This is a genomic window from Vibrio sp. Y29_XK_CS5, assembly GCF_024181835.1.
Classification (GTDB): domain Bacteria; phylum Pseudomonadota; class Gammaproteobacteria; order Enterobacterales; family Vibrionaceae; genus Vibrio; species Vibrio harveyi.
Genome location: NZ_JAMZAM010000007.1, coordinates 57,672 through 173,014, shown reverse-complemented (window position 1 = coordinate 173,014; position 115,343 = coordinate 57,672). Strand labels below are relative to the sequence as shown.

Below are 115,343 nucleotides of genomic sequence, written 5' to 3'. Positions count from 1 at the left end.
CTGGCAGCTCATGCACACGATTGTCACGAATCGTACTGATCAACGCATCCATCGCATCATGAATCAGGCGTTCTACTTGCAATGAACCTTGGTAATGGGTGCCCGCTCTCACTAGAGGGATCAGCAAGCAGAGGTAGTGACTCAACAAGCGATAATGGCTCAACATATCTTCATAATAATGCGGATCGGCGCGAGTGTGCCTTGGCTCTTGCTGCATCTCGTTGTAAATCAGTTCAAGGTCGCTTTCAGCGGTGAGCATGGCGGCACGTTGCTTAGTGAGCGCCATGTGATCACGTTGCTCTGTGTCGACTTGTAACTGCTCATAGCAATACACAAATAAGCTTTTTGAACTATCGAGCGCTTTTAATGCTTGGGTATGAATCTCCTTACCTCGCCACTGCGGCCACAATAAGCCATAACCGAGTAGGACAATTGCGCCACCGACGATATTGTCGATCAAGCGCGGAGCGGCAAAGTCGAGCCCCTGGTGTGCCATGGTTTGATAAACCAAAATCAACAGCGCGGTAATACAGCCAATCGCCAGCGAGTAATGGCGCATAATATTGAGCATTGCGATGGGTAATAGGACCGCGATTAATACCAACAGGATGGTCGTTGGTACGCCAAGATGAATCAAGGAGGTGGCGAAGAGTACCCCAAGTGCTGTGCCTAAACAGCGTTGCCAAGTTTTACTTCGGGTTGCCAAGAAACTCGGTTGAATGACCATCAACATGGAAATCAACACCCAATCCGGGCGAATCAATTCAAAGTATTCAGCAATCCCAGCTCCAAGAGCAAACATCAAACCAACGCGAGTCACATGGCGCCAAATTGGGTTGCCTCGACTTGGCAAACGAAAAGACAGCTCGAATGGTTGCACCTCAAAGGAGCGTTCATAAGCGGGCTCATTGAGCTCAATACGACGAGAAATATGCTTTACCGCGTATGCCCAGTAGCGAAAGCGAGGTTGGTCTTCTAGCTTCACCGCCTCAATCAAATCATGGGCTTCCTGCTCTAGTGAGCTCAAGTGTTCCATCTCTTCATGCGTGTTATGCAAAAGCTGCTTGGCTTTGTGTCTTAATCTTTGCTGGCAGTGTTGGCTCCAAACCAAGAGCAGATCTCGTTTCGGTTTACTGGATTGAAATTGCTTAAGCAGATCAGGGTTGCTGGTATGGCTGCTCAAGACGACTTCAAATGTATCGAGCGCCAAAAACAAAGCCTGACGTAGAGAGTTGGCGTCTTCATGTTTCGAGCGAAAAGATTCTGATTGCAGCGCTTGTTGGAACAGTTCAATCAACTGATATTTGATGCGTCGTTTCGGAACATCGTTTTCGCTTCCAAGTAAGAAAGCTTGGCGATATTGAATGTAGTCCGCTAGCGTCTCGTAAATCGCAGAAAGACAAACACGCAGCGCGTAATGTTTCCATAAGGCAAACCAAAGCCAACTGAACAGCGCAAAAGTGAGTGGTCCCAACACCAACATAGGATAGAGACCAAGTACCGCGCTGGAATTATGTAGTGACAAGCTCACGACCGCGATCAGCAAGCTCGACATGCCAAGACGTCCCCAAAACGGACCATTCACTGCTGTACTCGCCAATATTGCTCCCATCGCGCCGTAAGTCAGCCACAGCGGTAAGCCCATATTCAGCAGAGCATAACTGATGACGAGCGTAATGCTCCACGTAAAAGCGGTAATCGCAAAGCGTGTCCAGCGTCTAGGACCGGCAGTGTCTAAACCGCTGATCAATGCTGCAGGCATGGTCATTAAAGCTGTCATGGCGAGATTGATTTGGTTGAATAGCACACCCAATCCCATGAATAGGACAATCGCGCTGGTGGCACGCAAACCAAGGTTGACAGAAGGGGAGTACCAGATTTTACGCAGAAAGGCAGGAGATAACGTCATAAACCCTCATTACAGTTGGCAACCCCTTCAGTGTAACGCGAATATCTTTACATGTGCTGGCTTCAACCACAGTTTGAAAAATTGAAGCAGAGTCGTTATCTAACCGATGCCTTCTCCAAGTTGACTAAATAGCCAATCATTGAACAGTGAGACTTTTCGCGCCGCTAGACGGTAGTTCGGCACAAATACGTAATAGCCATAATGGCTATGCATACGCAATTGTTGGATGTGGTAGACCTCATCTATCGACATCGCCTGTTGCACCATAAAATCAGGCAGGAGGGCAAGACCTTTACCAAGCTTTACCGCTTCATAAGAGAGATAGAAATGCTCATGACCGACAGGGTGATAATGAATCGCGCTTCGCAGAGATTGCTCTAGTTTGAACTGCTCCCACAACTGCGGGCGCGTTGTTTGAGGAATAAAAGCGAAATCCGTAATGGATTGTTTGTCGTTACACGTTGAAGAACTTGATGAGCCCGTTAGCAGCAGCGTTTCTTGACGCAACAATCGACCATGTTCGTAGTGACTAGAGAGAGGAAGGCAACGGATGGTGATGTCGCTGTCTACGTCTAACTGATTTATTGGACCATCACTGGTGCGAACTTTAAGGCGGATATCAGGATGGGTTTGATGGAATGCATCAATGTTTGGCACCAACCACAAACTGGCGAAAGAAGGCGTAACATCGACCACCAGTAACTCTTGCTCTGTATCGGTTTGAATTAAGCTCGCCGTCGCATGTTGGATGATCTCCAACGCTTCGGTCACCTTGGGCAAGTAACGTTTTCCTTCTTCGCTGAGCTCAATACCATTGATACCACGCTGAATCAAAGGCAACCCAACCAGTTGCTCTAACGTCGCAATTTGTTTGCTCACGGCACCTTGAGTTACGCACAAACTCTCTGCCGCTTTAGAAAAACTCAGATGGTTAGCAACTGCAACAAAGGTTCGCAGCGCACGAATAGAAGGGTACTCACTACCTTTTAGCATAAACTCATGTCCATTGATGAATGCTTAACCACAGACTAAGAGATTTTGGCTAGGAATCAAAGCGATGAGTTGAGGGGAAATACGAATCGCAGATACAAAAAGGGCCAACCCTTTCGAGTTGGCCCTTTCCAAACGTTTGGTGGAGCTGGCGGCATCTGAATTGGTTTTTTAATATCTTGATATTATGATCTTTTTTATAGTTCAGGTATTGATATTAGTACTAATCTTGGTACAAAAATATCTAGAGACGCTATTCAAGGTTCTCATATGTATTCCCCAATGTGAGTAAAATATAGACACATTTGGTTTACAGGTTTATTATTATTATGTAGTATAAACAAGTAAACCAAATTCTGATAAGTTTGTACTTGGAGTGATCATGAGCATAGCAATTAAAAAACAAATTGATTTACTAGAACATGCCACATCAGGTAATGATATGGCTAAGGTTGTCTTGAGTAGGGTTCTAGGTCTTTATGGCAAGTGTTTTGAGAAAATTAATAGCAGTGATCTTGTCGATTTAGCCGCGCTTTCTGATACAGAGCTTGCTGCAGAAGTAGGAATAAAGATTGCCGAAATGTCTGTTTTCTCTGATGTTGAAGAAACCAACTCTTTGAAAGAAAGAACGGAAGGAGAGCTATACTTTCTAAACTTACTGTCAAATCATGAAAGTGGGGTTGATACGAAACAAGTTGCATCGCTTTTAGGTGGAATCTCTACTGCTGCAGTAGGTAAACAACGGAAAAACGGTCAGATTTTTTATTTGAAGGTTGCAGGTAAGTATTACCACCCTTGCTTTCAGTTTAACGAAGAAAATGTGATTACAGATAGTTTTAAACGAGTGATAAAAATCCTATCTTCAAAAGACCAGATGGCGAGCCTTGAGTTTTTGATTAGTGAGATGGAAACTTTTGATGGTTCTGTCAAATCAATATATGAAATATTGAGAGGTGAGAATCAACCTAGGTTTACTTATGAGCAAATAGAAAAGCTCGCAAATCGTATCGATGACCTTACAAAATAAAAAGCTCCAAGTTCAAATGCTTGGAGCTTCAATTACTAATCGTTGTTGACTATCTTACCGTTAAGGACATTTGTGAAGATGCCTTTCATCGATACTAGTGTCAGGCTTAATGTATACTGATTTTGTACCACAAGTTGAGCATCAACTTCACACTCACTAAGCTTGGTTAAGCTTTTATGAGCTAGCTGAGGCGTGTCTTTATTAAAAAGAGCATAACATTTTCCATGACCTAAATGAGCGCTTTCATAAGCAATACCATCTATGTCGAGATCCAATGCTGAAATTGCAGCTACGATACCATGTGTCCATAAGTAATCATCAGTAGTTAATTTTCCTGACAACTGTAACTGCGCTTTTAGCACGGTAGAGTCAAGCAGCTTTAATCTACGAGCCGCAAGCGAAACTCCCAAGTCAAAATTCTCAAACCATTCATTCTTTCGAGAAAATTGCACTGATGCTGGACCTTTCCCCTTGTATGGATCATCACGCATAATGATTTCAGCCATACATGTGTCAGGGAACTCTCCACAATACATAACCTCTATTTTATCGTTTGGACAGTTGTAACGACCTGTTCCAAATGAGTAGTAAATACTAGATTCGTGTCCAGTATCTTGAATACGGTAAATGCTAGAAGCTTCAGCTACAAACTGAAATGCAAGCGAACTACTTAGAGCCTCCATTCTTGCGATACACAGTTTAGTAATAGCATTAATGACAATAGGCCTTACTTCATTCTGACTAACGTCAAAAATCAGTTCCTTTTTGTCTTGCTTAAGTGCTTGAATGACTGCAGTAGGCCAAGAATTAACTGGCTCATGCATAATCATTTCCGGTTCGACCTGTTCAGACAGGATTTGAGATAGTAGTTTAGATAGGCGGATAGCTTCCTGTTTTGTTATAGATGTCATAGATTAATACCTTTTTCAATTTAAATTTCTTTTCCATTGGCTTATTCCTTTGGAGAAGTTAATGATTTCTCCCGTCGTCGGGAGCACGTGTTTGGTACACAGTTGTACCTATCTTGTCCCTGCTTCTACGGCAACAAGGCAAAACGTTGTTATTGTTGCATATAATGGGTTTAGATTCATTTAATCTTTATAGTTCAGGCTATTAGTGGTTGTTTTTTATCCTTGGATTGAAGTTCAGTAGATCTTTGTAACTATACAATGCATTGTTCGAACCGCTCTTAAGGCGTAAAATCAGAACCAATTTTCTGGCACGGGTATTACTGTGCCACCAGCCTTATTTATAAGAATCGAAATGATTAAAAAACTCACCCTCCAGCAGCTCGAATCTTTCCTTTGGGAAACCGCTGATATCCTCCGTGGCAACATGGATGCCTCTGAATTTAAAGACTATATCTTTGGCATGATGTTCTTAAAGCGCATGTCGGATGCGTTTGAGGAAGAGCAAGAGAAAGTCGTTCAGTACTACCTAGACAAAGGTAAAACACAAGCTCAAGCAGAAGAGCTAGCAGATGATGAAGATGAGTACGATAGTACCTTCTACATCCCTGAAAATGCGCGTTGGTCTGCACTAAAAGACTTAAAGCACAACATCGGTGAAAGCCTCAACAAAGCGACAGAAGCGATTGAAGAACATAACCCATCCCTAGAAGGTGTGTTGGTGACCATCGACTTCAATATTAAGAACAAGCTGACTGATGCTAAGTTGCGTGATCTGCTCTCTCACTTTAGCCAGCACCGTCTTCGTAATGAAGATTTTGAGCGCCCTGATATGTTGGGAACCGCTTACGAATACCTAATCAAAATGTTTGCTGATAGTGCAGGCAAGAAGGGCGGTGAATTCTATACCCCAAGTGAAGTAGTACAACTGCTGGTGGCATTGCTGAAGCCTCATGCTGGTATGCGTATCTATGATCCTACAACGGGCTCAGGCGGTATGTTGGTTCAGACTCGTAACTACCTAAAAGAGCACGGTGAAAACCCTGCCAATCTGTCGCTATTCGGGCAAGAGATGAACCTGAATACGTGGGCAATTTGTAAGATGAACATGTTCTTACACGGCGTGCAAAGTGCTGACATCCGCAAGGGCGACACTCTGCGCGAGCCTAAGCACACCGAAAACGGCGAGCTAATGAGCTTTGATCGCGTTATCGCTAACCCACCGTTCTCGCTTAAAAAGTGGGGTAAAGACGAGTGTGATAACGATGGTTTTGGTCGTTTCCCTTATGGCACGCCACCAAAAGATGCGGGTGATTTAGCCTTTGTTCAGCACATGATTGCTAGTACCAATAATGAAGGTATGGTCGGTGTGGTCATGCCTCATGGTGTGTTATTCCGTGGCTCAAGTGAGAAAGCGATTCGCCAAGGCATTTTGGAAGACGATTTATTAGAAGCCGTGATTGGTCTGCCATCAGGCTTGTTCTATGGTACGGGCATTCCTGCTTGCCTACTAATCATCAACAAGAACAAAGTTGCAGCTCGTAAGGGCAAAGTCCTGTTTATCAACTCAGAGCTTGAATTTGAAGAGGGAAAAAACCAGAACAAACTACGCCCACAAGACATTGCTAAGATTGTTGAAACCTTCGATAACTATGCTGATGTTAAGCGCTACGCGAAAGTGGTGAACTTCTCAGAAATTGCTGAGAACGATTTTAACCTCAATATCCGTCGCTATGCCGATACTTCACCACCAGCAGAAATCTTTGATGTACGCGCGATTCTGCATGGAGGTGTCCCTGCTCGTGAAGTGCATAACGAATACATTGAAGAGGAAATCCTTGAAGGATTTGATATCTCCTTAGTGTTCGATAAAACCAACGATGATTACTACGCCTTTAAACCAAGCATTGAAAGCAAAGAGCAGATCCGAGAAGTGATAGAGAAAGCGGATGCTAAGGTTCTTCCCCTAACAATAAGCCAGCTTGAACGCTGGTGGGATAAGTACCAAGTGTCGCTGCATGAGCTAGATCAGCAAGTGGCAGATGCCGAGCAGGTGATGCAAGGTTACTTAAAGGATCTAGGTTATGAGTAATTTACTACCTGTCGATTGGAATCTAAAAAACTTAGAAGATGTTTGCACTTGGGTCGGTGTAGGAATCGCAACTTCAACAACTCATGCATATACCGACTCAGGCACCCCTTTGCTAAGAAATCAAAACATATTACCGAACTCGATTCGTGATTCAGACATGCTATATATCACAAAAGATTTTGCCCGTGAGAATGAATCGAAAAAGCTTCGCAAAGGGGATGTTGTAACTATTCGAACTGGTTATCCGGGTGTTTCAGCTGTCATACCCTCTAGGTATGATGGTTGCCAAACTTTCACAACTTTAATATCAAGACCTAATCCCCTTAAGGTTGATCCTAACTACTTGGCTGTGTTGATAAACTCTGATTACGGAAGAGCCTTTGTATTAGGTGGGCAAGCTGGAGGAGCGCAACAAAATTTGAATGTTTCAGTACTGAAGCAGTTTCCTGTGATTCTTCCCCCACTCCCAGAACAAAAGAAAATCGCCACTATCCTCACTTCTGTCGATGAAGTGATTGAAAAAACACAGGCGCAAATCGACAAGCTCAAAGACCTGAAAACAGGCATGATGCAAGAGCTTCTATCCCGTGGTGTTGGTGTTGATGGAAAACCACATACCGAGCTTAAAGACTCGCCAGTGGGGAAGATTCCGAAGGGGTGGGAGGTTGTGAAATTCAAAGATATTTTTCATACCTATAAGTATGGTCCTCGCTTTAGTTCCAAAGACTACGATGAACTTGGGAATGTAAAAACTATAAGAGGAACAGATCTATCTAGTGACGGGGTTATTAAATATTCACAGGTTCCTGTTGCAAGGCTAGATAATAAGCTTGTCACACAAAACGCATTAAATCACGGCGATTTGGTCATGATCACAACCGCTGATTGTGGAGCTACTGCTGTTTTTGAGTCCCAGTCTATTCCTTATATAGCCAGTGCATATGCGATTAAATTGACCCCAAAGACAGGACTGAACTCCAAGTACATCAACTATTTTATGCAAACAGATGATGCGCTATCACAAGTCGATTCTTTTGTTCGAAAAGGAACGGTGGCAAACCTTCCTGGTTCAGATGTAATGTCGATGATTTTAGCTTTACCGCCTTTCGATGAGCAAAATCAAGTAGTAAGAATACTAGAGAAGCTAGACGAGAATATTACGTTGAAATTAAAAGTCTTAGATAGCAAGCAGTCTTTGAAGAAAGCTCTAATGCAAGATCTCCTAACAGGCAAGGTTCGCGTTAAGGTAGACAGCTAATGCTAAAAGCAATTCTTCACGGCAAAGCAGGGCGTATCGAACATGATGGGCAAACCTCGGTTCGGTGGGCAAGCTTGTTCAAAGCTCGTGAAGACTTGCTTACCTCAACGATGTTTGAGCGTTTCGCTTACTTATCTGAGTCACTTCAGTTCGAGTTACTTGAGTTCTGTTTTAAAGATAGAGTTACCCCTTTAGCTGAGGTCTTTGGAGCATTCATTACCATTGATTACTGGTCTAGGTACACCTTTGAAGAAAAAGGGCATACTAGGCAAGTTGAACCCGACTTAATCATCCGTTTTGAAAAAGCCAATCTAATCGTGGAAGTAAAACCTCCTGCTGGTGGTGATCAGTATTTCACTCAATGGCGGCGAGAAGTCGGTTCTTTCCTTCAGTCAGAAGAGGGTGAAAGTCGTCCGCTTTATTTTCTTGCCATTGGTCGCGTTGATCATGTGTCTGCACTTAAGTGGGAAAGCAAGTTAGTCAATGAATTTGATAACTTGATTTGTGTCGGCGCTATTAAATGGCAACCTATAGCGGATTGCTTAGTTGAAAAGTCGTCGGATAGCCGTTTATCCAAAACAGATAAACGGGTTTTAAATGACATGCTTAAAGCTCTCGCTCTGTATGGCTTGAATGTCAGTAACTTCAAATGGGACAAGCTACGTAAACACTCCTTCCCTGCTCTGTCTCTTAGCCACTCATTGCTTAGTGCTGTTGATATTAATCAGGGTGCTATTTTGGGTGTTTCGCATCAATCAGTTCAAAGTCTTATTAACCATGACTTCAAACCCGTCACCTTAGACGCTCTGTTGGCTTGGCCTAGGTATAACAATGAATAACGAAAACAAAGAAGATCTATTCCTACAAATTCGAACCGCTCACCGCTTATTGGCGGCGTATTATCAACGTCTCCTTCCTACTATAGAGCAGATAAGCAAAGAGTTAGAGCTAGATTTCTATGTGTGGACTCCTAAAGAGTTCGCTCGTCCTTCCAAGTTGACGACCAATCCCTTTGAGAATTGGCAATGGGACATGTTACCTGCACTTTCAACTTACTATGTGTTTAAGAACGTAGAAGACGTGCACAAACTGCGAATAGGTGAGTTCCTAGTAGAGTTTATGGTTGATTCAGATACTGGCGTGGACTCGGATGCTGCAAATGGAGGGCAGCCAGATGGTTTATCACTACCCATCGGTGTAGAAGAGGCGCAGAGCTTGTTAAAAGTCAGCATTTACACTCCTTTTAAGAACGAAAATGCAAATTGGTACTACAAAGTTTGGAATTGTTGTCAGCATCCTAAATTTAATGATTCGCCATTACCTCAAATAGACCCTGATCGTTACCCGATTATTAGTTGTGGGTTCGAACTACCGATGTCTGATTTACTTGAAGAAGATGCAGTTAGCAAGATCGCAAGTAAAACGAGAGGGTTTATTGACTCGGCTTTAACTGCTGCTTCGGAACAAAATAAGAAGGTGGTTGGCGATGAGCAGCAATAATAACGAATTCGAAAAAGTAGAAGCGCCAGCCATTGCTCAGTTAGTTAAGCTTGGCTGGACTTACGTACAAGGCAAATCCCTCTCTCCTGAACACGTAAACCAAGAGCGTATTTATCTACGTGACGTTATCCTAGTGAAGCGCTTAGAGGCGGCAATTAAACGCATTAATCCTTGGATCAGTGAAGAGAACCTGCGCAAGGTATCTAGGGAAGTGACACACCCCAATTTTGCTGCTTTGATGGAGTACAACCATGCTTTCTACCAAATCATGGTTAACTACCTTTCGGTAGAACAAGACCTCGGTAAAGGGCGCAAAGGGCAAACCGTCAAACTTATTGACTTCGATACGCCGTCCAACAACGAGTTCTTAGTGACGAACCAGTTTAAAGTCGAAGGGGCGCAAAACATTATCCCTGACATAATCTGTTTTGTTAACGGTATTCCTCTTGCTGTCATTGAATGCAAATCGCCGTACATCTCTGATCCTATGAGTCATGGAATTGACCAGCTTCGTCGTTACGCCAACCTACGTGAACAAGAAAATGAAGAAGGTGCGGCAAAACTATTTTGGTATAACCAATTGATGGTTTCTACCTGTCGCGACCAAGCGAAAGTCGGCACCATTAGCTCTAGCAGTCAGCACTATGGGGATTGGAAAGATGCCTACCCATACAGTGACGAAGAGTTAGCTCAGCAATCATTGCACGACAATGTAGTGACGTTTCGTTCTACCGTGGACGTTCAGCTACCTGACGATGTAGTGGATGACAACTCCGAGGCTGAAAGCCAAGTTGAGTTCTTACAAGCTGCCGAAGAAAAAGCCACTTACGAAGTCCTGACTCGTGTATCAGCGCAGCAGCGATTAATAGCAGGCATGTTTAGCCTGGATAACTTCCTCGATATTCTGCAAAACTTCATCATTTATGAAACTGACGATGGCAAGATAATTAAGAAGGTTGCACGTTATCAGCAGTATCGTGCCGTTAATAAGGTCATTCAGCGCTTAAAAACAGGTAAAGACCGCAGAGAAAAATCTGGCGTGGTGTGGCATACGCAAGGTAGTGGTAAATCACTGACTATGGTCATGCTAGCAGTCAAGATGCGCCGTGATCCTGAACTGCAGCAATACAAGTTGGTATTCATTACTGATAGAACTCAGCTTGATGAGCAGTTATCCAATACTTTCCGTGATGCGCAAGGTGAAACCGTTTATAACGCTGGCACTGTGAATGAACTCAAAGAGCTACTTAAAAAAGACAGCTCGGATCTGGTTACTGCGATGGTTCAGAAGTTCTCTGATTTAGAAAAAGAACAAGAGAAACAGCCGAAAGCTGCAGAAGGGTTTAAAGACCTAAATCCGAGCGAAAATATCATCGTATTGGCTGATGAGGCACACCGTACTCAGTTTGGTGGTCTTGCGATGACTATCAATGCTGCACTGCCTAATGCGCCTAAAGTAGGCTTTACGGGGACACCCCTGCTTAAAACCCAGAAGATGGGGCAAGCATTTGGTGGCTATATTGACGAGTACAAAATCAACCAAGCAGTAGAAGATGGGGCGACTGTGCGCCTGTTGTATGAGGGGCGAGAGGTTAAGTCTGAAGTCGCTGGAGAGTCCCTTGATAAGCTGTTTGAAGAATACTTTGGTGAATACACAGAAGAAGAACAGCGCGAAATTAAGAAAAAGTACGGTGTAGAGCGTGCGGTGCGTGAAGCGCCTGCTCGCATCCGTTGGGTCTGTCTTGATTTGCTCAAGCACTATAAAGAGCACATTCGTCCTGATGGCTTTAAAGCAATGATTGTTGTTGGTAGCCGCCATGCCGCTGCCGTTTTCAAAAAGACACTTGATGAGCTTGGTGCTCCGCCTTCTGAGGTGATCATTTCTGGTGACCACAACGATAAACAATACATCGCAAAGTACACCGACAAAGCACATCAAAAAAAGGTGATAGCGAACTTCAAAAAGCCTTTTGGTATAGATAAGGCTGGAACTGAAGAAAAGGACAAGAAGTTTGATAATACGGCGTTTCTCATCGTCAAGGATATGCTGTTAACTGGCTTTGATGCACCGATTGCGCAGGTCATGTATATCGACAGAAAACTGCAAGATCACACATTGATGCAAGCCATCGCTCGTGTGAATCGTACATACAAAGGTAAAACTTGTGGCTACATCGTTGACTACTATGGTCTCGCAACTCACTTAACTGAAGCGCTTGATTTGTTTAGCAGTGAAGATGTTGAGGGGACGTACCAAAGCCTTAAAGACGAGGTACCGAAGCTTAAGGCGAAACATACCCGTGCAATGTCATTCTTTAAACACATTGATAGCGATGATATTGACGACTATGTGCTCGCGCTTAAAGATGAAACTACTCGAGCTCAATTTGATGTAGCGTTTAAGCTCTTTGCCAAACAGCTCAACGTGATATTACCAGATGCGAGTGCAGCTCCTTTTGTCCCAGATATGAAGTTGTTGGGGAAAGTACATAATGCTTCGCGAACCATGTATCGAGATGCTGGTTTAGATATGCGTGAGATTGGTGAAAAAGTAAGGCTGTTGGTCGATGAGCATATTTTGAGTACAGGGGTAGATCCTAAAATTCCTCCAATGGACTTATTGGCAGCCAACTTCAAAGATACGATTAAGCCAAATAAATCAGATGAATCTAAAGCCTCTGAGATAGAGAGTGCTATCAAGCATCATATAACGATTAATCTTGATGATGACCCTGAGTACTACCGTTCTTTGAGCCTGAGACTGAGGGATATTATTGAGAAAACGTCTGGCCAATGGGCTTTGCAGCTCGAGCTACTACTTGCTATGACTGATGACATTGGCTCAGCCCACCAGCAAGCCGCACAAGATGTTGGGGTGAATGAAACTGAGTTCGCTTTTTACAATATATTGATTGCCGAGGTGACTAACGCGAATGATGGTGATGTGATTGATGAAAGCGTCCATGAAGCTATTAAAGACACCACGCAAACTTTGGTCGCCATGTTAGATGAAGCAACGGAAATAATTGATTTCTTCGCTAAGCAAGATGAAGTTAAGCGGATGAAGAAAGAGATAAAACGCGCTGTGCTTGATCAGCCGTTTGGTGACAAAGCATTGGTTAGTGCTCTTCAAGAGCGTTTTATGGATCTTGCTAAGCACAAGTTCGGCAATAAATGATTGAGCAAAACATGACGGAAAAGCATCAGCCAGAGCTTATTCATACTGCCAGTTACAGTGTGCTGGTGGAGCGTACTTCAAGAAAGAAAACTGCATCACTTAAAGTTGATGAGGGGGAGGTGACTATCATTGTCCCCAAGGTATTAGAGCAAGAAAAAATAGATGAAATTCTTGCAGATAAGCACAATTGGATAGTTGATAAGTTGGCTCAATATCAAGCTCATAGTCCCTCGTTAGCACGAGAATATGTGTCGGGTGAGGCATTGCCATACCTAGGGCGTAACTATCGTTTAAAAGTGCTTACAGGCGATTTGGCACCCACTAAGCTGATTAATGGGCGCATTACTGTAACCGTGCCTGACCCTTCATCTCAAACGCACTATATTCGTCGGGCATTGGTGAATTGGTACAAGCGCCATGCTGACAAAAAAATTCGCGAGAAAGTGAGGCGTTATGAATCTCTGGTGGGTGTTGAAACTGGTGTCGTTCGGACTAAAGAGTTTAAGAGCCGCTGGGGTAGTTGTACCCCTTACGGTGATTTAGAGTTTAACTGGGTAATTGTCATGGCCCCTAACCGCGTAGTTGACTATGTGGTTGTCCACGAGCTTTGTCATTTGCTTCATCATGATCACTCACCTCAGTTTTGGAAAGAAGTTGAACGAGTCATGCCCGACTACAAAGAGCATAAAGAGTGGCTCAGAGAGTTCGGGCATAGGTTATACATCTAAAGCATTTTGACTACTTGATTACTTCATGTGAAAAGTCATCCCAGAGTTTATCTGAACTTAAGCTTGCGCAGAGCTTTAAGGGAGTACTCGAAGACTGCGCTTGCATCTTGTCTGAAATAGCTTGGTTGTATGTTCCGACGTTCAAAGCAAACTCTATTGCAGCAATAATGTACCCGAACCCATTCATGTTATTTTCATAACCGAAGTCGCTGATATTAAGGGTGTCGTTGACTTCTTCTATTAACAATCTGGTGCGTGATATGTCCGATACTGATATGTCGCTTTCATTGATGTAAGTTAGATCTTCACGTTAGAACTAAACTCGCCTCGGTACCGAGTGTTATGGATCTAATAAAACAATCTCGAACATTATAGATACAAAAAGGGCCAACCCTTTCGAGTTGGCCCTTTCCAAACGTTTGGTGGAGCTGGCGGGAGTTGAACCCGCGTCCGAAAACCTTTCATCATTGGTACTACATGCTTAGTCGATCTTTAAATTCACCACCCACCTGCGAACCGACACGCTAGTAAATGACTATCCTGAATTATAATTCACCGTTCATCTCTCAGGCGGGAGAATCCGGGCTAGCGCGTTTGGGTTTGATCCCTCGTTGGTCCCCGTCTTACGTGCGGAAGCTAGGGCGAGAGAGCTCTGAGCAGGTTATTAAGCTGCTAGTGCGTAGTTTTCGTCGTTTGCGACTATTTTTTTGCGGTTTGTTAACGAGGCCTACCGCACCTCGGCATGCACCTCAGACTTCTGAATTCCCGTCGAATCCTAAATCAGCCCCAGAGGTAATATCGGCATAGTAACAGAAAAGCCTAGGCTGTCCAGTACTATGCGTCTAAGTGGTCAAGTTTAACGCAGTGAACTCTTCATTACGCGCGCTTTTTCACGAGCCCAGTCTTTTTCTTTCAGATCGGTACGTTTGTCGTGAAGCTTTTTACCTTTCGCAACACCGATTTTGATCTTCACCCAAGAGCGAGACCAGTACAGTGACAACGCGGCTAGTGTCATACCTTCACGGTTGATGCGACCAAGAAGGTTGTCGAGTTCACGACGACTCATCAATAGTTTGCGCACGCGTGTAGGGTTTGCGACAACGTGAGTAGAAGCTTGGTTAAGAGGCGTGATGGTCATTCCGCTGACAAAAGCTTCTCCGTCACGCATGAAAACGTAGCTTTCAGCGATATTGGCTTTACCTTGGCGAAGTGCTTTCACTTCCCAGCCTTGTAGCTCCAAGCCTGCTTCAATTTCATCGTCAATGAAGTATTCGTGGCGAGCTTTTTTATTCAGCGCGATAGTGTTGCTACCCGCTTTTTGCTTTGATTTTTTCTTTACCATAATGGACTCATTATACGGGTTGGATATGGGTTAGGAAATCCTTTTATTTGCGCTATCGTGGAATAAAAGTAGAATTGGCACAAGCCTTAAACATGTACGCGTATCGATAGGAGTGTGTATGAAGCAAATCAGCCGTTCTGCCTTGGTGTCTTTTAGTGCAGAGCAGATGTTCGATCTGGTCAATGATGTTTCTAAGTATCCTGAGTTTCTACCTGGTTGTTCAGGTTCACGAATCATTGAGTCTTCGGACGATGGTATGGTGGCTTCTGTCGATGTAGCAAAAGCAGGTATCAGTAAGACATTTACAACCTCTAACGAGATTATTCCGGGTCAAGCGATCATGATGAATTTGGTCGATGGTCCATTTAAGACACTGCGTGGTGGTTGGATCTTCACTGCTTTGGATGAGCAGGCGTGTAAAGTGGAACTGAAGCTTGAGTTTGAATTCTCAAGCAAGATGATCGAAATGGCTTTCGGCAAGATTTTTAATGAGCTAACCAATAACATGGTGAATGCTTTTACCAAACGCGCGAAACAGGTGTACGAGTGCTATGAGTATTGAGTCGGACATGATTCACGTGGAAGTGGTTTATGCGCTTCCTCAAGAGCAGCGTGTATTCAATTTGGTGGTAAACAATCAAGCAACGGTTGAAGATATTATCCGACAGTCGGGTGTGCTTGAGCTATACCCGGAGATTGATTTGAAGAAGAATAAAGTCGGTGTTTACAGCCGTAACGTGCGATTAGATGCAACGGTACGCGACAAAGACCGTATCGAAATTTACCGCCCACTATTGGCAGATCCAAAAGAGATTCGTCGTAAACGAGCGGAGCAAGCAAAGGCCGCTGGTAGTGCAGACCCTGTGACAGGCGGTAAGCCCAATGCTTTGAGAAAAGCTGAGGAATAATGCTTTTGATTACGAACAACGCCTCCCAATTGGGAGGTGTTGTTTTTTTGTGGGGCGAACTTTCCTTGCTCTGTTGAGCAGAAATAAAAAAGCCTCCGTCAGGAGGCTTTAAGAATACAGTGAAAATAAAGGTTGCTTACTGAATCTTCTCGTAAAATGCATCGCTTTTCGGGTAGTCACCAGTGATGTCTGCCAGCGTGCCTTGGTCGTTAAACTGAACGATAAGATCTTTTTGCACTGAGTCACCGTGACCAGGAGTGTGGTGGTAAATGTAGTACCACGTATTCGGGTAGCCATTTTCAACCAACATAGGTGAACCAAGAACGTAGCGAACCTGTGCTTTAGTCATCCCAAACTTTAATTTATCAACCGCACTTTGTTCTACGTAGTTGCCTTGGTTGATATCAATGCGATAAACCAGTTTTTCCAATACCGAACATCCTGTCAGCAATGTCATTGCTAATGGTACGGCAACTAACCACTTCTTTAATTGCATAATAATTTCTTAGTAACCTTTAAAATACTGCGCTGATAATAAACAAGCTCGACGCAGATGTAAAAAGCTATGCGTCGTATGGTAGGGAATCTGACAACGAATTTTGAGTTGAGTTGCATTTATTCGCTGAGATTGAACAATAATTGGCGGAACATTGCGCATTCGTTTAGCGAAAAGCAAAAGTACTGGGGCAGTTGAAATGGGAGAGAGCCACTGAACTGATTGATATGCGGTGGCTCCGTAATAATCTTAAGCGGCGATAAGCAGTTCTTTAGCATTTGCCAATGTGGAATCTGTAATTTGACTACCACCAAGTAGACGAGCTAATTCTGCCACACGTTGCTCTTCATCTAGTGAGCGCATTTGTGTTTCAGTTTGACCACCTTTGGTGTGTTTTGCGACAAACATTTGCTGATGACCACAACCTGCGACTTGAGGTAAGTGGGTGACACACATTACTTGGGTCGACTCTCCTAGTTTGCGCAGCATCTTACCGACAACAGCGGCGGTTGGACCACTGATACCTACGTCTACTTCATCGAAGATCAAGCTTGGAGTATCTACTTTCTGCGCGGTGATCACTTGGATGGCTAATGAGATACGTGATAGCTCACCACCCGATGCCACTTTAGCGATGGGTTGCAATGGCTGACCTGGGTTGGTTGAAACCAAGAAGCAGACGCTGTCCATTCCCAGCGGTGATGGGTGGGTATTTTCGTTGTTCACTTCAATGCTGAATACCGCTTTCTCCATGCTCAATTCGTGCATGCTTTGTGTGATCAGTTTGTTCAACTCTTTTGCGTAGCGACTGCGTGATTTGTGCAGTTTTTCCGCTTGGGTCAAGAAGCTCTGATACTTTTGTTCAACTTCTTGAGCGAGTTCATCCAAACGTTCATCAGAGCAATCGAGCGCTTCGATTTGAGCCAATAGATCTTGATGGTGTTGATATAGCTCATCAGGCATAACGTGGTGTTTACGAGCCATTGACATCACTTTAGAAAAGCGTTCTTCGACATAAGCCATGCGACCCGGATCGACATCAATGCCATCAAGGTAGCTGCGAAGTTCGTTTTTAGTTTCTTCTAGCTGGATCATTGCTTCTGCCAGCATATTTGGTAGCTCTGCTAATTTCTCATCCAATTCAGCTAATTGAATTAGGGAGTGATTGGCCGATTGCAAAATACCAAGCGCATTGACTTCTTCACCTTCGTAAATAAGTTCGATGGCTTGCTGACAGGTAGCGGCAAGTTCACCGCTATTGGACAGTCGTTTGTGCTCTTGTTCGAGCTCTGCGAATTCTTCTTCACCTAGCGATAACTCATTCAGTTCTTTGATTTGGTATTCGAGCAACTGCTTTTGTGCCTGATTTTGCTGGCTGTTCTCTTTTAGTTGCTTGAGGTTATTGTCTGCCTGACGCCAATGCTGGTAAGCACTGCGTGTGCCTTTTAATAGGTTTAAATGTCCTGCATATTGGTCAAGCATTGCCATTTGGTGCTCGCTCTTCATCAATTGATGATGCGCGTGTTGTCCATGGATGTTGATCAACAACTGCCCAAGAGATTTGAGTTGTGAAAGTGGGACTGGGCTGCCGTTGATGAAGGCTCTAGAGCGACCTTCTTTGGTGATGATGCGACGCAAGATACACTCGCTGCCATCAAGTAGGTCGTTATCTTCTAGCCAACGCGTTGCGTGTAGATTGTTATCCAGTAAAAAGGCAGCGCTGACTTCTGTTTTCTCTTCGCCTTGGCGCACCATACCTGCATCGGCACGTCCGCCTAAACAAAGACCTAACGCATCAATTGCAATAGACTTACCTGCACCTGTTTCACCAGTAATGGTGGTCATGCCCTTTGAAAGCTCGAGCTGTAAAGACTTAACAATCGCAAAATTATTAACACTTAGATGAGCCAGCATTTTTATTTACCTGTATAACTGAACAATACTGTATAAGAAAACAGTATATACTGTTTCTTTATACAGTAAAGTCAGGTGTGGTATTTTTTCTTAAAGAAGCGGCTTTTTGTGATGGAGAGAAGAAAAATAGGTCGTGCAAAATGCAACGACCTATTTAAATTGAACAAGTTACGGACGAGTTGGGTTAATGGTGAGCGGTTCTAATGTGACGACTGCATTGACTCCCGCGCCAGGATGGTCGACGTAAGATGTGTCTTGCATCAGGGTGTAGTAAACATCAACGAAATCGTCATCATTGGTCAGAACCCCATCAGGAATTGCATCAATGATCTTGTTGGTGATCTGAGGAATAATGGCATACGCCTGCACCTCTGGATCTGGAATCGCCTTTAATACTTCTTCAGCAACTTGAACGAGCAGTTTTGCCAACTGTTTGTAATCCGTACCGTCATCTTGTTCCATCAATACAATGTCAGCCGCGCCCCAACGGTAACGAGACCAATGAATGATGATTTGATTCGGGTAATAGTCTTTGTTGTCATAATCCAAATATGGAAGCTCGACTAAATCTAACGTCGGCTCGTCGCGACTTGGGTTCACCCCAGTGACGATGGCGTAGATTTCTGCTTTACCCGAGATCCATGGTTCTTGGTCATCAGAAAGACGGATCTTTTTCAGTTGCGTAGTCTGAATTGGTTGAACCGAACTTTCAGCACTAGCGAGAAGTGGGGAATTAACTTGCTTCTTGTCCGCTAGGTATGGCTGAACCATCGTGGCTTGACCTAAGCTCTTCATCTCAGCTTGCATCGCTTGCAGACCTGCTTTTAGTTCTGCAGAGCTGTTATTGTCGACAACCAATACTGGTACGTCAGGAAGCTGATAGACATCGAGCTGGTGGATTTGACCATATACATCGTACGCTTCGATATACTGCCATTGCGAGTCATCACCGCTTGGCTCGAAAGCGAATAGGGGATCGACTTTCCCTTCTTGCCATACATTTAGCATCTCTTCATTCGCTAGACGGACTTCTAGCAACTGATCTGAGTATTGTTCGATGCCTTTCCATGTGCGGATCTGGTTATCGGCTTGTACAAGCTGTTTACTGAAAGCAGCTTGGGGCGTTTGTTCAACAAAGGAAGATACTGGGACGCTAGTGTGCTCCGCGGTAATGTCCCTACGTAGCATTGGCTCCATGCTGGTATAGCTCTCACTAAGTTGCTGAGCGAGTGCGCGTTTCGTGTTGGTTATATCCTCGGCTTTTGCGTTTGATATATTGTTAACCTTTGCCTCCTCAGACTGGCAGCCCATAAGCGCTAAAGTACTGAGAGCGGACAATATAATTGTTTTTTTCATAGTGTGTCCTTTGAGATAGTTTGTATGAAATAGAGTTAATATTCTATTCATGGCAAGAATATCACCAGACACCTATCATTCAATTTGCTCTCCAAGATTTGTATAAAATCTGCCCACAAGATCAAATTTTATAAATCTAGATTTAGTAGGTTTTTATTTTGTGTCGCCTTAATCGGGATAGAGTAGAAAGCTGAAATATGAGCAAAGAAAAAAGGTTGATGCTTTCACACCAACCTTTATTGCTAAAACAGTTTGCTCGACCATCCAAGCTTATTTCTTAGTACGTGATAGTAGCTATAGTCTTTCGGGTGGATAAGTTTGAGAACGTTCGGGCTCTGGTAGATGTGTATTTCATCACCTGGAGAGACGGGGAGCGAAACTTGTCCGTCACAACTTACTTCCTGAGTACCGCGGTTTTCTGGTGACACGACCAGTTTGATACGACGTTTGCCATCGACAACTAATGGGCGGCTAGACAATGTGTGCGGGAACATTGGCACTAAAGAAATCGCATTTAAGCTTGGTGACAAAATAGGTCCACCACCTGACAGGGAGTAAGCCGTAGAGCCTGTTGGAGTAGAGACAATCAAACCATCGGCACGCAGCGAAAACGCAAAGCTGTCATCAATATAAACTTCAAACTCAATCATGTGCGCCACTTGTCCTGGGTGGAGCACGGCTTCGTTTAATGCCGCGTTATGGCTCTTGATTTGACCGTGACGATGGATCTCTGCTTCCAATAAGAAACGCTCTTCTTCTATATATTCGCCTTTTAATACGGCTTTTAATGCTTCTTTGAAATCGTCGGGGTTTAGATCCGTCAGGAACCCCAAGTTACCTCGGTTGACACCAATCACAGCAACATCGAAACGAGATAGAATACGAGCAGCACCCAGCATGTTGCCATCACCGCCAACTACGATAGCGAGATCGGCGTTTTTACCTAGCTCTACGAGGCTAGCAAACTGGCTTTGCGGGATTTCGTCTAAAATTGCAGCAAGGCGATCATCGATAAATACTTGGTAACCTTCGGATGTCAGCCATTCGTATAACTCTCTATGAGTTTGAATTGCCTGCTGATCTCGTGGTTTTCCGATAATCGCGATCACGTTACATGGGTTTTTCATAGCATTTCCGCATTAAAGAGGCTTGAATCAGGAATCTTCATCCCCATAATAATGGCAAGTTACCTAAATATGCGAATTTTTATGTGGTTAAAGCCCACAAAACGTGAGTGGCTTTAAGGACATTAAGTTGAATTCTGGAGATATCATGAGCAACGAAGAAAACAAAGTTACAGAAGAAGAGCTTGATCAAATCATCGAAGAAGCTGAGAAAGTAGAAGCCGCAGCGCAAGAAGCTGAAGCAGAACTTGAAGAAATTGGTGATGAGAAAGACGCTAAGATTGCTCAACTAGAAGCAGCACTACTGTCTAGCGAAACAAAAGTGAAAGACCAGCAAGATGCGGTTCTTCGCTCTAAAGCTGAAGTAGAAAACATGCGTCGTCGTACTGAGCAAGAAATCGATAAAGCTCGTAAGTACGCTCTGAACAAATTCGCTGAAGAACTACTTCCAGTTATCGATAACCTTGAGCGTGCAATCCAAGCTGCAGATGCAGAGCACGAAGTGGTTAAGCCAATTCTTGAAGGTGTTGAGCTAACACACAAGACGTTTGTAGATGCAGTATCGAAATTTGGTTTGAAAGAGATCAACCCAGAAGGTGAAGCATTCAACCCTGAATTCCACCAAGCTATGTCTATTCAAGAAAGCCCAGATCACGAATCAAACACAGTTATGTTTGTGATGCAAAAAGGCTATGAGCTAAACGGTCGAGTTGTTCGTCCTGCAATGGTTATGGTTGCTAAGTAATCAAATAACTCATTGATATAAATATATTAAAACGCCTGCTATTCAATAGCGGGCGTTTTTGTTTCAAACATCTCTATCAACATATTCATCTCTCTGAATATGTGCGCAAAATGAAATTTGATCCCCTTCAAATTTTTTCTTATTGGTAAAAAATTTTCCAATAAGGGATATCCTTTCTTTATCTTGCTTACTTATGGAATGGGTGTGTCTATAAGTACCTGTTATCACTCGCAATCAAAATTTAATTCTGAATATGAATGTAGAACTAGTGGTTTACTTTTAATGTCATTTATTAACAATCCTGTAAAGAAAGTCTTTATTTTGTAACTGTGGTGTGTATTATTCGCGAGGTCTGCCGTAAAAACCAGCAGATGTAACTATAAAAGCATAAATAGCAAACACAACATTTTGGAGATTTATGATGGATAAATCGCTTTCTAGCAAGATTTTTATCGGCTTGTTTGCGGGTCTTCTGATCGGTACTGCAATTCAGTATCTTTTTAGTGGCGTTGCTCTCTTTGATACATATTTACTTGGCGCAGCGGAAGGCGCTGGTGGTATGTTCGTATCATTGATTAAGCTGTTAGTAGTACCTCTTGTTTACGTATCTATCGTATGCGGTATCGTGGACCTAAAAGACATCACGGCTTTTGGTCGTCTTGGTGGTAAAACCTTTGCTCTATACATTATCAACACCATCATCGCGATTACTGCGGCACTGACTGTTGGTCTTATTTTCCAACCGGGTGCTGATGCAAATCTGGCAGGCACGATTTCAGAAACTGTTAACTTAACAACAACTGAAACACCTGACATTTTCTCGTTGGTTGTAAACATCGTTCCAAGCAACCCTGTACAAGCGTTTGCAAATGGCGACATGTTACAAATCATCTTTATGGCAATTTTGACAGGTCTTGCTATTCAAGCTTTGGATTCTCGAGGCGGTCCGGCAATTCGTACGTTTAAAATGGCGAACGAAATCATGATGAAGCTGGTTGGTCTAGTAATGAGCCTTGCACCTTACGGTGTATTTGCTCTGATGATTCAACTAGGTGCAACACTGGATGCAAACACGCTGATGTCTGTTGCTGGCTACGTAGCACTTGTTGTTGCAATGCTAGTGTTCTGGATTTTCTTCTTCTACCCAATGGCGGTAGGTATTGCGACGGGCACTTCACCAAAAGCGTTCCTACGTGCAACTCGAGAGCAGATCCTATTCTCACTATCAACTGCAAGTTCAAACGCAACTATCCCGGTAACAATGCGCACGCTAACTGAGAAGCTTAAGGTTTCTAAGTCGGTTGCTGGTTTCGGTGTACCGCTGGGCGCAACAATGAACATGTCTGGTGTTTCTATCTACATCGCACTAGCAACTATGTTTGTCGCAAACGCGTTTGGTCAGCCAATCAATACTGCTGATATCTTTACTCTTGGTCTAACTATCTTGCTACTTTCTATCGGTGCTGGTGGTGTTCCGGGCGGCGGCGTAGTGATGGTAGGTGTTCTATTACACCAACTAGGTCTTCCACCAGAAGGTTTAGCAATCATTGCAGCTGTAGACCGTATCAATGATATGTTCTGTACTTCATCTAACGTAGTTGGTGATACAGCAGTAAACACTATTGTTGCGAAGTCTGAAGGCGAGATTGGTAAAGAAGAAGTCGTAGACGCAGAGCCTGCACAAGCAAGCGCATAATTTGCAATACACTCTTAGTTGAAAAGCGAGGCTATATGCCTCGCTTTTTCTTTTATAGAAACGAGAATCGAGATTGAAGAGTCGAAGGGGGCTGAGTTGCGCTCGGCTCTCGCCTTTTGCGCAACTTTTTTTTTGTTTTTTTTCACTCTCTCCCTTGAAAAGCCATTTGCAGCCCTTATCTATTGGGCATAAGAGAAGCAAACAACATTACTTTAGTTTGTGAGCAAGGGTTGAAACCCGATTCTAAGTCCCCACATAGGGGATATAGCAAAACAAAATAGAATTTATTCGGAGATAGCCTGATGGGTAAAATCATTGGTATTGACTTAGGTACTACTAACTCATGTGTTGCTGTACTAGACGGCGACAAACCACGTGTAATTGAAAACGCAGAGGGTGAACGTACTACTGCATCGGTTATTGCTTACACTGACGGTGAGACGCTAGTAGGTCAACCAGCGAAACGTCAAGCAGTAACTAACCCAACTAATACGCTATTTGCAATCAAGCGTCTAATTGGTCGTCGTTTTGAAGACGAAGAAGTTCAGCGTGACATCGAAATCATGCCTTACAAAATCGTTAAGGCTGACAACGGTGATGCATGGGTAGAAGCAAAAGGCCAGAAAATGGCGGCTCCTCAAGTATCTGCTGAAGTACTTAAGAAAATGAAGAAAACTGCTGAAGACTTCCTAGGTGAGGAAGTAACTGGCGCAGTTATCACAGTTCCTGCTTACTTTAACGATGCTCAACGTCAAGCTACTAAAGACGCTGGTCGTATTGCAGGTCTAGAAGTTAAACGTATCATCAACGAACCAACAGCGGCTGCTCTAGCATACGGTCTAGACAAGTCAGGTGGCGACCGCACTATCGCGGTATACGACCTTGGTGGTGGTACATTCGATATCTCTATCATCGAAATCGATGAAGTTGAAGGCGAGAAAACATTCGAAGTTCTAGCAACTAACGGTGACACTCACCTTGGTGGTGAAGACTTTGATAACCGTCTAATCAACTACCTAGTAGACGAGTTCAACAAAGAGCAAGGCATCAACCTTAAGAACGATCCACTAGCAATGCAGCGTGTTAAAGAAGCAGCAGAAAAAGCGAAAATCGAGCTTTCTTCTACTTCTCAAACTGACGTAAACCTACCTTACGTTACTGCTGATGCAACTGGTCCTAAGCACATGAACATCAAAGTGACTCGTGCGAAACTAGAATCTCTAGTTGAAGACCTAGTACAACGTTCTCTTGAGCCACTAAAAGTTGCTCTAGCTGATGCTGACCTATCAGTAAACGACATCACTGACGTAATCCTAGTTGGTGGTCAGACTCGTATGCCTATGGTTCAAGCGAAGGTTGCTGAGTTCTTCGGTAAAGAAGCTCGCCGCGATGTAAACCCTGATGAAGCAGTAGCAATGGGTGCTGCAGTTCAAGGTGGTGTACTTGCGGGTGAAGTTAAAGACGTACTTCTACTAGACGTTACTCCACTGTCTCTAGGTATCGAGACAATGGGCGGCGTAATGACTAAGCTAGTTGAGAAAAACACGACTATCCCAACTAAAGCGAACCAAGTTTTCTCTACAGCAGAAGACAACCAAAGCGCGGTAACTATCCACGTTCTTCAAGGTGAGCGTAAGCAAGCGTCTTTCAACAAATCTCTAGGTCAATTCAACCTAGAAGGTATCCAAGCTGCACCACGTGGTATGCCACAAATCGAAGTTACTTTCGACCTAGATGCGGATGGTATCCTACACGTTTCAGCGAAAGACAAGCAGACTGGTAAAGAGCAGAAGATCACTATCCAAGCTTCTGGTGGTCTAAGCGATGACGACATCGAGAAAATGGTTCAAGAAGCAGAAGCTAACAAAGAAGCGGACAAAAAGTTCGAAGAGCTAGCAACTGCACGTAACCAAGCTGACCAAATGATTCACGGTACTCGTAAGCAAGTAGAAGAAGCTGGTGAAGCTCTACCTGCAGAAGAGAAAGAGAAGATTGAAGCAGCTATCTCTGAGCTAGAAACTGCACGTAAAGGCGATGACAAAGAAGCGATCGACGCTAAAGTTCAAGCGCTAATGACTGCAGCTCAAAAGCTAATGGAAATCGCTCAACAACAAGCTCAAGCGCAACAAGCACAAGGTGCTGACGCTGGTGCACAACAGTCTCAAGAAGACGATGTTGTTGATGCTGAGTTCGAAGAAGTTAAAGACGACAAGAAATAATATTTCTTAACTAGGCGGCTTATGGTCGCCTAGAGTCGATAAGACTTTTGTGTGCGGGCGTTTGGGGTAACTCTTACGCCCGTCTGTTTGTCCAAGCTGTCTTTCTAGTTAAGTATTTTGCAATAAGTGCACTTACCTAGAACGATACAAACACCAAGCGGTAAATCATGCCGTTTGCAGTAATTAATTGGTGACGAAGAACATGTCAAAACGTGATTTTTACGAAGTATTAGGCGTAAGCCGTGATGCCTCTGAGCGCGATATCAAAAAGGCGTACAAGCGTCTAGCAATGAAATACCACCCAGACCGTAACCAGGGTGATGAATCTGCTGCGGATAAGTTTAAAGAAGTAAAAGAAGCGTACGAAATTCTCACTGACCCTCAAAAGAAAGCGGCGTACGATCAGTATGGTCATGCTGCTTTTGAACAAGGCGGTGGCGGCTTCGGCGGCGGCGGTTTTGGTGGCGGTGGTGCTGATTTCGGCGACATCTTTGGTGACGTTTTTGGCGATATCTTTGGCGGTGGTCGTCGTGGCGGTGGTCAGCAACGTGCACAACGTGGCGCAGACCTACGTTACAACATGGAACTGTCGCTAGAAGAAGCTGTTCGTGGCGTATCGAAAGAAATCGAAGTACCAACGCTTGTTCATTGTGATACCTGTGACGGTAGCGGTGCGAAGAAAGGTTCTTCAGCTGAGACTTGTGGAACCTGTCATGGTCACGGTCAAGTTCAAATGCGCCAAGGTTTCTTTGCTGTGCAGCAAACCTGTCCTACCTGTCATGGTAAAGGTAAGATCATCAAAGACCCTTGTAACGAATGTCATGGTCAAGGTCGCAAACAGAAAACTAAGACACTTAACGTTAAGATCCCAGCTGGTGTTGATACTGGCGATCGCATTCGTCTATCTGGCGAAGGCGAAGCTGGAGAAATGGGTGCACCAGCAGGTGACCTATACGTACAAGTTCACGTGAAAGAGCACCATATCTTCGAACGTGAAGGCAACAACTTGTATTGTGAAGTGCCAGTTAGCTTTGCTATGGCTGCTCTAGGTGGTGAAGTTGAAGTTCCGACACTAGATGGTCGTGTGAACCTTAAAGTACCAACAGAAACGCAAACAGGACGTATGTTCCGTATGCGCGGTAAAGGGGTGAAAGGCGTTCGTGGTGGCGGTGTTGGTGACCTAATCGTTAAGCTTGTAGTAGAGACTCCAGTTAACTTGAGCGCTCGTCAGAAAGAATTGCTTAAAGAGTTTGATGAATCTTGTGGTGGCGATGCCGCAACTAAGCACAAACCAAAATCTGAAGGCTTCTTCAACGGCGTGAAGAAGTTCTTTGATGACCTAACAAGCTAATTGCTGGTTAGTTGAATCCAATAAAAAGCCTGCTGTGATGCAGGCTTTTTTGTATCTGCTTTCTTTTTATTTAAAGTGACTTTATGGCATCGAACTTGTCGTCTAAGTTGTCTTTATCTATTCTCGAAAGGGCTAATCCCAACATGCACTCGGTGACTCTATGTTGGTGGACGTTAGGGTTATTTTATTTACCCCACTAGGGAAACAGTTATCACCGTTTTGCCCTAAATCGGCTTTTGCCGTCGCTTCGATAACATAAGCTGCGCTGGATGTGCTTGCGATATTAAATGAAAAGCGATTTGAATCGGAGTCGCAGATCGTACAAGTCCCGCCAGAGATGATACTACTCCAATCGTACCCACCGTTGTAAGAGGTTTCTAGCTCCAGCTGTATGCGACTGATATCGCTTAGAGCAACGGTGCGGTGTGCCGTAATGGTGTGGTTGGTATATGACGGATAAGCGATAGCCGCGATGATTCCAATAATCACAACTGCTATCAGTATTTCGATCAATGTCATCCCTCTAAATCGTTTGTTGTATCCGTTACAACCAGAAATTCGAATCATGACGAGTAGTTTCCTTTTCACTTTTCCGCCTATTTTTCTCAGGTGATAGCATCTGCGCAAGATGAATTACGGTCCTCTTGCCGTTTGCATAGGAATTTGGGAAATGCCTCGCGGGTTTACATTATTGGAGCTTCTGATCACTATCGCCGTGCTGAGTGTTTTGCTCACGGCTGCTGCTCCTTCTTTCCAAAATGTTTTTGAAACCAACAAAATGCAGCGCTTAGCGAATGAACTGCATGGTTTTGTTATTCAAGGTAAGTCAGAAGCGGTATTGCGCCGAGAGAGGCTTTGGGCACACCTGATCATGTCTGGAGGTTCATCCAGTGATGGTAATTGGCGCATTGAGCTCACAGATAATAGCTCCGAGGGAGTCGGTACGGTTTTATTCTCGTTTTCAGGCGAGCCTTACAAGGGCATTGTGGTTACTCCGAGCTACGCTTCAGACCAAATCAGTTTTGATGACGTCCATGGTCGCCCTTCTTCAGGCAACATTCGCTTTTACCCGGTCGGAGAGTCTTCTAAAGCCTTAAAACTTATCTCTCACACTTTGTCTGCGCGTGTCCGGGTATGCAGCGACAACAACAATACCGAGTTCTTCGGCTATTCAACCTGTTCTTGAGGAATGAATATGTATAAGCAGAAAGGCGCGAGCCTCGTCGAGTTTATGATTGCATCCTCTTTAGGGCTGATTGCTCTAGCTATTGTTGGATCGCTTTACATCAGTGGACAAAAAGTGGCGATGGAGCGTTCCAAAGAGCTGATGTTACTGCAAAACACGGGCAGCGTATTAGCGATGTTAAGAAACGATATCCAACGAGCTGGCTTTAATGAAAGTGGCAGTGATTCAGTCAAAATTTCAGGTGCGACCGATACGATTTACACTCTTGATACTCCGGGGATGGGGTTGATTGCATACGCCTATCAAGTTGGGACTTCAGGTGCAGCGCCACTTTATAAAAATGTTGTATATGAGCAGCGGATTAATACGCCCGAGTCTTTGTTTGTCTGTGAGAAAAAACAAACGACGATATGGAACGTCAGTCAAGTTATTGCGCTTTCTGGTACCGGTACATGCAATACGCTTTTTGATAAGAGAGCGATTCATATTAACCGCTTTGATCTTGCCGCTCGTACGCTGAAAAACACAGATGCTGAAAGCGCGGTAGTCACCATTACCTTAGGGACGGAATTAGTTGGCGCAACAAGTGTTCAAACAGAGCAGTCGTTTACCGTGAAGCAGAGGAACTGGCAGTAATGAGAAATCAACAGGGAGCCGCAGCATTATTAGTTGTGAGCGTGTTGCTGGTTGCGGCATTAATGATGTCACTGGGAAGCTACAAGTCCCTTTTCTATCAAATCAAACGTGCCAACAATCAAATTGAATCCAGACAAGAGCATTGGCGTGCAGAAGGCGGGTTAGAGTGTGTTTACAGCAAAACCAAACTAAATAAAGAATTGCCAACTAACGTCAATGACTGCATCACAGCGATGGGTCTTGATGCACTTACATTTTCCTCAGGTCCTTCAAGTCTCGTAACTTCAACGATTGGTCATCGGGAAACGAAAAAGACCATCAAGTTGCCTTCAAGTAGCGGGGCGGGGGCGATCAAATCTAAATCTGATCTGGTTATTAATGGTTCATATACGAGCTCTCCAGATCCGAGTAAAAGTCTCGGTAGTAATTTGTGGGAGTGCACCTCCGTTCTTTATTACAACTTTTTCTATGCTACCAGTGTAAGTACTTTTCACCCTTATCAGCTATCCGACAAACCTTATTCAAGTTTCCCTGATAGTCCTGCTGGACAGGAACAAAAATGTGCATCTACACACTACAGTTGGGGCACAAGTGTTGCGGCATCTAAGAGCGATTATCGCCAGTCTTCGGACATGGACCCATTTAAAGATGTCTTTGATGTCCCGCGTAGTGAATGGTTCGATGTGATGTCTGATAGCTCTTTGTTTGGATATGTACCTTTGTCGTTGAATGGTATGACATTGGACTCTGAAGCGGATCTTCCTTCTCCGGTATTCAATGATACTTGCGCGGAGGGGATAGTTAGCAATATCGAAAATGGAAAAGATCTCATTTGGGTTTACGGTGGTTGTGAAATAAACACGGCAGATTTCACGAGTATAAAGAACGCAATAGATAACAGCCTAGGGGGCAACGGAATAATCCTAGTTGTTCAAGACGGTATTTTTTCTACGATAGGGACACAGAATTTTAAAGGTATGCTTTACCATTTTATTTCTCCACTGTATGTCGACCCGACAACCGGGGCTACATTAGATTTTACCGACTGGGCAGCTTCCGCGAATGACCCAGCATTGGATGGCGTTATCGCGGCTTTAGATGCAACAGTGCCTATGGAAAAGACAAAGATTGGCTATTTTCAGCACGGAGCGTTTAACCCATTAGGAGGTTTTGTCATGGACGCGCCTGGAACATTTGCACTCTTCAATGCGGCTTTATCCTTCCAATACAATCGTGATGTAATTGACGAACCTTGGAAGAAGCTAAAGAAAGTATATTGGCAAAAGGGGTCTTGGAATGATCTCTAGACAACAAGGCTTTAGTTTAATTGAGGTGCTGATTTCTTTTCTTTTATTGGGCATTGGGGCGCTCGGACTCACTAAACTACAAATTTACATGGAACGTGAATCGGATTATGCGATTCATAGTATCGAGGCGTTGAGACTGGCTGAAAATCAACTTGAGTGGTTCCGCTCTCGTGGTGCTTCTGAGGCGATGTCTACCATTACGCCTGCCAATTTTGCTTCGATTGCAACCGGATCTTCTGCTAGTGGATCTTATGTTGTTGAGTGGGAAGTTCCAGCAGCTACGGTTTCAGGATCGCTTAAGACCATTACTATCAAATCGAGTTGGGTTGACCGAATGGGGGAAACGCAATCAGTTGAATTGAAAACTATGATTTCGCGTCATAGTGAATTCGAAAAGTGATGGATTAGGTATTCCTCTTATAATTACTTTTATCGTTAATATTGACGCTTTTTATTGCTAAATTGCGTGGTTAATGGGTGGTTTTACAACTGTTAATGCGAATGGTGCGCTACTGTTTTTTTTATGTTTAATTGATATGGCGTTTTTGCAAAATATGTCTCCAAATATGGAAAAAAACATAGAACCTTGTGCTTTCTGAGGCGCTATTTACTAGAATGCTCTGTTGAAAATAGGCCGTTATAATTATTCAAATAGGCCATGGCACCAACATCATTCATATGGAGTTACGATGAGTAACCAAGCAGTAAATAAGGCACCGTCACCGAAGCCGAGCGGGATGGATCGCTTCCTGAACTTTATCGAACGAGCAGGTAACAAAATTCCTGATCCAGCGATTCTGTTCTTCTGGGCACTAATCATTACTTGGGCTGCGTCTGCACTTTTGTCGAATGTTTCTTTCGACCTTCTAAATCCTCGAACTGGCGAAGCTCTCACAATCACTAACCTTCTAACAGGCGAAGCACTAGCAAGTTTCCTTGCTAACATGGTGACAACGTTCACTGGCTTTGCACCACTTGGTATCGTTCTTGTAGCGATGTTGGGTGTAGGTGTTGCCGATTCTTCTGGCTTCATCACCACTGGTCTTAAGAAGATGCTGAACTTCACGCCAGCTAAACTTCTTACTCCAATGCTCATTCTTGTAGCAATCGTATCGCACACTGCGGCGGATGCGGGCTACGTTCTAGTTATTCCTCTTGGTGGTATCATCTTCCACGCGGCAGGTCGTCACCCTCTTGCGGGCATCGCGGCAGCGTTTGCAGGTGTATCGGGTGGTTTCTCTGCAAACTTCATCCCTTCAGGTATCGATCCTCTATTGGCTGGTTTCACGCAAACAGCTGCGCAGGTTCTAGATCCTGAGTACGTGGTTAACCCTCTAGCGAACATCTTCTTTACTGGTCTATCTTCAGTAATTATTGTGGCTATAGGTTGGTACGTAACAGAGAAAATCATCGAACCACGCCTAAAGAACACACCAATCGACGAAGACGCAGAGAAAGCACCAGATCTAGGTTCTTTCACTGAGCTTGAGTCTAAAGCGTTCCGTTACGCTGGTTGGGCAATGATGGCGGGTATCGCACTTCTTGTTGTAGCACTTATTCCAGAAAACTCTGCACTGCGTTCACCTGAAGGTGAAATCACAGCGTTCTCTGCGCCAATCATGAAGTCTATTGTTCCGTTGATCTTCATCCTGTTTATCATTCCGGGTTACGTTTACGGTCGCGTTTCTGGCACGTTTAAGACAAGTAACGACATCATCAAAGCGATGGCGGATACCATGTCCACTATGGGCGCATACATTGTAATGTCGTTCTTCTGTGCGCAGTTCCTATCTGCATTCGCGCAATCAAACATCGGTACGATGCTAGCGCTATACGGTGCGGAAGGTCTTAAAGCGATGAACCTACCGGGTGAAGCAACTATCATCGGTATGATTCTTCTAACGGCTTCTGTAAACCTTCTAATCGGTTCTGCATCAGCGAAATGGGCTCTTATCGGTCCAATCCTAGTGCCTATGCTAATGGCTGTTGGTATCTCTCCTGAGCTATCTCAAGCGGCTTACCGTGTAGGTGACTCTGTATCGAACATCATTTCTCCTCTGATGGTATTCTTCCCTCTAGTTGTGGTTTACTGTCAACGTTACGTGAAGTCGACAGGTATCGGTACGCTAGCATCGCTAATGATGCCATTCTCGATTGCAATGCTAATCGGCTGGTCAGTATTCCTAGTGGTTTACTGGATGCTAGGCATTCCTCTAGGTATCCAAGCGCCATACACTTACACAATGTAAATACCGTCATATTTGGCGCTGTAGCGTTGTTAACTGCGCAAGTTCACCCTAATCACATAGAGCCTCTATGCTCATAGGGCTGAACTTGCTTGTTGCCTAGCTACAACACCAACTATTTAGGTATTGGTAATTCGAAAGCGCTGGTCGAGAGACTGGCGCTTTTTTGTTTTGGGAGTCGGAACGGACTTTGTCCTTCAGGATACAAAATAAAGAGATCCCCAACTCGCTCGTACCTCGCTCTTGAGGATGACGATCAAACTGCTTTGAATCACGGTATTTGTACCCTAACAGGCAAAATCATCCCGCTTCCACTTCCCCTCTTTGAAGGTTAAAATCCACTTTCAATCACGATCTATCCCAAATTCCGGAGCTTCCTTTTGTCAGATTCTCAGTTTTCTCCTCAAGACGAACTATTTATGCGCCGTGCGATGGAGCTTGCCGAGCAAGCCGAAGCTGAAGGGGAAGTGCCAGTTGGCGCTGTGTTGGTAAAAGATGGAGAGGTTATTGCGGAAGGTTGGAACCGTTCTATTTGTGCTCACGATGCAACCGCACACGCCGAGATCCAGACATTACGAAAAGCAGGAGAAGCACTAGGTAACTATCGACTGCTTGATACGACTTTGTATGTCACGTTAGAGCCTTGTCCTATGTGTGCTGGTGCGTTGCTACATAGCCGAGTAAAGCGAGTGGTTTACGGTGCGCCTGATTTAAAAGCAGGGGCAGCAGGGACGGTATTGAATTTGTTCGAAAGCCAAGCGGCATACCATTACGCAACAGTAGAAAATGGATTGCTAGAAGAGGAGTGCCGTGCTCAGTTGCAAGCGTTCTTTAAGCGTCGTCGTAAAGAAATTAAAGCCAAAAAACAAGCGCAGAAAGCGTTAGATAATGAGCAGGATACAAAGGGCGAATAAATTCAGGCGAGTAAATTAAGGTTCGCGGCAATAATTCATCTCTTTAGCAAACACCTACTCGGAAGTAGATGTTTGCTTCAAGTTCTCAGTGATTCACTAGGTGAACGAAAACACGGTTACGTGCACTGACTTTCTTTTTCATACACGTAAGCTTGCGCTTACGGCGGTTAGCAGCCACTGTCTTATTCAAACGTTTTGACTGCACTCTGCGTTTTCTCATAATCAGAACCTCTTGCAGACAACGAACACACTCTCCGACACTCGCATAGCAAAGCGTCCGATTCATTATCAATTGATGACATTCTGGTGATGCACACTTCCGATGAAGGTGACATCGAGTGAGGAGAGGTGACCAAAAGAACTTACTTTTCTGCGCGCTTCGTATTGGTATGGCACCAAATAGCAACGCAAACTAGATAAGCTCGAAAGACCGGATTCTAGATAACTTTTTTTGTTGACTCAACAAAAAAATAGCGAGCTGTGAGCTCGCTATTTTCGAAAGGTTTATTCCGCCCCTGAAACAGGAATAGGTTCGGTTTTCGTCTCTGGTTTTTGCACTTCATTTGGTGTTGTGCTTTTAGCCCCTGAAACTTGCTCAGCCAAGGTTTCAACCGCCCCAGAAACCAATAGGTTTGGATCGAGTGGCGGAATGACCTGAAGATCTTCCGTATCTTCGTCAATGGCTGGTTTCTGACTGACATGACCAATGATCGATTGATAGTAACGGCGGATGTTTTCTACGTAGTTACGTGCTTCATCACCACGGGCATAACCGTAACGAGTCTGGCTGTAATAACGTTTCTGACGCAACAATGGTAGACGCTCTTTTACATCTGCCCATGCGTTTGGATCGCCGCCTTGCGCTTTAGTCAGGCGTCGTGCGTCCATCATATGACCATAGCCAACGTTGTAAGATGCCAACGCAAACCAAATCTTTTCGTGTTCATTAATGGAATCTGGTACACGAGCGACAATACGACGCAGGTATTCCACACCACCTCGAACAGACTGTTCTGGGTCAAGTCGGTCCGTTACTCCAACGCTCTTCGCAGTAGGCAATGTAAGCATCATCATTCCACGTACACCCGTCGGTGATTTTGCTTTTGGTTTCCAGTGGGACTCTTGGTAAGCCAATGCGGCGATCAAGCGCCAATCAAACTCTTCGCTGTATTTTTGGAATAGTGGTGCCCACTTAGGCAGGCTGTTGTCTAGCGCTCGGATAAAGGCGCGAGTATCGACATAATCAAATGCTTCAATATGACCGATGTACTTTTCTTCTAGTGTCGCCAACTCGCCTGACTGCTGGATATTGCCAAAGAATTCAATCAGCATCGCGTATAAGCTTTCATCTTCAGAGCGGCGAGTAAACCAAGAGACGGGTTGGTCTTCTGTTAGCTCAAAAGCAAGTGCAAGATCTGGGTATAAACGTTGAGCTAAAGACAATTCGACCGAGTCAGTTACAGTAAAACGCAGTTCACCCGTCGATACGTGTTTTAGCAAATCGCGAGTGTCTGCATCGCCAACAATCTCGAATTGAAGCTCTGGATATTCTTTTTGTAGTGACGTTAGTGTCGGAACAAACTGTGATTGTTCAACGATCTGTAGCGTTTCTGCACCTGCATTGGCATTTTCATCGACAGCCTTTTCATCTTTTAATTCTTGATACTTGATGAGCTGATCAATGTCGCGAGGACGAAGTTGTCCTTTCTTATATACCACCTGTTGGCTTACGTAGTAGTAGGCGGGTCCCGGACGGAAACGTTGCACCGCTTGCGAAGTTTGATTCAAACCTGTCGCAATGATGTCGATATCGCCTTTTTTGAGGGCAGGGAATAACTCGGCTTGACGGAAAGCAGGTTTGATTTCCAACTTCACGCCTAGTTGTTCTGCAAATTTACGTGCCAGTTCGTAATCCAAGCCAGCAGGACCGTCTGGACCAATGTAGTAGGAGAGTTGGTTATTTAGCGTGCCAACACGTAGGACACCACGCTCTTGGATTTGCTCGAATTCACTTTTAGGTTCCGACTCAATCTGACAGGCAGAAAGTAAAAGCACAGAAGCGAAAAGTAGGGCGCTGCGCTTGAGTCGGTTGAACTGACTTATTTGCATTAATTCGGTACGTCTCGATAAATTTCTAGTTGCCTTTATATCAAAGCGCGCTGGTGGGGCAAAGTGAATCAGACAGATAGAGTGCGACATTGTGTGATTTATCGACATTTTAGTCGTAATTCAAATTTGGCAAAAAAAATGACGCAAACGGTTGCTTTTGGTGTTACATCACAAAAACAATTGCTATATAATGCGCTCGCAACGAAGAGGTGGCATCGGCATAGGTTTGAAAAACCTTCGGGAATAGCTTCGAAGAAAACAGTATAACCCACTGAATTTATTCCAATATCACCTTAATCACTTGCAATAAGAGACCTAAGCACATGAGAATTTTGCGTGGCTCCCCAGCTCTTTCTGAGTTTCGTGTTAATAAACTACTGGAACTATGTCGTGAACAAGATCTGCCTGTCACTGGCATTTACGCAGAGTTTATGCACTTTGCGGATCTAAAGTCTGACCTTGATGACCAAGAGTTGGAAAAACTGGAAAAATTGCTGACTTACGGTCCAACGATCGAAGAGCATGAGCCAGAAGGTCTTTTACTTCTTGTGACTCCTCGCCCGGGCACTATTTCGCCTTGGTCTTCTAAATCTACAGACATCGCCATCAACTGTGGTCTAGACAAAGTAAAACGTCTTGAGCGCGGCACAGCATACTACGTAGAAACAGCGACGCCTCTTAACGATGCTCAAATTGCAGATGTAAAAGCGCTCATCCATGATCGCATGATGGAAGTTACTTTTACTGACTTCGACGACGCAAGCGCATTATTCCAAGCTGCAGAACCTGCACCAGTGGCAGACGTTGACCTATTAAACGGCGGTCGTGCTGCGCTTGAAAACGCAAACGTTACCCTAGGTCTTGCACTTGCAGATGATGAAATAGAATACCTTTACGATGCGTTCGTAAATAAGCTTGAACGTAACCCGACTGATATTGAGCTAATGATGTTTGCACAAGCGAACTCAGAGCACTGTCGTCACAAGATCTTCAATGCAGATTGGACTATCGACGGTGTTAAGCAAGAGAAGTCTCTGTTCAAGATGATCAAAAACACGTTTGAAACCACACCAGAAAACGTACTGTCTGCGTACAAAGATAACGCAGCAGTTATGGTGGGTTCAGATGTAGGTCGTTTCTTCCCGAACCCAGAAACTCGCCAGTACGGTTACAGCCAAGAGAAAGCGCACATCCTAATGAAGGTGGAAACGCACAACCACCCGACAGCGATCTCTCCATGGCCGGGCGCTTCTACTGGTTCAGGCGGTGAGATCCGTGATGAAGGCGCGACTGGTATCGGTGGTAAGCCAAAAGCAGGTCTTGTTGGCTTCACTACTTCTAACCTACGTATTCCTGGTTTTGAGCAGCCATGGGAAACAGATTTCGGTAAGCCGGGTCGTATCGTTAACGCTTTAGATATCATGCTAGAAGGTCCACTTGGTGGCGCGGCGTTCAACAACGAATTTGGTCGTCCAAACCTACTTGGCTACTTCCGTACTTACGAAGAGAAAGTTAACTCTCACGCAGGTGAAGAGGTTCGTGGTTACCACAAGCCAATCATGATTGCTGGTGGTATGGGTAACATCCGTGACGAGCACGTTCAGAAGAAAGAGATCCCCGTAGGTGCAAGCCTAATCGTACTTGGTGGTCCTGCAATGAACATCGGTCTTGGCGGTGGTGCTGCTTCTTCAATGGCATCTGGTCAATCAGCAGAAGACTTAGATTTCGCTTCAGTACAGCGTGAAAACCCAGAGATGGAGCGTCGCTGTCAGGAAGTGATCGACCGTTGTTGGCAACTTGGTGATGCTAACCCAATCGCATTCATCCACGATGTGGGTGCGGGCGGTATCTCTAACGCACTTCCAGAGCTTGTCGACGATGGCGAACGTGGTGGTATTTTCCAACTGCGTGACGTACCAAATGACGAACCAGGCATGAGCCCACTTGAGATCTGGTGTAACGAATCTCAAGAACGCTACGTAATGGCGGTTGCGCCAGAGAACATGGAAGTATTCGATGCAATCTGTAAGCGTGAGCGCGCACCATACGCAGTAGTAGGCATCGCAACTGAAGAGCGTGAGCTTAAACTTGAAGATTCACACTTCGAGAACACGCCAATTGACATGCCAATGGATGTGCTTCTTGGTAAGACGCCTAAGATGCACCGTGATGCGAAAACGCTAAAAGCAAACAACCCGGCGGTTAACCGTGACGGCATCGAGCTGAACGAAGCCGTGGATCGCGTTCTACGCCTTCCAACGGTTGCAGAAAAAACATTCCTAATCACTATCGGTGACCGCACGGTAACAGGTCTTGTCGCGCGTGACCAAATGGTTGGTCCGTGGCAGGTTCCAGTAGCAAACTGCGCGGTAACTGCAGCAAGTTACGACACTTACCACGGTGAAGCAATGTCGATGGGTGAGCGTACACCAGTTGCTCTATTAGACTTTGGTGCATCGGCTCGTCTAGCGGTTGGTGAAGCAATCACAAACATTGCAGCGACAAACATCGGTGATATCAAACATATTAAACTGTCTGCAAACTGGATGTCTCCAGCCGGTCACCCGGGTGAAGATGCAGGTCTTTACGAAGCGGTGAAAGCTGTGGGTGAAGAGCTATGTCCAGCACTTGGTCTGACTATCCCTGTGGGTAAAGACTCAATGTCGATGAAGACCAAGTGGGAAGAGAACGGCGAACAGAAAGAAGTAACCTCTCCGCTATCTCTCATCATCACTGCGTTTGCTCGTGTTGAAGATGTTCGTAAGACCATCACTCCGCAATTGCGCACAGATAAAGGTGACACGTCACTGGTTCTTATCGACCTAGGTAACGGGCAAAACCGTCTAGGCGCAACAGCACTTGCGCAGGTTTACAAGCAGCTTGGTGATAAGCCAGCAGATGTAGACAACGCAGCACAACTGAAAGGTTTCTACGAAGGAGTTCAAACTCTAGTAGCAAACGATCAAGTAGTGGCTTACCACGATAAAGGCGATGGCGGTCTATTTGTAACGCTTGCAGAGATGGCATTCGCTGGTCACTGTGGTGTTAAAGCAGACATCGCCGACCTAGGTGAAGATGTACTAGCAGCACTATTCAACGAAGAGTTGGGTGCAGTGCTTCAGGTTAAAAACGATGACCTAGACGCTGTACTTTCAACGCTAGCAGCGAACGGTCTTGAAGCATGTTCTCACGTAATCGGCTCAGTCGAAGCATCTGATGAGCTAGTGATTACTTCTGGTGACACAGTGGTTCTTGAGCGTAACCGTACTGAACTACGTACTATCTGGGCTGAGACGACGCATAAGATGCAAGGTCTACGCGATAACCCAGCATGTGCTGACCAAGAGCATGAAGGGAAGAAAGACAACTCTGACCCAGGTCTAAACGTTAAGCTAAGCTTCGACGTAAACGAAGACATTGCAGCGCCTTACATCGCGGGTTCTATGGTAAATACCGGTGCGAAGCCTAAGATGGCTATTCTGCGTGAGCAGGGCGTTAACTCTCATGTAGAAATGGCAGCAGCGTTTGATCGTGCAGGCTTCGAAGCGACTGATATTCACATGAGCGACATCCTAACAGGTCAAGCGGCTCTGGATGAGTACCACGGTCTAGTGGCTTGTGGTGGCTTCTCTTACGGTGACGTACTTGGTGCGGGTGAAGGTTGGGCTAAGTCTATTTTGTTCAATGCACAAGCTCGTGAACAGTTCCAAAGCTTCTTTAATCGTGACAACACATTTTCTCTAGGTGTGTGTAACGGCTGTCAGATGTTATCGAACCTGAAAGAGCTAATCCCAGGTGCAGACCTATGGCCACGCTTTGTTCGTAATGAATCTGAGCGTTTTGAAGCGCGCTTTAGCTTAGTTGAAGTTCAGAAGTCTGATTCTGTATTCTTTGACGGCATGGCGGGTTCTCGTATGCCTATCGCAGTTTCTCACGGTGAAGGTCGTGTAGAAGTACGTGATGCTGACCATCTAGCAGCGATTGAAGCATCAGGTACCGTTGCGGTTCGTTACGTGGACAACCACGGTAACCCAACGCAGCAATACCCGAATAACCCAAACGGTTCGCCAAACGCTATTACGGGTCTAACGACTCAAGATGGTCGTGTCACAATCATGATGCCGCACCCTGAGCGTGTGTTCCGCACAGTAGCGAACTCATGGGCTCCAGAAGGTTGGGGCGAGAATGGTGCTTGGATGCGTATGTTCCAAAACGCACGTAAGAACATCGGCTAATTACGGCGTAGTCCAAGGTTAACGAAAAGAATAAAGCGCTGGTTGAAAGACTGGCGCTTTTTTATTTAAGGGAATCGAGAACGTCTCCCGTCTCCCTTAAAAAACTTGCAGCGTTTCGGTAACTTTTATGCTCTAATACCGCGCTTACCAAGGGATGGTGTTAAACAGCTCAGCTTAGATGGAGTTATCAAGTTGACCGAATCCCTGATTAATCCCTTAGGAAATGAAAGAAATGTCTAAAAATCCAAAATTTGCTATCCGCGTAACTGAAAAACGTAACGGCTGGAGCGCAGAGATCACTCGTCAAGTGACATCTCGTAAGACAGTAGTATCAAAACGTGAAACTGGTTTTGACAGCGAAGAGAAAGCACAAGCTTGGGCTGAGCAAGAACTAGCGGGTTTTGTTCAAAACCAAGTTGTTCGTAACGAGCGTAAAGCAGTACAGCGTCAAGAGCGTGAAGCTGAGCAACTAGCGGCGAAAGTTCGCAAAGAGGAAGCTCGCAAAGCGCGTGAAGTAGAAGCTGACGAAGAGTAATCTCAGCCTACTAGATGGCTTATCTGTGCCGTCGATTATGAATTAAAAAGTGCCCTGAGATCATCTCGGGGCATTTTTGTTTGTGTCGTTTAAAAGCAGTCCGAAGATACCGAAAAGCTCACCGAACCTTCTGCAGGGGCTGCAAATTGCTTATTACCAGCAAGCAATTGAGGATTATTCGAATAGGTTCGATGCTTGTGGCTGTTTTTGGGAGTATGTACGGGCGGCAAATCGATGTTATGCAAGCCGTCAGAAAGATCTTTGGCTTCCCCATAATCATAATCTCTCGCTTCCGTTATCTCTCCTTTTGTGTATTGGCAATGATCGGGTTTGCCATCTTCTTTCCACGTTAAACCATCTGTTTGAGCATCAAGATCTAAGTTGTCTGTCACAGTGGCAGCGTAATGATCTTCTAATTGCTGGCGCTTACTGTGTTCTTCCAAATATTGAGAGATATTGTCTTGTGAAATACTCGCTGCATGCGGAGAGGCTAGGGCAGCGACAAATAACATTTGTTTCCATGTCAGCGTTTTTCTTCGAAGGTTCATAAGTCTCGTATGTAAAATGAGGGTGATAGACCCAAGTCACTCTGGCTGAATCAAGCATTTTGAGGTTACTTGGATATAAACGAAAACTCGGAGCCATTCATAGCCCCGAGCTGGTTGAAGACCAATACAGATAATGTGATTAATTAGTACTGGTAAGTCAGTTTAAGTTTAACTTCACGACCCGGTGAAGGCACGCCGTTAGATAGGTAGGCTTCATAGTAACGGTCAGTTAGGTTTTTCACGACCGCTCCAACGCTCAAGCCTTTGACTTGTTGCACATCCCAAACGACATACGCATTTTGCAGCGTATATTGCTCACTAGGCGATTTTACTTTCAGGTTGTTACCCTCTGCCTTCGTTTTGGTTTGTGCATCGTACCAACGCACTTCCCAACCTGAGCGTAGACCTGGGAGCCATTCGTAACCGAAGCCTAGGTTGATGTTCAATGGTGGTACATCTGGGTGATCGTCATCAGAACCAGTGGAGTCAGATAGACTACCTTTGTTTTTACCACGTACGTAACTCGCTGAAAAATCAGTATAGAAATCTGAAATACGGTACTGTGAAATCAACTCAAAACCGTAGTTTTTGAACCCATCTAAGTTCGTATTCCAGCTTTGGTTTTCTGTACTGTTTTTATCTAGATTTGCACCTGTTCGGATATCGACCGTGTCATTTACGTCGTTGTAAAACACGGTAAACTCCGTTGCAAGGTTGTCACGGTCACTGACGAGACCTTCGGTTAAATTGATCACGCTCGCTTGGTAGGCATGAATACGCGAAACATCCAGATCTCTTGCTGTTGCTGTCGCCGTAGCGCGGGCATATTGTACAGAGTAGATGTTATCAACCGTTGGCGCTTTTAATGCGTATGCGTAAGAGAAATTCAAACGCGTATTATTAGTGGCATCAAAATCGATATCGAGACGCGGACTAAAGCCTTTATGGCTCGTCTCACTGTAGTCATGTCCAGCCGCCGGGTCGTTGTAGTCTGGCGCTGCATTGCCTTTACCTTCGCTGGTGATGTATTCATAACGCAAAGATGGCGTGATGGTTAGACGATCGGTCGCTTGGTAATGGTCTGCTACATAAGCGGCGTAAATCGTCTGTATACCCGATGGTTCGTAATAAGGCGTGTACCAGCCGTAGTTCTTTGCTTCTTTTTTGGCATACGATTTATTGAAGACCAGTGAATCGCGATCAGTTTTTTGGTACTGAAGACCAGTGACTAGTGCGTGATCTCCAATTTGTGCTTGGTTGAAGACATCAACGTAATCGCGTTCGTAACTTAGCCAAGACTCGTGACCGTAGCTGCCGACAGAGACGAACATTTTTTCGAATGCAACATCAGGGCGTACCCAGTGGCGATCGTTTTCAGAGCGTGCCATTTTGATGTTGAAATCAATGTAAGGATTGGAAGGCATGTAATGGTAAGAGAGCGTCGTCGTATTATCGGTGTATTTGTTGTCGACCGTGTACGCGTATTTCGCCTTCTCTAATGAGCCATATTTTTTGATGTTGTAGTCGGAAATATTCGGCATTTTTCCGCGACGGTTCGCCCAAGGTTTGCGACCTTCGTCTTTGTAGCGCGTATGACTGATTTCGAACTCGTGGTCGTCATTTTCATAGCCGACTTTCACTAGCATGTTTTCTTGCTCGTAACCCGAGTAATCCAACGTTTCACCGCCGCCAACTTGGATGTCATCTGAATCTTTTACCGAGCCATTGGCTAAGAAGTAGAAGCCGGCGTCGTTCTTGCCGTATAAGGACAAGGTGTATGAGTTTTCATCACCATTATTGTTATAGCCAGTGGAAACACGAGCACCAAAGTTACGATCGCCATCGAGGAGATCATCGACACTTTTCGTTTTGATACGGATGGAGCCACCAAATTTACCATTCAATGCGCGATAGTCGTGCGCGCCTTTGATGATCTCTGCCTCACCAATTAAGAACGGGTCAAAGAAGAAGGTACCGTAACGGTATTGTTGGAAGCCGATAGGTGCGCCATCAACAAATACAGCGATGTCACTTGGGTCATCAAAACCGCGGATATTGATACGTTCCCCCCCAGAGCGAGCGCCACCATCTAATGTTGCTCCTGGCACGGAGTCGATCATATCTGCAAAATTGGAATACTGCTGTTCCTCGATAAGAGACCAATCAATGGTCGTTTGAGCAGGTTCTGCAACAGTGATTGGTTTCGCGTAATGCACACCAATGACTTCAAGCTCTTCATCTGAGCCTTCTGCTGCATAGGAAGCAAGGGAGTTGAGCACTGCGAGCGAAACAAGGCTTACCTTGAAGCCATGAGTGGATAAACGTTTCATATTCGTCATTTATAGTAATTTGATTAGGCGAGGATTATATGAATGCTGAACAAATTAATAAATGATAATGAGATTAATTATCAATGGTGTTTTTTTGAATGCCTGTAAAGTTTTATATCCACCAAATGACGGTAAAACAGATTTTGATAGGGATTAAGATATGTAGGGGAGTGAATGTGTCTATCTTTTTGCCACAAAAAAGCCCAGATGAATTTCTGGGCTTTCTGTTTATGCAAAAACTTATTGCTGAGTTTCTAGCGGAATTTGCCCTGTCGTGACTTGATCAACATCGAACTCCGTTAGCTCTTCAATATAGCTTTCTACGGTTTGTTCAACGACATCATCGTCTTGTTTGAAGTAAGCAATGTGGAAGATTGCATCACCTTCGTTAACTAGAGGCAGTGTTTGCTGACCGATCACGATACCGCCTTTTGGTGCAACCAGTTCAAGTTCGTCGTGACCAAGCGGCGAGCTGATGTATGCGAGTGTTTCACCTTCTTCAACTTTGTCACCTAGGTTCACGACAGTACGCAGAATACCGTTACCTGATGCACGTACCCAACTGGTGGATTTTGCGATAATTGGTTCTGGTAGCTTTTTGCGGCTTGCGCGAAGCATGCCGATGGCTTGCATGACGCGCTGCACGCCAAGTACACCTGCGCTGATAGATAGAGGGTCAAAGCGCAGAGCTTCACCAGCTTCATAAGTTAGCACTGGGATATCGCATTTTTCAGCTTCACTACGCAAAGAGCCATCACGCAGTGCCGAGTCTACGATCACTGGTGTGGCAAACGCTTTTGCGATTCGCAGTGTTTCAGGATTACTCAGGTTCGCACGGATCTGCGGTAGGTTAGTACGGTGAATCGCACCCGTATGAAGATCCAAGATGTAATCACAGCGTTTGGCGATATTGTTAAAGAACCCATGCGCCATGCGAGATGCCAATGCACCTTTTTCGCTTCCTGGGAAGCAACGGTTTAGGTCGCGGCGGTCCGGTAGGTAGCGTGACTTATGAATAAAACCAAATACGTTCACAATAGGAACCGCAATCACGGTGCCTTTCAGCTTTTGCGGATCCAGTTGGTTGATCATCTGACGAACGATTTCTACGCCATTAAGCTCATCACCATGGATCGCCGCATTCACCATTAGCACGGGACCTTCTTGTCTACCGTGGATGATTTCCACAGGAATAGAAAGTGGTGAGTGCGTGTAAAGCTGTGCTGCTTCAAATTCGGTTTCTAGTCGTTGTCCTGGTTGTACTTGATGCCCGAGTAGCTCAAATACTTTGCTTTTTTTACTTCTGGCCATAAACCATCTCTGTCAAATACGTTAGCAACAATGTAACAACTGGTTCAAAATCACACTAATCATTCTTCTTTAGGTGACGAAAAATAATTTTTATTGAAAAGATTAAAGTTTCACCAGATGTATGAGTTGTGTAAGCACATTGGGTTAATTTCTGTGTTTATTGAGTGGCTGTACGCTGTGTTTTAAAGTAGCACATTCATCGAGTAAATAAGGCTGTGTTAAATTTAATACTCATATTTTTTTGAAGAAAAACTGACTTTTACCTATGGTTTTAATCCGCTAATATCCCCGCCGAATTTTTGACCTAATACTATTTAACTAGAGGTTTTGATGAAAAAGGCGTTCGCTAAAATTGGCGCATTGACTGCAGTCGCAGTTTCTCTTTCTGGCTGTGTGGGCAGTAATGCAGTGACAGGTTACGTAATGGGCTTTAACCTAAAAGCAGTAGATAACCGTTACGCTCGTGGTGGTCTAAACATGCTTTTGGCGCCTGTTTATGGTGTTGCTGTTGCAGCGGATTACATCGTATTCAACTCTCTAGAATTCTGGACTGGTAAAAACCCACTAAACGGTAAGCCACACATCTTTGATACCAAGATGGATACTTACATCGACGTGAACCACCAGTTAGACAAATCGCTAACGACTGCACCGATCGGTCCTCTAACGCACAACCGTGTTATCGAGCAAGGTCAAATGCAACAGATCGACGAGAACACCGTTCAGATGGACATTACATACAACAACGGTGACAAAGCGACACTAATGGGCGTTCGTGAAGGTGACTTCGTTACTTACTACATCGATGGTGAAGTGGTTGCTAAAACTTCTATGGATGAGCTAGCTGCATACGCGCAAACTCGCGCATAGTTTGCGATACTCTTGTTATAAAGAGTCTGTAATAAAAAGCTCACAATAAAAAAGGGTGCCGAGGCACCCTTTTGTGTTTTTCGCGTATTGTTTTGAATTACGCTTTTTCAGGAATGGCTTCAAGAAGCGCAACCATTTGGTCCCAGAACAGTTGAACGGTATCGATCTTCACTTTCTCATCTGGAGAATGAGGGAACTTGATGGTTGGACCGAAAGAAACCATATCCATGTTCGGGTAAGGTTCTTTGAACAGACCACATTCAAGACCTGCGTGGATAACCATGATGTTTGGCTTGTGACCGTAGATGCCTTCGTACATATCACGGAAAATTGCCATGATCTCTGAATCAGCATCTGGTTTCCAACCTGGGTAAGCGCCAGAGAATTCAATTTGAGCACCAGCCAGTTCAGCGACAGATTGAAGCATACCTTCAACTTGGCTACGACCTGAGTCGATCAGGGAACGAATTAGGCATAGAACGGTTACTTTGTTCTCTTCTGTTGTGATAACACCAACGTTAAGTGATGTTTCAACCACGCCTTCAACTTCATCACTCATACGCATTACACCGTTTGGACAAGCGTTCAATGCTGCGATGAAACGTTGTTGGTCTGCAATCGCAAACACTTGTGCATCTGTTGCAACTTCTTCGTTGAAAGTCACGATGTCTGTTTCAATTTTACCAAGTTCTGTTTTTAGTAACTCAGTGTAGTAGTTGAACAGTTCCGCTAGTTTATCTTGATTTTCTGCCGGTAGTGCTACAGTTACAAAAGCTTCACGAGGAATCGCGTTACGTAAACTACCGCCACGGAATTCAACCAGGCGAAGATCCAACTCTTGCGCGTGACCAGCGAGGAAGCGACCAATCAGTTTGTTTGCGTTACCGCGACCTGTATGGATGTCACAGCCAGAGTGACCGCCTTTTAGACCTTTCAGTGTTAGTTGACGAGTAATAAAGCCCGCTGGAATTGCGTCACGAGTAATATCGAAGGTCATTGCGCCATCGATACCGCCTGCACAACCCATGTACACTTCGCCTTCTTGTTCTGAGTCTGTATTTAGAAGGATATCGCCTTCCAACCAGCCAGCTTCAAGACCAAATGCACCTGTCATGCCTGCTTCTTCATCAATAGTCAGTAAAACTTCAATAGGACCGTGCTTGATCTCTTTAGAAGCAAGTACAGCAAGACAAGAAGCCATGCCGATGCCGTTATCTGCACCTAGCGTTGTGCCCTTTGCTGTTACCCATTCACCATCGATGTATGGCTGAATTGGATCTTGAGTGAAGTCGTGATCAGTGTCTTCGTTCTTTTGTGGCACCATGTCGATGTGTGCTTGAAGCACTACACCTTTTTTGTTTTCCATACCTGGTGTCGCAGGTTTTTTAATGAACACGTTGCCAGTTGGATCGCGGCGTACGTCAAAACCTTGCTCTGTTGCCCAAGTAACAATGTACTGTGCTAGAGCTTCTTCATGTTTTGAAGGGTGAGGGATTGAACAAATCTTATCGAAAAACTGCCAAAGTGGAGCAGGTGATAAGGTACTGATTTCAGAATGGAATTCAGACACGGAAGACTCCTTTTGATGTGCTTTGCCAAATTTAAACCGTAAATTTAATGAGTGTTTAGCAGTAAATGCTAATCGGTATTGGCTTGGAATTGCCCTCAGCATACCACCAGAAAAGCGGTTCTAGTAGTTGTGGTGAAAAGGATTTGCCCTAGAACTGTCACAGATTATGAACACAACGTAATACACCAATGCAACGAGCTTAGTATGTTCTGAAAGTTTGTTTAATTTTTAATTTACTAAACTGTAATTTAATTACAGTTAATTCTTGATGGAGGTCAATTTATTAAGTTTTTGTGATTCTGGTCACTAAAATGCTTGTAATTAAATTTCTGGGTGGTATATTTGTAACCAGCTTCTGAGAGAAGAATGAAATGCTCAAAGGATGAGTCCGTTTATCGCCTCCAAGGAACTGAGAAATCAACCAAATTAACAGTATTAATTGATTTAGAAGGTGATATTTATGAAAGGTTTACCAAGTGCAATGTTCTGGAACAGCAAATCTGTTTACACCGGTAACTTTGTATACCCAACAAGCTTTGGTTACTAATTGAAGCCAACGCATGTGACTCGAACAAGTTTGTTCACCCCTATAAATTGGAATTTTTTTTCAGTGCATAGTGCTGACATGATTCACCGCCACTCAAATTGAGTGGCGTTTTTTTATCTTCTGATCCCAATCTCGCCTATTTTATCGCCACCAAGCTTCAATTCTCCGATTGCTTATCTCACTTGTTTCATTTTCTGACCAATTCTTTGGGTATTTAGCGTCCAAAACGATGACTTTGTGTTTGAAAGTTTAATACATTGCTCAGTTTGTACACATACGTTTGTTTTCAGTACAAGTTCGTTAGTTATTGTTTATTAAGACCTAAATTTATTTGCTGTTTAAAACGCTAGCGAATGGGTTTCATATCCCAAGAAAAAAATCCCTTTAGAGTGAAAATTCTATCTGGAATTTGTTATTTGATAACTTTATAATTCGAGCCAATCGATTACGCAACCGTTTACTTTTTACCTTTTACAGGATTCGATCATGCTCGAAAGGCTCTTTAAACTTAGTGAAAATGGCACCAATGTGCGCACTGAGATCATCGCAGGTGTTACTACCTTCCTAACTATGGCTTACATCATCTTTGTAAACCCAGCTATCCTTGCAGATACAGGTATGGATCGTGGTGCTGTGTTCGTTGCGACGTGTCTTGCTGCCGCTATTGGCTGTTTCATCATGGGCTTAGTAGCAAACTACCCAATCGCTCAGGCTCCAGGTATGGGTCTAAACGCGTTCTTCACCTATTCCGTTGTGTTGGGCATGGGTTACACATGGCAAGTCGCGCTAGCAGCAGTATTTGTTTCCGGTCTGCTATTTATCGTCTTGAGTGTGTTTAAGATTCGCGAATGGATCATCAATTCGATTCCACTTTCTCTTCGTACTGGTATCTCAGCAGGTATCGGTCTGTTCCTTGCTTTCATCGCACTGAAAAACGCAGGTATTGTTGTAGATAACCCAGCAACGCTAGTTTCAATGGGTAATATCACTTCTCTACCATCTGTACTTGCAGCGATTGGCTTCTTCATGACGATTGCATTGGTTCACCGTGGTGTGAAAGGTGCGGTTATGATCGCAATCCTAGGCGTAACAATTCTTGGTCTGATCTTTGGTGACGTTCAGTGGGGCGGCATCATGTCAACACCACCAAGCATCGCGCCAACCTTCATGCAGCTAGACTTCTCTGGTTTGTTCGAAGTAGGCATGATCTCTGTAGTATTTGCTTTCCTATTCGTTGACTTATTCGACACTGCAGGCACGCTAGTTGGTGTTTCGCAAAAAGCGGGTTTGACTGACGAAAACGGCAACATTCCACGCCTAAATAAAGCGCTACTTGCAGACTCAACAGCAACATCTGTCGGTGCTCTACTAGGTACATCAAACACGACGTCATACATTGAGAGCGTTTCTGGTGTAGCCGCTGGTGGTCGTACAGGTCTAACTGCTGTAGTTGTTGGCGTATTGTTCCTTCTTGCTCTATTGTTCTCGCCACTAGCGGGAATGATTCCAGCTTACGCAACGTCTGGTGCACTATTTTACGTGGCTATCTTGATGCTTTCTGGTCTTGTTGGCATCGACTGGCGTGACCTAACAGAAGCGGCTCCTGTTGTCGTAACGTGTTTGGTTATGCCTTTGACTTTCTCTATTGCAGAAGGTATCACGCTTGGTTTCATTGCTTACGCTGCGATCAAACTGTTCAGTGGTAAAGGACGTGAAGTCTCAATGAGTGTATGGGTTATGTCCGCTATCTTCATTGCGAAGTACATCCTAGGCTAACTCTGACGATTAAAAGAAAAGCCAGTGTGGGCACACGTTCACACTGGCTTTTTGTTTGTGGGCTTTTACTGGAGGGGAATTTCTCCTTGTTTATGGAGCATTTCTTCTCAAATTCATTCCCTTCTTTATTTTGCCGTGTTCACTGAATTCGATTTTTCTGCGTAATAGACGGAGAATTTTGATATCAGCGTTGGTATTAATCATGGGTTTCGGTAGAATAATCGTTTGCGTAGCTTGAAACCCCCATTTCCTCTGGTGTGGGAAATCTAGATTGATGAGTCCATTTCAGCGCCATCAGCTAGGTCACGGGGATGCATATTTTGAAATTATTAGGTTATTACAATGAGTAAAAAATTCATTATCACTTGGGATGCGATGCAGTCTTACTGCCGTGAACTGGCTGAGAAACAAATGCCAGCTGAGCAATGGAAAGGTATTTGGGCGGTAAGCCGTGGCGGCTTGGTTCCTGGTGCTATCTTGGCTCGTGAGCTAGGTATTCGCTACGTAGATACAATTTGTATCTCAAGCTACGACCACGATCATCAACGTGACATGACAGTGCTTAAAGCACCAGAAGGTGACGGTGAAGGTTACCTAATCATTGAAGACCTAGTAGATAGCGGTGATACAGCGCGTAAACTTCGTGAAATGTACCCGAAAGCAAAACTGATTGCTGTATGTGCTAAGCCTTCTGGTAAAGAGCTACTTGATGACTACGTAGTAGACATCGCACAAGACACTTGGATCGAGCAACCTTGGGATATGTCTATCCAGTACGCTGAGCCAGTAAATCGCAAGCAAAAATAAGTTTGCACTAAGAATATTGAGAAATGCCCCTTTATAGGGGCATTTTTTTTATTATTATTACGCTATTGCAACCAGCCTAGAGTTCTTCCTATGTCAGAAGACGTCAGTAAAAACCTCTCCGAAACTTTGTTTGTCAAACACAAACAAGCGAAAGAAACCTCTGCACTTACTCAATACATGCCGACCAGCCAAAAGATTCTTGATGAGCGAGAAGAGCATGAAGATCGTGCTTGGTATCGTCATTTGAGACGTCTTCAATGGGCGTGGCAGGGCTTATCTCCTATCGAAATGGAAGGGGTACTTTCTAAAATCGCGTCATCGAATCATTCTCGTACCGAAGATAAATGGCTTGATACGGTCATGGGTTACCACGGTGGTAACTGGACGTTTGAGTGGATTAAGTTAGGCATGGAGCATCAACGCCGCGCGAATGAAATGAAGGGGGAGGAAGCGGCTGATGAGCTGTTTACGGCTTCATTGTGTTTTAGCATTGCAGGCTATCCACATTTAAAGAATGACAACTTAGCCATTCAAGCACAGGTATTGGCGAACAAAGCGTATTCAGAAGGCTCAGAAAAAACTAAATACGTGATCAAGCAGATCGAAGTGCCTTACCAAAAACGCAAGATCATCGCGAACCTGCATCTTCCTCGCACAGATAAACAATTACCAGTTGTAATGGTCAGTGCTGGTTTGGACAGCTTGCAAACGGATATGTGGCGCTTGTTCAGAAACCACTTAGCTCCAAAAGACATTGCGATGGTGACTATTGATATGCCATCAGTCGGTCATAGTTCACATTGGCCGCTGACTGAAAACTCCAGTTGCCTTCATCAAGCGGTTTTGAATGAACTGTATTCTCTACCTTGGGTTGATCACCACAAGGTTGGATTGATTGGTTTCCGCTTTGGCGGTAATGCCATGATTCGTCTTTCGTTTGTTGAGCAAGAAAAGATCAAAGCTTGTGTGGCTATGGGAGCACCAGTGCATGATCTGTTTACGTCGCCTAAAAAGTTGCAGCAAATGCCGAAGATGTACCTTGACCTATTAGCGTCTCGCCTTGGTAAGAGTGCTGTTGACATCAATAGCATGGCCGGACAGATGATGGCATGGTCACTCAAGGTACAAGGTTTCCTAAGTAGCCGCAAAACTAAGGTGCCAATTTTAGCATTGAGTCTCGAAGGGGACCCAGTTTCACCTCATAGTGATAACCAGTTGGTAGCACTGTTTAGCCAGTACGGACAAGCCAAGAAAATCAGTTCCAAGACAATTACAAAAGGTTATGAGCAATCCCTCGATTTAGCCATAAAGTGGTTGGAGGACGAATTATTAAGATGACAAATCTCCTAATTTAGTTAAGAGTGATATATGTGAGCAAAAAATAAGCTCATGATAATTAAAAATAATAATCATTCTTGGATAGCTAAATATCCTTACTATGGAAACGGAGATTCTTATGTCAGAGACGACACAAGGGCCGACTCACTTTCGCTTGATGTCAAAGTTGAAGGCGATAGGTCCGTACCTGCGCGAACCACAATCACAAGAAGGGCACTACTATTTTGACTGTCTATCTGTCTGTGTAGACGACAAAAAGTCACCTGAGAAACGTGAATTTTGGGGCTGGTGGATGGACTTGGAGTCCATCGAAGGTGGCTTTACGGCAAAATACCATATTGGTAAATACAACAAAGAAGGGGAATGGACCTCAGAACCATTACCAAATAAGGTAGTAGAAGAAGTGTACTTGACACAAAGTACCTTCCATCAAAAGCTTATTGATACAGTGGCTGAGCATTTCAAACTGGAAGTGGAATATCACACCGAATCGTTTGATTTCGCCTAATTTGGCTGTTTTCTTCCCTGATAAGACAAAAAGGTGCGTTTTCGCACCTTTTCTGCTTGTTAAATCCCCATTTGATTGCTAAAACATCCACTCTTTATTTGTTTTTCATTTCAGAAGACATCATGACAACGAATCAACAGAATGCAGTTGTTTCACAACCACAGACCGTCGTTGTGAAACTGGGTACAAGTGTGCTGACAGGCGGCACTTTGGCGTTAGACCGTGCTCATATGGTAGAGCTGGCTCGTCAATGTGCTGAGCTTAAAAAACAAGGCCATTCAGTAGTAATGGTTTCGTCTGGTGCGATTGCAGCAGGCCGTGAGCATCTTGGATACCCCGCACTGCCCAACGCGATGGCGAGCAAACAGTTGCTTGCAGCCGTGGGTCAGAGCCGTCTGATTCAAACATGGGAGTCTTTGTTTGGTATTTACGGTATCAAAATTGGTCAGATGCTACTGACTCGCGCTGATTTGGACGATCGTGAACGTTTCCTTAACGCACGTGACACCATTAATGCGTTGGTTGCGAATGACATTATCCCTATCGTTAATGAAAACGATGCTGTCGCAACAAATGAAATCAAAGTAGGTGATAACGATAACTTGTCTGCTTTGGTGGGGATTTTGTGTGGTGCAGACAAATTGCTGCTCCTGACTGATCAAAAAGGTTTGTTTACCGCAGACCCACGTAAAGATCCGAATGCTGAGCTGATCAAAGAAGTGAAAACTATCGATGATACTTTGCGTAAAATTGCAGGTGGTAGTGGCACAACGCTAGGTACGGGCGGCATGGCAACCAAACTTCAAGCGGCAGACATAGCTCGCCGTGCAGGTATTGAAGTTATTATCGCCGCTGGTAGTGCACCAAATGTTATCTTTGACTCATTGAGTTCAGAGCCACAAGGCACACGTTTCCTACCGTGTTCTGAAGCACTAGAAAACCGTAAGCGTTGGATCTTAGCCGGTCCTGCGGCGTCTGGTGACATCATTATTGATGACGGTGCCGTTAACGCGGTTGTAGGTAAGGGCAGTAGTCTGCTTGCGAAAGGCGTTATTAAAGTAAGTGGTGATTTTGCTCGTGGCGAAGTCGCCCGCGTGACAAACTCCCACGGTAAACTGGTTGCTCGTGGTATCAGTGCCTACTCAAGTGAAGACCTAGCGAAAATTGCAGGTAAGCACAGTAAAGATATCATCTCTATTTTGGGTCATGACTACGGCTCAGAAGTGATTCATCGCGATGATCTTGTCGTCATTCAAGAATAGAAATTGAGGGAAGCAAAGTGGATTTAACGAATATGGGTAAAGCTGCCAAAGATGCAGCTTTCGAATTGGCGACAGCGTCAACCGCACAAAAGAACCAAGCACTAGCCATTATCGCCGATGAGCTAGAAGCAAATGCAGCAACTATTTTGGCTGCAAACGCAAAAGATATTGAGTTAGGTCGCGAAGCGGGTCTAACGGATGCATTACTTGACCGCCTTTTACTGAATGAAGAGCGCTTAACGGGTATTGCTAACGATGTTCGTAATGTGATCAGCCTTAACGATCCTGTGGGCAGTGAAATTGACAGCAAAGTTCTAGAAAACGGCATGTCTCTGTCTCGTCGTCGCGTGCCACTTGGTGTCGTTGGTGTGATTTACGAAGCGCGTCCGAATGTAACCATCGATATTGCTGCTTTGTGTCTAAAAACAGGTAATGCAAGCATCCTACGTGGTGGTAAAGAGACATTTTTCTCTAATATGGAGCTGGTGAAGGTTATCCAATCGGCACTTGCGAAAGCAAACTTGCCAGCGGCTTCTGTTCAGTACATTGAAAAACCGGATCGTGAGTTGGTTTCTCAATTACTTAAGCTAGACGACTACGTCGATATGATCATTCCACGTGGTGGCGCTGGTCTACACAAAATGTGTAAAGAGAACAGCACCATTCCAGTGATCATTGGTGGTTTTGGTATTAGCCACATTTTTGTTGATGAATCAGCAGAGCTAGAGAAATCACTCAATGTTGTTGAAAACTCAAAAGTTCAACGTCCGTCCGCATGTAACTCGCTAGATACTTTGCTGGTTCACGAGAATATCGCTGCGCAGTTCCTGCCAATGATCGTAGAACGCATGAACGAAAACGTAACTTTTGTCGCAGAGCCAAAAGCAAAAGCACTGATGGCACAAGCGAAACAAATTCGCGATGCGGGTGAAGGTGATTTTGATACGGAATGGCTAAGTTACACGCTAGGTGTAAAAGTGGTTGCTGATGTGAAAGAAGCGATTGATCACATGCGCGTTCACAACGCGAGCCACTCAGATGCGATCATGACAAACAGCCTACAAAACTCAGAATTGTTCATTAACTCTGTCGGTTCTGCGGCGGTTTACGTAAATGCCGCAACACGTTTTACTGACGGTGCTCAGTTTGGTTTAGGTGCCGAAGTTGCGGTATCAACTCAGAAACTGCATGCTCGTGGTCCTATGGGTTTGGAAGAACTGACCAGCTACAAATGGGTTGGTAAAGCGAACTACTTAGCACGCAGTTAACAGAAACCGTTTGATATTGATTGAAAAAGGGGCAGCGATGCCCCTTTTTGTTTTCTCTAACATAGCAATTCCGCTACACTAGTCTTGCTTTTGGGACGAACCCAATTGCAAGCTATTTGGAGGTGATATGCATTGTCCTTTTTGTTCTGAGAACGACACAAAAGTAATTGATTCACGCTTGGTTGCTGATGGGCATCAAGTGCGTCGTCGTCGTCAATGCCTTGCGTGCAGTGAACGTTTTACAACGTTTGAGACCGCAGAGTTGGTGATGCCGAAAGTGATTAAATCTAACGGTAACCGTGAACCATTTGATGAAGATAAAATGGTTGGTGGTATTCAACGTGCCTTAGAAAAACGTCCAGTTAGTGCTGACTCTATTGAGCTAGCCATCAGCATGATTAAGTCCCAACTGCGTGCAACTGGTGAACGTGAAGTACCAAGTGAAATGATTGGTAATTTGGTTATGGATCAATTGAAAGAGCTGGATAAAGTCGCTTATATCCGCTTTGCATCAGTTTATCGTAGCTTTGAAGACATCCGTGAATTCGGCGAAGAAATTGCTCGCCTAGAAGACTGATTGAATCATGGCTCAACAATCTCTCTCTTCAGAATTTACCTCTCAAGATTTCGAAATGATGTCGCGTGCGCTCAAGTTAGCGAAGCGCGGCATTTATACAACGGCACCTAACCCGAATGTAGGCTGCGTTATTGTCCGTGACGGTGAGATTGTTGGCGAAGGTCATCACCATCGTGCGGGGGAGCCTCATGCTGAAGTTCACGCGATGCGTATGGCTGGCAATAAAGCTGAAGGCGCAACGGCATATGTGACACTGGAACCTTGCTCTCATTATGGTCGTACGCCACCTTGTGCAGAGGGGCTAATCAAAGCCAAAGTCGCACGTGTTGTTTGTGCAATGGAAGATCCAAACCCGAAAGTTGCAGGACGCGGTTTTCAAATGCTGCGCGATGCGGGGGTAGACGTTCAAGTTGGCTTATTAGAAAGCGATGCGAGCGAGCTGAACAAAGGGTTTATCAAGTTCATGCAAACTGGCATGCCTTATGTTCAGTTGAAAATGGCAGCCAGCCTCGATGGGCAAAGTGCACTCAATAATGGTCAGAGTCAATGGATCACCTCCCCAAAGGCTCGCCAAGATGTACAGCGTTATCGAGCGTTGAGTGGCGCTATTCTCTCTACCAGTAAGACAGTCATTGATGACAATGCATCGCTGAATGTGCGTTGGGATGACCTGCCATGCAGTGTGCAAGCTCAATATCCTCAAGATGAAGTTCGTCAGCCTCCTCGTGTGATTTTCGATCGCCAGTCTCAACTTAGCGATGATCTAAAACTATTTAATACTGACGGTGAGCGTATTATTGTTAGTCACGACGGCGATATTGCGCCTGAGCTGACGGAAAATGGTCAAATTGACTTAACGGCGACATTAAAAGCTGTAGCGAGCGAATATCATATTAATCACTTGTGGGTTGAAGCTGGCGCTACACTCGCGAGTTCATTAATCAAAGCTAACCTTGTAGATGAACTGATTGTTTATCTTGCTCCTAAATTAATGGGCAGCGATGGGCGAGGTTTGATTGGTGCTCTTGGGCTAACCGATATGGCACAAGTTATCGATTTAACTATTACCGACGTTCGAATGGTAGGGGTGGATATTCGCATTACCGCAACCGTCAAACGCAACCAAAGCTAGAAAGAAGCATTATGTTTACAGGAATTGTAGAAGCAGTTGGCAAACTAACTGCAATCACGCCAAAAGGCGAAGACATCACCGTTACGGTCGAAGTTGGCAAGTTGGATATGTCTGACGTTAAGTTGGGGGACAGTATCGCAACGAATGGTGTGTGCTTGACGGTCGTCGACTTCGGTAGCAACTATTACAGTGCTGACTTATCACTGGAAACGCTGAATAAAACAGGTTTTGCCGCTTACCAAGTTGGCGATAAAGTGAACCTGGAAAAGGCCATGTTACCAACGACACGTTTTGGTGGGCACATTGTGTCTGGTCACGTCGATGGCGTGGGCGTGATTGTTGAGCGCAACCAAGTTGGTCGAGCGATTGAATTCTGGGTAGAAATGCCTGCTGAAATCAGTAAGTACGTCGCAGAAAAAGGCTCGATCACAGTGGATGGCATTAGTCTGACCGTCAATGACCTACGTAAAAATGGTTTTAAATTGACGATTGTTCCTCACACCAGTGAAGAGACCACGATTGATCAGTTCCAGGTGGGTCGCAAAGTGAACCTAGAAGTGGATGTACTGGCTCGCTACATGGAACGCTTGCTACAAGGTCAAAAAGAAGAATCGCAACAGTCACGTATTACCATGGACTTCTTGCAGCAAAATGGTTTTGCGTAGGCGAAACCGACAATAATCACAGAACGTTATCAGGTTAATTGACTTAATAAGGGTTGGCTGCAAACTGCGCTAAAGCCAGTAGACATGGCTAACCGAAACGTTAAACGTATTGCTGCTGCAATAATAAATTTATGAATAACGGGAAACAGAATATGCCTATCAGCACGCCTCAAGAAATTATTGATGACATTCGCGCGGGCAAAATGGTCATCCTGATGGATGATGAAGACCGCGAGAATGAAGGTGATTTGATCATGGCTGCCGAGCACATTACGCCGGAAGCAATCAACTTTATGGCTACGCATGGTCGTGGCTTGATCTGTCTAACCATGACAAAAGCTCGTTGTGAAAGCCTTGGTTTACCGCCAATGGTGCAAGACAACAATGCGCAATACACCACAAACTTTACCGTTTCTATTGAAGCGGCTGAAGGTGTTACGACAGGTATCTCTGCCGCAGACCGTGCTCGCACTGTACAAGCTGCCGTTGCGCCAAATGCGAAAGCAGCTGATTTAGTTCAACCTGGTCATATCTTCCCTCTAGCAGCACAAGATGGTGGCGTTCTAACTCGCGCTGGTCATACAGAAGCAGGCTGCGATTTGGCTCGCCTTGCAGGTCTAGAGCCAGCATCGGTTATCGTTGAGATCCTAAACGACGACGGCACGATGGCACGTCGTCCTGATCTTGAAGTATTTGCTGAAAAGCACGGCTTAAAGCTAGGTACTATTGCGGACTTGATTGAATACCGCAATAACACCGAAACAACGATTGAACGTGTTGCTGAGTGTGCATTGCCAACAGAGTTCGGTGAGTTCACGCTTGTGACTTACAAAGACACGATTGATAACCAAGTGCACTACGCAATGTGTAAGGGTGACCTTGCTTCTGAAGCGCCATTGGTCCGCGTTCATTTACAAGATGTATTTACCGATGTCCTTCGAAGTGACCGCAACGCAGAGCGTAGCTGGACACTTGAGAAAGCAATGAAGCGCATTGGCGAAGAAGGTGGTGTTCTGGTTGTACTTGGCAACGAAGAGTCAACCGATCTGCTTATTCACCGAGTGAAAATGTTTGAAGCACAAGACAAAGGCGAAGCACCAACGCTTGCTAAGAAGCAAGGTACGTCACGCCGAGTGGGTGTCGGCTCTCAAATCCTTGCTGATCTGGGCATTCACGATATGCGCCTGCTTTCTTCAACCAACAAGAAGTACCACGCACTCGGCGGTTTTGGTCTGAATGTGGTTGAGTACGTCTGCGAATAATAACTGACCAGCGAGTTCCTAGTCTTACACGCACTTATCGTCGCTAAGGCGAGGAACTCGTGATTCGTCCCTAATTTCCATTAGATATTGCTCACAAAATTGTGATAGAATCCGGCGATTCTCACTTGATGAACAATTTTCACTTATAAATAGAGTTAAAGGAAAGCTTATGAAAGTGATCGAGGGTGGCTTCCCAGCGCCAAATGCAAAAATTGCTATCGTTATTTCTCGTTTCAACAGTTTTATTAACGAAAGCCTACTATCTGGTGCGATCGATACACTAAAGCGTCACGGACAAGTAAGCGAAGACAACATCACTGTTGTTCGTTGCCCAGGTGCCGTAGAACTACCTCTAGTAGCTCAACGTGTTGCTAAAACTGGTAAGTACGATGCAATCGTATCTCTAGGTACAGTAATTCGTGGCGGTACACCGCACTTTGACTATGTTTGTAGTGAGTGTAACAAGGGTCTTGCACAAGTTTCTCTGGAGTACAGTCTTCCAGTAGCATTTGGTGTATTGACTGTTGATACTATCGATCAAGCGATTGAACGCGCAGGAACCAAGGCTGGTAATAAAGGTGCAGAGGCTGCACTAAGCGCACTTGAAATGATTAATGTACTATCTGAAATTGATTCCTAATGGGGGCCAGTGTGAAACCAGCCGCACGTCGTAACGCACGTCAATTCGCTCTACAAGCGATCTATTCATGGCAAATTACTAAAGATAATGTTGCCACGATCGAAGAACAGTTTTTGTCTGGCGACAAATACGATGAAGAAGAACTTCACGCATCTGAGCCTGCACTTGCTGCTCCAGAAACAGACGTAGCTTACTTCCGTGAACTACTAAGCGGTGTTGTACTTAGCCACTCTGAGCTAGATAGCAAAATCCGTCCATACGTGTCTCGTCCAATGCAGGACCTAGACATGATGGAACTTGCTCTTCTTCGTCTTGCTATGTACGAGATGACTCGTCGCGAAGATGTTCCTTACAAAGTGGTAATCAACGAAGCGATTGAACTTGCAAAAGTATTCGCGGCAGAAGACAGCCACAAATTTGTGAATGGTGTGCTAGATAAAGCGGCGCCACACGTACGTAAGAAATAACGATTTCTTCATTAAAAAGGTCAGCAGATGCTGACCTTTTTTGTATCAAAAGCTTTTCCATCAAAAAGTAAGTGAATAATGTCTGGTGAATTCAATCTGATCGATAAGTACTTTGTTGGACGTCAAAGCCAACGCAAAGACGTACACCTAGCGGCGGGTGACGACTGTGCGTTAGTGAAAGCGCCAGATAACGTACAAATTGCCATTAGTACTGATACGTTAGTGGCTGGAACCCATTTTCTTGCGGATGCAAACCCTGCTTGGGTCGCACATAAGGCGTTGGCATCAAATATTAGTGATCTCGCGGCAATGGGTGCAACGCCGGCGTGGGTGAGCTTTGCATTGACGATGCCTAAGCCTGATGAAGCTTGGCTCGCTCCTTTTTGTGATGCATTTTTTGAGCTGGCGGATTATTTTGGTATTCAACTTATTGGTGGTGATACCACAAAAGGTCCGCTGAGCCTGACGCTCACCGTGCAAGGGTTTGTACCAGAAGGGAAAGCACTGACTCGCTCTGGGGCGAAAGTCGGGGACTGGGTTTATGTCACGGGCAACCTTGGAGATGCCAAAGCCGGTCTGGATGTGATTTTGGATGATTCACTGCGCTCGCGTATTGCTGCGCAGGAACTTGAGACAGCGCATTATCTTAGCTCACCTCGTGTTTTGGCTGGTCAAGCGCTCGTTGGGTTGGCTTCGGCTGCGATTGATATCTCTGATGGTTTAATCTCTGATATCAAACACATCCTCAAACGTTCTGATGTTGGTGTGAGCTTAGATGTTTCCCAATTGCCAATTTCTTCAGAACTGGTTCAGTTTTTAGATGATAAGGTCATCGCACAGCAGTATGCTCTATCAAGTGGCGAAGAATACGAACTGTGCTTTACTGTGCCAGAGCAAAACCGTGGCTCATTACAAAGCGCTTTGTCTCATATCGGATGTAAAGTCACGTGTATTGGTCAGATTCGACCAAAAGGTACCTTCGAGCTGCATGATAACAATCAACCACTTGATTGGGATCTGAGTGGCTTTGACCACTTTAAATGATATGAGCTAGGCTCTAGCCTAAGATTGAAACCAAACTTGCAGTATAGGTTTAAGGAAATGACCAACCCTCTCTCTCTGATTTCATTAAAGAACCCGTGGCATTTATTGGCGACAGGTTTTGGTAGCGGTTTATCACCTGTAGTGCCAGGCACAATGGGCACACTGGCATCTGTACCATTATTTCTATTGTTAGCCCAATTGCCTTTTCCACTATACGTGGTCGCCGTACTTATCTCTTGTGTGATTGGCATTAAGATCTGCCAAGTGACATCAGACGACATGGGCGTTCATGACCATGGCTCAATCGTGTGGGATGAATTTGCGGGCTTTTGGATCACTATGAGCTTAGTGCCTGCACTGAATATTCCTTTAACAGAATGGAAATGGTTACTTACTGGTTTTATCTTGTTCCGCTTCTTTGACATGGTAAAACCGTGGCCTATCGGTTGGTTAGATAAACGTGTTCATGGCGGCTTAGGTATCATGATTGATGATATCGTGGCGGGCATTATGGCGGGTATCGCACTGTTTTTTGTGGCGAAATACGCAGGTTGGATGTAGTACCTACCACTGACCATCGACAAATAAACAAAAGGGATGCCAGAGCATCCCTTTTTTGTGTTTACGCGATTTTATGGCTTTACGTCTATTTACTTGGCTAGGTAATCGTTGATTGATTTCTCGATACCTTTTGCGTCTAAACCAAGTTCTTCGTGCAGCTCGTCTTGCGTACCTTGAGGTATGAAGCGATCTGGCAAGCCAAGATTTAGTACTGGCTTGATGATCTTATCTTGCATCATAAACTCAATTACACCTGCACCAGCGCCACCTGCAATCGCATTCTCTTCTAGTGTGACCAGAACATCATGCTCAGCGGCGAGCTGACGGATCAAGGCTTCATCAAGAGGCTTAACAAAGCGCATATCAGCAACTGTTGCGTTGAGGTTTTCAGCCGCCTCCAGTGCGTTACCTAAGAAGGTACCGAAGCTAAGAATTGCCACTTTCTCGCCTTTACGCACGATACGACCTTTACCGATTTCAAGTGCAGTGAAGTCTTTTTCGATTTCAGTGCCCATACCGCTACCGCGTGGGTAACGAACCGCGCTTGGACCCGTGTGTTTGTGGCCTGTGTACAGCATCTGACGACATTCGTTTTCGTCACTTGGTGCCATGATTACCATGTTCGGGATACAACGCATAAAGCTGAGATCGAACGCGCCTTGGTGAGTTTGACCATCTGCGCCAACCAGACCTGCACGGTCGATAGCGAACATCACTGGCAAATCCATGATCGCAACGTCGTGGATCAGTTGATCATAACCACGCTGTAGGAAGGTAGAGTAGATTGCTACGATCGGGTGATCGCCCGCAATTGCCATACCTGTTGCAAGTGTCACGGCATGCTGCTCTGCGATCGCTACGTCAAAGTACTGCTCAGGGTACTCTTTTGAGAAGCGAACCATACCAGAGCCTTCACGCATTGCTGGTGTAATCGCCATCAGCTTAGGATCTTGCGCTGCCATGTCACATAGGAAATCACCAAAGATCTTAGAGAAGGTTGGCTTGCCGCCACTGCTCTTCGGCAAACTGTTATGTGATGGGTCGAACTTTGGTACACCGTGGTAGCCGATAGGATCTTTTTCTGCTGGCTCATAACCTTTACCTTTCTTGGTCATGATGTGCAGGAATTGTGGACCTTTCAACTCACGCATGTTTTTCAATGTCTTGACGAGCTCGTTGACATCGTGACCATCGATAGGACCGATGTAGTTGAAGCCAAGCTCTTCGAATAACGTGCCAGGAACGACCATACCTTTTAGGTGCTCTTCTGTACGACGCACCAACTCTTTGATCGGTGGGACACCGGACAGCACTTTCTTGCCGCCTTCACGGATAGAAGTGTACAAGCTGCCAGAAAGGACTTTCGCAAGGTGATTGTTCAGCGCGCCTACGTTCTCTGAAATCGACATTTCGTTGTCGTTTAGAATCACTAGCATGTCAGGGTGAACGTCACCAGCGTGGTTCATTGCTTCAAAAGCCATACCAGCCGTAATGGCACCATCACCGATTACGCTGACCACTTTACGACCTTGACCTTCTTTTTCTGCGCTAATGGCCATACCGAGACCAGCACTGATAGAAGTCGATGAGTGGCCAACAGATAAGGTGTCGTACTCGCTCTCTTCGCGCCAAGGGAATGGGTGAAGCCCGTCTTTTTGACGGATAGTAGGCATTTGATCACGACGACCTGTCAGAATCTTATGTGGGTAAGCCTGATGACCCACATCCCAGATTAGCTGGTCAACAGGTGTGTTATATACATAGTGCAGAGCGACCGTTAGCTCTACTGTGCCTAAGCCAGACGCTAAATGTCCGCTAGACTGACTCACTGAATTTAGCAGATACGTGCGTAGTTCATCGCACAATGTCGGCAATGTTTCTTTCGGAAGAAGACGCAACTCCTCCGGTGTATTTGCTAACGCCAGTGTCGGGTATTTTGAAATATCAAGAGTCATATAAATGCGCGCTTATAGTTTAGTTCTTGCGCTCGATGACATATCGGGCGAACTCTTCGAGTAACTGAGTATTGTATGGGATTGCTTCCAATGCTTGAAGTGCTTCCTGTAACAGAGTGTGAGCTTTCTCCATTGCTCCCTCCAAACCCAGTAGAGATGGATAAGTGCTCTTGTTCAGCTCTTGGTCTGAGCCTTGAGGCTTACCCAGTGTTTCTGTGTCACTAATGATATCAAGAATATCGTCTTGAACCTGAAACGCCAGACCGATCGCTTTTGAGTAGCGTTCTAGGTGTGGCAATACTTCCAGGCCTTTTTCGCCTGCGGCTAACGCACCAAGTTTGACCGCACAGTTAATCAGTGCACCAGTTTTATTGCGATGAATTTCTTCCAAATCTGCGAGAGAAACTCGACGATTCTCTGCACCTAAATCTAACGCTTGACCAAGACACATGCCACTTGCACCAGAAGCTTGCGCTAGTGCTTGTACCATCTTTATACGCTGGCTTTCCGCGTTCGGATTCAGTTTACCTTCAGCAAGAATCGTGAATGCCAATGTTTGTAGAGCATCACCAGTCAAGATTGCTGTGGCTTCATCAAACTTAATGTGGCAAGTCGGTTGACCGCGACGCAGCGCATCGTCGTCCATTGCAGGTAGATCATCGTGAATCAGAGAGTAGGCGTGAATACACTCAATAGCAGACGCTGGCGTGTCGAGATCTTCTGGCTTACAACCTAGCATTTGACCAGTGATGTAAACAAGGAAAGGACGAACACGTTTTCCGCCAAGCAGCAGACCATATTTCATCGCTTGAATCAGCGGCTGTTCTTGGTGAGGCAATTGCTCAAGCCACAGATTGAGTTGTTGGTTGTTTCGTTGTTGATAAGACGTCAATGTCTCTTGCATCACATTGCTCACTACTGATTATTATTCTGACTCAGGGTTGAAGTCACTCAGTGGTGCTTCATCATCTTCGCTAAGAAGAATGCTTACGCGCTGTTCGGCGTCGCTCAGTTTTGTTTGACCAGCACGAGCCAGTGCAATGCCACGTTCAAATTTACGTAGGGCATCATCAAGGGCAAGATCGCCATTCTCTAATTGATCAACTAAGCTATCTAGCTCTTCAATTGTTGCTTCGAAGGTCATATTTTCTGGTTTCTTGACCGCCATCTTTTATCTGCCTTAATAGAGCCTCTAATAGAATGCACGCAAGTTACCTTAGCCTACTAAGTTGGTCAAATTTAACCTTATATAATTGTCACAAAATTAGCGTTAGACAGGTCTGATAAGACGATATTGATCATAGACTTCGGAGCTAAACGATCTTTTTGTGACGTATTGACCAAGATTTTTCTAAAAAAACTGTTCTAGTTGTCGATACAAGTAATAATTCGCCTGACTAGGCAATATTTAAGTATAGCGAGAGGAGTGCTTTGTGGATTTAGCAACCCTAATAGGTTTGATCGGTGGTTTTGCATTCGTCATCATGGCGATGGTGCTAGGCGGCAGCATCGGTATGTTCGTAGACGTTACCTCAATCCTAATCGTAGTTGGTGGCTCTGCATTTGTTGTGTTGATGAAGTTCACCATGGGGCAGTTCTTCGGTGCGACAAAGATCGCAGGTAAAGCGTTCATGTTTAAAGCCGATGAGCCAGAAGATCTGATCGCTAAGATTGTTGAAATGGCAGACGCGGCACGTAAAGGTGGTTTCCTCGCTCTTGAAGAGATGGAAATCAACAACAGCTTTATGCAGAAAGGCATCGATTTACTGGTTGATGGACATGATGCCGACGTTGTACGTGCGGCACTACAGAAAGACATTGCACTTACCGATGAGCGCCATACGCAAGGTACAGGCGTGTTTCGTGCATTTGGTGACGTAGCCCCTGCGATGGGGATGATCGGTACACTGGTTGGTCTGGTAGCCATGCTTTCAAACATGGATGACCCAAAAGCGATCGGTCCTGCGATGGCGGTAGCGCTTTTGACCACACTATACGGTGCGGTGCTTTCTAACATGGTGTTTTTCCCAATTGCAGACAAGCTTTCATTACGTCGCGATCAAGAAACGTTAAACCGTCGTTTGATTATGGATGGTGTTTTGGCGATCCAAGATGGTCAAAACCCTCGTGTTATCGATAGTTACTTGAAGAACTACCTCAACGAGGGTAAACGCGCTCTCGAGATAGACGAGTAATCCGGAGGTCATCTGATGGATGAAGATAACAAATGTGATTGTCCGCCACCCGGTCTCCCGCTGTGGATGGGGACATTCGCTGACTTGATGTCACTGCTGATGTGTTTCTTCGTACTGCTGCTTTCGTTTTCGGAAATGGACGTATTGAAGTTCAAACAAATTGCGGGCTCGATGAAGTTCGCTTTTGGTGTACAAAACCAACTTGAAGTGAAGGACATCCCAAAAGGTACCAGCATCATCGCTCAGGAATTTCGACCGGGTCGCCCTGAGCCGACGCCAATTGATGTCATCATGCAGCAAACCATGGACATCACTCAGCAGACGTTGGAATTCCATGAAGGGGAATCTGACCGAGCAGGTGGTACTAAACGTGACCAAGGTAAGCTGACGGGGGGACAATCACCAGAAACTTCAACGCAAAACAATCAATCGGCAGAAGCAGACATGCAACAACAGCAGTCTGAACAAACGTCGCAAGAGATGGAAACCTTGATGGAAAGCATCAAGAAAGCGTTGGAGCGAGAGATTGAGCAAGGCGCGATTGAAGTAGAAAACCTCGGTCAGCAAATTGTGATTCGAATGCGAGAGAAAGGCGCGTTTCCTGAAGGATCGGCGTTCTTACAGCCGAAATTCAGACCACTAGTACGCCAGATTGCCGAACTGGTGAAAGACGTACCGGGTATTGTTCGAGTGTCTGGACATACGGACAACCAACCGCTGGATTCTGAGCTGTATCGTTCTAACTGGGACTTGTCTTCGCAACGAGCTGTATCGGTTGCCCAAGAGATGGAGAAAGTAAGAGGCTTCTCGCACCAACGCTTACGAGTGCGAGGCATGGCTGATACTGAGCCATTAGCGCCAAACGATTCTGATGCAAACCGCGCACTTAACCGCCGTGTTGAAATCAGCATCATGCAAGGTGAGCCACTTTACAGTGAAGAAGTACCCGTAATTCAATAAGCGGATATTTGTTCTTATACTAAAAGCGAGCGTTAGCTCGCTTTTTTTGTCATTCCATTTCGCTTAGGTGTATAATCTTGCGCCTTTGAAGTGAGCTCAGGCTACCTTTTATGACCAAAACGCACTTTTGCTGCGTATGAAGCATCGAGGTGGAGTATCACTCATTGTTGATTGCGAAACTAACCTGCGAACTAGACTATGAAATTTATTGTAAAGCCCCATCCAGAAATTTTTGTAAAAAGTGAATCTGTGCGTAAGCGCTTCACAAAGATTTTAGAGTGCAACATTCGTAACATCGTTAAGAGCCGTACGGAGTCTGTCGCGGTATTCAACCGTCGTGATCACATTGAAGTGACCTCTGAGAGTGACGAGTTCCACGCTGAAGTTTTAGAAATCCTGACGCACACGCCAGGTATTCATCATATTCTTGAAGTAAAACAAACTGAATTCAAAGACTTGCATGACATCTACGAGCAAGTGTTGGAGCTAAGCGGTTCACTTATCGAAGGCAAGACTTTCGTAGTGCGCGCTAAGCGTCGTGGTAAACACGATTTTACTTCTATTGAGTTAGAGCGTTACGTAGGTGGCGGTCTTAACCAAGCGGTAGAAAGCGCTCGAGTTAAGCTAAGTAAGCCAGACGTAACGATCAACGTTGAAGTGACTAACGACAAGCTAAACCAAGTGTTAGCACGTCACAAAGGCCTAGGTGGTTTCCCGCTAGGTACACAAGAAGACGTACTAAGCCTGATCTCGGGTGGTTTCGACTCTGGTGTTTCAAGCTACCTACATATCAAACGTGGTTCAAAAGTACATTACTGTTTCTTTAACCTAGGTGGTCCAGCACATGAAATCGGCGTTAAGCAGGTTTCTCACTACCTATGGAATAAATACGGCTCTTCAGCAAAAGTACGTTTCATCTCAGTTGATTTCGAGCCTGTAGTTGCAGAAATCCTAGAGAAAGTTGATGACGGCCAAATGGGCGTGATCCTGAAGCGTATGTTCATGCGTGCAGCAGGTATGATCGCTCAGAAGATGAAGATCGAAGCATTGGTAACAGGTGAAGCGCTGGGTCAGGTATCGAGCCAGACGCTGACTAACCTACGCCATATCGATAACGTAACAGATACTCTGATTCTGCGTCCGCTGATTAACTGGGATAAAGAAGACATCATCAACCTAGCGCGTGAAATCGGCACAGAAGACTTTGCGAAGACGATGCCAGAATACTGTGGTGTTATCTCTAAGAAGCCAACTGTTAAAGCGGTGAAAGGCAAGCTAGAAGCAGAAGAAGAGAAATTCGACTTCAGCATCCTTGAGCAAGTGGTTCAAGAAGCTCGTATGATGGACATCCGTGATATCGCAAAAGAGTCACAGGAAGCAGCACCAGAAGTTGAGCAAGTACAAGCAGTAGAAGAAAACGCAATCGTATTGGATATCCGTAGCCCTGAAGAGGAAGACGATAACCCACTAGAAATCGATGGTGTTGATGTTAAACATATTCCATTCTACAAATTGGGTACTCAGTTTGGTGATCTAGACCAAGCTAAGACATACCTACTGTACTGTGACCGTGGTGTGATGAGCCGTCTGCAAGCACTTTACTTGCAAGAGCAAGGTTTCAACAACGTGAAGGTTTACCGCCCATAATCGCGTTGTAATGCTGACAATCACAAAAGCGCAAATTGAGAAATCAGTTTGCGCTTTTTTCGTTTTAGCACGCGCAAAATTTTCCCTAATGAAGTGATAAGATTGAGCTCAATCGCACGCTTCGGGATTTGTATTGATATAACGATAATTAATCCGAAATCAGGATGAAAAGGTGATGTTGATACCAATTTCTGAGAAGAGGGACAGTGGGATTTTTTAGATAAAAAAACACCGCCTAATAAGGCGGTGCAAGAAATTTGACAGACAGGTCAAAATAAATACAGGAAGTATCTGTTTTGTCACAGGGAGTGTGGACAAAACATATGGTAGAAATCTACCTAACTCGAAATACGAGTTTGCAAACACAACATCGCAACAACGAAGCCAATTGATTCACAAAAGGAATCAAGCCGTTCAGGCTCGTGTTGCGGGATGAAATATAGAATTTATCTGGCTGTTCGGCAACGGACATTTTATAATGTTTCAGATAAAAAAAACTAATCCTACTTGAGGTCCCATAATGTCTCGCAGATTGCCTCCGTTGAATTCACTTCGCGTTTTTGAAGCGGCTGCTCGCCATCTCAGTTTTACCCGTGCTGCTGAAGAGTTGTTTGTTACTCAAGCGGCAGTGAGCCACCAAATTAAAGCGTTAGAAGAGTTCTTATCTTTGAAACTTTTCCGTCGTCGCAACCGCTCTTTGTTGCTAACAGAAGAGGGGCAAAGTTACTTTCTAGACATCAAAGATATCTTCACTTCGATTTCAGAAGCGACCGATAAGGTATTGGAACGTAGTGAAAAAGGTGCGTTGACCATCAGTTTGCCACCAAGTTTTGCAATCCAATGGCTGGTACCTCGCTTGGCGGATTTTAATGCCCAAGAACCGGACATCGATGTGCGTATTAAAGCGGTTGATATGGACGAAGGTTCACTGACTGATGATGTTGATGTAGCTATCTATTATGGTCGTGGTAACTGGCCTGGTTTGCGTGCCGATAAACTCTACCAAGAGTTTTTGATCCCACTTTGTTCACCTTCGTTACTTTTAGGTAACAAACCATTAGAATCTCTAAGTGACCTTAAATTACACACCTTGTTACATGATACCTCTCGTAAAGATTGGAAGCAGTTCGCTCGCCAGCAGAATATCGAAGGCATCAATGTGAACCATGGTCCTATTTTCAGCCACTCGACCATGGTGCTTCAAGCTGCTGCGCACGGGCAAGGTGTCGCTCTAGGTAACAACGTGCTAGCCAAACCTGAAATGGAAGCGGGACGCTTAATCGCGCCATTTGATGAGGTATTGGTGTCGAAGAATGCCTTCTATGTGGTGTGTCACGAACAGCAAGCGGATATGGGACGTATCGCGACGTTTAGGGACTGGATGCTAGCAACTGCAAGAAAAGAACAAGAGGAAGTATTGGATGAGCCATTGGATAGCTGAGGGACCTGAAAACGGACCGCTGTTTATTTTTGCTCACGGCGCAGGGGCAGGCATGGAACACGATTTCATGACTGCCGTCGCCAAAGGATTAGTTGAGCAGGGTATACGCGTGGTGCGTTTTAACTTCCCCTATATGGTTAAGCGAGCGGAAGATGGCAAGAAGCGTCCGCCAGATCGTGCCCCAAAACTTCTTGAAGCTTATGAAGAAGTGATCGCTCACTTTACTTCTCAACCTATCGTGATTGGCGGTAAGTCGATGGGTGGGCGTATGTCGAGCTTACTCGCCGATAATGCGCTGGTGGCGGGTGTTGCCTGTTTAGGTTTCCCTTTTCATCCTCCCGGTAAACCAGAGAAATACAAAGGCGAGCATTTAGCGAGTATCGAAAAGCCAACTTTAATCCTGCAAGGTGAGCGCGATACATTCGGCAAGCGCGAAGAGTTCGAAGGCTTTGCATTATCAGAGCAGGTCACAGTGAGCTTTCTGCCAGACGGTGATCACAGCTTTAAGCCACGCAAGAGCTCTGGCTATACAGAGGCAGGTAACATTGCTTCAACAGTGGAGCAGTTAGCGACATTTATTAAAGAGGTGTCCTGTGAAAAGTAAGTGGTTACTCTCATTTACTGGTCTTTCTGGCTTAACATCAGTGGCGCTAGGTGCATTTGCTGCACATGGTTTGAAAGCAAAGTTATCGCCTTATTTACTGGGCGTCTTTGAAACCGGCGTTTTGTATCAGTTCATCCATACTTTGGCTATCGCATTTTGTGCGATTTTGCTGTTGCTCAATTTGGGACAAAAAGCACAAAAGTATTTTTTCATCGCGGCGATTTGCTTTATCATCGGCATCTTTTGTTTTAGCGGCAGTCTTTACGCGCTGGCGCTGACGGGCATTAAGTGGTTTGGACCAATTACTCCTATGGGAGGATTCTTGTTCATGATCGGTTGGTGTCTGTTCTTTTTTGCTGCGTTTAATATCAAAGAGGTCTCCAAGTGAAACAACTAATGCTCTATTGCCGTTCTGGCTTTGAGAAAGAGTGTGCTGGTGAAATTCAGGACAAAGCAACACAATTGGAAGTGTATGGCTTCCCTCGTGTGAAGAAAAACTCAGGTTATGTTGTCTTCGAATGTTACCAAGATGGAGACGCAGATAAGCTAGCAAAAGGCTTAGACTTTAGCGCACTGATTTTTGCACGTCAGATGTTTGCTGTGGCTGCCGAGTTCGAAGCGCTACCAAGCGATGACCGTATCAGCCCAATTCTTGCTGAATTGTCTGAAATCGAAGCATTCCCACGTTGTGGCGATCTGCGTATTGAAACTCCCGATACTAACGAAGCGAAAGAGTTATTGAAGTTTTGCCGCAAGTTCACGGTACCAATGCGTCAGGCGATGCGTGGTAAAGGTCTGATGTGGAACAAAGACAACGCGAAGAAGCCAGTACTGCATATTTGCTTTGTGGCTCCGGGTCATTGTTACGTGGGTTACTCATACCCAGGCAACAACTCGCAGTTCTTCATGGGTATTCCTCGCCTTAAGTTCCCTTCAGATGCACCAAGCCGCTCTACGCTGAAATTAGAAGAAGCATTCCACGTCTTCATTCCGCGTGAGGAATGGGATGAGCGTTTGGCTCCAGGCATGTGGGGTGTCGACCTAGGTGCTTGCCCGGGCGGTTGGACTTACCAATTGGTGAAACGTTCGATGTTTGTTCACTGTGTGGATAACGGCATGATGGCGGATAGCCTAATGGAAACGGGTCAAATTAAACACCACATGGTAGATGGCTTTAAATTTGAACCAGACCGTAAGAACGTTACTTGGATTGTATGTGACATGGTTGAGAAGCCAGCACGCGTTGCGCACCTTATGGGGCAATGGCTGCTAAAAGGTTGGGCGAAAGAAGCGATTTTCAACCTTAAGCTTCCAATGAAAGGTCGTTACGATGAAGTGCTGCAAGATCTTGAAAACCTAAAAATATTCCTGATTGAGAACAAGGTGAAATTCAAGCTGCAAGCAAAGCACCTATACCATGACCGCGAAGAGATCACGATTCACATTCAATGTCTGTCTAATATCTCACCACACTAAGCTATCCTTTCTATGTGGTTGAACATTTTCAAAAAAGCGCCTAATGCAGGCGCTTTTTTATTGTGGTTTAAGAACCATGACCATTACTTAGTTGCTGGTAGGCCACATCTCTTCCCATTTTACTGATTCCATGTTGTCTTCGATGCTATCTGGCGTTTGAGCAAAAAAGTCTAATCCAGTTTGACGTTCAACTTCGTCAATGGTGGTAATAAAGTTAGCTAACTCAGAGCTTGAAACATCACGATGCGGGACAATGAACGCAATGGCTTCATCAAAGCTTGGATCAAGAATGACTTTGTAAAACGCGCTCGGGATCACCACACCATTACCGATTGTTCCTTCGTTGCCTTGGTAAATCGGTCCAGTCACCACATAAAGTTCGTTGTATTCATTGGCGAGATCACGAACATGTTCTTCTAGAACGCGCCAACCAACTCGGTTAAACCCCGGAAGTTGAGGCGACATATTGCTCATCAAAAAGCTCTGCTTCATTGACTCTCGGGTGAAGTCCATTGTCGCTGACGGAGCAAGGTGTCCTCTGTCGTAACCAGAGCCTTTGTAGTCCGCTAGGGTAGAGCGCGCGTAATCCGGCATTTCAGTGTCTTCTTTGAAGGAGTTACTGCGTTTGTTGGTGATATTCACGCTTTCAGCGGTAATGTGGTAAGCAACCCAGTCTGCGTTTTTGGTGTCGTAGTTGTACCCAACCGCATAGCCATCTCGGCAGAGGAACTGATCGCTGTTGGTTGAAGGCATACCTTTATCAAGGTGTTGACCGCAAGTTTCAGCAAGAGTAGGGAAGGATAGGAGCGTGACTAAAGATACTAAGATGATGTTTTTCATTATTTTTCTCCGTTATTGGGAGATTTGAAAATAATGAAATTACTCACTAAGACTGTGAATTAGCTTATAAACTAATCAGTATCTTGTAGGTTAATGATGAGGTAAATATCATTGCTGTGAATGTAAAGGGTTACACAACAGATTTTATAAACGTGTTGTCTAACCCAAAACTAGCAGCGTAAAAGAGATGCACTTACTCGGCTTTATTTGGTCCGGTAAAGCGAATGTCTTGCAGATTAAAGCCGAGCTCGATGTCGCATTTCAACGCCGCTACGCGTTTGCATAGACGTGCAGATTCAATGTGTTCATCCAGCTTCTTACGATATTTCGGTACCAGCTCTTCACTTGCGTATGCCGCTTCAATGTCCTCAAACTGAGTGAGAATTTCCTTAGCGGCTTTTGGACCAACACCGGGTACACCCGGTACTTGGCTTGAGCTAATCCCTGTTAAACCCCAGTAGTCGGCAAGCTGAGTGGGTTTCACGCCAAACTCTTTTTCGATAAACGGCTCATCCAACCAACGATGTTGGAAGTAGTCTCGGATTTGCAAAGTTGGGGACAACAATTGGCAATAACCTTTGTCGGTGGAGACGATGGTGACTTTCTCTCCGTGACTTGCGACTTTAGTGGCGAGGGTTGCAACTAAGTCATCCGCTTCATCACCTTCAGATAGCAGTGAGTCGATGCCTTGCTCCCACCACGCTTGTTGAATTGCGTCTAAACCTTGCATCAGGGGTTCTGGCATAGGTTTGCGGTTTTGTTTGTAGTCTGGAAGGATTTCCGCGCGCCAACCTCGGTCTTGCTCGTGGTGATCGAATACCGCGATGATGTGCGTAGGTTGCGCCTCAGATAGGATGCGAGTCAGCGTTCTGCCTGTCGTTGTGATGGTTCTTGCTATGTCAGTTGGATCGGGTTGTGCTGAGTGCACGCGGCGGATCAGGTTTAGGGCATCAATGATAACAAGATGAATAGACATAATGACTTAGCAATAAAAAAGGGGCGGAATGCCCCTAGTGTAACGAAAGCTGAGTTATCTATCGACCACCATTTTCTCGATGGGCAATACGGTAGCATGGTTCATACGCAGTGCCACCCGGTAGTTTCATACGGTGCTGCTCTACGAAGTCTTTCAACAGCTTGTCGAGTTTTTTCATCAAGACTGGATCGCCATTGATGGTAAACGGACCTTTGCGTTCGATTTCTCGAATCCCTTCCGCTTTAACGTTACCAGCAACAATACCTGAGAAGGCTTGGCGCAGACTTGCAGCCAGAACTTGAGGTTGTTGGTTCAAATGCAGATCTAGGCTTGCCATCGCATCATGAGTTGGTTCAAACGGAAGTTGGAACTCTGGCTCAATTTTTAGCGACCAGTTAAAGCTATACGCATCGCCTTTTTCTTTACGATGCTGACGAACCTCGTCCATTGAGCGTTTCATAATACGAGCAACTTCTGCTGGATCATCAATCACGATTTGGTAGTGCTTCTGACCTTTTTCGCCCAATGTATCGGCAATAAAGGCATCGATTGAGCGGAAGTAGGCTTCACTCTCTTTCGGACCTGTAAGTACGATAGGCATTGGTTGGTCGGCATTTTCTGGGTGCATCATGATACCCAAGATATACAGCAACTCTTCGGCGGTACCCGGACCGCCAGGGAAGATAACGATGCCGTGCGCCATGCGAACAAAGGCTTCGAGACGTTTCTCGATGTCTGGCATGATCACCAACTCGTTCACGATTGGGTTTGGTGGCTCAGCCGCAATGATTGAAGGCTCTGTCAAGCCAAGGTAACGCTGCTCGGTATAACGCTGTTTGGCGTGACCAATCGCTGCGCCTTTCATTGGACCTTCCATCGCACCAGGACCACAGCCCGTACAGATGTTCAGTTCACGTAGACCCAACTCGTTACCCACTTCGCGAGTGTATTGGTACTCTGTCGCGTTGATTGAGTGACCACCCCAACAAACCACAAGGTTCGGCTCAATGCCGGGCGTCAACGTACCAGCATTACGCAAGATGCCAAATACAAGGTTGGTGATGTGCGTGGCATTGGTGAGGTTAAGACGTTGGTTGTCCGCCAAATGCATGTTTACGTACACGATGTCACGTAAAACAGAGAATAAGTGCTCTTGAATGCCCTTGATGATCTCTCCGTCAACGAACGCATGTTCTGGCGGGTTGGCAAGCTCAAGCTTGATGCCGCGTTCGCGTCGAACTACGTTCACATCAAACGATAGGTATTTATCTAACAGCTCTTTTGAGTTGTCGGTATGGCTACCAGAGTTGAGGACCGCGAGCGTACAATTGCGATAGAGCTGGTAAAGCTCACTTGATGCGGTTTTCTTAAGACGTTCAACTTCCAGTTGTGATAGCAAATCCATGCTACCTGCGGGGCTTATATGGGTAATCATAAGGCCTCCTTGCTAGTGCTTTCTTTGAGGGAAGAAACCAACTCACCTACTTAGCTTATACGTGTCGTTCTACTCAGTGGTTGGCAGACTTTGTTTATAGCGTTTAAACAGCTTAGCAGACTGGAAGAGGAGAAACGTGATAACTCGTTGAAAATTTGAGGCAATATGACAAAACAGCACGTAAAAAGTGTTCGTTTGATTGTTTTTTGAACGCTTTTTAGTTCCAGTTGACTTGGTTGTTACCACGCTGTTTGGCGTCTTTTAGCATGTTACCAAGACGGTCGAGGACGTATTCTGGGTTGTCTGCTTCTTTAAATGATGTAGAAACCGCAGTTAAGGTGATCATGATGTTTTGTTCACGGAACTTGAATGGTAATTTGCTGATGTCACGTTGAATGTTTTTCATCAATTCAAGCGTGTATTCTTCTGATTGTTCCGGGATCAGCAAGATGAACTCTTCACCACCAAAACGCGCTACGGTTTCCGTATCTGCAATCCGCTTGTTCATCGTGCGGGCAATGATTTTTAGCGCCTTGTCACCAGCTGTGTAACCGTAGCTATCATTTACCGCTTTGAAGTTATCCACGTCAAACAGCACCACGCGCAAGTTTTGCTGTGAGCGAATCCAACGACGATATTCGAGCTCTAAACGATCGTTAAAAGCCGTGCGATTGTAGACCTTTGTAAGAGGATCAAGCAGCATACGCTGAGCTTGGTCTTCCAAGCGGCGACGGTAATCTTGTGTCGTTTCGAACACTGCTTCCAATTGATTTTTGCTGTAGCTTAGGCGTTCTTGAAGTGCTTGCTCACGCTCTTCTGTCATTCTCAAGCGTTCAGTCAGTGATGCCATTTTTGCCAGCAGTGGCGAAACTTCGCCTTTTAACTCGTCTAAGTCTTGGGCTTGCTCAAGAGACTCTTGACTGCGTTCAACCAAAGTGGTCATCTCAGCGTTCAGCTCTTGACGATGCTCAAAGTAAGTTTGGTGCTGGTCAACATTCTGATGAACGGTTTTGAGATTGCTAGACAGTGACGTGTTCAACTGTTCTAGGAACTGTTCTGATGATTTACGCTCGTACTTGGTCGCTTCCACGACCAGTTTTAATGTGTGTAGCGTTAATTCAATCAGAGATTCAGCATTGACACCTAAAAGTAACTTAGCGCGAATATCCAACAGTTGATCGCCAGACTCACCTTCAAAATCGAGTTCCGTGATGGTGTGTTGTAGATCGCTTGCAAGGCATTCCAGTTGTGACTTATCAGGACCGTGTTCTAGCTCGCCTAGGTTAAGGCGTGAATTAGAGGTGATTATCTTGAGTGCGCGCTCGTAGATGCTCAGTAGCTTAGTGGCTTGATCGACTTTCTTACCAGCATGGACTTCCGAGAAGCTCATCAGGTTACGCAATTCACGTTTTAACTGCGCAGGCAAGCCGGTGATACGTTGAAGCGTTTCACCACTGTGTTTGATTTGTTCGTCGAGATAACCGTTTTGTTTTTCCATCGTCTTAGATTGCTGTTTGAGCATTCTTTCTAGCACTGCTAAGCGAGGGATCAGCGTACTTACATCTTTATGATGTTCAAGCTCTTGCTGAATTTCGCGCAGGTAGTTGGATACTTGAGAGTTTGAACCCTGACAAGCAGAAGACAATGATGCCACAACTCGCTTAAGAACTTGCTGCTCACGTTGAAATTTGAGCGAAGTATCACGATGAGTCAGCCTGAGTTGGTCAAGTTGACAACTCAGCTGATGAAGCTGCGACTGAATATCGGATTCCAAGATTCCCATGAAGTGACTACGGTTAAGTCCATGTACTACTGACGATTATTTGATAATAACAAAAAACTTTATAGCGTCATCACTGATCACGCTCAACCGTTGTTTAATTATCCGTTTTTTAATATTTTTTTGATGTCGTCCTCATTCTTGTACGAAGAATGAATCTTTATTAGCCCTTGATTGATGGCATGTTGGCAAGCTGTCCTTATGTCACCGGTTGCAAAACTCGCGGCAGGTGCATTATCAATGGCCTTTAAGAATACCCAATGACTGTGCTTATCTTTCAAACTAACTTCACGTGCTATGTGTGTCGCAAGCAACAGTAGATCGAGCAGTTCTTCATCGTTAATCGCGGTGTAAGCACGCGGCAAGAATGGGTAATCACTGATGCCCATGCGAATGATGCGATTGACGTTGTGCTGTGCTGCGAACTCGTCCACCCAGCCTTGGAATTTATCAAAGGTGGCTTCTGCGGAGGCATCGCGATCGGCATTTGGCTCAATGTACAACAAGTTTGCATCTGAGAAATGGTACAAACGTGTTGGCTTCTGAATGCGTTCTGCTAGGAACTCACCAAATGCACGTTCTAACTCTAAGCCAGCTTTGTAACCATGTTGAACGTACATGCTGCGCAAGAATGGCAAATCGATCATCACAAAGCGTAAGCGGTCATTCAACGGCTCGTGGATAAGTTCACCCATTTGCCATTGTTCGAATGTGTCGCTCGACTTCTTCAATGAACGCGATAGCTTGACGTTGAGCATACGTAAGTTACGCAGGCGTGAGCGAGAGTGAGTGAACAGATCATTACGCAGCTTTTCAATCTCAGCTGTTTGACGTTGGTTGATAACACCACGACGCATGATGAATAAGAACATCACCAAAACGGTAATAAACAGTGCGAACGAGATCTTTTGGAATTTACGATGCTCCATTTCAACTTGAGCTAGCTTGTCTGCCTGACCTACATAGTGGATGCTTTGCTCAGCAAACTCTTTTTGTTGGCGGAAGGCATCTTCACTGATTTGGTTAAGCTGCTTTTGCTCTAGGCGCACTAGGCTGATGTATTTTTTGTACGCTTGAAGGGATAACTGGTATTCGCCAGCTTGCTCATACCCCAAACCCAGTAAGCGATAGCTTTGCTGTTTAATGAAGCCCGTATCTTCTGGTGCTTTCTCTATCAGGTCTAGCGCTCTCTTGGCATTGACGATCACATCTTTACTGTCATTTTGATGGTATGCCAGACCTGATTTAAGCAGTGCAGCTTTGGCTTCTAGCTGAGGTAAATCAGCGTATTCCAATAAGTCTTTGGAACGGTCTAGGTACTGCTCTGCTAACGCATAGTTGTAAAGCTGAAGGTAAGTGGCAGCTAGGCTCAAACGTATTTTAATGATGCGGTTGATATTCTTACTGGTGCTGTCGTGATCAAGTACATTGAAGTAATGCACCAGCGCGAGGTTGAACTTACCTTGGTAGAAGTAGATATCGCCCATCTGTTCTAGCACGTCAGCCAAAATTGGGGAGCTTGGGTAACTGTCGTAAAAGTCCGCCGCCTGAGAGAGGTATTCAATTGCTTTGTCGTAAACGCGGCGCTCTTGGAATAGTCGAGCCAATAGACGGTTTACCTTTGCTAGTCTGGCTCCACTGTCGCTCTCGATAGATTGCCAGTAACCGTAAAGCAGTTCTGAGAGCGCGAGGTTGTATTTCTTGTTGTTGAGGTAAAATTCGCCTACCGCTGTGTGGTAGTCAATCAGAGTCAGATCTGAGCGATTGTCTTCAAACATGGTTTTAGCTTTAGCATACAAACGCTCAGCGTTTACGGAGTCACCGCTATTTGCTGCGAGCAAGGCACGTTGCATCACTAAGCGGTAACGAACGCTGTCGGTACGCTGTAAAACCGGATTTGCTTCTTCAATCTGTTTTTCGATCTGGTCGAGTTTTTGTTCTGCTGCGGCGTAGTTTTTGTCGTACATCCAAATCATTTGGTTGCGCATCAGTTGCACATCCAAATTCATGTACGGCAATTGGTATTCTTTGGCTAGACGTTCTGCTTCATCAAGGTTGTTGATGGCAGAGCGAATGTTGCCCATTGCATAATCGGCTTGTGCAATGATTTTGTGCGCCTCAATCGTGCTGCTCGGGGTGCGGATACTGCGGTCGGTCTCTTCACGAGACATCGCGGAAGGGCTGCCATTCTCTTGGCGTTCAATCAGCTCGCGTTGCAAAAGGTAGTTTTTGGCCGCTTGTTTTGCTTGTGAAGGTTCGATCTCAGCTAATTGCTGAGCTTCATTGAGCAAAGCGGAAGATAAAATGGTCGCGTGAAGTGGCTGTGCTAACAATAAGCAAAGAAAGCCAATCAGCCTTAATAGACGCGAACTGTCCCAAAACATCCTTTTCGTTCCCTCGAACTGTGTCGTTTTTGAATAAACAATATTAGAGAAAAACGCCCAGCAATCCAACAGATAGCTGGGCGTTTTTGAGTATTTAAGCAATGAGTGTTGAGTATTTAGCTCATTCGCTTTTGATTAAGTACTCAGATTATTGACGAGCCATGCGATTATTGTGCGCTGGCTTGTCTTGTTCCGTTGAGCGGTAAGGGTTGATATCCAAACCACCACGACGCGTGTAACGTGCGAATACGGTTAGTTTCGTTGGTTGGCAGTACTTCATCAAGTCAGTGAAGATACGTTCAACACATTGCTCGTGGAACTCATTGTGTTCACGGAATGAAACCAAGTAGCGAAGCAGTTTCTCACGATCAAGCTTAGCGCCTTGGTAGCGAATTTCTACGCTGCCCCAATCTGGCTGGTTGGTGATCAAACAGTTTGATTTTAGTAAATGGCTGTGAAGTACTTCTTCCACTTGCTCGTTACCTGCAGCGCCGTCTAGAAGCGCTGCATCAAAGTCGTAGCTAGTGATTTCGATGTCTTGATCGTCAATGCATTCACCTTCCATCGTGACAATAGGTTGGTTGGTGTAGTGACTAACTGGATTCACTTCCACAAGTACTTTCTCGCCAGCGCATGCTGATAAATCTTGCGCTAAACGCTCAGTGACTTCTTCCCAAGTAGCAAAACGCGTTTGGTTGTAGCTGTTTAGGTACAACTTGAACGACTTTGACTCAATTAAGTTTGCGCTGGTTGCTGGGATGTAGACTTCGCCAACGGCAACTTGAGGCAAGCCTTTACTGTTTAGCCAAGATAGCTCGTACAGCGTCCAAATATCGTGACCCATAAACGGTAGGCTGTCGCCAAGTTCAAGGTCATCACGGTTTAGGCTGCGAGGTACAGGTTGCAGCAAGCTTGCGTCGTATTGATTTGCGTACTCGGTCTTTTTACCCAGAGTTAGGCCAGCAAGCTCTTTAGCGTCAGAATATTTGCTCATACTTTGTGGTCATTTTCGATTAGAATGGCGAGAATTTTACTGAATCCGCTGATTAATTGCCATCCGGCAGACACCGCGACCTGATAAAAACTAACCAGGAGACCTTCATGACCCAAACCGTTACTCAGGCTCTACAGGACTTTAGCCTGCGCTACCAACAAGCTTGGCAAGACGAGCATAACGAACTGCCACGCAGTGAAGAGCTTGCTGATCTTGTTTCTCCATGTGTAGAAGAGAAACGCGACGGGGCCGTATTGTGGAAAGCATTCCCACGTGAAGAAATAGCGGATTTCACTAACGTTGAGAACGCAATTGAGCTGACGCTGCATGAAGACATCAAAACCTTTTACGGTTCTCAGTACAGCGCTGATATGGACGCAACTTGGCAAGGTAACGAACTGACGTTGCTGCAAGTATGGAGTGATGATGACTTTACTCGTCTGCAAGAAAATATTCTTGGTCATCTAGTCACTCAGCGCCGTCTAAAATTAAAGCCGACGGTATTTATCGCAGCGACAGATGCAGAGTTGGATGTTATTTCTATCTGTAACTTGACCGGTAATGTGATTCTTGAGCGCTTAGGCTCAGACAAACGCGACGTACTGGCTGAGACGCTCACCGAGTTTCTAAGCAAACTAGAGGCTGCAGTGTAAGCATGTACGTTGTTGAGTTGCAGTTTGAGTGTTTTGATAACACTACCGTAAGCGCGGTTGATAAAGCGATTAATGGTCTGATGGACGCATTGCGCTACAACGGTCAGGTGCTTGGTCGTGAGTTTCCTATCGTGATGGGTGATGGCGAGTTTTATGTTCGCGTGGTTTGCCCAGAGCAAGACAGTTTGCACCCTCGTTACCATTCTGATTTCGTCAAAGTGTGCATGAATCGTTTGTCGGAAGCCTCGTTGCTTGCGCCGAAAATGCGCGTGTTGGGTCGTGATTTGAACTCAGAAGAAGCGGCGGAAGAAGAGACACCTAGCTGGCAAGTGCTGTACACCACGTACGTTCATACTTGTTCTCCACTGCGCAGCGGCGAGACACTGTTACCAATTCCGCTTTACCGTAATGGTGCTACGTTGAATGGTGACCACAAAGCGGTGGTGAAATGGCAAACCGAATGGCAAGCGTGTGATGAAATCCAAATGGCAGGTGGCTGTCGTGCTGAACACGCTGCGCTGCATGAAATTTGCGACGCTGACAGTGTGCTGTTCCGTCGAGGTTGGGATTTGCGTGGTCGTATTGAATACATCACCAAGATCCCGACTTATTACTACCAATACCGAGTTGGTGGTGAGTCACTGGAAGCGGAAAAAGCGCGCAAGTGTCCCAAATGTGGTGGTGACTGGTTACTAGACGAACCGCTACACGACATCTTCTACTTTAAGTGTGACGATTGCCGAATTGTCTCCAATATCTCTTGGGACCACATCAAGTAGTCTATTTTTAAAAAGCTGGCGTCTATGCCAGCTTTTTTCTATCGCTATAAATGAATCAGGGTTGATTGGTAAAATTTTCTATTATTTATTTTATCAATACATTGATTCGAAAAGCATTTTCATTGACCATTCCTCTCATCCCCTTGATTGTGATTTTTGTTCATGTTCAAAGAAAAATGTAACTTAGTTGCATGGTTTATAAGCATTGAAACGTTTGCTTCTCAAAAATTTCAAATAATATCCATATCCTTTTTGAGGTTTTGGGAAGAGGGCCCCTTCCGAAAATATATATAAAAAAATAATCTGGAAGGAATTGAGATGACTTTATTTAAACGAAGCCTAGTCTGTATTGCAGTTGTCGGTTTGATGGCTGGTTGTAACGATGATGAAACCAAATACGTAGAGGTACCATCAGATTACAGTCCAGTGGTCGCAGAGGGTAAAACGCTAACTAACACACCTGACGTCGTCGTCAAAGGTGAAGCAACGCAAGATGACGAAGTCACCATTGCTATCGCGGCGACATCGGATTTACATGGTCGCTTGTTTGGTTTTGACTATGCGCTAAATGCCGTAGACGATGACGCTGGTATTACCCGCATCGCAACCTTGCTTGCTGGCCAAAAAGCGGCACATCCAAATATGATCCTGATTGATATCGGTGATACGGTTCAGGGCAACTCCGCGCAGCTATTCAACGATGACCCAACTCACCCTGTGGTTGAGAGCATGAACTCTCTTGGCTTTGATGTTTGGGTACCAGGCAACCATGAATTTAACTTTGAGCGTTCGTTTGTCGATCGCAACCTCGATCATTTTAATGGTGCGGTCCTGTCTTCTAACATCAAGTGGGAAAGTAACGATGTGAACTACATTCGCGCGTTCCAAATGTTTGAAGTGGAAGGTGTGAAAGTGGCGATCGTTGGTCTAACGCCATCGAACGTGCCGAACTGGGAAGCCTCAGCTCCGGATCACTTCAAAGGTTTGAAGTTTGAGAACGAATTGGACGCAACCAAAGAAGCGGTTGATCAACTGGTGTCTAAGTACAATCCTGATGTGATCGTGGGTGCGCTTCACCTTGGTCGCCAAGAAGACGGTGGTGTGGGCGTTTATGAAATTGCGTCTGCAATGGCGGATAAATTCGACGTTATTCTAGCGGGTCACGAACACGCGAACTACATCGAACAAGTGAATGCGGACGGCACAGTTACACCAATCAGCAAATCAACATCAGAAATCGGCGGCGAAAATACGTTGATTGAAGATAAAGCCAAGTCTGGCGAATACACTCAAGATAACCGCGCACAAAGCGTGAAAATCATTGAACCAGGTAAGTGGGGTGCTTACCTTGCCAAAGCTGAGATTCAACTGAAGAAAGTCGATGGTAAGTGGACTATGGAAGACACCACGTTAACCAACATCGGCACGAAGAAGGTCAAAGAAGAGCAGGCTCTACAAGCGAAATTCCAATACGTGCATGATATTTCGGTTGAAGACGCGACGCGCGAGCTTGGTCGTGTAACGGGCAACTTCACACCAAGCGCATCAGGCTTCCCAGATGAAGCGACCGCGACGGATTACAACTACACCGCAGAGCGTCTGTACTCGACGATTCACCTTGCGAAAGTGGTTGATACACCATTGATGGATGTGATTAACCAAATCCAAATGCAGCAAATCGAAGCGGCGATGGGTAAAGGTAACGGCGCGATAGTCTCTGCAGCATCTCTGTTCTCTGATCAATCTAACTTAATAGACAACGAAGTGTACACCAAAGGTAAGTCGACTAACTTGTATAAATACGACAACACTTTGCTTGGTGTGGAGATGACAGGTGCCAACCTAAAACGCTTCATCGAATGGTCTTACTCTTACTTCAACCAATACCAACCGGGTGATATTACCGTTTCGTTCAAGAAAGGCGCTCCTGCTTACCTATACGACCAATTTGATGGTGATATCGAATTTACTGTGGATCTGAGTAAGCCGTCTCTTGAGTTGGATGAAAACAATACAGTGACGAATGAAGGCAGCCGCGTCAACATCACTAGCATTGGCGGTGAACAGTTCGATCCTAATGCAACTTACAAAGTGGCAATGAACAGCTACCGCTTTGGTTCGCAAATCCAGAAGTTTGGTTGGGCGAGCAAAGATGACGTGTTCTACGACTCAGTAAATGAGCCGGTATACGCAATCCGCGATATGTTGACGGCTTATGTTGAGAAGAACAAAGGCATCAACGTGGCAGATTTTAATGGCAACGTTGGTAACTGGTCGTTCACGCAATACCTGCCAAGTGGTGAAATTACGACACTAAGAGAAGGTAAAGGCAAGGCGCTGTGGGATCAATTGAAGAACATGGAAATCTGTGTCTCGATTGATTTGGAAAACCCAAAATACCCTGCAATTGTTAAGTCTGTGAACATCAATGATTCGTCTAGTTATGTTGATAATCCTAACAAAGACGCGGCGACGCTTGATGAGAAAGTCGCAGGTTGTAACCCAACTCATTAATCCTGCATATGGGCGCGGTAAGTATTACCGCGCCTAATTTTACTCGCTTGAGGTAAAGACTGTTTGAGTGAGTGATGTAGAAGAGCGCTTCATGATCAAAAGAATTTATAACCGATGGGGTTTTACCCTACTGATTACCCTTATTTCCACGCTTATCTTTCAGTTTTCGTCGTCGTGGAGTGAAGATTTCCGTCCTAAATCTCGTCAGCAACAAGAGTTTGTTGAAGCGACCGTCACTCGTTCGATTTCAAACCATGTTGCGCCTGATCCGCTTGTGCCGGATGTGATGACTGGTAAGCAAGTCTTCATGGCAAAAATCCTTGAGGGAGAGAGCAAAGGTTTAGAGGTGGAAGTCACCAATCCTCTTAGTCGCCAGCACAATGTGTACGTTGGTGAAGGCGATACTTTCATTATGATGATCCGCGAAACCACCAATGGCACTGTTTATTGGGCGTATAACCACAAACGCTCAGACGCGATTTACCTGATGCTTGTGCTGTTCTGTGCGCTGTTACTGAGCTTTGGCAAGAAAGAGGGCATCAATTCCATGGTCGCGCTCTATTTTACTGCGGCATTGATTGTTGGCGTGTTGGTGCCGAGTATTTTTGCGGGTTGGAATCCGATGTTGGTCAGCATCTTATTGATGGTGGTGATCATTGTAGTCAGCTTTATTCTCGTCTCTGGCTATAACCGTAAGAGTTTATGTGCCATGGGCGGCACATTATTGGGTGTGATCGCCGCGGGTGTAATGGCGCAGTGGTTCGGTGAAATGGCGCACTTGTCGGGCATTTACCTCGACAAGGGCGAAGACGTGATTTACCTAACGTCGGTAAAGATGGGCATCCGTTGGTTGATGTTCGTGACGATTGTCGTTGCAGCACTTGGCGCTGTTATGGACGTTGCGATTTCGATTGCATCGGCGTATGCGGAGCTGCAACAAACCGACCCGAAACTCAAACCAAAGCAGTTGGTTAGAGCGTCGATGAACATTGGTCGAGACATCATGGGCACCATGACCAACACCTTGATTTTGGCGTTTGCTGGTGGATCGTTAACAACCATCATGATGGTATGGGGGCTTAACATGCCTGCGAGCCAGTTTATGAATATGCCGCTGGTGGGACTTGCAGTGGTGAATGCGTTAGCGGGCAGTGTAGGCATTGTGCTTACTATCCCGTTTACTGCGTTTTTAGCGCCTTATGTGTTTAAACATCCGCAAGTGGATACGCAGCAAGAACAGGAGCAAAAGAAGCTTGAGCAAGACGAAGTTCAGCTGTTCTAGCGATATAAAACCGCAATGAAAACAAATGCAAAAAGGGCGCTCCGATGAGCGCCCTTTTTAAGTTTCAAGTGTTGTAGAAAGAGGGGATTACCAACCTTTCACTACACCACCTTTGAAGATGTCTTTCGCTGCTTCGTAAACTTCATCTGTTTGGTATGCTTTCACGAAGTTTTGTACGTTAGCTGCTTGAACGTTGTCTTCACGAGCAACGATAAGGTTTACGTATGGAGACTCTTTGTCTTCTACGAAGATACCGTCACGCTCAGGTGTTAGGTCAATTGAACTTGCGTAAGTTGTGTTGATGATAGAAACCGCAACGTCATCAAGAGAACGTGGAAGCTGTGCTGCGTCTAGTTCAACGATAGTGATGTTTTTCGGGTTACCTACGATGTCACGTACTGTTGCCAATAGACCAACGCCATCGCGCAGTTCGATCAGACCTTGTTGCTCAAGAAGTAGAAGAGAACGACCTAGGTTAGTTGGATCGTTTGGAACCGCGATGCGAGCACCATCTTCGATTTCATCCACTGATTTCACTTGCTTAGAGTAACCAGCGATAGGGTATACGAAAGAGTTGCCTGCAGTTACTAGCTTGTAGCCACGATCTTTTACTTGCTGATCTAGGTATGGCTTGTGTTGGAACGCGTTTGCGTCGATTGAGCCATCATCTAGTGCTGCGTTTGGTGTTACGTAATCGGTAAAGGTAACCAACTCAACATCCAGGTTATATTTCTCTTTAGCAACTTTTGCTGCAACTTCCGCAACTTGAGCTTCAGCACCTGCCATTACGCCAACTTTTACTTTATTCACGTCGACTTCTTTGTCACCACAACCAGCAAGAACCAGTGCAGAAGCGGCAGTTGCAACAGTCAAAAGACTCTTAAGGCTAAATTTCATCTTTATCTCCTTATAATTGGTATTTTCAATTCTTATCTGTGGTCTACACGGCGTACGATTGCATCACCGATAGACTGAATAATTTGTACTAGAACAATCAGCATCACGACCGTTACTGCCATGATGACTACGTCGTAACGGTGGAAGCCATAACGGATAGCTACGTCACCAAGACCGCCGCCGCCTACCGTACCCGCCATTGCTGAGTAGCTTACAAGTGTTACTAGGGTAATCGTTACTGAGTTAACAATAGTCGGCATTGCTTCAGGAAGCAGAACTTTTGTGATGATTTGTGTTGGTGTTGCGCCCATAGATTGTGCAGCCTCAACCAAACCTGATGGTACTTCCAGCAGTGCACCTTCAATGAGACGCGCCACAAATGGGATTGCACCGATAGTCAAAGGAACAATCGCTGCTGTTGTACCGATAAAGGTGCCAACCAACAGTTTGGTTACTGGAATAATCGCAACCATCAGCACTAGGAAAGGAACCGAGCGACCAATGTTAACGATGGCGCCAAGCACGCGATTAAGTTTAGTGTTCTCCAGCAAGCCACCTTTTTTAGTGGTGTGCAAAATTACGCCTAGTGGAATACCAACAGCAAAACCAACGATGCCAGCAACCGCAACCATGTATAGGGTTTCCCATGTTGCGCCCAAAAGTAGGTTGCTGTTTAGGCTCAGCCATTCAGAAATCGTATTAAAGGACATAGCCAAGTACCTCTACTTTCACGTTGTGCTCACGCAAGAACTCAATCGCTGCGTTATCGTCTTCTTCGTTACCAAACAGCTCTGCGACCATCATGCCGAACTTCACGCCGCCAGCGTAATCCAGATCAGAACTTAGGATGCTTACGTCGATGTTGTACTTACGAGCGATTTGCGTCATCAGAGGGGCATCCACGGTTGCGCCAGTAAATTCTAAGCGAATCAATGGGTAGCTGCTTTCTACGCGCGTAGTTTGTAAGCGTGCTTGGTAATCTTCTGGGATAGAAAGATCCAAAGTAGAGCGAATGAACTCATGCGCCAGTGCAGTCTTCGGATGCGCGAAGATTTCACCAACGGTGCCTTTTTCCACTAGTTCACCATCACCGATGATCGCCACTTCGTGACAGATGCTCTTAACCACTTCCATTTCGTGAGTGATCAGTAGAATGGTGATTTCTAGCTTGCGGTTGATTTCTTTTAGTAGTTCTAAGATGGATTGAGTTGTTGCTGGGTCCAGCGCACTGGTTGCTTCGTCACACAGCAAAACGCTAGGGTCTGATGCCAGTGCACGTGCAATCGCCACGCGTTGCTTTTGACCACCACTTAGGTTTGCTGGGTAGCTTTCATGCTTGTCTGAAAGACCAACGAGTTTAAGTAGCTCAGTCACTTTTGTTGTGATTTGCGCTTTGTCTTTGCCTGCTAGCTCAAGAGGGAGTGCGACATTGTCGAAAACGGTGCGAGACGACAGCAGGTTAAAGTGTTGGAAGATCATCCCGATGTTACGGCGAGTTTCTCCCAATTGCTTTTTGCTTAATTTGGTTAGATCAACGCCATCTACGATGATGGAACCCGATGTCGGGGCTTCCAGCATGTTCACACAGCGGATTAGGGTACTTTTACCCGCGCCCGATGAGCCAATAACACCGAAGATGGTGCCCTTCGCGATATCTAGATTAATGTCCTTAAGGGCAAGAATTTCCTTACTGCCTTGGTAGAACACTTTATTGACGTTTTTTATTTCTATCATGTTTCAACCTGCACAGAGATACTGGGAACTTCGCTGTTAAAAACGGCTTTTAACAGGAGTAAATTTTGAACTCTATCTCAATTCTCAGTTGATGCTATGGGTTAAGTAGTATTAAGTCAATAGATATTTTTACGTCTAGACGTCTAAATGTATGGATGTTCTGTTGGGAAAGGAAAACAGAGAATGTTTGGCGGAAGGGCATATATAAGAGGGATACTCAAGATTTACCGATTCTCGGGCGACAAATCAACTGTTTTGTCGCCCACTCGCACCAATTAGATAGTGTGAGTACTTATAAGGTATGTAATAATCTGATAAAACCGAGTAAATAGAGAAATACGTTTTGGCAAAACCTGCTGTTTTTATCGACCGTGACGGCGTGATCAACGTTGACCACGGCTACGTTCATGACGAACATGATTTTGAGTACATTGACGGTGTCTTTGAAGCGACAAAAGCGCTGAAAGATAAAGGCTACCTGCTGGTGCTTGTGACCAATCAATCTGGCATTGCACGTGGTAAATTCAGCGAAGACCGTTTCTTGTCTCTGACTCAATGGATGGACTGGAACTTCGCTGATAATGGCGTTGAGTTCGACGGCATCTACTACTGCCCGCATCATCCGGAGCATGGCATTGGCGAGTACAAGCAAGATTGTGATTGTCGTAAGCCAAAACCAGGTATGTTTATTTCTGCGCGTGACTTCTTGAAGATCGACATGGAGAAATCTGTGATGATCGGAGACAAAGCCGAAGACATGATGGCAGCAGAAGCGGCAGGCGTTGGCACTAAGATTTTGGTTCGCACTGGTAAACCAGTAACAGAACAAGGCGAAGCGATTGCAACGGTAGTATTAGATAGCATTGCAGACGTGCCTGCGTACCTAAACAAGTAATCTTCATTACTGACTGAGATAAGGGAAGCCGCTGCTTCCCTTTTGTTTGATTCCTTCTTTTAGTCTGAATACTTATGAGCAAAAAACTCACCATTCTTGATATCGCGAAACTGGCTGGCGTGGGCAAGTCGACGGTCAGTCGTGTGCTTACCAATGATCCCAAGGTAAAACCGCAAACGCGTGAGAAGGTAGAGCAAATCATTCGTGAATCAGGTTATGTGCCCTCAAAATCGGCTCAGTCGATGCGTGGCGGCAGCCAAAAGGTGATCGGTGTGATCATCTCTCGTCTGGATTCGCCATCAGAGAACCGCGCCGTTGGTACCATGCTCAACGCTTTGTACTCGGCAGGGTATGACGTGGTGATCATGGAGAGCCAGTTCGATCGCGATAAAACCAATGAACATTTGGATGTGCTCAAACGTCGCAATGTCGATGGCGTGATCGTGTTTGGTTTTACTGGGTGTGATGAACAAGCTTTGGCGGATTGGGGCAATCGCATTGTCGTGATCGCGATGGACACGCAAATGGTTTCCTCGATCAACTACGATAACCAAGGCGTTATCGATATGGCGCTCTTCCACCTGGAACAACAATCTATTTCTCGTATTGCCTATATTGGTGTTGATCCAGAAGACCGTACCACGGGTCTCGCTCGCCTAAATGCTTACCAAGCTTGGTGTGAGAAAAAGCGCATCGAACCATGTTTTAAAACTGGCAAGCTTAGCCACGAAAGTGCGTATCAGCTGGTGGATCACGTTCTTCAATCCGATACACAAGCCATTGTTTGTGCCAGTGATACCATCGCTCTAGGTGTGATTAAACGTCTGCAAGAAGTGGGACGTGAAGATGTGGTGGTTACCGGTGTCGGTGGTAACGAATTACTTTCTTTTCTCTTCCCGAATGTCTTCAGCGTAGATCCAGGCTACTCTCATGCTGGTGAAAAATCTGCTAACATGCTGATTAATCAATTAAATGGTGATGAGTCTGTGGTGCATTTTACCCAGCAGCCTATCCGTCGTTAATCCTCCTTTCGATGATCTGCTCTAAAATTATACTGTGATCATTCTCAATTAATGGGACTGTTCCCATTTTGTTTTTGAATGCGAAATGGCAATATTAAAATCATCGAGTGGGAATGTTCCCATTATAAAAATAAAACGATGAATTGAATGTATCCAATACAGGGTGGACAAAGTTATGAGTAAGATTGCGCGTCAAGATGTACAGCGTCTTATTGAGCTGGTCGGGGGATCGGACAATATTGCCAGTGTAAGCCACTGCTTAACTCGCTTGCGTTTCGTGTTGAATGACACTGACAAAGCCGATACAAAACAGTTAGATGCACTGCCTATGGTGAAGGGCTGCTTTACCAATGCCGGTCAATTTCAGGTCGTTATCGGCACTGAAGTTGATGAGGTTTACAAAGTACTGATAGAGCTTAGCGGCAAAAGTGAATCGAGCAAAGATGAATCTAAGAACGCTGCTCGTCAAAACATGAACATCGTTGAGCGTGGTATTTCCCACCTTGCTGAAATCTTTGTACCACTGCTACCAGCGATCATCACCGGTGGTTTGATTCTTGGTTTCCGTAACGTGATTGGCGACATCAAGATGTTTGATGGTCAAACGCTAACGGAAATCAGCCAGTTTTGGGCAACGGTACACTCTTTCCTATGGCTAATTGGTGAGGCGATCTTCTTCTTCCTACCGGTTGGCGTGTGTTGGTCGACAGTGAAAAAGCTTGGCGGTACTCCGATTCTGGGTATCACATTGGGCGTGACTCTGGTTTCGCCACAGTTAATGAACGCCTATTTAATTGGTAAGCAAGTGCCTGAAGTATGGGACTTTGGCTTATTCGCCATCGAGAAAGTGGGCTATCAAGCGCAAGTGATTCCAGCGATGCTTGCTGGTATGGCTCTGGCGTTTATTGAAACCAACTTAAAACGCATCATTCCTTCTTACCTCTACCTAGTGGTCGTGCCGTTTGTCTCTATCATCGTGTCTGTGATTCTTGCGCACTCTATCATTGGTCCATTTGGTCGTATGTTGGGTGACGGCGTTGCTTTCGCAGCAAAAGCAGCCATGACGGGTGACTTCGCAATGATTGGCTCAACCATCTTCGGTTTCCTATATGCGCCATTGGTAATTACCGGTATTCACCACACCACCAACGCGGTTGATCTTCAACTGATGCAAGAGCTAGGTGGCACGCCAATTTGGCCTTTGATTGCACTTTCAAATATTGCTCAAGCGTCTGCAGTAGTCGGCATCATTATCATCAGTAAAAAACACGGTGAGCGTGATATCTCGGTGCCTGCGGCTATCTCTGCTTACCTTGGTGTGACTGAGCCAGCGATGTACGGCATCAACTTGAAATACAAATTCCCAATGCTGAGCGCGATGATCGGTAGTGCGATTGCCGCTGCTATCTGTGGTAGTGCAGGTGTGATGGCTAACGGCATCGGTGTGGGCGGTTTGCCGGGCATCTTGTCTATCCAACCGCAGTTCTGGGGCGTATTTGCTCTGGCGATGTTGGTGGCGATTGTCGTCCCAGTCGCGCTGACGCTTGTGTTGTATAAGCGCGCACAGATGAAAGGCGAGTTAGAAACCGCTAACGCGTAATTCAAACTGAGGCAGTGATTTGGCTGCCTCGTTTATCTCCTCTATTTTTTTAAGATTTTTAAGTTTCCGTTTAATGGTAAGTGAGCGTTAGAAATGGCAATGACCAAGCATGATGAGAGCTGGTGGAAAACCGCAACCATCTACCAAATTTACCCAAAAAGCTTTTGTGACAGTGGAAGTAAAGGCACGGGCGATATTAAAGGGATCATTTCTAAGCTGGATTATCTAAAACACCTTGGTGTGGATGCGATTTGGCTGACGCCGGTTTATCAATCACCAATGATCGACAACGGTTATGACATTTCCGATTACTATGCGATCAACCCAGATTTCGGCACCATGCAAGATTTCGATACCCTGTTGGCTGAGGCTCACCAGCTGGGTATTCGAATCATCATGGATATCGTGGTGAATCATACTTCGACAGAACACAAGTGGTTCCAATCGGCATTGGGTGATAAAAACAGCCCATACCGTGATTACTACATCTGGAAAGATCCGGTTGATGGCGCAGAGCCAAACAACTGGCAATCTAAGTTTGGTGGCAACGCTTGGGCGTTGGATGAAAAAACGGGTCAGTACTATTTGCACCTTTTTGCTAAAGAGCAAGCGGACCTAAACTGGGAAAACCCGGTAGTGCGTGAAGAAGTCAAAGAAGTCATTGGCTTCTGGGCAGAGAAAGGTGTGGATGGTTTTCGTCTAGATGTCATCAACTTGATTTCCAAGCAACAAGATTTTCCAAGTGATGATATTGGTGATGGTCGCCGTTTCTACACTGACGGCCCTCGCGTACATGAATATCTTCAAGAGATCAGCGAAGCTGTGTTCCAAAAGTACGGTAGCGTGACGGTGGGTGAAATGTCTTCCACCACGCTAGAGCATTGTCAGCAGTATTCAGCGCAAGATGGCAAAGAGCTATCAATGGTGTTCAACTTCCACCACCTAAAAGTTGATTACCCAAATGGTGATAAGTGGACGAAAGCGCCGTTTGATTTCATCCAACTGAAACAGATCTTCAACCATTGGCAAACTGGTTTAAATGGCAAAGGGTGGGGTGCGCTATTTTGGTGTAACCACGACCAACCACGCGTTGTGAGCCGATTAGGTAACGACGAACAATACCGTGTTGAATCTGCCAAAATGCTTGCGGCATCGGTACACATGATGCAAGGCACACCTTATGTTTATCAAGGTGAAGAGATCGGCATGACCAACCCGGGCTACACCGAAATCAGCCAATATCGCGATGTTGAAAGCACGAACATGTACGACATCATGGTCAATCGCGATGGTGTATCTCACAACGATATGATGGCGATTTTGGCGCAGAAGTCGCGTGATAATTCACGTACCCCAATGCAATGGAACAGCGCGAAACATGCGGGTTTTACTGAAGGCACGCCGTGGCTAGAGGTGGCTCAGAACTATTCTGCAATCAACGCGGAAGCCGCGATTGCTGATTTGAACTCGGTGTTCTACTTCTACAAACGTCTGATTGAACTGCGTAAACAGGTTCAAGTAATCACTGATGGTCGTTACGAGGACTTGCTGCCAGAGCACAAACGTATTTTTGCTTACGCACGTCAGAACGATAAGCAAACGCTACTATGTATCAACAACTACTACGGTGAAGAAGCGGAGTGTGTACTACCAGATCGTTTTGATATGAGTAAAGCCAAGAACCTGCTTTCCAACTACCAAAATGCGACCAGCGCGATTGCTTCTAGTCATCAGGTATTGCGTCCTTACGAAACTCGCATCTTGCTGATTGAAGAGTAAAAATTAAGCTTCCCCTAAGGATTTCGGTCCTAAACAAAAGGCTTTGGAGTGCTCCCCAAAGCCTTTGCTTTTTATCTAAATAAGATTTGATGGCTGAATTAAGCGTTTTCGATCTTATTCAAAGTTACTTTCGTTTCTCTCACTTGAATCTGTTCACTCTTTAGCAGTTCTACTTGCTCAATGAATCCTAGAGTTGGGTTAAACCAGCGTTCAGCAGAACTCTCAAACTCTTTTGAATCGATCAATTCCATACCGTCACATACAAGGTTATAAGTATTTTTCTCGGTTAGGTATGCCGCTTCAACCGATTTACCGGAGACATTAAACGTCTTACGGGCACCTGTTTCCCCAACTTGTTGGCTCCAAGTGGTTTTACACTGAGCGTTATCAGCTAACGCGTTTACCCAAGGATTATCATCAAAGGAATCAAGCATGCGTTTCACTTGCTCTCCTGACAAATCTACGATTACAGATACAAGATGTTTGCTGATATCAATGTTTGGATCCTTCTCTTTCACCGTTGACCCCTCCAACCGAAATAGAGGGCTGCTGTTCAGCATCATGACGTTGGATAGAGAGTCAATGAGATAAAGGTCGGTAACTTCATGCAGCGCACCGTCAATACCAGCAAAGTAAATGGTATTACCTTCTTGCTCGCTACTGTCTAGGTAGAACTGTGTAATGCCGTTGTTTTCCAGAAGTTGGATAACGGGAATAAAAGGGTCATCTTGCTGGGTGTCGCGTAGTCGGTCGATAAGCTTTTGAACAGCCATTGGCTCAAAGCTTATTGTTATAGGTTCGCCCTGTTGACCGTCAGCAGAAGTGACGTAGTGAAGCTTTGTACTTGCTTCAGGTTTGAAAGATGAGTTTTGGATTGGGTAGTCGAAGCTTGATTGTGGACCTTTGCTTTCGCTTGTAGAACCAGAAGAAGAACCGCCCCCTCCACAGCCGTAAAGTGCGATCGTAGCTGCTGCGAGAAGCGTCATTTTTTTAAGCATGAGTTTACATTCCTAATTTTAGAAGGCTGATAAATCGAGCCGTTATTTGAATGTCGCCATGCTAAGTTTTGAGTGAGAAAAAGGGCAAAAAACAAAAACTAATAGAGTTAAATGAAAGCTTAATTTTATATTTAGGTCTTTGTTTTTTCTGGGTTAATATCTTCTTCGATATTGGTGCAGTATTCTTCAATTAATGCCTTCCAGCGCATCACAATTTCCTTTTCTTTAATACTGACACGCAACTTCTTCCAAGGCTGTAAGCAGGTTTCTTTCGATTCCGGCTGAGACAAACGACTGAATAACTCTTCAGAAGGCATAACACGTAAAAGAGCTACGAGCGATTCCATGTAATTTAAGCGGAACTGATCAAGCTTATTTTGCTTGTAGGCAATATGAGATACAAAAGTGTAAATCAGGGCATTCTGAATTAATGAGTCTCCCGCCGGTGTCGTCAATAAGGTTTTCGCCTTATCGAGATTGCCGAGTTTGTAATTGAGGATACCCATCCATAAGTTCAGCTCATCGGGTAAGGCATCGAACTCGGACTGTACTTGATAAAGAAACCCTTCGAGTTTGGTTTGATTTTGTTCGTACAACGCGAGATGGCGAGCGATCGTGATGGCAGTAAACTCATCCATGTTTTTAATACCATCCATTGAGAATTGCTCATCCAGTAGCATCTTCTCGTGTGCATCGGTTAACTGCCAATTGCTCTGAGAAGGTGCAGGCAAATTAAAGTATTGAGCGATATCTGCATGCATACGAAAGATATCTGATTGTAGATGGCTGATACGGAGCTCGTATTGATTACGAAACGCCAATTTTCCCGTCGCTGGGTAAATTAGGTTCATTTGCGCTTTGAGTCCCCCTTCTGCGGAATCATCTTTTAGCTCAATGTTGAGCTGATAATCGCTGGTTTGCATGTTTCGTGCGCCAGGGAAATAAGGGGTTTCATTAATTGGATCGAGAAAGTAGCTCGGCGCATCTTGGTTAGCGATATCGGTATAAGGATACTCGACTTGTTGCTGCAACAAGATCGCTTTCACTAGAGTTCGGTACTCACGAGCAGTGGTGCCTATAGCATCAACTCGGTTCAGCAACAACTCTACCTTAGGGATCAAGAGTTGGTTTCGAGTTTGCTGAGTTGAAATGCCTTGCTGCTGCCACAGCGTCACCCCAAGCCCAATACTCATTAGCGCAAGTGCGGCGCATAAGCCATAAACAAGTTTGAATTTGTAAGACGCAGGGGCAAGGTTGCTCTTAGCAGGTTCTTTGGTTTGCTGAGCCTTCTGGGCTGGAGGTAGCAATTGAATATTGGCTGGATTAAGGAAGTAACCTTTACGTGGGTAGGTGACCAACAATTTGGCTGCATCGTGCTCCGGCAAGTGTTCTTGAAGCAAAGCTCTGAGTGTACTGATTCGGTTGGTTAGGACATTCTTTGAAATGAACTTACTTTGCCAAATGGTCTCGATGATAGTTTCAGCAGAGAGTGGGTGTCCAACACTGGTGAGTAACAGTTCCAGTAACTCGACGGTACGCGGCTCAAGATCGATACTGACTGCTTGTTTATGCAGAGTTTGAGTCTCTGGATTGTAGATAAGCTCGCCAATAGCAATCTGACTTTTGGTTTGTTTGGCTTGTTGTAGAAAGTCTCGCATACCATCATGAGTGATTAGTGAATGGCGAGATATTATATAGTCATTGGAGCGCAAAATCTTATAAATTGCGCTCCAATCATCATGGAAAGGTTATGAGCCGTAGCTCACCGAATAGCGATGCGGTTTATGGTTCATCGCAAGCACGAGGTTCAGTGCGAAGGCTCCAAGTATCGACAACCCAATAACCCAAGGAGTGACGAAGAAGAAAGACGCAAACAAGATACATGCGTCAATTGCCATCTGGGATTTACCTACAGAAATACCGAACTTATCTTGGATGAATAAGCACAATACGTTAAAGCCGCCCAAGCTTGAACGATGACGGAATAGGATCAACATACCCAAGCCCATCAGCAAGCCACCCGCTACCGCGCAGTAAATTTCGTTGATTGATTCCAATGAAATCAGTAAATACAGGTGATCAGCAAAGATAGAAACCAAAGCTCCAGAAATTGCACTGTTAATGGCAAAGTGACGACCGAAGCGTTTCCATGCGAGCAAGTAAAAAGGACAGTTGGCTAAAAAGTAAAGCACACCAAACGTAAAAGGTGTAAATTGGCTAATAAGCAGAGCCAATCCGGTTGTGCCTCCGGTTAAGAGGTTCGCGGATTGGAGAAAGAAAACGCCTTGAGCTACCAAAAAGGTACCTGTAAGAATTGCCATCCAGTCTTCTTTTCTTGAGTGTTTTTCCATCTAATATGCAGTCGTTTGTGATAATTCGGGCGTGCATAGTAGTAAAAAGATGATCTTTTCGGTAGCTAGAGGGTAAAATTTGCGGTAAACCTATGTAATTGTTGTTTTACAGGGTGTAAAGCACAAAATTGACAGTCAGGGAATCATGGTTAAACGATTGCAACATCGTCATGATATTTCTTGCTTGTCACCATGAAAAAACTGCATGAGAAAAATTGTAAATTTCTCTTTATGACCTAGATCAAATTATGTAGAATGCGCGCCATTAGGTCGACGAAAACGTTTGCGTTAGGTCGTTATTCAGTTTTTTTGCAACTTTCAGTACCAATCTGAGTCAGGAGATACAGATGCTTAAGCGTGATATGAACATCGCAGATTACGATGCGGAACTGTTCGCAGCTATCCAGGAAGAGACTCTTCGCCAGGAAGAACACATTGAACTTATCGCTTCTGAAAACTACACAAGTCCACGTGTAATGGAAGCTCAAGGTTCTCAGCTAACGAACAAATACGCTGAAGGCTACCCAGGCAAGCGTTACTACGGCGGTTGTGAGTACGTAGATAAAGCTGAAGCACTAGCAATCGATCGTGCATGCCAACTATTTGGTTGTGAGTACGCGAACGTACAGCCTCACTCAGGTTCTCAAGCAAACAGCGCAGTTTACATGGCGCTTCTAAACCCAGGCGACACAGTTCTAGGTATGAGCCTAGCGCACGGTGGTCACCTAACTCACGGTTCACCAGTAAACTTCTCTGGTAAGCACTACAACGTTATTCCTTACGGTATCGACGAAGCAGGTCAAATCAACTACGACGAGATGGAACAGCTAGCGCTTGAGCACAAGCCTAAGATGATCATCGGTGGTTTTTCTGCTTACTCGCAAATCGTTGATTGGAAACGCATGCGTGAAATCGCAGACAAAGTTGATGCTTACCTATTCGTAGACATGGCGCACGTTGCTGGTCTAATCGCAGCAGGCGAGTACCCAACACCAGTTCCACACGCTCACGTAGTAACAACGACTACACACAAAACGCTAGCAGGTCCTCGTGGTGGTCTTATCCTTTCTAACGAAGGTGAAGAGCTGTACAAGAAGCTGAACTCAGCGGTATTCCCTGGCGGTCAAGGTGGTCCTCTAATGCACGTTATTGCTGGTAAAGCTGTAGCGTTCAAAGAAGCGATGGAACCTGAATTCAAAGCCTACCAAGCTAACGTAGTGAAAAACGCGAAAGCAATGGTTGGTCAATTCCAAGAGCGTGGTTACAAAATCGTATCTAACGGTACTGAGAACCACTTATTCCTAGTTGACCTAATCGACAAAGACATTACAGGTAAAGATGCAGATGCAGCACTAGGTGCAGCAAACATCACAGTAAACAAGAACTCGGTTCCAAACGACCCACGCAGCCCATTCGTAACGTCTGGTATCCGTGTTGGTACGCCAGCAATTACTCGCCGCGGCTTCACTGAAGATGACGCGAAAGAGCTAGCAAACTGGATGTGTGATGTTCTAGATAACATCGGCAACGAGGAAGTTATCGAAGCGACGAAGCAGAAAGTTCTAGAGATCTGTAAGCGTCTACCAGTTTACGCATAGTTCTCTGTGTAAATTCGCTTTCTTTGCAAAGTAGTACAGGCTGACTCGTTCTATTTCTGCGATTCAGTGTGATAATTTGATTGATGAAAGGTCCTCGTTTGAGGACCTTTTTGTTTTTCTAGCGTATGGAAATATCAGCTTAGAGAGTGCGTTGAAACGAGATTCCTGATATCGCCTAGGCTCTTCTAAATGACGTGCTTTGGTTTCTGAGAGACAGTTTGCTATGTGGAGGCTTGGGAGTATTTGAGTGGAAAACGAAAAAGGTTATTAGACTCTGAATATACTTTTGATTTACTCAAGAGCCCAACGTCGTCATTCCCTACAAGTGAGGAACGAGCGGGATAGGGAATTTCTAATTATCGTTGTTACTTAGAGAGTGTTGAAATGAGATTCCTGATATCGCCTAGGCTCTTCGGAATGACGTGCTTTGGTTTCTGAGAGACAGGTTGTTATGTGGAAACTTGGGAGTATTTGCGTGGAAAACGAAAGAGGTTATTAGGTTCTGAATATACTTTTGATTTGCTCAAGAGCCCAACGTCGTCATTCCCTACAAGTGAAGAACGAGCGGGATAGGGAATTTCTAATTATCGTTGTTACTTAGAGAGTGTTGAAACAAGATATCCTGATATCTCGTAGGTTCTTCGAAATAGCGAGTTTGGTTTTAACCAGTAGGGTTATTGTTCGAACGACGATGCTTTATGTTCTATGGAGACAAAAAAGGTTGGCACAGAGCCAACCTTTTCTTATCAAAACAAGCGAGAGCTTATTTCACTTCAATACCTTGAGCCTGCATATCAGCATGGTAAGAAGAGCGAACAAATGGACCACACGCCGCGTGGGTGAAGCCAAGTTCTAGTGCAATCTCTTTTAGCTCATCAAACTCTGAAGGTGGAACGTAACGTTCTACTGGCAAGTGGTGACGGCTTGGTGCTAGGTACTGACCAAGTGTCAGCATAGTTACGCCATGTGCACGAAGATCTTTTAGTACTTCGACGATCTCTTCTTTGGTTTCACCAAGACCCATCATTAGACCTGATTTCGTCGGTACATTTGGATGCTGCTCTTTGAATTTTTGCAGCAATTGCAGTGACCACTTGTAGTTTGCGCCTGGGCGAGCTTTACGGTAAAGACGAGGGGCGGTTTCTAGGTTGTGGTTGAAGACATCTGGCGGGTTGTCTTTCATAAGATCAAGTGCCACGTCCATACGACCACGGAAGTCAGGAACCAGAGTTTCAATCTTGATGTGCGGATTTAGTTCGCGAATTTCGCGGTTACAGTTAGCAAAATGCTCTGCACCACCATCACGCAAATCATCACGGTCAACAGAAGTGATTACAACGTACTTCAGTTTCATGTCTGCGATGGTTTTCGCAAGTTTCTTTGGTTCTTCAGCTTCAACAGCAAGAGGACGACCATGGGCAACGTCACAGAAAGGACAACGGCGAGTACAGATCGCACCAAGGATCATGAAAGTTGCCGTACCGTGGTTAAAACACTCAGCTAGGTTAGGGCAAGACGCTTCTTCACATACAGAGTGAAGGTTGTTCTTACGCATTGCTGATTTGATGTCTTGAATACGTTGGCTGTCGGCTGGTAGCTTGATCTTCATCCAATCAGGCTTACGTAGCACTTCTTTCTGCTCTGTTGGCATGTTCTTTACGGGAATCAATGCCATCTTGTCGGCGTCGCGGTATTTAACGCCTTTTTCCATCTGGATTGGTTTGCTCATGCTTTGTTACCTTGAGAAGGTGCTTCTGTGCTGAAATCTACTTGCTCGTAATCAAGCAAAGTAACGAGTTCTTGTATTAGTTGTTTTTCCACGGCTTCGATGTCTTCAGGACCGCCAACTTGGCTGACTTGAACCATCTCCATTCCTTCGTAGCCACATGGGTTAATACGTAAAAAAGGACCTAAGTCCATATTAACGTTCAACGCTAGACCGTGGAATGAGCACCCTTTTCGAATGCGAAGTCCGAGAGAACATATTTTTTTACCGCCGACATAAACGCCAGGGGCATCAGGTCGTGCAGCAGAATCGATATTGTATGCCTTAAGAGTGTTAATAACGAGGTTCTCGATGTGCGTAACGAGATCTCGCACTCCTAATTTTTTGCGACGTAGGTTGATCAAGAAGTACGCGACTAATTGACCCGGACCATGATAAGTCACCTGACCGCCACGATCGCTTTGAACAACAGGAATATCTCCGGTATTAATCAGGTGCTCGGCTTTACCTGCCTGACCTTGAGTGAATACTGGGTTATGTTCTACCAACCAAACTTCATCAGGCGTGTCGTCTGTGCGTTGGTCAGTAAACTCATGCATCGCCTTCCATACAGGCTCATAATCTTGGCGTCCAAGTCGTTTCACAACAAGTTGGTGTTGCATGGGAATTCCTGTCGATAATATATAAAGTTTTTGGATTATAAACCGGATGACCCTGATGCTCTACAGCTGAGTAACAGATTTTTAACTGAAAGTTCGAGTGGTTTGTATTATCTGTATGATAAATAAAAAGAAAGCAGCCGAAGCTGCTTTCAAAAAAAATTTAATTTATCAAAAAATTATAGAACCATGCGTACGATGTCGATTTCACCCAGTTCTTTGTATAGGGTTTCAACCTGCTCGATAGACGTTGCAGTGATGTTGATAGACACCGAGTGGTAGTTGCCCTTAGCACTTGGTTTTACTGTTGGGCTGTAGTCACCTGGAGCATGGCGCTGGATAACTTCTAGAACTAGCTCTGGAAGCTCAGGCTTTGCATGACCCATTACCTTGTAAGTAAATGAACAAGGGAACTCAAGCAGGTCTTTCAATTTTGCATCAGAGTTGATGGTTAGCATATCGGTAACTCCAGTTGGTATTCGTTGCGGTGCGAAATAGTACAGTCAAATTAGGGTGAACTCAAGATTAACAAAGCCGCCCTAGTTGGCGGCTTTGTAGACTTGTTTGTTGGTCAGAAGCGACTGTTAGAAGAAGCTCTTAAACAACAATACGATGTAGTCCCACATGCGGCTAAATAGGCTGCCTTGGTCTACTGTTTCCAGTGCCATTAGTGGGTACTCAGCAATATCTTCACCATCAATTTGATAGTATAGCTTACCAACTACATCACCTTTCTTAATTGGGGCTTCAAGTTCTTTTTCAAGTACGAAGCTTGCTTTTAGGTTCTTTGCTTCGCCCCGAGGTAGGGTTACGTAGGTATCTTGGTCAAGACCCAGAGCAATGGTGTCTTTGTTACCCATCCAGATTTTTTCTTCTACGAAAGTTTCACCCGCTTTATGAGGTGCCACTGTTTCGAAGAAACGGAAACCGTAGCTCAGAAGCTTTTTACTTTCTGATTTACGTGCATTCGCATCTTTTGTTCCCATTACAACCGCAACTAGGCGCATTTGACCTTCTGTTGCAGAGCTTACTAGGCTGTAACCAGCATTGCTTGTGTGACCCGTTTTGATACCGTCAACATTCATGCTCTTATCCCACAGTAGACCGTTACGGTTGTACTGAGTGATGCCGTTGTAAGTGAATTTCTTTTGAGAGTAGATACGGTACTCGTCTGGTACGTCACGGATCAGTGCTTTACCAAGCAGTGCCATATCGTAAGGTGTTGAGTATAGGTTAGGGTTGTCTAGACCGTGAACGTTCGCAAAGTGCGTGTTCGTCATACCGATCGTATCCGCCCAAGCATTCATTAGATCAACGAATGCGTCTTCTGAACCAGCAATGTGTTCAGCCATTGCCACACACGCATCGTTACCAGATTGGATGATGATGCCACGGTTCAGGTCTTTTACTTTTACCGTCGTGCCAACTTCAATGAACATTTTTGAAGAGTCAGGGAAGTTTTTCGCCCAAGCATTCTTACTGATAGTTACATCATCGTCTTCTGAAATATTACCACGCGCTAGCTCTTGGCCAATTACGTAGCTGGTCATCATTTTTGTCAGACTAGCAGGAGACAATTTTGTGTTCATCTCTTTCTCAGCCAGAACTTTACCTGAGTTGTAATCCATAAGTACGTAGCCTTTGGCTGCGATTTGAGGAGCATCTGGGACAACAACTGGTGAAGCAAAAGCAGATTGAGCGATGGTTGCTGATAGTGCAACCGAAGAAACGAGAATAGATTTCACAAACTTATTTTTATTCATGGTAATTCAAATTTTTTGGTTAACTGTCGACATCTTAACAGAATCCCCACTTATGTAAGAGGGGCTCTGCATAGAAAATCATGACACCAAGGTCATTTGCCAGTTTTGTGTTTTTTAATAAATGCGGACGAATAGCCGAGCAACTTTACTTTATCCAGTGTGGCTTGCGTCAGAGAATAGTCAGTATATGGGCCTAACAACAAGCGATACGAACCTTCCGTGGACTCCAAGAAAGTTTCCGTATCCAGCTTTTGACCAAGCTCTTGGCCTAAAGTTCGCGCTCGATCTTCATATTTTGAAGAAGCAACCTGAATGACGTACTTAGGATGGGCCGCTAACGACTTTTCATCGGTCGGTTTATCCACCATGATGACTTCGATCTCTACGTTCGCCGTCCCAGTTTTCACTACGTCAAGCTTGTAAGCTGCCGCGTAGCTCAAATCAATGATGCGACCCTCATGGAAAGGACCTCGGTCGTTAACTCGCACAACCGTGGATTTACCATTGTCGGTATTGGTGACTTTCACGTAGCTCGGTAATGGCAGCGTTTTGTGCGCAGCAGTCATCGAGTACATGTCGTAAATCTCGCCATTCGAAGTTAAATGACCTTGGAATTTCTTGCCGTACCAAGAGGCACGACCTTTTTCCGTAAAGCCTTTTGCATCACGAACGATTTTGTAGTCTGAACCTCGAAGGTTGTAATCGCTGTTACCACCTAAGCTGTATGGTTCGTATTTTGGGTGCGCATCCTCAATGTGCTCGACTGATAATGGCTTTTCTGGAGCTACATCAGATTCAAGTTCATAACGTCCTTCCTGCGTTTTTTGATCGGTGGATGAACAACCCGCCAAAATCAAAGCAGAAAAAACTAAGGAATATAAAGCGCGTTTTTGCATGGTCTAGGTCGCCTTAGAGAATGCTTTTCGGTGTGTATGGATCGACATAAGAATGCCAAAACCAGCCATCAGTGTCACCATTGAAGTACCACCATAACTGATCAACGGTAAAGGTACGCCTACTACAGGTAGGATGCCACTTACCATGCCGATATTTACAAAAATATACACGAAGAAGCTGAGTACAATACTGCCCGCCATCATTCGACCAAACGCTGTTTGTGCTTGGCTTGCGAGGTAGAGACCTCGACCGATAATAAATAGGTAGATGGCTAATAGGCAAAGGAAGCCAATCATACCCCATTCCTCAGCGATTACTGCAAAGATAAAGTCAGTGTGTCGCTCTGGAAGAAATTCTAATTGAGATTGTGTACCTTGCAGCCAACCTTTGCCTGAAATACCACCAGAGCCGATTGCAATCTTACTTTGGATAATGTGATAGCCGGCACCAAGAGGGTCTGACTCTGGATTAAATAGAGTGCGCACACGTACCTTTTGGTATTCGCGCATCAGGAAGAACCATAAAATAGGAATAAAACCACCTAGAGCAATGGCGGCTGCGGCAATGATTTTCCAACTAATACCCGCAAGGAAGATAACGAAAATACCAGAAGCGGCGATCAGAATTGAAGTACCAAGGTCTGGCTGTTTTGCAATAAGAATGGTTGGTAGACAAACCATGATTAGTGCAACAATGAGCGTTTTGAACGTCGGAGGAAGTGGTTGACGACCGATGTAGCGCGCCACCATTAAAGGTACGGCAAGCTTAAGGAGCTCTGAGGGCTGGAAACGAACAAAGCCAAGATTGAGCCAGCGTTGGGCGCCTTTGGAGGCTTCACCAAAGAAGAGCACGCCAAACAACAGAATAACGCCACCAACAAACATTAATGGAGCAAGGCTCTCATAGGTTCTGGGCGAGATTTGTGCCAATACGATCATGACAACCAGTGACAGCACCATGCGCATTGCTTGACGATCCATCATCGCCAAACTTTGACCACTGGCACTGTACATGATGACAAGACCAAAGCCCATCAAAGCAAAGATGCCGAGTAACAACGGCAAGTCGATATGGAAGCGTTCAAACAGAGCACGGTTTTTGCCTGTAGAGGGATCCATTTTCATCACTGCGCTACCTCTTTCTTCGCATTGTTTTGTTCTTCATCTGACTCGATTTTTTCAGGACCAAGGATGACACGGTCGAAGATCTTTCTCACAACAGGCGCGCCGTTACTCGAACCACCACCTGCGTTTTCCAGTACCACTGATACGACGACTTTTGGATCATCGAATGGCGCAAAACCGGTAAACAACGCGTGGTCACGTAAGTGTTCTGCGACTTCATCTGCGTTGTACTCTTCGTCTTCTGCAAGACCAAATACCTGAGCGGTCCCTGACTTACCACCAGTTTGGTAATCCATATTATAGAAAGAGCGACGAGCAGTACCTTTTGGACCGTGGTTAACCAAACGCATGCCTTCCTTCGCCATATTCCAGTATTTGTCTGGCACATTTTGGATAGGAGGGTAGGTTTCGTATTCAGAGCTTTCTTGCTCCTCAAAGTCGCCACCGTTGTCGATGGTTGCTTTTAGCAAGTGAGGTGCTGTTACAGCGCCTTCGTTAACCAATACTGAGGTCGCTTTCGCTATCTGCATTGGTGTTGCTGTCCAGTAACCTTGCCCAATACCAACAGGAATAGTGTCGCCCTTGTACCAAGGTGTTTTATGACGAGCCATTTTCCATTCACGAGTTGGCATGTTTGCCTTACTTTCTTCGTAAATGTCGATGCCCGTATAATCGCCAAAACCAAACATCATCATCCAATTCGATAGGCGATCAATGCCCATGTCGTAGGCAATTTGGTAGAAGAAGGTATCGACGGATTCTTCAATTGATTTGATGATGTCGACGCGACCATGACCCCAACGTAGCCAGTCACGGAATGGACGAGTATCTGAATTTGGAATTCGCCAGTAACCAGGATCGTTTCGGGTGGTTTTCGGTGTCACAACACCTTCTTCCAGAGCCGCTACAGCAATGAAGGGTTTGATGGTTGAAGCTGGTGGGTAAATGCCAAGCGTTGTGCGGTTCACCAATGGACGGTTTTTATCGTTTAATAGTGCTCGGTATGCTTTACCTGAGATCCCGTGTACGAACGCATTTGGATCGTAGCTTGGGCTAGAAACCATAGCCAATACACCATTGTCTCGAGGGTCGAGCACTACCGCGCTACCACGACGTCCATCTAATAACTGATGCACATAGAGCTGTAGGTTGATATCGAGGTTTAAGACGATGTCTTTACCTGGCACAGGTGGAACGTATTTCAAAGTACGAATGACACGTCCGCGGCTGTTTACTTCCACTTCTTGGTAACCCGCCGTACCGTGCAATAGGTCCTCGTAGTACTTCTCGATACCTAACTTACCGATGTCACGAGTTGCTTGGTAGTTGGCGTCTTTTTCTTCGCGCACTAAGCGCTGCATGTCGCGGTCGTTAATACGAGAAACATAGCCAATCACATGGGTCAGTACTTCGCTGAATGGGTAGTAACGCTTTAGCGTAGCGCTAATCTCAACGCCCGGGAAACGGTATTGATTGACAGAGAAAACCGCAACTTGGTTTTCATCCAATTGAGTCAACAACGGAACTGACTTGAAGCGACGAGTACGCTTACGCTCACGTTGGAAGCGTTCGATTTGCTCTGGTGTGATTTCAAGGATGGTTTGTAGCTCTTTGATGGTGCCGTCAATGTCTTTGATTTTTTCTGGGGTCAGTTCCAGGTTAAAGACGGGGCGGTTTTCAGCGAGCAGAACACCATTGCGGTCGTAGATCAAACCACGGTTTGGTGCAATAGGAACCACTTTAATGCGGTTGTCATTAGAACGGGTTTTATAGTCTTGGAACTGGTTCACCTGAATGTTGTACATGTTGGCAACCAGCAAGCCCATCAAAATTACGATACCTATAAATGCAACAATAGCGCGACTAGAAAATAGACGCGCTTCTGCTTGGTAATCTCGAATTTGACTGCGGCGTTTACGAATCATTAACGCTTGTCTCTACAGCTAAGTAGCGATTATTCGCGGTGGTAAGGGTGGTTAGCAGTAATGCTCCACGCTCGGTATAAACTCTCTGCCATCACGATACGCACAAGTGGGTGTGGTAGTGTCAGTGCTGACAGTGACCAACTTTGATCTGCTGCGGCTTTACAAGCTGGCGCTAAGCCTTCAGGACCACCGATTAGGATCGACACGTCACGACCATCTAGTTTCCATGCTTCTAGCTGTTCTGCTAGCTGTGGGGTATCCCACTTTTTCCCTGGAATATCGAGAGTGACGATACGCGCACCTTTAGGTACCGCAGCCAACATCGCTTCGCCTTCTTTTTGTAAGATGCGTGCGATGTCTGCATTTTTGCCACGTTTACCCGCAGGGATTTCAACCAACTCAAGTGGCATATCATGTGGGAAGCGACGACGGTATTCTTGAAAACCTTCTTCGACCCATTTTGGCATTTTGGTGCCAACGGCAATTAGTTGAATTTTCAAAAGATTAACCCCAGAGTTTTTCTAGTTGGTATAGCTCGCGATGCTCTTCTTGCATCACGTGAAGCATTGCGTCGCCCATGTCTAGGACAACCCATTCACCTTCATTTTCGCCTTCCATACCTAGTGGCTCTAGACCAGCTTTCTTCACTTCAGATGCGACGTGATCAGCGATAGATGAAACGTGACGCTTCGACGTGCCAGTACAAATGATCATGTAATCTGTCACGCTTGATTTGCCTTCTACATTCAGAATAACAACCTCTTCCGCTTTCATGTCGTCGGCTTTATCGGCTAAAAAGTCTTTAAGTTCTTCGCGAAGCACTCGGTTTTCCTCGGTATTTTCTTTTTTGTCTGTGGGCGTTTTAATCTCGTTGAGTTAAAACTGGTCGCGCACTATATCACGCTTTGAAAGCTAAATTGCCAGCTTAATATCAGGAGAGCAGGTTTCTAGGCTCAATTGATGGATAGTTGGCCACACAGATTCATCGTATTGGGTTTTGGCTTTTATCTCAGCATGCGTGAGCAAGGATAAAAGGGCACAAATTCTTGAGGCTGACAGGCGAGTCAGCGCAGCATTATAGAATGGGCGTTTATTTTGCCACACTCGATGCTTTTCAAACACCTGACTCATGCCCATTTGGGTAAGGTCTCGATGCATGTTAAGTAATTGGTTGAACTCTTTCTGTACACTACGGATAAGGATGACTGTCTCTGTGCCTTCGGCTTCAAGCTGGCGCAAAATGCGTTGTGCTCGGTTGGCTTTCCCAGCAAGGAGAGCGTCAATCCAATGGAAAGTCGTAAAGTGGTTGTGTCGGCTCAAGGCTTCTTCAAGACGCACAACCGTCAGTTCGCCATCTGGGTAGAGTAAAGCGAGCTTCTCTAAGCTTTGTGAGAGCGCGAACAAGTTCCCTTCATGCCACTGTGCCAACATTTGCAGTGATTGCTGATCTGCTTTTAGCCCTAATGTGCGGCAACGAGCCTGTACGAACATCGGCAAACGTTGCAGATCTGGTGTTTGGCAGCTTACCCAATCACCTTTTGCACTCAGCGCTTTAAACCATTTTGCGTTTTCTTGGGCTTTTGTCAGTTTACTGCCCACGATCACCAGCATAATGTCGTCGTGTAGCATTTCACATAGGGTTTGCAGTTCTTTACTAACTGTTGTCGTTACGCCGCTTTCTGGTAGCTCAAGTTCAATTAGTTGGCGACTGGAAAATAGGCTTAGTGCTTGGAAACAATCATATACTTGGTTCCAATCTAAACTAGCGTCAACCGCGAAACGGTGTCTTTCTTCAAAACCTTGCTGGTGCGCCATTGTTTGGATCGCTTGGCGACTTTCTTGAATCAGCAGAGGTTCATTACCAAAAATCAGGTAAACCTGTTTGATGTGTTTCGCTAGATGGTCAGCCAGCTTGTCGGCAAAAATTCGCATTCTGATTAAGAGTTAGTGTTCGTAGAGTTAGTCTTCATCACATCAGGGGTAGGTTGACCTTGTTCGTATTCCGCACGAACTCGACCTAGCTGACGCATCATTTGACTCGCCGCTTGTTGACGCATTTCGTCTTCGATAACGTCACGTTCTACCGACTTCGCCAATGCTGTTAATGGGTTATCAAGGTAGTTGCGGTTTACGGTTGTTTTGAAGTCTTTTGCACCGAAACCAGGAATAGTCACACGGTACTTCACTACGTAAGTCAGTTCTTTCTCTGCCGCACGACTGTTTTGGTACAGCGATAGTGTACGTTCGTCGATAGTCGCTTCGATCAGGTGCAGGTTTGGTGTACTTGAAGATGGTTGTACTAAATCTACTTTGTTCAATTCAAGTTGAGCGCGAATATAACGCGTCAATGGGCTGTATTCATCGTAGCTAGTGAAAGACATGGTATGCAGTTCTTCCGGAACCGAGTATTCGCCACGAAGGTGGAAACCACAGGCAGAAAGAAGCCCCGCTAATACCAAAACCACTGGTAGTTTAATCAAAGAGAAAAAGCGCATTGATTGTATTCATCCTAAATTGAAGGGGTTATTTACCTTAAACCACTCAGCATGAATGGCTTGAGGTAAATAAACAGGGTAGCGAACTACCCTGTTTAATGACTCTTTACAGGCGAATAAGTTCGCTCTGCTTTGAGTTATTGCTAACTACGTATCGTTTGTCGTGAAAGACTAGTTAGCAACGATGTTCAACAGTTTACCTGGTACGTAAATTACTTTACGGATTGTTAGACCATCTGTGAACTTAGTAACGTTTTCGTCATTTAGACCAAGCTCTTCAACTTGTTCTTTCGTTGCGTCAGCCGCTACAGTCAGTTTCGCACGCAGTTTACCGTTAACTTGAACAACGATAGTCTTCTCGTCTTCAACAAGTGCTTTCTCGTCGAACGTTGGCCATACAGCATTGTCGATGTCTGCTTCACCTAGCGCAGCCCATAGTTCGTATGAGATGTGCGGAGTGATTGGGTAAAGCATTGCAACAACAGCTTTTAGAGCCTCATCAAGGATTGCACGATCTTGCGCAGATTCTTGAGGCGCTTTCGCTAGCTTGTTCATCAGTTCCATGATTGCAGCGATTGCTGTGTTGAACGTTTGACGACGAGCAATATCATCAGTCACTTTCGCGATAGTTTTGTGAACGTCACGACGAAGAGCTTTTTGGTCACCAGAAAGTGCTGCTGCATCTACTGCTTCTGCTGCACCTTTTGATGTGTGTTCGTTTACTAGTTTCCAAACACGTTTCAGGAAGCGGTTAGCACCTTCTACGCCAGACTCTTGCCACTCAAGTGTCATGTCTGCTGGAGACGCGAACATCATGAATAGACGTACTGTGTCTGCGCCGTACTTGTCTACCATCTCTTGAGGGTCAATACCGTTGTTCTTGGACTTAGACATTTTGATCATGCCTGAGTGTTCAACGTTGCGACCTTCGTTATCCGTTGCAGAAGTGATGCGACCTTTACCGTCACGTTCAACTTTAACGTCAGTTGGTGCAACCCACTCTTTACCGCCTTTCTCGTTCTCGAAGTAGAACGCGTCCGCTAGTACCATGCCTTGACACAGTAGTTGCTTGAACGGCTCGTCAGACGTTACGTAGCCTGCATCACGCAGCAGTTTGTGGAAGAAGCGAGAGTACAGTAGGTGCATACAAGCGTGCTCGATACCACCGATGTACTGGTCTACCGGTAGCCAGTAGTTTGCTTTTTCTGGATCTAGGATGTCATCAGCTTGTGGTGAACAGTAACGAGCGTAGTACCAAGAAGACTCCATAAACGTATCGAATGTATCTGTCTCACGTAGAGCAGGTTCGCCGTTAAAGGTTGTCTTTGCCCACTCTTTGTCTGCTTTAATTGGGCTAGTAACGCCATCCATTACTACGTCTTCTGGAAGAATAACAGGTAGCTGGTCAGCGGGTACTGGGTGAACTTCACCGTCTTCAGTGGTTACCATTGGGATTGGTGCACCCCAGTAACGTTGGCGAGATACACCCCAGTCACGTAGACGGAAGTTAACTGTCTTAGTGCCTTTGCCTTCTGCTTCTAGCTTCGCTGCGATTGCATCGAATGCCGCTTGGAATTCTAGACCGTCGAATTCACCTGAATCGAACAGTGCACCTTTCTCAGTGTATGCCGCTTCAGAGATGTCTAGCTCGCTGCCATCAACCGGCTTGATAACAGGCACGATGTCTAGACCGTACTTAGTTGCGAACTCGAAGTCACGTTGGTCGTGTGCAGGTACTGCCATTACAGCGCCTGTACCGTAGTCCATCAGTACGAAGTTTGCTACGTAAACAGGAACTTCACGACCGTTCAATGGGTGAATAGCAGTAAGGCCAGTCGCCATACCTTTCTTCTCCATTGTCGCCAGTTCAGCTTCTGCTACTTTGGTGTTCTTACACTCTTCGATGAACGCAGCAAGTTCTGGGTTGTTCTCAGCCGCGATAGTCGCTAGAGGGTGACCTGCAGCGATACCAACGTAAGTGACGCCCATTAGCGTGTCCGGACGTGTTGTGTAAACTTCTAGGTCTTGTTGACCCTTGACTTCAAACTTGAGCTCAACACCTTCAGAACGGCCGATCCAGTTGCGCTGCATGGTTTTCACCATTTCTGGCCAACCTTCAAGTTTGTCTAGATCGTCCAGCAACTCTTGAGCGTATTCTGTGATCTTGATGAACCACTGAGGAATTTCTTTTTGCTCTACTGGAGTGTCACAACGCCAGCAGCAGCCATCTTCAACCTGCTCGTTCGCAAGAACAGTTTGGTCGTTTGGACACCAGTTAACAGAAGAAGTCTTTTTGTAAACCAAACCTTTCTCGTAAAGCTTAGTGAAGAACTCTTGTTCCCAACGGTAGTACTCAGGTGTACATGTTGCGAATTCACGGTTCCAATCGTAACCAAAGCCAAGAAGCTTAAGTTGGTTCTTCATGTATTCGATGTTTTCGTAAGTCCATGGTGCAGGCGCCGTGTTGTTTTTCACTGCTGCGTTTTCTGCAGGTAGACCAAATGCATCCCAACCGATTGGTTGCATTACGTTTTTGCCTTGTAGGCGTTGGAAACGAGATACTACGTCACCGATGGTGTAGTTGCGCACGTGACCCATGTGCAGTCGACCACTTGGGTATGGGAACATGGATAGACAGTAGAATTTTTCTTTATTTGGGTCTTCACTTACAACAAAGGTCTTGTTGTCATCCCAGTGCTTTTGAACTTTCTGTTCAAGGTCTTGTGGATTGTATTGTTCTTGCATCGATGGTATCCGGTTATCTTGGAATTTGTGAGTTCGGTTAGAACAGACTTAAATAGATCGTCATAGAATACCTAAAGCTAGGGATCACAACAATAGCCAATCTGTACCCATACGCCTTGAAATGGTGCTTGGTAGTAGAAAGATGGAGGTCAGTTATGCCTAAACGTAAAGCAGGTTATGAGGAAATGCTCGAGGATGTGATTGAAACCTTGAAGCACAGTCCGGATGAAGTTAACAAAGTATTCGAAACGTCGGGCAAAGTGGTGGATGCTGCCAACGACATGACCAAAGACGAACTCTCACTGATATCAGCTTATGTCAAAGCCGATTTAAAAGAGTTTTCTGATAGCTATGAAGAAGGTAAGAGTGGACCCTTCTATCTCACAATTGCCGATTCCGTTTGGCAAGGTTTGCTCGAAATTACAGACCGAACCAAAGTGGAGTGGGTTGAACTGTTTGATGATTTAGAACATCAAGGTCTTTATGAGGCGGGAGAGGTGATTGGACTTGGCACATTGGTCTGCGATGAATGTGGTCATAAGACGACATATAACCATCCAACTGTGATCATTCCATGCATTAAGTGCAATCATACTGGCTTTAGTCGTCAGTCTCTCAAGCCATAAGAACAGCATTAACAAACGTAAAAAAAAGAGGCCTAAGAGCCTCTTTTTCACTTATGACTTTTTCTTCCTTGATAACCACCAAGCCAACATCAAACTTAATCCAGCCCAAATATACAGAGGCCAAGTGCCGACGATGCGATACGGAGTTTGACCATCGGTAGGAACAAGTTCTGCGCGAAGCACTGCGGTTTCAAATTGAGGGATTTGTTCAATCACCTTACCTTTATGGTCGGTCACTGCGGTTACGCCATTGTTGGTCGAACGAATAAGTGGCTTACCCAGCTCTAGAGCACGCATTCGAGCGATTTCCATGTGCTGTAGTGGACCAATTGAATGACCGAACCAAGCGTCATTAGAAAGCGTTAGAATGAAATCAGTATCGTCGGTCACGTTCTGACGAACTTGTTCGCTAAAGATGATTTCATAACACAGTGCAGGATCCATGTGCTTTCCATTCGCCACGATGTTTGGCTGAATGAAATCGCCACGGCTGAAGGAAGACATTGGCAAGTTGAAGAATGGTGCAAGTGGGCGCAATACGTCTTCAAACGGCACGAACTCACCAAACGGAAGTAAGTGGTGCTTGTGGTAGCGCTTGTCCATATCAAAGCTGTAATCACCGTATGGATTTACACCCAGCGATAAAATGCTGTTGTAGAATTGACCGTCTTTTCCTTGGTTTACCACACCCGTAATAATGGCGCTGTTGTTCATTTTCGCCGCAGTATCGATGTTTCTCAAGAACGACGGGACTTCAATTTCAAATGCAGGAATGGCAGCCTCTGGCCATACGATGATGTCAGCATCCCAGTTCTCACGAGTGAGGTCTGCGTATTTCATGATGGTTGGCCAGCGTTGGCTCGGTAGCCATTTTAGGTTCTGGTCAACGTTACCTTGGATCAGCGCTACTTTGGTTGTGTCTTCAATGCGAGGAGTTACCCAATCGTATTGGCGAATACCAAAGCCTGCACTTAACAGTACCGCAGGGATGATGATCATTAACCATTGCTTGTGAATCCAAGCATACGCCAATGCACCAGCACTGATCATGATGAACAGTGTTAGTAGTTCTACACCACCGATGGGTGCAAAGCTGGCAAATGGTGCGTCAATTTGACTATAGCCAAGCCATAGCCAAGGGAAACCTGTCATAACCCAGCCACGTAGCCAGTCGGTCACTAGCCATAATGCAGGAGCAGCAAGCAATGCTTTGCTCAGGGTAAATTCAGGGAAAAACTTGTTAGCGAGCCACGCAAATAAGCCGGTGTATATGGATAGGTAGGCGATTAACAAGCCCATGAGGAATAGGTTTGCAATCAGCGGCATGCCGCCAAAGCCTGCAATGCTAACGTAAACCCAGCTTACTCCTGTCGCAAATTGCCCTAAACCCCATGAATAACCGATCCAAAGCGCACGCCTAGGTGATTGGTCTGCAAGAAGAATAAGTAGGATAGCAGGGCTAAGTATGGCAAGTGGCCATAGCTGATAAGGAGCAAATGCTAGGGTAGTGGAGGCGCCAACAAAAGCGGCCACTAAGGGCCGCTTGAGGCGATGAAAGAGTACATTCATCATTTTATTTTTCTGATATTCCCGATGTTAGGGTATCGCGTTACTCTTGAGTGGCTTCAACCAGCTTTTCTTCGTCTGGAATCGTCACTTGAAGTTGAATGACACGACGGTTGTCGGCTGCCGTTACTTTGAAGCTGTATGCATCAATATCCACGACTTCGCCACGCGATGGTAGGTGACCAAAAGCAGTCATTACCATGCCGCCAACGGTATCCACTTCTTCATCACTGAAGTTGGTACCGAATGTCTCATTAAACTCTTCAATGGTTGTCAGAGCTCTGACAGCAAACGTATGTTTGCTCAGCTTACGGATATCGGTTTCTTCATCATCATCGAACTCATCTTCAATATCCCCTACGATTTCTTCAAGGATATCTTCGATAGTTACAAGACCAGAAACACCGCCGAATTCATCGACAACAATCGCCATGTGATAACGTTCTTCACGGAATTCTTTTAGCAGGCGGTCTACACGTTTACTTTCCGGTACTACGACTGCTGGTCGAATCACTTCTTCGATATCAAATGGGTTACTGCCTGAGCCCAAGTATTTGAGTAAGTCCTTCGCTAGTAGAATGCCTTCCACATGGTCTTTATCTTCGCTGATCACAGGGTAGCGAGAGTGTTGAGCATCAGTGATCAGTGCGATCAAAGTATCAAGATCGTCTGTGCGCTCAACAGTAACCATTTGCGAACGCGGGATCATGATGTCACGCACGCGCATTTCGGAGATTTCCATAACACCTTCAAGCATGTCGCGGGTGTCGTGGTCAATCAGGTCATTAATTTCAGAGTCGCGGATTACATCTACAAGCTCTTGGCGGTCTTTTGGTTCGCCTTGAAATAGTTGACCTAGACGTTCAAAGAAGGACTTTCTACTCGGACCTTCTGCCTTTTCTTTCTTGCCTTCATTAGAAGAGGGAGAATTATCTTCGTTCATTGTTTCTCAATTAAGTAACGCTATCAGATGTGTGATAGCTCACATAGAAAGGCGAGCACGAGATGGTTATCTGGGTGGTTCGCCTTTCCCTGTCGAGCAACCAAAGTTACTCTTTTTCAGCAATATACGGGTCTTCGTAACCCATACCTTGCATGATTTCTGTCTCGAGGGATTCCATCTCTTCAGCTTCATCATCCTCGATATGGTCATAACCTAGCAGATGCAAGCTGCCATGTACAACCATATGCGCCCAATGTGCTAGTAGAGGCTTGTTCTGCTCTACTGCCTCTTTTTCAACGACTTGGCGACAGATTATTAAATCGCCCAGTAGGTCCATTTCCATACCCGGTGGTACTTCGAATGGGAAAGACAGCACATTGGTCGGCTTATCTTTACCACGGTATTCGTGGTTTAGCTCGTGACTTTCTTGCTCGTCGACAATACGAATCGTCAGTTCCGCCTGAGGCTGAAATAGAGGAATGGTCTTATCTAGCCACAATTGGAAATCTTGCTCAGAAGGTAAGCCCTCTTCATTTTCGACTGCCAGTTGCAAATCAAGTTCAATTGCCATGGTTATTCCTTAGTCGCCGCGACTTGTGCGCTCAGTTCTGCTTTCGCTGCTTCTAGCAATTTGGCATCACGCTCTTCACGACGGCGTTTTTCGAACTCTTTACGTTCTTTTTGATCTTGCGCCTCCCACTTCTCATAAGCGTTAACGATACGAGCAACCACTGGGTGGCGCACTACGTCGTCAGCTTGGAAGAAGTTAAAGCTGATGTCGTCGACTTCGCTCAGTACTTCAATTGCATGACGAAGCCCCGATTTTGCACCGCGAGGTAAGTCAATTTGAGTGACGTCACCGGTGATAACCGCACGAGAGTTGAAGCCGATACGCGTAAGGAACATCTTCATCTGCTCTACAGTGGTGTTTTGGCTCTCATCAAGAATGATGAAGGCGTCGTTTAGAGTACGACCACGCATGTAAGCAAGAGGTGCTACCTCAATCACGTTACGTTCAATCAGCTTTTCTACGCGCTCAAAGCCCAGCATTTCAAATAGGGCATCGTAGAGAGGGCGTAGGTATGGGTCGACTTTCTGGCTCAAATCACCAGGTAGGAAGCCCAGTTTCTCGCCCGCTTCAACCGCTGGACGAGTAAGTAAAATACGGCGGATCTCTTGGCGCTCTAGTGCGTCGACGGCTGCTGCAACCGCGAGGTAAGTTTTACCTGTACCAGCAGGGCCGATACCGAAAGTGATATCATGCGTCACCATGTTCATCAGGTATTGACCCTGATTTGGTGTACGAGGCTTGATCACGCCTTTTTTCGTTTTAACGAAGACTTCTTTACCGTGTTCGAAATGTGACTCGGTGTTTTGCTCCAGTACACCTGATTCTTTGATTGCCAGATGGATCTGCTCTGGTTCGATATCAGGCGTTTCGCCGCGGACAGGAGCGGTGTCTACGTAAAGGGTTTTCAGGATATCCAGCGCAGCAGCTGCGGTATGAGGTTTACCGACAATGGTGAAAAGGTCGCTACGGTGGTTAATTTCAACGCCTAGACGACGTTCTAAATGCTTGATGTTGTCATCGAATGGACCGCACAGGCTTGCTAGTCGGCGGTTGTCTGAAGGTTCTAGATTGATTTCTAGCGTTACGATTTTATTGCTCAATGTTGCCTCTCATTTTATGCCA

99 protein-coding genes and 1 other RNA gene (1 of these 100 only partly in view) are annotated in these 115,343 nt (G+C 45.2%); 53 read left to right on the top strand and 47 right to left on the bottom strand.

Translation table 11 applies throughout. From position 1 onward, the window contains the following. Both NL647_RS23350 and NL647_RS23345 read right to left on the bottom strand, forming a co-directional pair. Positions 1 to 1,909 carry the 5' portion of an FUSC family protein gene (locus NL647_RS23350; protein ID WP_253650720.1) on the bottom strand. Its footprint begins 134 nt before the window's first position, so only the first 1,909 of its 2,043 coding nucleotides appear in the window; its start codon is at positions 1,907 to 1,909; its stop codon lies off the left edge, out of view. Positions 1,910 to 2,008: 99 nt separating this feature from the next. Continuing rightward, the gene (locus NL647_RS23345) at positions 2,009 to 2,902 is read right to left on the bottom strand and encodes a LysR family transcriptional regulator (protein WP_253650719.1); all 894 of its coding nucleotides are present in this window, start codon (positions 2,900 to 2,902) and stop codon (positions 2,009 to 2,011) included. A 379-nt stretch (positions 2,903 to 3,281) separates the two neighbouring features. On the opposite strand from NL647_RS23345, the gene NL647_RS23340 reads away from it, so the two are divergent. Beyond that, the gene (locus NL647_RS23340) at positions 3,282 to 3,926 is read left to right on the top strand and encodes a hypothetical protein (protein ID WP_222326966.1); all 645 of its coding nucleotides are present in this window, start codon (positions 3,282 to 3,284) and stop codon (positions 3,924 to 3,926) included. Between the two features lie 35 nt (positions 3,927 to 3,961). On the opposite strand, the gene NL647_RS23335 is transcribed toward NL647_RS23340, so the two are convergent. After that, positions 3,962 to 4,837 (bottom strand): RES family NAD+ phosphorylase, encoded by an 876-nt coding sequence (locus NL647_RS23335; protein ID WP_222326968.1) that lies wholly within the window; start codon positions 4,835 to 4,837, stop codon positions 3,962 to 3,964. 352 nt (positions 4,838 to 5,189) lie between these two features. Between NL647_RS23335 and NL647_RS23330 the strand changes: the two genes are divergently transcribed. Genes NL647_RS23330 through NL647_RS23305 form a run of 6 tightly spaced genes read left to right on the top strand, consistent with a single transcriptional unit; the run spans position 5,190 to position 13,590 of the window. Next, positions 5,190 to 6,926, top strand: a complete 1,737-nt coding sequence (locus tag NL647_RS23330; protein ID WP_253650718.1) for a type I restriction-modification system subunit M — start codon at positions 5,190 to 5,192, stop codon at positions 6,924 to 6,926. Next, positions 6,919 to 8,184 (top strand): restriction endonuclease subunit S, encoded by a 1,266-nt coding sequence (locus NL647_RS23325; protein WP_253650717.1) that lies wholly within the window; start codon positions 6,919 to 6,921, stop codon positions 8,182 to 8,184. The genes NL647_RS23330 and NL647_RS23325 overlap by 8 nt, the downstream gene beginning before the upstream one ends. Further along, the gene (locus NL647_RS23320; RefSeq protein ID WP_253650716.1) at positions 8,184 to 9,023 is read left to right on the top strand and encodes a hypothetical protein; all 840 of its coding nucleotides are present in this window, start codon (positions 8,184 to 8,186) and stop codon (positions 9,021 to 9,023) included. The genes NL647_RS23325 and NL647_RS23320 overlap by 1 nt, the downstream gene beginning before the upstream one ends. After that, positions 9,016 to 9,684, top strand: coding sequence for a hypothetical protein (locus NL647_RS23315; RefSeq protein WP_253650715.1), 669 nt, complete (start codon positions 9,016 to 9,018; stop codon positions 9,682 to 9,684). Before NL647_RS23320 ends, NL647_RS23315 begins: the two co-directional genes overlap by 8 nt. Next, a complete protein-coding gene (locus tag NL647_RS23310; protein ID WP_253650714.1) occupies positions 9,671 to 12,862 on the top strand; it encodes a type I restriction endonuclease subunit R in 3,192 nt (1,063 codons plus the stop codon). Before NL647_RS23315 ends, NL647_RS23310 begins: the two co-directional genes overlap by 14 nt. An 11-nt stretch (positions 12,863 to 12,873) precedes the next feature. Beyond that, the gene (locus NL647_RS23305) at positions 12,874 to 13,590 is read left to right on the top strand and encodes a M48 family metallopeptidase (protein ID WP_253650713.1); all 717 of its coding nucleotides are present in this window, start codon (positions 12,874 to 12,876) and stop codon (positions 13,588 to 13,590) included. 420 nt (positions 13,591 to 14,010) lie between these two features. Here NL647_RS23305 and ssrA read toward each other — a convergent pair. Next, positions 14,011 to 14,378: a transfer-messenger RNA gene (gene ssrA / locus NL647_RS23300) on the bottom strand. Positions 14,379 to 14,446: 68 nt separating this feature from the next. Then, positions 14,447 to 14,932 (bottom strand): SsrA-binding protein SmpB, encoded by a 486-nt coding sequence (smpB, locus tag NL647_RS23295; RefSeq protein ID WP_005440253.1) that lies wholly within the window; start codon positions 14,930 to 14,932, stop codon positions 14,447 to 14,449. A gap of 118 nt (positions 14,933 to 15,050) precedes the next feature. On the opposite strand from smpB, the gene NL647_RS23290 reads away from it, so the two are divergent. Beyond that, positions 15,051 to 15,494 carry an SRPBCC family protein gene (locus NL647_RS23290; RefSeq protein WP_005447659.1) on the top strand — a complete coding sequence of 148 codons (444 nt, stop codon included), beginning with the start codon at positions 15,051 to 15,053 and terminating at the stop codon, positions 15,492 to 15,494. Further along, entirely contained in the window at positions 15,484 to 15,840 is a 357-nt protein-coding gene (locus NL647_RS23285) for an RnfH family protein (protein WP_005447657.1), read from the top strand. Before NL647_RS23290 ends, NL647_RS23285 begins: the two co-directional genes overlap by 11 nt. Positions 15,841 to 15,976: 136 nt before the next feature. On the opposite strand, the gene bamE is transcribed toward NL647_RS23285, so the two are convergent. The 4 genes from bamE to nadK form a co-directional block, all read right to left on the bottom strand. Next, a complete protein-coding gene (gene bamE, locus NL647_RS23280) occupies positions 15,977 to 16,336 on the bottom strand; it encodes an outer membrane protein assembly factor BamE (protein WP_005447656.1) in 360 nt (119 codons plus the stop codon). A gap of 249 nt (positions 16,337 to 16,585) precedes the next feature. After that, entirely contained in the window at positions 16,586 to 18,250 is a 1,665-nt protein-coding gene (gene recN / locus NL647_RS23275) for a DNA repair protein RecN (RefSeq protein WP_049535692.1), read from the bottom strand. A gap of 168 nt (positions 18,251 to 18,418) precedes the next feature. Continuing rightward, a complete protein-coding gene (locus NL647_RS23270; protein ID WP_253650712.1) occupies positions 18,419 to 19,606 on the bottom strand; it encodes a DUF3103 domain-containing protein in 1,188 nt (395 codons plus the stop codon). A 242-nt stretch (positions 19,607 to 19,848) separates the two neighbouring features. Continuing rightward, complete coding sequence (nadK, locus tag NL647_RS23265; protein WP_005447653.1) at positions 19,849 to 20,733, bottom strand: NAD(+) kinase; 885 nt, start codon at positions 20,731 to 20,733, stop codon at positions 19,849 to 19,851. A 145-nt stretch (positions 20,734 to 20,878) separates the two neighbouring features. Between nadK and grpE the strand changes: the two genes are divergently transcribed. The 4 genes from grpE to dnaJ all read left to right on the top strand — a co-directional run bounded on the left by grpE (position 20,879) and on the right by dnaJ (position 26,741). Then, positions 20,879 to 21,475: a nucleotide exchange factor GrpE gene (gene grpE, locus NL647_RS23260; RefSeq protein ID WP_005447652.1), complete on the top strand. Its 597-nt coding sequence runs from the start codon at positions 20,879 to 20,881 to the stop codon at positions 21,473 to 21,475. Positions 21,476 to 21,896: 421 nt separating this feature from the next. Next, positions 21,897 to 23,171 (top strand): dicarboxylate/amino acid:cation symporter, encoded by a 1,275-nt coding sequence (locus NL647_RS23255; RefSeq protein WP_005447650.1) that lies wholly within the window; start codon positions 21,897 to 21,899, stop codon positions 23,169 to 23,171. Positions 23,172 to 23,473: 302 nt separating this feature from the next. Continuing rightward, a complete protein-coding gene (gene dnaK / locus NL647_RS23250) occupies positions 23,474 to 25,390 on the top strand; it encodes a molecular chaperone DnaK (protein WP_005447648.1) in 1,917 nt (638 codons plus the stop codon). A 202-nt stretch (positions 25,391 to 25,592) separates the two neighbouring features. Further along, positions 25,593 to 26,741, top strand: a complete 1,149-nt coding sequence (gene dnaJ, locus NL647_RS23245; RefSeq protein WP_005447647.1) for a molecular chaperone DnaJ — start codon at positions 25,593 to 25,595, stop codon at positions 26,739 to 26,741. Between the two features lie 132 nt (positions 26,742 to 26,873). Here dnaJ and NL647_RS23240 read toward each other — a convergent pair whose 3' ends face one another. Then, a complete protein-coding gene (locus tag NL647_RS23240; RefSeq protein ID WP_017818911.1) occupies positions 26,874 to 27,308 on the bottom strand; it encodes a type IV pilin protein in 435 nt (144 codons plus the stop codon). A 103-nt stretch (positions 27,309 to 27,411) separates the two neighbouring features. On the opposite strand from NL647_RS23240, the gene NL647_RS23235 reads away from it, so the two are divergent. The 6 genes from NL647_RS23235 to tadA all read left to right on the top strand — a co-directional run bounded on the left by NL647_RS23235 (position 27,412) and on the right by tadA (position 33,030). Further along, the gene (locus tag NL647_RS23235) at positions 27,412 to 27,927 is read left to right on the top strand and encodes a GspH/FimT family pseudopilin (protein WP_253650711.1); all 516 of its coding nucleotides are present in this window, start codon (positions 27,412 to 27,414) and stop codon (positions 27,925 to 27,927) included. Between the two features lie 9 nt (positions 27,928 to 27,936). Continuing rightward, the gene (locus tag NL647_RS23230) at positions 27,937 to 28,563 is read left to right on the top strand and encodes a PilW family protein (RefSeq protein WP_005447638.1); all 627 of its coding nucleotides are present in this window, start codon (positions 27,937 to 27,939) and stop codon (positions 28,561 to 28,563) included. Further along, positions 28,563 to 29,870: a hypothetical protein gene (locus tag NL647_RS23225; RefSeq protein WP_005447637.1), complete on the top strand. Its 1,308-nt coding sequence runs from the start codon at positions 28,563 to 28,565 to the stop codon at positions 29,868 to 29,870. The genes NL647_RS23230 and NL647_RS23225 overlap by 1 nt, the downstream gene beginning before the upstream one ends. Next, positions 29,860 to 30,270 (top strand): prepilin-type N-terminal cleavage/methylation domain-containing protein, encoded by a 411-nt coding sequence (locus NL647_RS23220; RefSeq protein ID WP_005447635.1) that lies wholly within the window; start codon positions 29,860 to 29,862, stop codon positions 30,268 to 30,270. The genes NL647_RS23225 and NL647_RS23220 overlap by 11 nt, the downstream gene beginning before the upstream one ends. 289 nt (positions 30,271 to 30,559) lie before the next feature. Further along, complete coding sequence (locus NL647_RS23215; RefSeq protein ID WP_005447634.1) at positions 30,560 to 32,119, top strand: AbgT family transporter; 1,560 nt, start codon at positions 30,560 to 30,562, stop codon at positions 32,117 to 32,119. Positions 32,120 to 32,496: 377 nt separating this feature from the next. After that, the gene (gene tadA / locus NL647_RS23210) at positions 32,497 to 33,030 is read left to right on the top strand and encodes a tRNA adenosine(34) deaminase TadA (protein ID WP_005447631.1); all 534 of its coding nucleotides are present in this window, start codon (positions 32,497 to 32,499) and stop codon (positions 33,028 to 33,030) included. 85 nt (positions 33,031 to 33,115) lie between these two features. On the opposite strand, the gene NL647_RS27175 is transcribed toward tadA, so the two are convergent. Together NL647_RS27175 and mltF are read right to left on the bottom strand one after the other, a co-directional pair. Next, complete coding sequence (locus NL647_RS27175; RefSeq protein WP_005447629.1) at positions 33,116 to 33,250, bottom strand: hypothetical protein; 135 nt, start codon at positions 33,248 to 33,250, stop codon at positions 33,116 to 33,118. Positions 33,251 to 33,534: 284 nt separating this feature from the next. Further along, positions 33,535 to 35,139, bottom strand: a complete 1,605-nt coding sequence (mltF, locus tag NL647_RS23205) for a membrane-bound lytic murein transglycosylase MltF (RefSeq protein ID WP_253650710.1) — start codon at positions 35,137 to 35,139, stop codon at positions 33,535 to 33,537. Between the two features lie 323 nt (positions 35,140 to 35,462). Here mltF and purL point away from each other — a divergent pair, with 323 nt between their 5' ends. Next, entirely contained in the window at positions 35,463 to 39,374 is a 3,912-nt protein-coding gene (purL, locus tag NL647_RS23200; RefSeq protein WP_253650709.1) for a phosphoribosylformylglycinamidine synthase, read from the top strand. 232 nt (positions 39,375 to 39,606) lie between these two features. Beyond that, on the top strand, positions 39,607 to 39,909 hold the full coding sequence (locus tag NL647_RS23195) for a DUF3622 domain-containing protein (RefSeq protein WP_010446286.1): 303 nt from the start codon (positions 39,607 to 39,609) through the stop codon (positions 39,907 to 39,909). An 89-nt stretch (positions 39,910 to 39,998) separates the two neighbouring features. On the opposite strand, the gene NL647_RS23190 is transcribed toward NL647_RS23195, so the two are convergent. The 3 genes from NL647_RS23190 to NL647_RS23180 all read right to left on the bottom strand — a co-directional run bounded on the left by NL647_RS23190 (position 39,999) and on the right by NL647_RS23180 (position 44,098). Beyond that, entirely contained in the window at positions 39,999 to 40,421 is a 423-nt protein-coding gene (locus NL647_RS23190) for a hypothetical protein (protein WP_005447623.1), read from the bottom strand. A 179-nt stretch (positions 40,422 to 40,600) separates the two neighbouring features. Next, positions 40,601 to 42,787, bottom strand: a complete 2,187-nt coding sequence (locus tag NL647_RS23185) for a TonB-dependent receptor (RefSeq protein ID WP_005447620.1) — start codon at positions 42,785 to 42,787, stop codon at positions 40,601 to 40,603. A 240-nt stretch (positions 42,788 to 43,027) separates the two neighbouring features. Beyond that, a complete protein-coding gene (locus tag NL647_RS23180; protein ID WP_253650708.1) occupies positions 43,028 to 44,098 on the bottom strand; it encodes a succinylglutamate desuccinylase/aspartoacylase family protein in 1,071 nt (356 codons plus the stop codon). A gap of 330 nt (positions 44,099 to 44,428) precedes the next feature. On the opposite strand from NL647_RS23180, the gene NL647_RS23175 reads away from it, so the two are divergent. Continuing rightward, entirely contained in the window at positions 44,429 to 44,968 is a 540-nt protein-coding gene (locus NL647_RS23175) for a DUF3332 domain-containing protein (protein WP_005447616.1), read from the top strand. Between the two features lie 97 nt (positions 44,969 to 45,065). Here the strand turns inward: NL647_RS23175 and NL647_RS23170 are convergent, their stop codons facing one another. Then, positions 45,066 to 46,538 carry an aminoacyl-histidine dipeptidase gene (locus NL647_RS23170; RefSeq protein ID WP_009697714.1) on the bottom strand — a complete coding sequence of 491 codons (1,473 nt, stop codon included), beginning with the start codon at positions 46,536 to 46,538 and terminating at the stop codon, positions 45,066 to 45,068. A gap of 1,033 nt (positions 46,539 to 47,571) precedes the next feature. On the opposite strand from NL647_RS23170, the gene NL647_RS23165 reads away from it, so the two are divergent. From NL647_RS23165 to pgpA, 14 genes are all read left to right on the top strand, one after another. After that, on the top strand, positions 47,572 to 48,861 hold the full coding sequence (locus NL647_RS23165; RefSeq protein WP_005447607.1) for an NCS2 family permease: 1,290 nt from the start codon (positions 47,572 to 47,574) through the stop codon (positions 48,859 to 48,861). Between the two features lie 342 nt (positions 48,862 to 49,203). After that, on the top strand, positions 49,204 to 49,668 hold the full coding sequence (tet(34), locus tag NL647_RS23160) for an oxytetracycline resistance phosphoribosyltransferase domain-containing protein Tet(34) (protein WP_005447605.1): 465 nt from the start codon (positions 49,204 to 49,206) through the stop codon (positions 49,666 to 49,668). A 90-nt stretch (positions 49,669 to 49,758) separates the two neighbouring features. Then, on the top strand, positions 49,759 to 51,006 hold the full coding sequence (gene frsA, locus NL647_RS23155) for an esterase FrsA (protein ID WP_005447603.1): 1,248 nt from the start codon (positions 49,759 to 49,761) through the stop codon (positions 51,004 to 51,006). Between the two features lie 118 nt (positions 51,007 to 51,124). After that, positions 51,125 to 51,514: a sigma factor-binding protein Crl gene (crl, locus tag NL647_RS23150; protein ID WP_005447601.1), complete on the top strand. Its 390-nt coding sequence runs from the start codon at positions 51,125 to 51,127 to the stop codon at positions 51,512 to 51,514. Positions 51,515 to 51,636: 122 nt separating this feature from the next. Continuing rightward, positions 51,637 to 52,776 (top strand): glutamate 5-kinase, encoded by a 1,140-nt coding sequence (gene proB / locus NL647_RS23145; protein WP_005447599.1) that lies wholly within the window; start codon positions 51,637 to 51,639, stop codon positions 52,774 to 52,776. 17 nt (positions 52,777 to 52,793) lie between these two features. Further along, positions 52,794 to 54,044, top strand: a complete 1,251-nt coding sequence (locus NL647_RS23140; RefSeq protein WP_038898513.1) for a glutamate-5-semialdehyde dehydrogenase — start codon at positions 52,794 to 52,796, stop codon at positions 54,042 to 54,044. A gap of 127 nt (positions 54,045 to 54,171) precedes the next feature. Further along, positions 54,172 to 54,621 carry a transcriptional regulator NrdR gene (gene nrdR, locus NL647_RS23135; RefSeq protein WP_005424846.1) on the top strand — a complete coding sequence of 150 codons (450 nt, stop codon included), beginning with the start codon at positions 54,172 to 54,174 and terminating at the stop codon, positions 54,619 to 54,621. 7 nt (positions 54,622 to 54,628) lie between these two features. Then, on the top strand, positions 54,629 to 55,753 hold the full coding sequence (gene ribD, locus NL647_RS23130; RefSeq protein WP_114092039.1) for a bifunctional diaminohydroxyphosphoribosylaminopyrimidine deaminase/5-amino-6-(5-phosphoribosylamino)uracil reductase RibD: 1,125 nt from the start codon (positions 54,629 to 54,631) through the stop codon (positions 55,751 to 55,753). Between the two features lie 11 nt (positions 55,754 to 55,764). Beyond that, a complete protein-coding gene (locus tag NL647_RS23125; RefSeq protein ID WP_253650707.1) occupies positions 55,765 to 56,418 on the top strand; it encodes a riboflavin synthase in 654 nt (217 codons plus the stop codon). Between the two features lie 152 nt (positions 56,419 to 56,570). Then, positions 56,571 to 57,680: a bifunctional 3,4-dihydroxy-2-butanone-4-phosphate synthase/GTP cyclohydrolase II gene (gene ribBA, locus NL647_RS23120; protein ID WP_005447594.1), complete on the top strand. Its 1,110-nt coding sequence runs from the start codon at positions 56,571 to 56,573 to the stop codon at positions 57,678 to 57,680. 169 nt (positions 57,681 to 57,849) lie between these two features. Next, entirely contained in the window at positions 57,850 to 58,320 is a 471-nt protein-coding gene (ribE, locus tag NL647_RS23115; RefSeq protein ID WP_005440184.1) for a 6,7-dimethyl-8-ribityllumazine synthase, read from the top strand. Beyond that, complete coding sequence (nusB, locus tag NL647_RS23110; protein ID WP_005440182.1) at positions 58,320 to 58,787, top strand: transcription antitermination factor NusB; 468 nt, start codon at positions 58,320 to 58,322, stop codon at positions 58,785 to 58,787. Before ribE ends, nusB begins: the two co-directional genes overlap by 1 nt. Positions 58,788 to 58,865: 78 nt before the next feature. Further along, positions 58,866 to 59,831 (top strand): thiamine-phosphate kinase, encoded by a 966-nt coding sequence (thiL, locus tag NL647_RS23105; protein ID WP_005447592.1) that lies wholly within the window; start codon positions 58,866 to 58,868, stop codon positions 59,829 to 59,831. Between the two features lie 57 nt (positions 59,832 to 59,888). Continuing rightward, positions 59,889 to 60,392, top strand: a complete 504-nt coding sequence (gene pgpA, locus NL647_RS23100; RefSeq protein ID WP_009697721.1) for a phosphatidylglycerophosphatase A — start codon at positions 59,889 to 59,891, stop codon at positions 60,390 to 60,392. Positions 60,393 to 60,481: 89 nt separating this feature from the next. On the opposite strand, the gene dxs is transcribed toward pgpA, so the two are convergent. The 3 genes from dxs to xseB are packed head-to-tail and all read right to left on the bottom strand — an operon-like array spanning position 60,482 to position 63,515. Further along, positions 60,482 to 62,347 (bottom strand): 1-deoxy-D-xylulose-5-phosphate synthase, encoded by a 1,866-nt coding sequence (gene dxs, locus NL647_RS23095; RefSeq protein WP_045488626.1) that lies wholly within the window; start codon positions 62,345 to 62,347, stop codon positions 60,482 to 60,484. A gap of 19 nt (positions 62,348 to 62,366) precedes the next feature. Beyond that, positions 62,367 to 63,251: a (2E,6E)-farnesyl diphosphate synthase gene (gene ispA / locus NL647_RS23090; protein ID WP_005447589.1), complete on the bottom strand. Its 885-nt coding sequence runs from the start codon at positions 63,249 to 63,251 to the stop codon at positions 62,367 to 62,369. A gap of 21 nt (positions 63,252 to 63,272) precedes the next feature. Then, positions 63,273 to 63,515 carry an exodeoxyribonuclease VII small subunit gene (gene xseB, locus NL647_RS23085; protein ID WP_005427560.1) on the bottom strand — a complete coding sequence of 81 codons (243 nt, stop codon included), beginning with the start codon at positions 63,513 to 63,515 and terminating at the stop codon, positions 63,273 to 63,275. Positions 63,516 to 63,780: 265 nt separating this feature from the next. On the opposite strand from xseB, the gene pomA reads away from it, so the two are divergent. From pomA to rlmM, 7 genes are all read left to right on the top strand, one after another. Further along, on the top strand, positions 63,781 to 64,542 hold the full coding sequence (gene pomA, locus NL647_RS23080; protein ID WP_005427558.1) for a flagellar motor protein PomA: 762 nt from the start codon (positions 63,781 to 63,783) through the stop codon (positions 64,540 to 64,542). 15 nt (positions 64,543 to 64,557) lie between these two features. Beyond that, positions 64,558 to 65,502, top strand: a complete 945-nt coding sequence (locus NL647_RS23075; RefSeq protein WP_005447588.1) for a flagellar motor protein MotB — start codon at positions 64,558 to 64,560, stop codon at positions 65,500 to 65,502. A gap of 198 nt (positions 65,503 to 65,700) precedes the next feature. After that, positions 65,701 to 67,149: a tRNA uracil 4-sulfurtransferase ThiI gene (gene thiI, locus NL647_RS23070; RefSeq protein WP_047514875.1), complete on the top strand. Its 1,449-nt coding sequence runs from the start codon at positions 65,701 to 65,703 to the stop codon at positions 67,147 to 67,149. A 520-nt stretch (positions 67,150 to 67,669) separates the two neighbouring features. After that, positions 67,670 to 68,590, top strand: coding sequence for a transcriptional regulator GcvA (locus NL647_RS23065; protein ID WP_009697724.1), 921 nt, complete (start codon positions 67,670 to 67,672; stop codon positions 68,588 to 68,590). After that, positions 68,571 to 69,194: an alpha/beta fold hydrolase gene (locus NL647_RS23060; protein ID WP_005447578.1), complete on the top strand. Its 624-nt coding sequence runs from the start codon at positions 68,571 to 68,573 to the stop codon at positions 69,192 to 69,194. The genes NL647_RS23065 and NL647_RS23060 overlap by 20 nt, the downstream gene beginning before the upstream one ends. Further along, positions 69,184 to 69,582 carry a DUF423 domain-containing protein gene (locus tag NL647_RS23055; RefSeq protein ID WP_005447577.1) on the top strand — a complete coding sequence of 133 codons (399 nt, stop codon included), beginning with the start codon at positions 69,184 to 69,186 and terminating at the stop codon, positions 69,580 to 69,582. Before NL647_RS23060 ends, NL647_RS23055 begins: the two co-directional genes overlap by 11 nt. Beyond that, the gene (gene rlmM, locus NL647_RS23050; RefSeq protein ID WP_253650706.1) at positions 69,579 to 70,670 is read left to right on the top strand and encodes a 23S rRNA (cytidine(2498)-2'-O)-methyltransferase RlmM; all 1,092 of its coding nucleotides are present in this window, start codon (positions 69,579 to 69,581) and stop codon (positions 70,668 to 70,670) included. The genes NL647_RS23055 and rlmM overlap by 4 nt, the downstream gene beginning before the upstream one ends. A gap of 87 nt (positions 70,671 to 70,757) precedes the next feature. Here the strand turns inward: rlmM and NL647_RS23045 are convergent, their stop codons facing one another. From NL647_RS23045 to queF, 6 genes are all read right to left on the bottom strand, one after another. Then, positions 70,758 to 71,510 carry a DNA/RNA non-specific endonuclease gene (locus NL647_RS23045; RefSeq protein WP_009697728.1) on the bottom strand — a complete coding sequence of 251 codons (753 nt, stop codon included), beginning with the start codon at positions 71,508 to 71,510 and terminating at the stop codon, positions 70,758 to 70,760. A gap of 193 nt (positions 71,511 to 71,703) precedes the next feature. After that, the gene (gene xni, locus NL647_RS23040; RefSeq protein WP_005447572.1) at positions 71,704 to 72,486 is read right to left on the bottom strand and encodes a flap endonuclease Xni; all 783 of its coding nucleotides are present in this window, start codon (positions 72,484 to 72,486) and stop codon (positions 71,704 to 71,706) included. A gap of 58 nt (positions 72,487 to 72,544) precedes the next feature. Further along, positions 72,545 to 73,921 carry a nucleotide 5'-monophosphate nucleosidase PpnN gene (ppnN, locus tag NL647_RS23035; protein WP_253650705.1) on the bottom strand — a complete coding sequence of 459 codons (1,377 nt, stop codon included), beginning with the start codon at positions 73,919 to 73,921 and terminating at the stop codon, positions 72,545 to 72,547. Between the two features lie 217 nt (positions 73,922 to 74,138). Continuing rightward, the gene (locus tag NL647_RS23030; RefSeq protein ID WP_005447568.1) at positions 74,139 to 75,704 is read right to left on the bottom strand and encodes a diguanylate cyclase; all 1,566 of its coding nucleotides are present in this window, start codon (positions 75,702 to 75,704) and stop codon (positions 74,139 to 74,141) included. 98 nt (positions 75,705 to 75,802) lie between these two features. Further along, a complete protein-coding gene (locus tag NL647_RS23025) occupies positions 75,803 to 78,085 on the bottom strand; it encodes a lipopolysaccharide assembly protein LapB (RefSeq protein ID WP_253650704.1) in 2,283 nt (760 codons plus the stop codon). Positions 78,086 to 78,233: 148 nt separating this feature from the next. Next, entirely contained in the window at positions 78,234 to 79,079 is an 846-nt protein-coding gene (queF, locus tag NL647_RS23020) for an NADPH-dependent 7-cyano-7-deazaguanine reductase QueF (protein ID WP_005447565.1), read from the bottom strand. 107 nt (positions 79,080 to 79,186) lie between these two features. On the opposite strand from queF, the gene syd reads away from it, so the two are divergent. The 4 genes from syd to NL647_RS23000 all read left to right on the top strand — a co-directional run bounded on the left by syd (position 79,187) and on the right by NL647_RS23000 (position 84,307). Further along, positions 79,187 to 79,732 (top strand): SecY-interacting protein, encoded by a 546-nt coding sequence (gene syd, locus NL647_RS23015; protein ID WP_253650703.1) that lies wholly within the window; start codon positions 79,187 to 79,189, stop codon positions 79,730 to 79,732. A 2-nt stretch (positions 79,733 to 79,734) separates the two neighbouring features. Beyond that, positions 79,735 to 80,511, top strand: a complete 777-nt coding sequence (locus NL647_RS23010; RefSeq protein WP_253650702.1) for a Zn-ribbon-containing protein — start codon at positions 79,735 to 79,737, stop codon at positions 80,509 to 80,511. 318 nt (positions 80,512 to 80,829) lie between these two features. Continuing rightward, positions 80,830 to 83,025: a bifunctional UDP-sugar hydrolase/5'-nucleotidase gene (locus NL647_RS23005; RefSeq protein WP_253650701.1), complete on the top strand. Its 2,196-nt coding sequence runs from the start codon at positions 80,830 to 80,832 to the stop codon at positions 83,023 to 83,025. A gap of 91 nt (positions 83,026 to 83,116) precedes the next feature. Next, positions 83,117 to 84,307: a YibE/F family protein gene (locus NL647_RS23000; RefSeq protein ID WP_239210975.1), complete on the top strand. Its 1,191-nt coding sequence runs from the start codon at positions 83,117 to 83,119 to the stop codon at positions 84,305 to 84,307. A gap of 87 nt (positions 84,308 to 84,394) precedes the next feature. Here the strand turns inward: NL647_RS23000 and NL647_RS22995 are convergent, their stop codons facing one another. Genes NL647_RS22995 through metN form a run of 3 tightly spaced genes read right to left on the bottom strand, consistent with a single transcriptional unit; the run spans position 84,395 to position 86,938 of the window. Continuing rightward, a complete protein-coding gene (locus tag NL647_RS22995) occupies positions 84,395 to 85,204 on the bottom strand; it encodes a MetQ/NlpA family lipoprotein (RefSeq protein WP_005447551.1) in 810 nt (269 codons plus the stop codon). 32 nt (positions 85,205 to 85,236) lie between these two features. Continuing rightward, complete coding sequence (locus tag NL647_RS22990; RefSeq protein ID WP_005432672.1) at positions 85,237 to 85,914, bottom strand: methionine ABC transporter permease; 678 nt, start codon at positions 85,912 to 85,914, stop codon at positions 85,237 to 85,239. Further along, positions 85,904 to 86,938 carry a methionine ABC transporter ATP-binding protein MetN gene (gene metN / locus NL647_RS22985; protein ID WP_017188438.1) on the bottom strand — a complete coding sequence of 345 codons (1,035 nt, stop codon included), beginning with the start codon at positions 86,936 to 86,938 and terminating at the stop codon, positions 85,904 to 85,906. The genes NL647_RS22990 and metN overlap by 11 nt, the downstream gene beginning before the upstream one ends. A gap of 343 nt (positions 86,939 to 87,281) precedes the next feature. On the opposite strand from metN, the gene gmhB reads away from it, so the two are divergent. The 4 genes from gmhB (at position 87,282) to treC (ending at position 92,234) form a co-directional block, all read left to right on the top strand. Next, complete coding sequence (gene gmhB, locus NL647_RS22980) at positions 87,282 to 87,833, top strand: D-glycero-beta-D-manno-heptose 1,7-bisphosphate 7-phosphatase (RefSeq protein ID WP_005447547.1); 552 nt, start codon at positions 87,282 to 87,284, stop codon at positions 87,831 to 87,833. A gap of 74 nt (positions 87,834 to 87,907) precedes the next feature. Then, the gene (treR, locus tag NL647_RS22975; protein ID WP_005447546.1) at positions 87,908 to 88,855 is read left to right on the top strand and encodes a trehalose operon repressor TreR; all 948 of its coding nucleotides are present in this window, start codon (positions 87,908 to 87,910) and stop codon (positions 88,853 to 88,855) included. 175 nt (positions 88,856 to 89,030) lie between these two features. Beyond that, on the top strand, positions 89,031 to 90,455 hold the full coding sequence (treB, locus tag NL647_RS22970; protein ID WP_005440120.1) for a PTS trehalose transporter subunit IIBC: 1,425 nt from the start codon (positions 89,031 to 89,033) through the stop codon (positions 90,453 to 90,455). 93 nt (positions 90,456 to 90,548) lie between these two features. Further along, positions 90,549 to 92,234: an alpha,alpha-phosphotrehalase gene (gene treC, locus NL647_RS22965; protein ID WP_253650700.1), complete on the top strand. Its 1,686-nt coding sequence runs from the start codon at positions 90,549 to 90,551 to the stop codon at positions 92,232 to 92,234. A 98-nt stretch (positions 92,235 to 92,332) separates the two neighbouring features. Here treC and NL647_RS22960 read toward each other — a convergent pair whose 3' ends face one another. From NL647_RS22960 to NL647_RS22950, 3 genes are all read right to left on the bottom strand, one after another. Then, entirely contained in the window at positions 92,333 to 93,232 is a 900-nt protein-coding gene (locus NL647_RS22960; RefSeq protein WP_253650699.1) for a hypothetical protein, read from the bottom strand. A gap of 131 nt (positions 93,233 to 93,363) precedes the next feature. Then, positions 93,364 to 94,890, bottom strand: a complete 1,527-nt coding sequence (locus NL647_RS22955) for a winged helix-turn-helix domain-containing protein (protein ID WP_253650698.1) — start codon at positions 94,888 to 94,890, stop codon at positions 93,364 to 93,366. Positions 94,891 to 94,980: 90 nt separating this feature from the next. After that, the gene (locus tag NL647_RS22950; protein ID WP_005447540.1) at positions 94,981 to 95,583 is read right to left on the bottom strand and encodes a YitT family protein; all 603 of its coding nucleotides are present in this window, start codon (positions 95,581 to 95,583) and stop codon (positions 94,981 to 94,983) included. A gap of 347 nt (positions 95,584 to 95,930) precedes the next feature. Here NL647_RS22950 and glyA point away from each other — a divergent pair, with 347 nt between their 5' ends. Then, complete coding sequence (glyA, locus tag NL647_RS22945) at positions 95,931 to 97,181, top strand: serine hydroxymethyltransferase (protein WP_005440106.1); 1,251 nt, start codon at positions 95,931 to 95,933, stop codon at positions 97,179 to 97,181. 763 nt (positions 97,182 to 97,944) lie between these two features. Here glyA and lipA read toward each other — a convergent pair. From lipA to leuS, 12 genes are all read right to left on the bottom strand, one after another. Further along, the gene (gene lipA / locus NL647_RS22940; RefSeq protein ID WP_005447535.1) at positions 97,945 to 98,910 is read right to left on the bottom strand and encodes a lipoyl synthase; all 966 of its coding nucleotides are present in this window, start codon (positions 98,908 to 98,910) and stop codon (positions 97,945 to 97,947) included. Continuing rightward, entirely contained in the window at positions 98,907 to 99,569 is a 663-nt protein-coding gene (lipB, locus tag NL647_RS22935; RefSeq protein ID WP_005447534.1) for a lipoyl(octanoyl) transferase LipB, read from the bottom strand. Before lipB ends, lipA begins: the two co-directional genes overlap by 4 nt. A gap of 176 nt (positions 99,570 to 99,745) precedes the next feature. Further along, positions 99,746 to 100,024, bottom strand: a complete 279-nt coding sequence (gene ybeD / locus NL647_RS22930; protein WP_005384135.1) for a DUF493 family protein YbeD — start codon at positions 100,022 to 100,024, stop codon at positions 99,746 to 99,748. A gap of 126 nt (positions 100,025 to 100,150) precedes the next feature. Further along, the gene (locus tag NL647_RS22925; protein ID WP_005447533.1) at positions 100,151 to 101,329 is read right to left on the bottom strand and encodes a serine hydrolase; all 1,179 of its coding nucleotides are present in this window, start codon (positions 101,327 to 101,329) and stop codon (positions 100,151 to 100,153) included. Positions 101,330 to 101,421: 92 nt separating this feature from the next. Then, positions 101,422 to 102,225 (bottom strand): septal ring lytic transglycosylase RlpA family protein, encoded by an 804-nt coding sequence (locus NL647_RS22920; RefSeq protein WP_009697737.1) that lies wholly within the window; start codon positions 102,223 to 102,225, stop codon positions 101,422 to 101,424. 3 nt (positions 102,226 to 102,228) lie between these two features. Further along, a complete protein-coding gene (gene rodA, locus NL647_RS22915) occupies positions 102,229 to 103,350 on the bottom strand; it encodes a rod shape-determining protein RodA (protein ID WP_005447521.1) in 1,122 nt (373 codons plus the stop codon). Continuing rightward, positions 103,350 to 105,275 (bottom strand): penicillin-binding protein 2, encoded by a 1,926-nt coding sequence (mrdA, locus tag NL647_RS22910; RefSeq protein ID WP_005447519.1) that lies wholly within the window; start codon positions 105,273 to 105,275, stop codon positions 103,350 to 103,352. Before mrdA ends, rodA begins: the two co-directional genes overlap by 1 nt. A 29-nt stretch (positions 105,276 to 105,304) precedes the next feature. Then, complete coding sequence (gene rlmH / locus NL647_RS22905; RefSeq protein WP_005447517.1) at positions 105,305 to 105,775, bottom strand: 23S rRNA (pseudouridine(1915)-N(3))-methyltransferase RlmH; 471 nt, start codon at positions 105,773 to 105,775, stop codon at positions 105,305 to 105,307. A 4-nt stretch (positions 105,776 to 105,779) separates the two neighbouring features. Beyond that, on the bottom strand, positions 105,780 to 106,097 hold the full coding sequence (gene rsfS / locus NL647_RS22900; RefSeq protein WP_253650697.1) for a ribosome silencing factor: 318 nt from the start codon (positions 106,095 to 106,097) through the stop codon (positions 105,780 to 105,782). Positions 106,098 to 106,187: 90 nt separating this feature from the next. Continuing rightward, positions 106,188 to 107,207 carry a DNA polymerase III subunit delta gene (gene holA, locus NL647_RS22895; RefSeq protein WP_005447513.1) on the bottom strand — a complete coding sequence of 340 codons (1,020 nt, stop codon included), beginning with the start codon at positions 107,205 to 107,207 and terminating at the stop codon, positions 106,188 to 106,190. A gap of 5 nt (positions 107,208 to 107,212) precedes the next feature. After that, positions 107,213 to 107,770, bottom strand: a complete 558-nt coding sequence (gene lptE / locus NL647_RS22890; RefSeq protein ID WP_009697740.1) for an LPS assembly lipoprotein LptE — start codon at positions 107,768 to 107,770, stop codon at positions 107,213 to 107,215. 171 nt (positions 107,771 to 107,941) lie between these two features. Then, complete coding sequence (gene leuS, locus NL647_RS22885) at positions 107,942 to 110,515, bottom strand: leucine--tRNA ligase (protein ID WP_253650696.1); 2,574 nt, start codon at positions 110,513 to 110,515, stop codon at positions 107,942 to 107,944. Positions 110,516 to 110,670: 155 nt separating this feature from the next. Here leuS and NL647_RS22880 point away from each other — a divergent pair, with 155 nt between their 5' ends. Further along, positions 110,671 to 111,141, top strand: coding sequence for a zinc ribbon-containing protein (locus NL647_RS22880; protein WP_005447499.1), 471 nt, complete (start codon positions 110,671 to 110,673; stop codon positions 111,139 to 111,141). Between the two features lie 51 nt (positions 111,142 to 111,192). Here NL647_RS22880 and lnt read toward each other — a convergent pair whose 3' ends face one another. The 4 genes from lnt to NL647_RS22860 all read right to left on the bottom strand — a co-directional run bounded on the left by lnt (position 111,193) and on the right by NL647_RS22860 (position 115,321). Next, complete coding sequence (lnt, locus tag NL647_RS22875; protein WP_045488655.1) at positions 111,193 to 112,713, bottom strand: apolipoprotein N-acyltransferase; 1,521 nt, start codon at positions 112,711 to 112,713, stop codon at positions 111,193 to 111,195. Positions 112,714 to 112,750: 37 nt separating this feature from the next. Continuing rightward, on the bottom strand, positions 112,751 to 113,650 hold the full coding sequence (corC, locus tag NL647_RS22870) for a CNNM family magnesium/cobalt transport protein CorC (RefSeq protein WP_053053230.1): 900 nt from the start codon (positions 113,648 to 113,650) through the stop codon (positions 112,751 to 112,753). Positions 113,651 to 113,756: 106 nt separating this feature from the next. Continuing rightward, positions 113,757 to 114,221: an rRNA maturation RNase YbeY gene (gene ybeY, locus NL647_RS22865; RefSeq protein ID WP_005425552.1), complete on the bottom strand. Its 465-nt coding sequence runs from the start codon at positions 114,219 to 114,221 to the stop codon at positions 113,757 to 113,759. A 2-nt stretch (positions 114,222 to 114,223) separates the two neighbouring features. Then, positions 114,224 to 115,321 (bottom strand): PhoH family protein, encoded by a 1,098-nt coding sequence (locus NL647_RS22860; RefSeq protein WP_005447495.1) that lies wholly within the window; start codon positions 115,319 to 115,321, stop codon positions 114,224 to 114,226. Between the last annotated feature and the right edge of the window lie 22 nt (positions 115,322 to 115,343).

What these genes read in the sequence shown, in the direction of transcription:
- NL647_RS23345 (WP_253650719.1), bottom strand. Translation starts at nt 2,902, where the DNA reads ATGCTAAAAGGTAGTGAGTACCCTTCTATTCGTGCGCTGCGAACCTTT.
- NL647_RS23340 (WP_222326966.1), top strand. Translation starts at nt 3,282, where the DNA reads ATGAGCATAGCAATTAAAAAACAAATTGATTTACTAGAACATGCCACA.
- NL647_RS23335 (WP_222326968.1), bottom strand. Translation starts at nt 4,837, where the DNA reads ATGACATCTATAACAAAACAGGAAGCTATCCGCCTATCTAAACTACTA.
- NL647_RS23330 (WP_253650718.1), top strand. Translation starts at nt 5,190, where the DNA reads ATGATTAAAAAACTCACCCTCCAGCAGCTCGAATCTTTCCTTTGGGAA.
- NL647_RS23325 (WP_253650717.1), top strand. Translation starts at nt 6,919, where the DNA reads ATGAGTAATTTACTACCTGTCGATTGGAATCTAAAAAACTTAGAAGAT.
- NL647_RS23320 (WP_253650716.1), top strand. Translation starts at nt 8,184, where the DNA reads ATGCTAAAAGCAATTCTTCACGGCAAAGCAGGGCGTATCGAACATGAT.
- NL647_RS23315 (WP_253650715.1), top strand. Translation starts at nt 9,016, where the DNA reads ATGAATAACGAAAACAAAGAAGATCTATTCCTACAAATTCGAACCGCT.
- NL647_RS23310 (WP_253650714.1), top strand. Translation starts at nt 9,671, where the DNA reads ATGAGCAGCAATAATAACGAATTCGAAAAAGTAGAAGCGCCAGCCATT.
- NL647_RS23305 (WP_253650713.1), top strand. Translation starts at nt 12,874, where the DNA reads ATGACGGAAAAGCATCAGCCAGAGCTTATTCATACTGCCAGTTACAGT.
- smpB (WP_005440253.1), bottom strand. Translation starts at nt 14,932, where the DNA reads ATGGTAAAGAAAAAATCAAAGCAAAAAGCGGGTAGCAACACTATCGCG.
- NL647_RS23290 (WP_005447659.1), top strand. Translation starts at nt 15,051, where the DNA reads ATGAAGCAAATCAGCCGTTCTGCCTTGGTGTCTTTTAGTGCAGAGCAG.
- NL647_RS23285 (WP_005447657.1), top strand. Translation starts at nt 15,484, where the DNA reads ATGAGTATTGAGTCGGACATGATTCACGTGGAAGTGGTTTATGCGCTT.
- bamE (WP_005447656.1), bottom strand. Translation starts at nt 16,336, where the DNA reads ATGCAATTAAAGAAGTGGTTAGTTGCCGTACCATTAGCAATGACATTG.
- recN (WP_049535692.1), bottom strand. Translation starts at nt 18,250, where the DNA reads ATGCTGGCTCATCTAAGTGTTAATAATTTTGCGATTGTTAAGTCTTTA.
- NL647_RS23270 (WP_253650712.1), bottom strand. Translation starts at nt 19,606, where the DNA reads ATGAAAAAAACAATTATATTGTCCGCTCTCAGTACTTTAGCGCTTATG.
- nadK (WP_005447653.1), bottom strand. Translation starts at nt 20,733, where the DNA reads ATGAAAAACCCATGTAACGTGATCGCGATTATCGGAAAACCACGAGAT.
- grpE (WP_005447652.1), top strand. Translation starts at nt 20,879, where the DNA reads ATGAGCAACGAAGAAAACAAAGTTACAGAAGAAGAGCTTGATCAAATC.
- NL647_RS23255 (WP_005447650.1), top strand. Translation starts at nt 21,897, where the DNA reads ATGGATAAATCGCTTTCTAGCAAGATTTTTATCGGCTTGTTTGCGGGT.
- dnaK (WP_005447648.1), top strand. Translation starts at nt 23,474, where the DNA reads ATGGGTAAAATCATTGGTATTGACTTAGGTACTACTAACTCATGTGTT.
- dnaJ (WP_005447647.1), top strand. Translation starts at nt 25,593, where the DNA reads ATGTCAAAACGTGATTTTTACGAAGTATTAGGCGTAAGCCGTGATGCC.
- NL647_RS23240 (WP_017818911.1), bottom strand. Translation starts at nt 27,308, where the DNA reads ATGATTCGAATTTCTGGTTGTAACGGATACAACAAACGATTTAGAGGG.
- NL647_RS23235 (WP_253650711.1), top strand. Translation starts at nt 27,412, where the DNA reads ATGCCTCGCGGGTTTACATTATTGGAGCTTCTGATCACTATCGCCGTG.
- NL647_RS23230 (WP_005447638.1), top strand. Translation starts at nt 27,937, where the DNA reads ATGTATAAGCAGAAAGGCGCGAGCCTCGTCGAGTTTATGATTGCATCC.
- NL647_RS23225 (WP_005447637.1), top strand. Translation starts at nt 28,563, where the DNA reads ATGAGAAATCAACAGGGAGCCGCAGCATTATTAGTTGTGAGCGTGTTG.
- NL647_RS23220 (WP_005447635.1), top strand. Translation starts at nt 29,860, where the DNA reads ATGATCTCTAGACAACAAGGCTTTAGTTTAATTGAGGTGCTGATTTCT.
- NL647_RS23215 (WP_005447634.1), top strand. Translation starts at nt 30,560, where the DNA reads ATGAGTAACCAAGCAGTAAATAAGGCACCGTCACCGAAGCCGAGCGGG.
- NL647_RS27175 (WP_005447629.1), bottom strand. Translation starts at nt 33,250, where the DNA reads ATGAGAAAACGCAGAGTGCAGTCAAAACGTTTGAATAAGACAGTGGCT.
- mltF (WP_253650710.1), bottom strand. Translation starts at nt 35,139, where the DNA reads ATGCAAATAAGTCAGTTCAACCGACTCAAGCGCAGCGCCCTACTTTTC.
- purL (WP_253650709.1), top strand. Translation starts at nt 35,463, where the DNA reads ATGAGAATTTTGCGTGGCTCCCCAGCTCTTTCTGAGTTTCGTGTTAAT.
- NL647_RS23195 (WP_010446286.1), top strand. Translation starts at nt 39,607, where the DNA reads ATGTCTAAAAATCCAAAATTTGCTATCCGCGTAACTGAAAAACGTAAC.
- NL647_RS23190 (WP_005447623.1), bottom strand. Translation starts at nt 40,421, where the DNA reads ATGTTATTTGTCGCTGCCCTAGCCTCTCCGCATGCAGCGAGTATTTCA.
- NL647_RS23185 (WP_005447620.1), bottom strand. Translation starts at nt 42,787, where the DNA reads ATGAAACGTTTATCCACTCATGGCTTCAAGGTAAGCCTTGTTTCGCTC.
- NL647_RS23180 (WP_253650708.1), bottom strand. Translation starts at nt 44,098, where the DNA reads ATGGCCAGAAGTAAAAAAAGCAAAGTATTTGAGCTACTCGGGCATCAA.
- NL647_RS23175 (WP_005447616.1), top strand. Translation starts at nt 44,429, where the DNA reads ATGAAAAAGGCGTTCGCTAAAATTGGCGCATTGACTGCAGTCGCAGTT.
- NL647_RS23165 (WP_005447607.1), top strand. Translation starts at nt 47,572, where the DNA reads ATGCTCGAAAGGCTCTTTAAACTTAGTGAAAATGGCACCAATGTGCGC.
- frsA (WP_005447603.1), top strand. Translation starts at nt 49,759, where the DNA reads ATGTCAGAAGACGTCAGTAAAAACCTCTCCGAAACTTTGTTTGTCAAA.
- crl (WP_005447601.1), top strand. Translation starts at nt 51,125, where the DNA reads ATGTCAGAGACGACACAAGGGCCGACTCACTTTCGCTTGATGTCAAAG.
- proB (WP_005447599.1), top strand. Translation starts at nt 51,637, where the DNA reads ATGACAACGAATCAACAGAATGCAGTTGTTTCACAACCACAGACCGTC.
- nrdR (WP_005424846.1), top strand. Translation starts at nt 54,172, where the DNA reads ATGCATTGTCCTTTTTGTTCTGAGAACGACACAAAAGTAATTGATTCA.
- ribD (WP_114092039.1), top strand. Translation starts at nt 54,629, where the DNA reads ATGGCTCAACAATCTCTCTCTTCAGAATTTACCTCTCAAGATTTCGAA.
- NL647_RS23125 (WP_253650707.1), top strand. Translation starts at nt 55,765, where the DNA reads ATGTTTACAGGAATTGTAGAAGCAGTTGGCAAACTAACTGCAATCACG.
- ribBA (WP_005447594.1), top strand. Translation starts at nt 56,571, where the DNA reads ATGCCTATCAGCACGCCTCAAGAAATTATTGATGACATTCGCGCGGGC.
- ribE (WP_005440184.1), top strand. Translation starts at nt 57,850, where the DNA reads ATGAAAGTGATCGAGGGTGGCTTCCCAGCGCCAAATGCAAAAATTGCT.
- nusB (WP_005440182.1), top strand. Translation starts at nt 58,320, where the DNA reads ATGGGGGCCAGTGTGAAACCAGCCGCACGTCGTAACGCACGTCAATTC.
- thiL (WP_005447592.1), top strand. Translation starts at nt 58,866, where the DNA reads ATGTCTGGTGAATTCAATCTGATCGATAAGTACTTTGTTGGACGTCAA.
- pgpA (WP_009697721.1), top strand. Translation starts at nt 59,889, where the DNA reads ATGACCAACCCTCTCTCTCTGATTTCATTAAAGAACCCGTGGCATTTA.
- dxs (WP_045488626.1), bottom strand. Translation starts at nt 62,347, where the DNA reads ATGACTCTTGATATTTCAAAATACCCGACACTGGCGTTAGCAAATACA.
- ispA (WP_005447589.1), bottom strand. Translation starts at nt 63,251, where the DNA reads ATGCAAGAGACATTGACGTCTTATCAACAACGAAACAACCAACAACTC.
- xseB (WP_005427560.1), bottom strand. Translation starts at nt 63,515, where the DNA reads ATGGCGGTCAAGAAACCAGAAAATATGACCTTCGAAGCAACAATTGAA.
- NL647_RS23075 (WP_005447588.1), top strand. Translation starts at nt 64,558, where the DNA reads ATGGATGAAGATAACAAATGTGATTGTCCGCCACCCGGTCTCCCGCTG.
- thiI (WP_047514875.1), top strand. Translation starts at nt 65,701, where the DNA reads ATGAAATTTATTGTAAAGCCCCATCCAGAAATTTTTGTAAAAAGTGAA.
- NL647_RS23065 (WP_009697724.1), top strand. Translation starts at nt 67,670, where the DNA reads ATGTCTCGCAGATTGCCTCCGTTGAATTCACTTCGCGTTTTTGAAGCG.
- NL647_RS23060 (WP_005447578.1), top strand. Translation starts at nt 68,571, where the DNA reads ATGAGCCATTGGATAGCTGAGGGACCTGAAAACGGACCGCTGTTTATT.
- NL647_RS23045 (WP_009697728.1), bottom strand. Translation starts at nt 71,510, where the DNA reads ATGAAAAACATCATCTTAGTATCTTTAGTCACGCTCCTATCCTTCCCT.
- xni (WP_005447572.1), bottom strand. Translation starts at nt 72,486, where the DNA reads ATGTCTATTCATCTTGTTATCATTGATGCCCTAAACCTGATCCGCCGC.
- ppnN (WP_253650705.1), bottom strand. Translation starts at nt 73,921, where the DNA reads ATGATTACCCATATAAGCCCCGCAGGTAGCATGGATTTGCTATCACAA.
- NL647_RS23030 (WP_005447568.1), bottom strand. Translation starts at nt 75,704, where the DNA reads ATGGGAATCTTGGAATCCGATATTCAGTCGCAGCTTCATCAGCTGAGT.
- NL647_RS23025 (WP_253650704.1), bottom strand. Translation starts at nt 78,085, where the DNA reads ATGTTTTGGGACAGTTCGCGTCTATTAAGGCTGATTGGCTTTCTTTGC.
- queF (WP_005447565.1), bottom strand. Translation starts at nt 79,079, where the DNA reads ATGAGCAAATATTCTGACGCTAAAGAGCTTGCTGGCCTAACTCTGGGT.
- syd (WP_253650703.1), top strand. Translation starts at nt 79,187, where the DNA reads ATGACCCAAACCGTTACTCAGGCTCTACAGGACTTTAGCCTGCGCTAC.
- NL647_RS23010 (WP_253650702.1), top strand. Translation starts at nt 79,735, where the DNA reads ATGTACGTTGTTGAGTTGCAGTTTGAGTGTTTTGATAACACTACCGTA.
- NL647_RS23005 (WP_253650701.1), top strand. Translation starts at nt 80,830, where the DNA reads ATGACTTTATTTAAACGAAGCCTAGTCTGTATTGCAGTTGTCGGTTTG.
- NL647_RS23000 (WP_239210975.1), top strand. Translation starts at nt 83,117, where the DNA reads ATGATCAAAAGAATTTATAACCGATGGGGTTTTACCCTACTGATTACC.
- NL647_RS22995 (WP_005447551.1), bottom strand. Translation starts at nt 85,204, where the DNA reads ATGAAATTTAGCCTTAAGAGTCTTTTGACTGTTGCAACTGCCGCTTCT.
- NL647_RS22990 (WP_005432672.1), bottom strand. Translation starts at nt 85,914, where the DNA reads ATGTCCTTTAATACGATTTCTGAATGGCTGAGCCTAAACAGCAACCTA.
- metN (WP_017188438.1), bottom strand. Translation starts at nt 86,938, where the DNA reads ATGATAGAAATAAAAAACGTCAATAAAGTGTTCTACCAAGGCAGTAAG.
- treR (WP_005447546.1), top strand. Translation starts at nt 87,908, where the DNA reads ATGAGCAAAAAACTCACCATTCTTGATATCGCGAAACTGGCTGGCGTG.
- treB (WP_005440120.1), top strand. Translation starts at nt 89,031, where the DNA reads ATGAGTAAGATTGCGCGTCAAGATGTACAGCGTCTTATTGAGCTGGTC.
- treC (WP_253650700.1), top strand. Translation starts at nt 90,549, where the DNA reads ATGGCAATGACCAAGCATGATGAGAGCTGGTGGAAAACCGCAACCATC.
- NL647_RS22960 (WP_253650699.1), bottom strand. Translation starts at nt 93,232, where the DNA reads ATGCTTAAAAAAATGACGCTTCTCGCAGCAGCTACGATCGCACTTTAC.
- NL647_RS22955 (WP_253650698.1), bottom strand. Translation starts at nt 94,890, where the DNA reads ATGCGAGACTTTCTACAACAAGCCAAACAAACCAAAAGTCAGATTGCT.
- NL647_RS22950 (WP_005447540.1), bottom strand. Translation starts at nt 95,583, where the DNA reads ATGGAAAAACACTCAAGAAAAGAAGACTGGATGGCAATTCTTACAGGT.
- glyA (WP_005440106.1), top strand. Translation starts at nt 95,931, where the DNA reads ATGCTTAAGCGTGATATGAACATCGCAGATTACGATGCGGAACTGTTC.
- lipA (WP_005447535.1), bottom strand. Translation starts at nt 98,910, where the DNA reads ATGAGCAAACCAATCCAGATGGAAAAAGGCGTTAAATACCGCGACGCC.
- lipB (WP_005447534.1), bottom strand. Translation starts at nt 99,569, where the DNA reads ATGCAACACCAACTTGTTGTGAAACGACTTGGACGCCAAGATTATGAG.
- ybeD (WP_005384135.1), bottom strand. Translation starts at nt 100,024, where the DNA reads ATGCTAACCATCAACTCTGATGCAAAATTGAAAGACCTGCTTGAGTTC.
- NL647_RS22925 (WP_005447533.1), bottom strand. Translation starts at nt 101,329, where the DNA reads ATGAATAAAAATAAGTTTGTGAAATCTATTCTCGTTTCTTCGGTTGCA.
- NL647_RS22920 (WP_009697737.1), bottom strand. Translation starts at nt 102,225, where the DNA reads ATGCAAAAACGCGCTTTATATTCCTTAGTTTTTTCTGCTTTGATTTTG.
- rodA (WP_005447521.1), bottom strand. Translation starts at nt 103,350, where the DNA reads ATGAAAATGGATCCCTCTACAGGCAAAAACCGTGCTCTGTTTGAACGC.
- mrdA (WP_005447519.1), bottom strand. Translation starts at nt 105,275, where the DNA reads ATGATTCGTAAACGCCGCAGTCAAATTCGAGATTACCAAGCAGAAGCG.
- holA (WP_005447513.1), bottom strand. Translation starts at nt 107,207, where the DNA reads ATGCGAATTTTTGCCGACAAGCTGGCTGACCATCTAGCGAAACACATC.
- lptE (WP_009697740.1), bottom strand. Translation starts at nt 107,770, where the DNA reads ATGCGCTTTTTCTCTTTGATTAAACTACCAGTGGTTTTGGTATTAGCG.
- leuS (WP_253650696.1), bottom strand. Translation starts at nt 110,515, where the DNA reads ATGCAAGAACAATACAATCCACAAGACCTTGAACAGAAAGTTCAAAAG.
- NL647_RS22880 (WP_005447499.1), top strand. Translation starts at nt 110,671, where the DNA reads ATGCCTAAACGTAAAGCAGGTTATGAGGAAATGCTCGAGGATGTGATT.
- lnt (WP_045488655.1), bottom strand. Translation starts at nt 112,713, where the DNA reads ATGATGAATGTACTCTTTCATCGCCTCAAGCGGCCCTTAGTGGCCGCT.
- corC (WP_053053230.1), bottom strand. Translation starts at nt 113,650, where the DNA reads ATGAACGAAGATAATTCTCCCTCTTCTAATGAAGGCAAGAAAGAAAAG.
- ybeY (WP_005425552.1), bottom strand. Translation starts at nt 114,221, where the DNA reads ATGGCAATTGAACTTGATTTGCAACTGGCAGTCGAAAATGAAGAGGGC.